113 protein-coding genes and 6 pseudogenes (2 of these 119 running past the window's edge) are annotated in these 108,967 nt (G+C 67.0%); 62 read left to right on the forward strand and 57 right to left on the reverse strand.

Annotated elements, in window-relative coordinates; all coding sequences use genetic code 11:
- Positions 1-756: the start of a CARDB domain-containing protein gene (locus P1K32_RS03500; protein ID WP_276251333.1), read on the reverse strand. 825 nt of this gene lie to the left of the window's left edge; the window shows 756 of its 1,581 coding nt (coding positions 1-756); it begins with the start codon at positions 754-756; its stop codon lies off the left edge, out of view.
- Positions 757-844: 88 nt separating this feature from the next.
- Here P1K32_RS03500 and P1K32_RS03505 point away from each other — a divergent pair.
- A pseudogene (locus P1K32_RS03505) lies at positions 845-1,300 on the forward strand (DUF5797 family protein); the annotation flags it as partial.
- Positions 1,301-1,323: 23 nt separating this feature from the next.
- On the opposite strand, the gene P1K32_RS03510 reads toward P1K32_RS03505, so the two are convergent.
- Positions 1,324-2,352: a DUF5787 family protein gene (locus P1K32_RS03510; protein WP_276251334.1), complete on the reverse strand. Its 1,029-nt coding sequence runs from the start codon at positions 2,350-2,352 to the stop codon at positions 1,324-1,326.
- A 130-nt stretch (positions 2,353-2,482) separates the two neighbouring features.
- Between P1K32_RS03510 and P1K32_RS03515 the strand changes: the two genes are divergently transcribed.
- Positions 2,483-2,920 (forward strand): RDD family protein, encoded by a 438-nt coding sequence (locus P1K32_RS03515; protein WP_276251335.1) that lies wholly within the window; start codon positions 2,483-2,485, stop codon positions 2,918-2,920.
- A gap of 77 nt (positions 2,921-2,997) precedes the next feature.
- Positions 2,998-3,447, forward strand: coding sequence for an RDD family protein (locus P1K32_RS03520; protein WP_276251336.1), 450 nt, complete (start codon positions 2,998-3,000; stop codon positions 3,445-3,447).
- 98 nt (positions 3,448-3,545) lie between these two features.
- On the opposite strand, the gene P1K32_RS03525 is transcribed toward P1K32_RS03520, so the two are convergent.
- Positions 3,546-3,983: a bis(5'-nucleosyl)-tetraphosphatase gene (locus P1K32_RS03525; protein WP_276251337.1), complete on the reverse strand. Its 438-nt coding sequence runs from the start codon at positions 3,981-3,983 to the stop codon at positions 3,546-3,548.
- 262 nt (positions 3,984-4,245) lie between these two features.
- Here P1K32_RS03525 and P1K32_RS03530 point away from each other — a divergent pair, with 262 nt between their 5' ends.
- Positions 4,246-4,575 carry an uS10/mL48 family ribosomal protein gene (locus P1K32_RS03530; protein ID WP_276251338.1) on the forward strand — a complete coding sequence of 110 codons (330 nt, stop codon included), beginning with the start codon at positions 4,246-4,248 and terminating at the stop codon, positions 4,573-4,575.
- Between the two features lie 27 nt (positions 4,576-4,602).
- A pseudogene (locus P1K32_RS03535) lies at positions 4,603-5,870 on the forward strand (amidohydrolase).
- Positions 5,871-5,892: 22 nt separating this feature from the next.
- On the opposite strand, the gene P1K32_RS03540 reads toward P1K32_RS03535, so the two are convergent.
- Both P1K32_RS03540 and P1K32_RS03545 read right to left on the reverse strand, forming a co-directional pair.
- Positions 5,893-7,080, reverse strand: coding sequence for a type IV pilin N-terminal domain-containing protein (locus tag P1K32_RS03540; RefSeq protein ID WP_276251339.1), 1,188 nt, complete (start codon positions 7,078-7,080; stop codon positions 5,893-5,895).
- A gap of 269 nt (positions 7,081-7,349) precedes the next feature.
- A complete protein-coding gene (locus tag P1K32_RS03545) occupies positions 7,350-8,723 on the reverse strand; it encodes a geranylgeranyl reductase family protein (protein ID WP_276251340.1) in 1,374 nt (457 codons plus the stop codon).
- 104 nt (positions 8,724-8,827) lie between these two features.
- On the opposite strand from P1K32_RS03545, the gene P1K32_RS03550 reads away from it, so the two are divergent.
- Positions 8,828-9,148 carry a 2Fe-2S iron-sulfur cluster-binding protein gene (locus tag P1K32_RS03550; RefSeq protein WP_276251341.1) on the forward strand — a complete coding sequence of 107 codons (321 nt, stop codon included), beginning with the start codon at positions 8,828-8,830 and terminating at the stop codon, positions 9,146-9,148.
- Positions 9,149-9,509: 361 nt separating this feature from the next.
- Positions 9,510-10,112 (forward strand): DUF7110 family protein, encoded by a 603-nt coding sequence (locus P1K32_RS03555; protein ID WP_276251342.1) that lies wholly within the window; start codon positions 9,510-9,512, stop codon positions 10,110-10,112.
- Between the two features lie 28 nt (positions 10,113-10,140).
- Here the strand turns inward: P1K32_RS03555 and P1K32_RS03560 are convergent, their stop codons facing one another.
- Positions 10,141-10,743 carry a stage II sporulation protein M gene (locus tag P1K32_RS03560; RefSeq protein ID WP_276251343.1) on the reverse strand — a complete coding sequence of 201 codons (603 nt, stop codon included), beginning with the start codon at positions 10,741-10,743 and terminating at the stop codon, positions 10,141-10,143.
- 112 nt (positions 10,744-10,855) lie between these two features.
- Between P1K32_RS03560 and P1K32_RS03565 the strand changes: the two genes are divergently transcribed.
- A complete protein-coding gene (locus P1K32_RS03565; protein ID WP_276251344.1) occupies positions 10,856-11,833 on the forward strand; it encodes a phosphoadenosine phosphosulfate reductase family protein in 978 nt (325 codons plus the stop codon).
- Between the two features lie 51 nt (positions 11,834-11,884).
- Here the strand turns inward: P1K32_RS03565 and P1K32_RS03570 are convergent, their stop codons facing one another.
- The gene (locus tag P1K32_RS03570) at positions 11,885-12,277 is read right to left on the reverse strand and encodes a pyridoxamine 5'-phosphate oxidase family protein (protein ID WP_276251345.1); all 393 of its coding nucleotides are present in this window, start codon (positions 12,275-12,277) and stop codon (positions 11,885-11,887) included.
- Positions 12,278-12,340: 63 nt separating this feature from the next.
- Positions 12,341-12,541: a hypothetical protein gene (locus P1K32_RS03575; protein WP_276251346.1), complete on the reverse strand. Its 201-nt coding sequence runs from the start codon at positions 12,539-12,541 to the stop codon at positions 12,341-12,343.
- A gap of 74 nt (positions 12,542-12,615) precedes the next feature.
- Between P1K32_RS03575 and P1K32_RS03580 the strand changes: the two genes are divergently transcribed.
- The 3 genes from P1K32_RS03580 (at position 12,616) to P1K32_RS03590 (ending at position 15,087) form a co-directional block, all read left to right on the forward strand.
- On the forward strand, positions 12,616-13,806 hold the full coding sequence (locus P1K32_RS03580; RefSeq protein WP_276251347.1) for an MFS transporter: 1,191 nt from the start codon (positions 12,616-12,618) through the stop codon (positions 13,804-13,806).
- Positions 13,807-13,882: 76 nt separating this feature from the next.
- Positions 13,883-14,494: a PH domain-containing protein gene (locus P1K32_RS03585; protein WP_276251348.1), complete on the forward strand. Its 612-nt coding sequence runs from the start codon at positions 13,883-13,885 to the stop codon at positions 14,492-14,494.
- Positions 14,491-15,087: a PH domain-containing protein gene (locus P1K32_RS03590; protein WP_276251349.1), complete on the forward strand. Its 597-nt coding sequence runs from the start codon at positions 14,491-14,493 to the stop codon at positions 15,085-15,087. The genes P1K32_RS03585 and P1K32_RS03590 overlap by 4 nt, the downstream gene beginning before the upstream one ends.
- A gap of 17 nt (positions 15,088-15,104) precedes the next feature.
- Here the strand turns inward: P1K32_RS03590 and P1K32_RS03595 are convergent, their stop codons facing one another.
- A complete protein-coding gene (locus tag P1K32_RS03595) occupies positions 15,105-17,219 on the reverse strand; it encodes an AMP-binding protein (protein ID WP_276251350.1) in 2,115 nt (704 codons plus the stop codon).
- A gap of 121 nt (positions 17,220-17,340) precedes the next feature.
- Between P1K32_RS03595 and P1K32_RS03600 the strand changes: the two genes are divergently transcribed.
- On the forward strand, positions 17,341-17,925 hold the full coding sequence (locus tag P1K32_RS03600) for a GNAT family N-acetyltransferase (protein ID WP_276251351.1): 585 nt from the start codon (positions 17,341-17,343) through the stop codon (positions 17,923-17,925).
- Positions 17,926-17,943: 18 nt separating this feature from the next.
- On the opposite strand, the gene P1K32_RS03605 is transcribed toward P1K32_RS03600, so the two are convergent.
- A complete protein-coding gene (locus P1K32_RS03605) occupies positions 17,944-18,420 on the reverse strand; it encodes an FKBP-type peptidyl-prolyl cis-trans isomerase (protein WP_276251352.1) in 477 nt (158 codons plus the stop codon).
- 322 nt (positions 18,421-18,742) lie between these two features.
- Between P1K32_RS03605 and P1K32_RS03610 the strand changes: the two genes are divergently transcribed.
- Entirely contained in the window at positions 18,743-19,900 is a 1,158-nt protein-coding gene (locus P1K32_RS03610) for a glutathione-independent formaldehyde dehydrogenase (protein WP_276252159.1), read from the forward strand.
- Between the two features lie 74 nt (positions 19,901-19,974).
- Entirely contained in the window at positions 19,975-20,133 is a 159-nt protein-coding gene (locus tag P1K32_RS03615) for a hypothetical protein (protein ID WP_276251353.1), read from the forward strand.
- Here the strand turns inward: P1K32_RS03615 and P1K32_RS03620 are convergent, their stop codons facing one another.
- Positions 20,134-21,252 carry a CobW family GTP-binding protein gene (locus P1K32_RS03620; RefSeq protein WP_276251354.1) on the reverse strand — a complete coding sequence of 373 codons (1,119 nt, stop codon included), beginning with the start codon at positions 21,250-21,252 and terminating at the stop codon, positions 20,134-20,136. It abuts the gene before it with no gap.
- A 92-nt stretch (positions 21,253-21,344) separates the two neighbouring features.
- Here P1K32_RS03620 and P1K32_RS03625 point away from each other — a divergent pair, with 92 nt between their 5' ends.
- The 5 genes and pseudogenes from P1K32_RS03625 to P1K32_RS03645 form a co-directional block, all read left to right on the forward strand.
- Complete coding sequence (locus tag P1K32_RS03625; protein ID WP_276251355.1) at positions 21,345-23,027, forward strand: acyl-CoA mutase large subunit family protein; 1,683 nt, start codon at positions 21,345-21,347, stop codon at positions 23,025-23,027.
- Between the two features lie 41 nt (positions 23,028-23,068).
- Complete coding sequence (mce, locus tag P1K32_RS03630; protein WP_276251356.1) at positions 23,069-23,458, forward strand: methylmalonyl-CoA epimerase; 390 nt, start codon at positions 23,069-23,071, stop codon at positions 23,456-23,458.
- A gap of 163 nt (positions 23,459-23,621) precedes the next feature.
- Entirely contained in the window at positions 23,622-24,581 is a 960-nt protein-coding gene (locus P1K32_RS03635) for a nucleotidyltransferase family protein (protein ID WP_276251357.1), read from the forward strand.
- A 139-nt stretch (positions 24,582-24,720) separates the two neighbouring features.
- Positions 24,721-24,942 (forward strand): hypothetical protein, encoded by a 222-nt coding sequence (locus tag P1K32_RS03640; protein WP_276251358.1) that lies wholly within the window; start codon positions 24,721-24,723, stop codon positions 24,940-24,942.
- A 27-nt stretch (positions 24,943-24,969) separates the two neighbouring features.
- A pseudogene (locus P1K32_RS03645) lies at positions 24,970-25,080 on the forward strand (winged helix-turn-helix transcriptional regulator); the annotation flags it as partial.
- Positions 25,081-25,101: 21 nt separating this feature from the next.
- Here the strand turns inward: P1K32_RS03645 and P1K32_RS03650 are convergent.
- From P1K32_RS03650 to P1K32_RS03670, 5 genes and pseudogenes are all read right to left on the reverse strand, one after another.
- A pseudogene (locus P1K32_RS03650) lies at positions 25,102-25,227 on the reverse strand (Dph6-related ATP pyrophosphatase); the annotation flags it as partial.
- Positions 25,228-25,349: 122 nt separating this feature from the next.
- Positions 25,350-26,064 (reverse strand): annotated as a pseudogene (locus P1K32_RS03655) (diphthine--ammonia ligase).
- A gap of 146 nt (positions 26,065-26,210) precedes the next feature.
- A complete protein-coding gene (locus P1K32_RS03660; RefSeq protein ID WP_276251360.1) occupies positions 26,211-27,332 on the reverse strand; it encodes a DUF373 family protein in 1,122 nt (373 codons plus the stop codon).
- Positions 27,333-27,407: 75 nt separating this feature from the next.
- Complete coding sequence (sppA, locus tag P1K32_RS03665; protein WP_276251361.1) at positions 27,408-28,406, reverse strand: signal peptide peptidase SppA; 999 nt, start codon at positions 28,404-28,406, stop codon at positions 27,408-27,410.
- On the reverse strand, positions 28,406-29,140 hold the full coding sequence (locus P1K32_RS03670) for a proteasome assembly chaperone family protein (RefSeq protein ID WP_276251362.1): 735 nt from the start codon (positions 29,138-29,140) through the stop codon (positions 28,406-28,408). Before P1K32_RS03670 ends, sppA begins: the two co-directional genes overlap by 1 nt.
- 443 nt (positions 29,141-29,583) lie before the next feature.
- Between P1K32_RS03670 and P1K32_RS03675 the strand changes: the two genes are divergently transcribed.
- Positions 29,584-30,492 carry an RsmB/NOP family class I SAM-dependent RNA methyltransferase gene (locus P1K32_RS03675; protein ID WP_276251363.1) on the forward strand — a complete coding sequence of 303 codons (909 nt, stop codon included), beginning with the start codon at positions 29,584-29,586 and terminating at the stop codon, positions 30,490-30,492.
- Positions 30,489-30,995, forward strand: coding sequence for a DUF7122 family protein (locus P1K32_RS03680; RefSeq protein ID WP_276251364.1), 507 nt, complete (start codon positions 30,489-30,491; stop codon positions 30,993-30,995). Before P1K32_RS03675 ends, P1K32_RS03680 begins: the two co-directional genes overlap by 4 nt.
- A gap of 13 nt (positions 30,996-31,008) precedes the next feature.
- On the opposite strand, the gene P1K32_RS03685 is transcribed toward P1K32_RS03680, so the two are convergent.
- From P1K32_RS03685 to P1K32_RS03695, 3 genes are all read right to left on the reverse strand, one after another.
- The gene (locus P1K32_RS03685) at positions 31,009-31,218 is read right to left on the reverse strand and encodes a dodecin family protein (protein ID WP_276251365.1); all 210 of its coding nucleotides are present in this window, start codon (positions 31,216-31,218) and stop codon (positions 31,009-31,011) included.
- An 85-nt stretch (positions 31,219-31,303) separates the two neighbouring features.
- Complete coding sequence (locus P1K32_RS03690; protein WP_276251366.1) at positions 31,304-32,848, reverse strand: DUF790 family protein; 1,545 nt, start codon at positions 32,846-32,848, stop codon at positions 31,304-31,306.
- 179 nt (positions 32,849-33,027) lie between these two features.
- Positions 33,028-33,465: a hypothetical protein gene (locus P1K32_RS03695; RefSeq protein WP_276251367.1), complete on the reverse strand. Its 438-nt coding sequence runs from the start codon at positions 33,463-33,465 to the stop codon at positions 33,028-33,030.
- Positions 33,466-33,605: 140 nt separating this feature from the next.
- Between P1K32_RS03695 and P1K32_RS03700 the strand changes: the two genes are divergently transcribed.
- Together P1K32_RS03700 and P1K32_RS03705 are read left to right on the forward strand one after the other, a co-directional pair.
- Complete coding sequence (locus tag P1K32_RS03700) at positions 33,606-34,262, forward strand: P-loop NTPase family protein (RefSeq protein ID WP_276251368.1); 657 nt, start codon at positions 33,606-33,608, stop codon at positions 34,260-34,262.
- A gap of 2 nt (positions 34,263-34,264) precedes the next feature.
- Entirely contained in the window at positions 34,265-36,697 is a 2,433-nt protein-coding gene (locus tag P1K32_RS03705; protein ID WP_276251369.1) for a type B DNA-directed DNA polymerase, read from the forward strand.
- A gap of 17 nt (positions 36,698-36,714) precedes the next feature.
- Here the strand turns inward: P1K32_RS03705 and P1K32_RS03710 are convergent, their stop codons facing one another.
- A complete protein-coding gene (locus P1K32_RS03710) occupies positions 36,715-38,049 on the reverse strand; it encodes a DEAD/DEAH box helicase (protein ID WP_276251370.1) in 1,335 nt (444 codons plus the stop codon).
- A gap of 509 nt (positions 38,050-38,558) precedes the next feature.
- Here P1K32_RS03710 and P1K32_RS03715 point away from each other — a divergent pair.
- Both P1K32_RS03715 and dnaK read left to right on the forward strand, forming a co-directional pair.
- The gene (locus tag P1K32_RS03715) at positions 38,559-39,233 is read left to right on the forward strand and encodes a nucleotide exchange factor GrpE (RefSeq protein ID WP_276251371.1); all 675 of its coding nucleotides are present in this window, start codon (positions 38,559-38,561) and stop codon (positions 39,231-39,233) included.
- Between the two features lie 165 nt (positions 39,234-39,398).
- On the forward strand, positions 39,399-41,315 hold the full coding sequence (dnaK, locus tag P1K32_RS03720) for a molecular chaperone DnaK (RefSeq protein WP_276251372.1): 1,917 nt from the start codon (positions 39,399-39,401) through the stop codon (positions 41,313-41,315).
- A 238-nt stretch (positions 41,316-41,553) separates the two neighbouring features.
- Here dnaK and P1K32_RS03725 read toward each other — a convergent pair whose 3' ends face one another.
- The gene (locus tag P1K32_RS03725; protein WP_276251373.1) at positions 41,554-42,057 is read right to left on the reverse strand and encodes a type IV pilin N-terminal domain-containing protein; all 504 of its coding nucleotides are present in this window, start codon (positions 42,055-42,057) and stop codon (positions 41,554-41,556) included.
- Positions 42,058-42,213: 156 nt separating this feature from the next.
- On the opposite strand from P1K32_RS03725, the pseudogene dnaJ reads away from it, so the two are divergent.
- Positions 42,214-43,358, forward strand: a pseudogene (dnaJ, locus tag P1K32_RS03730) (molecular chaperone DnaJ).
- 40 nt (positions 43,359-43,398) lie between these two features.
- Positions 43,399-44,151, forward strand: coding sequence for a hypothetical protein (locus tag P1K32_RS03735; RefSeq protein WP_276251374.1), 753 nt, complete (start codon positions 43,399-43,401; stop codon positions 44,149-44,151).
- A gap of 76 nt (positions 44,152-44,227) precedes the next feature.
- Here P1K32_RS03735 and P1K32_RS03740 read toward each other — a convergent pair whose 3' ends face one another.
- The 3 genes from P1K32_RS03740 to P1K32_RS03750 form a co-directional block, all read right to left on the reverse strand.
- On the reverse strand, positions 44,228-44,413 hold the full coding sequence (locus P1K32_RS03740; protein ID WP_276251375.1) for a DUF7333 family protein: 186 nt from the start codon (positions 44,411-44,413) through the stop codon (positions 44,228-44,230).
- Positions 44,414-44,453: 40 nt separating this feature from the next.
- Positions 44,454-45,194 (reverse strand): hypothetical protein, encoded by a 741-nt coding sequence (locus P1K32_RS03745; protein WP_276251376.1) that lies wholly within the window; start codon positions 45,192-45,194, stop codon positions 44,454-44,456.
- A gap of 90 nt (positions 45,195-45,284) precedes the next feature.
- Positions 45,285-46,076 (reverse strand): aldo/keto reductase, encoded by a 792-nt coding sequence (locus P1K32_RS03750; protein WP_276252160.1) that lies wholly within the window; start codon positions 46,074-46,076, stop codon positions 45,285-45,287.
- 151 nt (positions 46,077-46,227) lie between these two features.
- Here P1K32_RS03750 and P1K32_RS03755 point away from each other — a divergent pair, with 151 nt between their 5' ends.
- Entirely contained in the window at positions 46,228-46,986 is a 759-nt protein-coding gene (locus P1K32_RS03755; protein ID WP_276251377.1) for a halocyanin domain-containing protein, read from the forward strand.
- Here the strand turns inward: P1K32_RS03755 and P1K32_RS03760 are convergent, their stop codons facing one another.
- Complete coding sequence (locus P1K32_RS03760; RefSeq protein WP_276251378.1) at positions 46,987-47,499, reverse strand: type II toxin-antitoxin system RatA family toxin; 513 nt, start codon at positions 47,497-47,499, stop codon at positions 46,987-46,989. It abuts the gene before it with no gap.
- A 129-nt stretch (positions 47,500-47,628) separates the two neighbouring features.
- Between P1K32_RS03760 and P1K32_RS03765 the strand changes: the two genes are divergently transcribed.
- Both P1K32_RS03765 and P1K32_RS03770 read left to right on the forward strand, forming a co-directional pair.
- Positions 47,629-47,898: a MarR family transcriptional regulator gene (locus tag P1K32_RS03765; RefSeq protein ID WP_276251379.1), complete on the forward strand. Its 270-nt coding sequence runs from the start codon at positions 47,629-47,631 to the stop codon at positions 47,896-47,898.
- 104 nt (positions 47,899-48,002) lie between these two features.
- Positions 48,003-49,076, forward strand: coding sequence for a tubulin/FtsZ family protein (locus tag P1K32_RS03770; RefSeq protein WP_276251380.1), 1,074 nt, complete (start codon positions 48,003-48,005; stop codon positions 49,074-49,076).
- A 197-nt stretch (positions 49,077-49,273) separates the two neighbouring features.
- On the opposite strand, the gene P1K32_RS03775 is transcribed toward P1K32_RS03770, so the two are convergent.
- Together P1K32_RS03775 and P1K32_RS03780 are read right to left on the reverse strand one after the other, a co-directional pair.
- The gene (locus P1K32_RS03775) at positions 49,274-50,617 is read right to left on the reverse strand and encodes an alkaline phosphatase family protein (protein ID WP_276251381.1); all 1,344 of its coding nucleotides are present in this window, start codon (positions 50,615-50,617) and stop codon (positions 49,274-49,276) included.
- 370 nt (positions 50,618-50,987) lie between these two features.
- The gene (locus P1K32_RS03780) at positions 50,988-51,521 is read right to left on the reverse strand and encodes an inorganic diphosphatase (protein ID WP_276251382.1); all 534 of its coding nucleotides are present in this window, start codon (positions 51,519-51,521) and stop codon (positions 50,988-50,990) included.
- Between the two features lie 289 nt (positions 51,522-51,810).
- On the opposite strand from P1K32_RS03780, the gene P1K32_RS03785 reads away from it, so the two are divergent.
- Positions 51,811-52,170 (forward strand): PadR family transcriptional regulator, encoded by a 360-nt coding sequence (locus P1K32_RS03785; RefSeq protein WP_276251383.1) that lies wholly within the window; start codon positions 51,811-51,813, stop codon positions 52,168-52,170.
- A gap of 7 nt (positions 52,171-52,177) precedes the next feature.
- Here P1K32_RS03785 and P1K32_RS03790 read toward each other — a convergent pair whose 3' ends face one another.
- The 3 genes from P1K32_RS03790 to P1K32_RS03800 all read right to left on the reverse strand — a co-directional run bounded on the left by P1K32_RS03790 (position 52,178) and on the right by P1K32_RS03800 (position 53,835).
- The gene (locus P1K32_RS03790) at positions 52,178-52,723 is read right to left on the reverse strand and encodes a DUF7108 family protein (RefSeq protein ID WP_276251384.1); all 546 of its coding nucleotides are present in this window, start codon (positions 52,721-52,723) and stop codon (positions 52,178-52,180) included.
- Positions 52,716-53,312, reverse strand: a complete 597-nt coding sequence (gene rnhA / locus P1K32_RS03795) for a ribonuclease HI (protein WP_276251385.1) — start codon at positions 53,310-53,312, stop codon at positions 52,716-52,718. The genes P1K32_RS03790 and rnhA overlap by 8 nt, the downstream gene beginning before the upstream one ends.
- A gap of 136 nt (positions 53,313-53,448) precedes the next feature.
- Entirely contained in the window at positions 53,449-53,835 is a 387-nt protein-coding gene (locus P1K32_RS03800; RefSeq protein WP_276251386.1) for a hypothetical protein, read from the reverse strand.
- A gap of 97 nt (positions 53,836-53,932) precedes the next feature.
- On the opposite strand from P1K32_RS03800, the gene nreA reads away from it, so the two are divergent.
- Positions 53,933-55,228: a DNA repair protein NreA gene (gene nreA / locus P1K32_RS03805; RefSeq protein WP_276251387.1), complete on the forward strand. Its 1,296-nt coding sequence runs from the start codon at positions 53,933-53,935 to the stop codon at positions 55,226-55,228.
- 125 nt (positions 55,229-55,353) lie between these two features.
- Positions 55,354-55,527 (forward strand): hypothetical protein, encoded by a 174-nt coding sequence (locus P1K32_RS03810; protein ID WP_276251388.1) that lies wholly within the window; start codon positions 55,354-55,356, stop codon positions 55,525-55,527.
- On the opposite strand, the gene P1K32_RS03815 is transcribed toward P1K32_RS03810, so the two are convergent.
- The gene (locus P1K32_RS03815) at positions 55,528-55,815 is read right to left on the reverse strand and encodes a DUF5789 family protein (RefSeq protein WP_276251389.1); all 288 of its coding nucleotides are present in this window, start codon (positions 55,813-55,815) and stop codon (positions 55,528-55,530) included.
- A gap of 124 nt (positions 55,816-55,939) precedes the next feature.
- On the opposite strand from P1K32_RS03815, the gene P1K32_RS03820 reads away from it, so the two are divergent.
- From P1K32_RS03820 to P1K32_RS03830, 3 genes are all read left to right on the forward strand, one after another.
- Complete coding sequence (locus P1K32_RS03820; RefSeq protein WP_276251390.1) at positions 55,940-56,956, forward strand: cell division protein CdpA domain-containing protein; 1,017 nt, start codon at positions 55,940-55,942, stop codon at positions 56,954-56,956.
- A 333-nt stretch (positions 56,957-57,289) separates the two neighbouring features.
- Entirely contained in the window at positions 57,290-57,613 is a 324-nt protein-coding gene (locus P1K32_RS03825) for a transcription factor S (RefSeq protein WP_276251391.1), read from the forward strand.
- Between the two features lie 4 nt (positions 57,614-57,617).
- Positions 57,618-58,229, forward strand: a complete 612-nt coding sequence (locus P1K32_RS03830) for a DUF6517 family protein (RefSeq protein WP_276251392.1) — start codon at positions 57,618-57,620, stop codon at positions 58,227-58,229.
- Here P1K32_RS03830 and P1K32_RS03835 read toward each other — a convergent pair.
- From P1K32_RS03835 to P1K32_RS03855, 5 genes are all read right to left on the reverse strand, one after another.
- Positions 58,210-58,614: a hypothetical protein gene (locus P1K32_RS03835; RefSeq protein ID WP_276251393.1), complete on the reverse strand. Its 405-nt coding sequence runs from the start codon at positions 58,612-58,614 to the stop codon at positions 58,210-58,212. The genes P1K32_RS03830 and P1K32_RS03835 overlap by 20 nt on opposite strands.
- Positions 58,611-58,814, reverse strand: a complete 204-nt coding sequence (locus P1K32_RS03840) for a hypothetical protein (protein ID WP_220586734.1) — start codon at positions 58,812-58,814, stop codon at positions 58,611-58,613. Before P1K32_RS03840 ends, P1K32_RS03835 begins: the two co-directional genes overlap by 4 nt.
- 197 nt (positions 58,815-59,011) lie before the next feature.
- Positions 59,012-59,731, reverse strand: a complete 720-nt coding sequence (locus P1K32_RS03845; RefSeq protein WP_276251394.1) for a methyltransferase domain-containing protein — start codon at positions 59,729-59,731, stop codon at positions 59,012-59,014.
- 1 nt (position 59,732) lies between these two features.
- The gene (locus P1K32_RS03850) at positions 59,733-60,119 is read right to left on the reverse strand and encodes a nascent polypeptide-associated complex protein (RefSeq protein WP_276251395.1); all 387 of its coding nucleotides are present in this window, start codon (positions 60,117-60,119) and stop codon (positions 59,733-59,735) included.
- A 43-nt stretch (positions 60,120-60,162) separates the two neighbouring features.
- Entirely contained in the window at positions 60,163-60,756 is a 594-nt protein-coding gene (locus tag P1K32_RS03855; RefSeq protein WP_276251396.1) for a DUF7509 family protein, read from the reverse strand.
- 98 nt (positions 60,757-60,854) lie between these two features.
- Here P1K32_RS03855 and P1K32_RS03860 point away from each other — a divergent pair, with 98 nt between their 5' ends.
- Positions 60,855-61,244, forward strand: a complete 390-nt coding sequence (locus tag P1K32_RS03860; RefSeq protein ID WP_276251397.1) for a helix-turn-helix domain-containing protein — start codon at positions 60,855-60,857, stop codon at positions 61,242-61,244.
- Between the two features lie 35 nt (positions 61,245-61,279).
- Here the strand turns inward: P1K32_RS03860 and P1K32_RS03865 are convergent, their stop codons facing one another.
- Both P1K32_RS03865 and P1K32_RS03870 read right to left on the reverse strand, forming a co-directional pair.
- Complete coding sequence (locus P1K32_RS03865) at positions 61,280-61,672, reverse strand: Ig-like domain-containing protein (protein WP_276251398.1); 393 nt, start codon at positions 61,670-61,672, stop codon at positions 61,280-61,282.
- Positions 61,673-61,680: 8 nt separating this feature from the next.
- Positions 61,681-62,142, reverse strand: a complete 462-nt coding sequence (locus P1K32_RS03870) for a PUA domain-containing protein (RefSeq protein WP_276251399.1) — start codon at positions 62,140-62,142, stop codon at positions 61,681-61,683.
- Positions 62,143-62,284: 142 nt separating this feature from the next.
- On the opposite strand from P1K32_RS03870, the gene P1K32_RS03875 reads away from it, so the two are divergent.
- The gene (locus P1K32_RS03875) at positions 62,285-62,479 is read left to right on the forward strand and encodes a DUF8178 family membrane protein (protein WP_276251400.1); all 195 of its coding nucleotides are present in this window, start codon (positions 62,285-62,287) and stop codon (positions 62,477-62,479) included.
- 42 nt (positions 62,480-62,521) lie between these two features.
- Here the strand turns inward: P1K32_RS03875 and P1K32_RS03880 are convergent, their stop codons facing one another.
- Positions 62,522-63,019 carry a LabA-like NYN domain-containing protein gene (locus P1K32_RS03880; protein WP_276251401.1) on the reverse strand — a complete coding sequence of 166 codons (498 nt, stop codon included), beginning with the start codon at positions 63,017-63,019 and terminating at the stop codon, positions 62,522-62,524.
- 301 nt (positions 63,020-63,320) lie between these two features.
- Between P1K32_RS03880 and dapA the strand changes: the two genes are divergently transcribed.
- The 4 genes from dapA to P1K32_RS03900 all read left to right on the forward strand — a co-directional run bounded on the left by dapA (position 63,321) and on the right by P1K32_RS03900 (position 66,131).
- Entirely contained in the window at positions 63,321-64,247 is a 927-nt protein-coding gene (gene dapA, locus P1K32_RS03885) for a 4-hydroxy-tetrahydrodipicolinate synthase (protein ID WP_276251402.1), read from the forward strand.
- A complete protein-coding gene (dapB, locus tag P1K32_RS03890; RefSeq protein ID WP_276251403.1) occupies positions 64,244-64,999 on the forward strand; it encodes a 4-hydroxy-tetrahydrodipicolinate reductase in 756 nt (251 codons plus the stop codon). The genes dapA and dapB overlap by 4 nt, the downstream gene beginning before the upstream one ends.
- Positions 65,000-65,076: 77 nt before the next feature.
- A complete protein-coding gene (locus P1K32_RS03895; protein WP_276251404.1) occupies positions 65,077-65,199 on the forward strand; it encodes a hypothetical protein in 123 nt (40 codons plus the stop codon).
- 101 nt (positions 65,200-65,300) lie between these two features.
- The gene (locus P1K32_RS03900; RefSeq protein ID WP_276251405.1) at positions 65,301-66,131 is read left to right on the forward strand and encodes a 2,3,4,5-tetrahydropyridine-2,6-dicarboxylate N-succinyltransferase; all 831 of its coding nucleotides are present in this window, start codon (positions 65,301-65,303) and stop codon (positions 66,129-66,131) included.
- Positions 66,132-66,279: 148 nt separating this feature from the next.
- Here P1K32_RS03900 and P1K32_RS03905 read toward each other — a convergent pair whose 3' ends face one another.
- A complete protein-coding gene (locus P1K32_RS03905; protein ID WP_276251406.1) occupies positions 66,280-67,641 on the reverse strand; it encodes a protein kinase family protein in 1,362 nt (453 codons plus the stop codon).
- Between the two features lie 66 nt (positions 67,642-67,707).
- Positions 67,708-68,442: a DUF8173 domain-containing protein gene (locus tag P1K32_RS03910; protein WP_276251407.1), complete on the reverse strand. Its 735-nt coding sequence runs from the start codon at positions 68,440-68,442 to the stop codon at positions 67,708-67,710.
- Here P1K32_RS03910 and P1K32_RS03915 point away from each other — a divergent pair.
- A complete protein-coding gene (locus tag P1K32_RS03915; RefSeq protein WP_276251408.1) occupies positions 68,433-68,834 on the forward strand; it encodes a hypothetical protein in 402 nt (133 codons plus the stop codon). The two genes, P1K32_RS03910 and P1K32_RS03915, sit on opposite strands and share 10 nt — an antisense overlap.
- A 105-nt stretch (positions 68,835-68,939) precedes the next feature.
- Here P1K32_RS03915 and P1K32_RS03920 read toward each other — a convergent pair whose 3' ends face one another.
- On the reverse strand, positions 68,940-70,622 hold the full coding sequence (locus P1K32_RS03920; protein ID WP_276251409.1) for a histidine kinase N-terminal 7TM domain-containing protein: 1,683 nt from the start codon (positions 70,620-70,622) through the stop codon (positions 68,940-68,942).
- Between the two features lie 129 nt (positions 70,623-70,751).
- Between P1K32_RS03920 and lysA the strand changes: the two genes are divergently transcribed.
- Positions 70,752-71,987: a diaminopimelate decarboxylase gene (gene lysA, locus P1K32_RS03925; RefSeq protein ID WP_276251410.1), complete on the forward strand. Its 1,236-nt coding sequence runs from the start codon at positions 70,752-70,754 to the stop codon at positions 71,985-71,987.
- Entirely contained in the window at positions 71,984-73,195 is a 1,212-nt protein-coding gene (locus P1K32_RS03930) for a M20 family metallopeptidase (RefSeq protein ID WP_276251411.1), read from the forward strand. Before lysA ends, P1K32_RS03930 begins: the two co-directional genes overlap by 4 nt.
- Before the next feature lie 20 nt (positions 73,196-73,215).
- Here P1K32_RS03930 and P1K32_RS17760 read toward each other — a convergent pair whose 3' ends face one another.
- On the reverse strand, positions 73,216-74,289 hold the full coding sequence (locus P1K32_RS17760; RefSeq protein WP_419181060.1) for a phosphoribosyltransferase: 1,074 nt from the start codon (positions 74,287-74,289) through the stop codon (positions 73,216-73,218).
- A gap of 90 nt (positions 74,290-74,379) precedes the next feature.
- On the opposite strand from P1K32_RS17760, the gene P1K32_RS03945 reads away from it, so the two are divergent.
- Positions 74,380-74,604: a HalOD1 output domain-containing protein gene (locus tag P1K32_RS03945; RefSeq protein ID WP_276251412.1), complete on the forward strand. Its 225-nt coding sequence runs from the start codon at positions 74,380-74,382 to the stop codon at positions 74,602-74,604.
- 9 nt (positions 74,605-74,613) lie between these two features.
- Here the strand turns inward: P1K32_RS03945 and purB are convergent, their stop codons facing one another.
- From purB to P1K32_RS03960, 3 genes are all read right to left on the reverse strand, one after another.
- Positions 74,614-76,005: an adenylosuccinate lyase gene (gene purB / locus P1K32_RS03950; RefSeq protein ID WP_276251413.1), complete on the reverse strand. Its 1,392-nt coding sequence runs from the start codon at positions 76,003-76,005 to the stop codon at positions 74,614-74,616.
- 42 nt (positions 76,006-76,047) lie between these two features.
- Positions 76,048-76,407, reverse strand: coding sequence for a DsrE family protein (locus tag P1K32_RS03955; protein ID WP_276251414.1), 360 nt, complete (start codon positions 76,405-76,407; stop codon positions 76,048-76,050).
- Between the two features lie 147 nt (positions 76,408-76,554).
- Entirely contained in the window at positions 76,555-77,106 is a 552-nt protein-coding gene (locus P1K32_RS03960) for a hypothetical protein (protein WP_276251415.1), read from the reverse strand.
- A gap of 383 nt (positions 77,107-77,489) precedes the next feature.
- On the opposite strand from P1K32_RS03960, the gene purH reads away from it, so the two are divergent.
- From purH to folP, 6 genes are all read left to right on the forward strand, one after another.
- Positions 77,490-79,070 (forward strand): bifunctional phosphoribosylaminoimidazolecarboxamide formyltransferase/IMP cyclohydrolase, encoded by a 1,581-nt coding sequence (gene purH / locus P1K32_RS03965; protein ID WP_276251416.1) that lies wholly within the window; start codon positions 77,490-77,492, stop codon positions 79,068-79,070.
- 153 nt (positions 79,071-79,223) lie between these two features.
- The gene (locus tag P1K32_RS03970; RefSeq protein ID WP_276251417.1) at positions 79,224-79,799 is read left to right on the forward strand and encodes an HdeD family acid-resistance protein; all 576 of its coding nucleotides are present in this window, start codon (positions 79,224-79,226) and stop codon (positions 79,797-79,799) included.
- A gap of 48 nt (positions 79,800-79,847) precedes the next feature.
- Positions 79,848-80,795, forward strand: a complete 948-nt coding sequence (locus tag P1K32_RS03975; RefSeq protein WP_276251418.1) for a formate/nitrite transporter family protein — start codon at positions 79,848-79,850, stop codon at positions 80,793-80,795.
- A 39-nt stretch (positions 80,796-80,834) separates the two neighbouring features.
- Complete coding sequence (locus tag P1K32_RS03980) at positions 80,835-81,347, forward strand: hypothetical protein (RefSeq protein WP_276251419.1); 513 nt, start codon at positions 80,835-80,837, stop codon at positions 81,345-81,347.
- A gap of 46 nt (positions 81,348-81,393) precedes the next feature.
- Positions 81,394-82,128: a hypothetical protein gene (locus P1K32_RS03985; RefSeq protein ID WP_276251420.1), complete on the forward strand. Its 735-nt coding sequence runs from the start codon at positions 81,394-81,396 to the stop codon at positions 82,126-82,128.
- 94 nt (positions 82,129-82,222) lie between these two features.
- Positions 82,223-84,682 (forward strand): dihydropteroate synthase, encoded by a 2,460-nt coding sequence (gene folP, locus P1K32_RS03990; RefSeq protein WP_276251421.1) that lies wholly within the window; start codon positions 82,223-82,225, stop codon positions 84,680-84,682.
- Between the two features lie 8 nt (positions 84,683-84,690).
- Here folP and P1K32_RS03995 read toward each other — a convergent pair whose 3' ends face one another.
- Together P1K32_RS03995 and P1K32_RS04000 are read right to left on the reverse strand one after the other, a co-directional pair.
- Positions 84,691-85,101 carry a DsrE family protein gene (locus P1K32_RS03995; RefSeq protein ID WP_276251422.1) on the reverse strand — a complete coding sequence of 137 codons (411 nt, stop codon included), beginning with the start codon at positions 85,099-85,101 and terminating at the stop codon, positions 84,691-84,693.
- A gap of 70 nt (positions 85,102-85,171) precedes the next feature.
- Positions 85,172-87,019 carry a DEAD/DEAH box helicase gene (locus P1K32_RS04000; protein ID WP_276251423.1) on the reverse strand — a complete coding sequence of 616 codons (1,848 nt, stop codon included), beginning with the start codon at positions 87,017-87,019 and terminating at the stop codon, positions 85,172-85,174.
- A gap of 101 nt (positions 87,020-87,120) precedes the next feature.
- On the opposite strand from P1K32_RS04000, the gene P1K32_RS04005 reads away from it, so the two are divergent.
- Positions 87,121-87,297: a hypothetical protein gene (locus P1K32_RS04005; protein ID WP_276251424.1), complete on the forward strand. Its 177-nt coding sequence runs from the start codon at positions 87,121-87,123 to the stop codon at positions 87,295-87,297.
- Position 87,298: 1 nt separating this feature from the next.
- Here P1K32_RS04005 and P1K32_RS04010 read toward each other — a convergent pair whose 3' ends face one another.
- Entirely contained in the window at positions 87,299-88,348 is a 1,050-nt protein-coding gene (locus tag P1K32_RS04010) for a glycosyltransferase family 4 protein (RefSeq protein WP_276251425.1), read from the reverse strand.
- A gap of 178 nt (positions 88,349-88,526) precedes the next feature.
- Here P1K32_RS04010 and P1K32_RS04015 point away from each other — a divergent pair, with 178 nt between their 5' ends.
- Together P1K32_RS04015 and P1K32_RS04020 are read left to right on the forward strand one after the other, a co-directional pair.
- Complete coding sequence (locus P1K32_RS04015; RefSeq protein ID WP_276251426.1) at positions 88,527-90,320, forward strand: S9 family peptidase; 1,794 nt, start codon at positions 88,527-88,529, stop codon at positions 90,318-90,320.
- Positions 90,321-90,425: 105 nt separating this feature from the next.
- Positions 90,426-90,911 carry an NUDIX domain-containing protein gene (locus P1K32_RS04020; RefSeq protein WP_276251427.1) on the forward strand — a complete coding sequence of 162 codons (486 nt, stop codon included), beginning with the start codon at positions 90,426-90,428 and terminating at the stop codon, positions 90,909-90,911.
- 21 nt (positions 90,912-90,932) lie between these two features.
- On the opposite strand, the gene P1K32_RS04025 is transcribed toward P1K32_RS04020, so the two are convergent.
- Positions 90,933-91,991: an NAD(P)-dependent glycerol-1-phosphate dehydrogenase gene (locus P1K32_RS04025; protein WP_276251428.1), complete on the reverse strand. Its 1,059-nt coding sequence runs from the start codon at positions 91,989-91,991 to the stop codon at positions 90,933-90,935.
- 485 nt (positions 91,992-92,476) lie between these two features.
- Here P1K32_RS04025 and P1K32_RS04030 point away from each other — a divergent pair, with 485 nt between their 5' ends.
- Together P1K32_RS04030 and P1K32_RS04035 are read left to right on the forward strand one after the other, a co-directional pair.
- A complete protein-coding gene (locus tag P1K32_RS04030; RefSeq protein ID WP_276251429.1) occupies positions 92,477-93,568 on the forward strand; it encodes a DUF7973 family transport facilitator in 1,092 nt (363 codons plus the stop codon).
- A gap of 23 nt (positions 93,569-93,591) precedes the next feature.
- Complete coding sequence (locus P1K32_RS04035) at positions 93,592-94,767, forward strand: Cdc6/Cdc18 family protein (RefSeq protein ID WP_276251430.1); 1,176 nt, start codon at positions 93,592-93,594, stop codon at positions 94,765-94,767.
- A gap of 4 nt (positions 94,768-94,771) precedes the next feature.
- Here P1K32_RS04035 and P1K32_RS04040 read toward each other — a convergent pair whose 3' ends face one another.
- The 5 genes from P1K32_RS04040 to P1K32_RS04060 all read right to left on the reverse strand — a co-directional run bounded on the left by P1K32_RS04040 (position 94,772) and on the right by P1K32_RS04060 (position 103,406).
- Positions 94,772-95,368, reverse strand: a complete 597-nt coding sequence (locus P1K32_RS04040; RefSeq protein ID WP_276251431.1) for a hypothetical protein — start codon at positions 95,366-95,368, stop codon at positions 94,772-94,774.
- Between the two features lie 72 nt (positions 95,369-95,440).
- On the reverse strand, positions 95,441-99,991 hold the full coding sequence (gene gltB, locus P1K32_RS04045) for a glutamate synthase large subunit (RefSeq protein WP_276251432.1): 4,551 nt from the start codon (positions 99,989-99,991) through the stop codon (positions 95,441-95,443).
- A gap of 184 nt (positions 99,992-100,175) precedes the next feature.
- Entirely contained in the window at positions 100,176-100,592 is a 417-nt protein-coding gene (locus P1K32_RS04050; protein ID WP_276251433.1) for a CBS domain-containing protein, read from the reverse strand.
- Between the two features lie 585 nt (positions 100,593-101,177).
- The gene (gene proS, locus P1K32_RS04055; protein WP_276251434.1) at positions 101,178-102,632 is read right to left on the reverse strand and encodes a proline--tRNA ligase; all 1,455 of its coding nucleotides are present in this window, start codon (positions 102,630-102,632) and stop codon (positions 101,178-101,180) included.
- A 48-nt stretch (positions 102,633-102,680) separates the two neighbouring features.
- Complete coding sequence (locus P1K32_RS04060) at positions 102,681-103,406, reverse strand: hypothetical protein (RefSeq protein WP_276251435.1); 726 nt, start codon at positions 103,404-103,406, stop codon at positions 102,681-102,683.
- An 84-nt stretch (positions 103,407-103,490) separates the two neighbouring features.
- On the opposite strand from P1K32_RS04060, the gene P1K32_RS04065 reads away from it, so the two are divergent.
- The 3 genes from P1K32_RS04065 (at position 103,491) to P1K32_RS04075 (ending at position 105,680) form a co-directional block, all read left to right on the forward strand.
- On the forward strand, positions 103,491-103,820 hold the full coding sequence (locus P1K32_RS04065; protein WP_379690811.1) for a DUF7471 family protein: 330 nt from the start codon (positions 103,491-103,493) through the stop codon (positions 103,818-103,820).
- Positions 103,817-104,329: a winged helix-turn-helix transcriptional regulator gene (locus P1K32_RS04070; protein WP_276251437.1), complete on the forward strand. Its 513-nt coding sequence runs from the start codon at positions 103,817-103,819 to the stop codon at positions 104,327-104,329. The genes P1K32_RS04065 and P1K32_RS04070 overlap by 4 nt, the downstream gene beginning before the upstream one ends.
- A gap of 79 nt (positions 104,330-104,408) precedes the next feature.
- Positions 104,409-105,680 (forward strand): DUF7405 family protein, encoded by a 1,272-nt coding sequence (locus P1K32_RS04075; protein ID WP_276251438.1) that lies wholly within the window; start codon positions 104,409-104,411, stop codon positions 105,678-105,680.
- Positions 105,681-105,713: 33 nt separating this feature from the next.
- On the opposite strand, the gene P1K32_RS04080 is transcribed toward P1K32_RS04075, so the two are convergent.
- Positions 105,714-105,986 carry a HalOD1 output domain-containing protein gene (locus tag P1K32_RS04080; RefSeq protein ID WP_276251439.1) on the reverse strand — a complete coding sequence of 91 codons (273 nt, stop codon included), beginning with the start codon at positions 105,984-105,986 and terminating at the stop codon, positions 105,714-105,716.
- Positions 105,987-106,205: 219 nt separating this feature from the next.
- On the opposite strand from P1K32_RS04080, the gene P1K32_RS04085 reads away from it, so the two are divergent.
- Positions 106,206-107,252 carry a DUF7350 domain-containing protein gene (locus P1K32_RS04085; RefSeq protein ID WP_276251440.1) on the forward strand — a complete coding sequence of 349 codons (1,047 nt, stop codon included), beginning with the start codon at positions 106,206-106,208 and terminating at the stop codon, positions 107,250-107,252.
- Here the strand turns inward: P1K32_RS04085 and P1K32_RS04090 are convergent.
- Positions 107,249-107,728, reverse strand: coding sequence for a DUF7984 family protein (locus tag P1K32_RS04090; RefSeq protein WP_276251441.1), 480 nt, complete (start codon positions 107,726-107,728; stop codon positions 107,249-107,251). The two genes, P1K32_RS04085 and P1K32_RS04090, sit on opposite strands and share 4 nt — an antisense overlap.
- Positions 107,729-108,446: 718 nt before the next feature.
- Between P1K32_RS04090 and P1K32_RS04095 the strand changes: the two genes are divergently transcribed.
- Positions 108,447-108,967: the start of a beta-CASP ribonuclease aCPSF1 gene (locus P1K32_RS04095; RefSeq protein WP_276251442.1), read on the forward strand. Its footprint extends 1,384 nt past the window's final position; the window shows 521 of its 1,905 coding nt (coding positions 1-521); the start codon lies at positions 108,447-108,449; its stop codon lies off the right edge, out of view.

Below are 108,967 nucleotides of genomic sequence, written 5' to 3' on the forward strand. Positions count from 1 at the left end.
GGTCTTGAGCGACTCGACGGTTACCGGGGCCGAGGTGACCGACTCGCGTTCGACCCCGTTGGGCGTGGTGTAGGTCGTCCGAACGTCGACCGTCCCGTCACCGGCGTCGGGGACGACGGCAGTGAGATTCACGGTCTCGGACGCCCCGGCAGCGAGCGTCGGTATCGTTCGCCGACTCTCCCCGCCGGCTACGGTCACCTCGACGCTCCGGAGCGGCGCCGTGGTCGGGTTCGAGACGGTCGTCTGCACGGTCGATTCCGCGCCGGCGACGACGCTGTCGGTCTCGACTTCGACCTGTGGGGCCCCGGGCTCGACGCCGACGGTGAGGGGCCGGGTCGCCTCGATTCGGTCCCCGTCGCTGTCGGTTCCGACCGCGACCAGCCTGAGGTCTTGCGAGCCCGACTCGTTGACGGTAAACGTGACCGGGACGTCGAGCGTCTCGCCGGGGGAGAGCCGGCCGAGGTCAGTGGCCGTTCCCAGCACCGCGTCATCCTCGTTCGGGTCGACGACCCGGACTTCCTCGACGGTCATCGACGTGTCGCTCCCGCCCGAGAGCCGGAGCGTCGTCTCGGCGGTGATCGGCGCGCCGACGGTCGGTGTCGCCGGCGTGACTGCGGTGTCGGTCAGCGTGACCCGGGCGTCGGCAGCGGCGGCCGAACCGACCGCCGCCGCCCCGAAGGCGGCGGCAGAGACGACGAGCAACAGCGAGAGAGCGACCGCGCGGAGTACGCGTGGACGAGCGGAGGGTGAGCGCATACCTAGTCGACCGAGGGGCTGAACGCTCAAGTATCTTCGCTGGCCGACTCCAGAACCCTTGTTACAGCGGTGCGACTAGGGGGAAGCGATGACCCTCTCGGAGGAGGCAACGGAGCGGCTCGCCGACATCGTCGCCAATCAGCCGACGAAAAACGGCGAGCTACAGGAACTGTGGGGCATGGACAGCGGGAGCGAGGTCCACCAGTACCTCGAATCGGAGCTCAAGGAGTACTACTACCGCAACGAGAACAGCCTCATCTGCGCCACGCCGGAGGCGACGGCGCTCATCGACGGCGAGGACTCAGAGCGCGTCCAGACGATGACCGTCTCACCGCTGCAGGGGCGTATCATCGAGGTGCTGGCCGGGCCCGACGAGGAGCCCCAGAGCGTCGTCGCGACGCTCCAGGCGGTGCGAGCGGCCGGCGAGGACCCCGAGGTCGACGACGTGCGGTCGGGGCTGCGGAGCCTCGCCGACATGGGCATCGTCGAGACGGTTCAGAAGACGGTGCCGACCTTCCGGCTGGCCGTCGCGCGCGAGGACCTGACGTCGAGGTCCGCGACGAGTAGTTACTCGAGTCCGGGCCGGCGTTCGCGTCGCCGCCGCGCCAGCAGTCGCCTGGTCGCCGCACCGGGTCCGCCCTCGATGGGCCACCCCTTCGACCGCCACGCCGGCGGCTCCGGCTCGAACGAGCCACAGCCGCCCCGACACTCCCACTGGGTCGGCGTCCGTTCTTTGGCCACACAGTACGGCGAGACGCCGGTCTCGTCGGCCCGGAGTTCGAAGTGTCGGCAGTCCGGTCGCATCGTGTCGGCGTAGCTGCGCCACCCCCGTTCGTAGGCGCGCTCGGCGATAGCCCGGCGTTTCTCGGCCTTCCAGTCGGGGTCGACGTACTCGAAACGGGCGGCGCTGTAGTCGTCGCCGGGCCGTTCAGTGATGCGGGTGCCGTACCCATCGGCGTCGAGTGAGCGGGGCTCCCAGACCGTCTCGGCGGTGCCCGTTCCGGTGTCGACAGTCAACACGCCGGCCTCGGACGGGAAGTCCGCGAGCAAGATTGGCTCGACACGCTCGCCCGTGGCCTCGGTCGCGACCCACACCTCGTCGGCCAGTCCCAGGGCCACGTCCCGCTCCAGTTGCCCCGCCAGGTCGCGGGCGGCGCTGGCGGTGAGGTCGGGCTTGTTCTCGATGGCGACAATCCGCCGGAGCCAGTCCGGATACGGCCGCCTGCGGCGAATCTCGATGCGGCGGCCCCGCTTTCGGGTGTCGAGGGCGTCCCGGTCGGCCAGCTCGTGAATCGACTCCCGGACGTAGCGCCACGGGTAGCCGGGGTCGGGGAGGGCGTCGCGATAGAACGTCCACTCGACGGGGGTGTGTTCGAGGACGTGGAGCTGGTCCGAGTCGAAGGCGTCGGGACCGAACGCGCCGCGTGCTTCGAGTCCGTCCGGGTCACACTCTAACACCAGCGTGTCCCAGCGGCGGTACTGCGTGCCCAGCTGGCGGGCGACGACCACCGCCGAGTCGTCACGCGCGGGCGACCACGCGCGCTCGGCCCACTGACAGACGCGCAGTTCGAACGCGAACTCCGAATCGGGCGACACAGGGACGGGTTCGCACCTCGCCGTTGTGAATGTGTCCGTCACCGTCGGCCGACACGACAGGGGTGACTTCCCAATCCGGCCTCGCGGTCCGACACTATCTATTTCACATCACTGACAGCCTGAAATTGGCATGTGTTCGGAGACCGGGGAGGATATCGGACAGCTATCGGGAGCGGGGAAACGGACGGGCGCGTTCATCATCGATTCGGTGGTGAGTTCGGTCGTGCTGGCGGTGCTGCTCGTCATCCCAGTGATACTGCTCGTGACGAACACGGATCCCGCCGTGTGGCTGGCCGGCTACGTGGTTTTCAACGTCGTCGCCCTCGGCTATCGCATCCTCTTCGAGGGGCTGTACGGCTACACCCCGGGAAAGAAACTGGTAGATATCGTCGTGGTGGCCGAGGACGGGAGCGATATCGGGCGGAAGGCGGCCGCCGTACGGAACCCGGTGCTCATCGCCGACAACCTCCAGGTTGCCTCCCTGCTCGGTCTCGGCCTGATACTGTACGACGAGGACGAACAGCGACTCGGTGACATGGCCGCGAACGCGTACGTCGTTCGCACCTGACCGCGCGACCGAGGCCGTAAGACTCGTCTCTCTTGTACGAAATATTTATATTCGGCGACTTAAGTTTCAAATATTGTATGGCCACAACTTCGGGAAGTCCCGGTCAGCTTGCAGGTCTCGGTAGCCGTATCGTGGCGTTCATCATCGACGCGATTCTCACGGGAATCGTCGGCACAGTCCTCATCTTCCCGCTGGTTTTCCTCGTCGGCGTCGGCGGGGACGCGGGCGGGGCAATGGCGGGCGTCGCTTTGCTCGCACAGTTTTTACTCCCGCTGGCCGTCTTTGCCTACTTCATCGTGATGGAGGGGCTGTACGGCTACACCATCGGAAAGAAACTGCTCAGCATTCGCGTCGTCGACGATAGCGGGGGCCAAATTGGGATGGGTGCGGCCGCCATCCGGAACGTCCTCCGCATCGTCGACTCGCTCCCGTTCGCGTACATCATCGGCATCGCGCTCATCGCTATCAATGACGATGAACAGCGGGTCGGGGATATGGCAGGCAGCACCTACGTCGTGAAATCGTAACGCGCTCGGACTAGCGGAATTTCGTATCCGTCCACGACGCTTGTCTCGTGCCACGGCAGCAGCGCTGTTCGCTGTGATTTCCCACACCGGGGCGGCGGTTACTCCTCGCTGTCCTCGTCCTCGCGGTCGTCGAGGAACTCGTGGGCCTGTTCCAGTATCTCGCGGGGGCCGTCCTGCGTGACGGTGTTTATCGCCTGCTCGTAGTCGCGCCACTGCAGGTCGCGGTGCTCGGTCGACAGCTCTGCCGATGCTTCGAAGGACTTCGCGACGAACAGGTGCACCGTCTTGTGGATGGTGTTGCCGTTCGCCTCGAACACGTAGTCGTAGTCCTCGCGGAACCCGTCCAAGAGCCGGAAATCGCCGATTCCGGCCTCCTCTTTCACTTCGCGTATGGCGGTCTGCTGGAGCTCCTCCTCGCCCTCGACGCCGCCCTTGGGAAACTCCCAGTCCCCGGGTCGGCTCTTGAGCAGGAGGTACTCCCGCCGGCCACGCGTATCGCGAAAGAGGATGGCTCCCGCGCTCGTGGCCTCTATCATTATCTGATTTTACATCACGGGTACTTAAGAGAATATCGGAGACGAGCGCGAGGGGAGAACGGCCGCCGAGCGGGGAGAATCGAACGGCTGTCGGTCGAATCGCCGGTCGCGGACCCCACCAGTACTCTCCGATTACGCAGCGGTATCCCGTGCATACGGCGGTGCCTCCGGTGGTTCGCGTCACCGCTAGTCGCGGACGGCGCCGTCAGGTACCGGGCGCGAAAGGCTGGGCTTTTGGTGGTCGCCACTCTCCACACTCCCAATGCCGTACGTCACGACTCTGACCCTCACGAGTGGGGACCGCCACCGTCTCGACGACGTCGTGGCGGATATCAAAGCCCGCGCCGAGCGCAAGGGCGTGGAGCTGAAAGGCCCGCGTCCGAAACAGCCACGGGACCTGCGGGTCCCGCAGTCGAAGACGCTGGGGCCCGACGGCGGCCGCTTCGACCCGTGGAACTACACTGTCTACGAGCGTACCATCGATATCGTCGGCTACGAGACGTTCGCCCGCGAGGTGACCGCCGAGACGTTCCCGCCCGAGGTCCACGTCGAAGTCGACATCGAGCAACAGACCCCGCCCGGCAGCGGGTGATAAGTTCGCCCGCCCCGTCGGCCCGGTATGGACCAGGAGCGACACGAACGGCTGGTAGCCCTGCGACGGGCGCTACACCGCCACCCCGAACCGGCCTGGTGTGAGTACTGGACGACGAGTCGCATCGTCGAAGAAGTAGAGCGTATCGGCGTCGACGAACTGCTGGTCGGCCCCGACTTGCTGGCGGCCGACGCGCGGATGGCGGTCCCGGACGAGGATACCCTCGGCGAGCGGCGCGACCGCGCGCGAGCGGCGGGCGCCCGCGAAGCCGTGCTCGAACAGTGCGCGGGCGGGTCCACGGGCGCGCTCGCGACCGTCGAGGCCGGCGACGGCCCCACGGTCGCGCTGCGGGTGGATATCGACGCCCTGCCGATTACCGAATCGACGGAGGCGGGGCACGCGCCGGCCGAGGCGGGCTTTCGCTCGGGCAACGAGGGGTACATGCATGCCTGCGGCCACGACGCCCACGCGGCCGTCGGCGTCGGCGTCCTCGAGGCCGTCGTAGAGAGCGACTTCTCGGGGACGTTCAGATGTCTCTTCCAGCCAGCCGAGGAGGTCATCGGTGGCGGGAAGGCGGTCGCCGAGGCCGGAGTACTCGACGACGTGGATCACCTGCTCGCGCTCCACGTCGGGCTGGACCACCCGACCGGCGAGGTGGTCGCCGGGGTGAACGGCTTTCTGGCGGTGCGGCAGTTCGCGGCCGAGTTCAGGGGCGAATCGGCCCACGCGGGGGCCACCCAGCGGCCGGTCGGGACGCCGTCCAGGCGCTGGCAACAGCGGTCCAGAACCTCCACGCCATCCGCCGCCACGAGGACGGTGCGACCCGCGTAAACGCCGGGGTCGTCTCGGGCGGGACCGCGAGCAACATCGTCCCCGAATCGGCGACCGTCGAGGGGGAAGTCCGGGGCGAGACGACCCGACTGATGGAGTACATGAGCGAACGAGCCGACGCAGTGGTCGAACACGCCGCCGGGATGCACGACTGCGAGTCGGAGATGGAGACGATTGCGGCGGCCCCAAGCGCCGAGAGCGACGCCGAGCTCGCTGACATCGTCTATGCGGTGGCCGAGGGTGTCGATGGGGTCGAGCGTGTGCTCCACAGCGCGCCGCTTGGCGGCAGCGAGGACGCGACCTACCTGATGGACCGCGTCCAGCGCAACGGCGGCCGGGCGAGCTACGTCGGCGTCGGCACCGACCACCCCGGCGGCCACCACACGCCGACCTTCGACGTGGACGAGCGGTCACTGGCAATCGGCGTGGACGTGCTAGCGGGCGCTATCGGGCGGCTGTGGTGACCGCCCCGCTGGCCACGGGCGGTCAGCAGTACAGGACGCCGGGCTCGGACGTGGCCGCCCCCGGGACAGGTTCAATTTCGATGATGGCGACGGCGTCGTTGTAGTCGGGATTCCCGCCCTCGTTCGGGTCTGGTGCGTTCTCGGGCTGTGCGCCCGGATTAGTCAGTTCGTACAGGACCGCGACGTCGTTGTTGTCGAGGTTCAGTGTTCCGTCGGGGCCGAGCTTGGAGCCCAGTATATCCGGCAGTGACCGCTGGTGACTCGCGGCGAGACCGTACGTCGGCACGGATTCACCGTCCTGTAGCAGTATGAGGTTACCCTCCGATGGATTCGACGAATTAACCCAGAAGCGGTCTTCTGACTGGCCCGCCGACTTCACCGGACTACCGTAGATGTTTCCGGTTCTGGTGTCGTCCGGATCCCCAGAGTAGTCCCACCTATTAGGTTTGCCCGACCGCATCTCGAGGCTGACGGAGCTATTCGGTGGGAGTTCCGACGTGGTGTAGCGAAGCGGCGGGGACCGTATCGGGCGATTAATGTTGTCCTCGAACGGGCCTTCTATGGCGTCCCGCTTGTCGCCGTCCGGCCACGGGGTCAGGTCCTTCGACCCCGATTGCCGGTTGACCACGACTCGAGCGTTGAGCGTGTCCGGTCCAATCTTGGAGGACCCAGTTTTCGCACTGGCAGCCATCCCGACGATGCTGACCGTTGCCCTGTACGGGACATCCGCCGACACCGAGTTATTCGAGACCTCGACGTTTATCTGGTCTCTGATTTTCACCTGCCTTGTCGCGAGTAGCTTCTGTGACGGGTCGTGAACGAGTCTGACGGTAAAGGAGTCTGCGGAGTTTGCGCACATACTGGTGTTCGACAGGTCGTACGTCAGGTTCTCGTTAGCGGTGACTGGACCGGACGATGGCCCCTTCAACGGGAGGTCCTCGTACGTCTGGCCACCGACGGTGAGTCTGGCCCTGACGTTCTCGCGATAGATGGTCTCGCCCCCTTGATGTCGGAAGGAGACGTACGGCGTCGGGTCCCCCGTAGTTGTGTTGAATGTGGAGTAGAAACGTTCCTCGGTAGCCACCTGAGGGGCCCGCTGCTCCGTCTCGAAATTATTTGCCATGAACAGGACCGTCGCGGCCAGCAGCACGACGATGGCAATGAGTATGACGGCGCCGACGACCGGCTGTACCCCCCTCTGTTCTCCCATTATCTGTGTTATTATCCGCCCCTATTATAAATATTTTATAGACATATTTTATAATATTTGCACCGGTACGTCTCGTACGGGGTCAAAGTGATTGCAGGTCGGGATGGGACGCAACAGCAGACCACGCCAGAGGGGACAGAGGCATCGCCGCAGCTCGTCGGTATCGGCACCGACCTTCGACGTGGACGAGCGGTCACTGGCAACCGGCGTGGACGTGCTGGCGGGCGCTATCGGGCGGCTGTGGTGAGCTAAAACGGATGGGGTCTGGCTCAGTACTTCGGCTCGGCGCCGGTAATCTCGTAGATGTCGTCCATAATCGAATCTCGCTCACGCTGCCAGGCCTCGAATCCGTCGCGGTCCTCGGGATAGGACTCGTAGTGCTCAAGGAGGCGGTCGGCGGCCTTCTTGGTCTGGTAGAGGTCCCGAATCGTCCCCCAGTGACCGAAGCTCTTAATGGCCATCTTGAGTTTGAGCCCGAGGCCGACGCTCGTCGACCCGCCGTAGAGTGCCTCGGCGAGTTTCTCGCCCGGAATCGAGGCCAGCAGCGCCATCAGGTCGTCGACGTCGTAGGCCGTGGTGAAGATGTTGTAGACGTCAAGGGCCGCGTAGCGGGCGCCGAAGTCGTTCATCACGCGGACGTTGTACTCCCAGAGGGCCGCCTCATCGTCGGTCCGGTCGTCCTCGATGGCGTCGATAGCCTGTTCGGCGGCGTACTTGCCGGCGTATGCAGCCCCGGCGATGCCGCCACCGGTCGTCGGGTTGACGTGGCCCGCGGCGTCGCCGACGGCCATGTAGCCCGGCGCGACCGCCGAGTCGTAGGGCCGGCGCGTCGGCAGGGCGGCGCCCAGTTTGTCGGTGACCTCGGCGCCCTCGAACTCGGGGCGCTCCCGGAGGTCGGCCTTCAGGTCGTCAACCAGCTCCATGGGCTCTTCGTTCATCTGGAACCCCAGCCCGGCGTTTATCTCCGTGTCCGTACGCGGGAAGTACCAGAGGTAGCCCGCCGACCGCTCGGTGGGCTTGAACACGAGGGCGTCGTCCCACTCGACGGGTTCGTCGACCTCGACGATTTCGCGATAGGCCGAGCAGAACTGCGAGTACCGGACGTTCGTATCGAAGGTCGCGTCCTCGAAGTCGGTCTTGTCCTGCAACAGGGAGAGCGCGCCGGCGGCGTCGATGACGATTTCGGCGTCGTAGGTGACCGGTTCGCCCTTGCGGATAGCTTCGAAGCCGGTGACGGTGCTGTCGTCGGCCTGACGCACGTCCTGGACGACGGTGTCGTAGTGGAACTCCGTACCCGCGTCGCCGGCGCCCTCGATGAGACAGCGACCGTACTCCCAGCGGTCGATGACGGCCAGTTCGCCCGGGACCGGAATCTCGAGCACCGTGTCCTCCTGGGGAATCTCGAAGCGGCCGTGGTCGACGTCGGTGTTGGTAAAGGCCGGGTCGAGCTGGGACTTGGGGATGGCGTCGGGGAAGTCGCTGGCCCCCTTCAGCGCGTCCCCGCAGGCGATGTGGCCCGCCTCCTCGGCGTCCTTGCGCTCGACGACGACGACGTCGTAGCCCGCGTCGGCGAGTGTCGCGGCGGCGTAACAGCCCGACGTCCCCGCCCCGACGACGGCCACGTCGTACTGGTGTGTGGTCATGCAACCTGCTCCTCCCCGGAGCGCAAAAATCGTTCCGACTATGCGTGCGTCACGCCCTGGGAAGGGAATAAAGAGTTTTGACGGGGGGCAGCAAAGCCGGAGGCATGACCGACTACACCGTCTCCTTCGTCGGGACCGGCGAGGAGATAACGGTCTCCGAGAAGGAGACCATCCTCTCGCGGTGCATCGAGGAGGGCATCGCCCAGGAGTACTCCTGTCGCGTGGGGATGTGTCTGGCCTGTTCGGCCGAGATTCTCTCGGGCGAGGTCGTCCAGCCCGCGGCGCGCGGGCTCACCGAGCAGGAGCGGGAGAACTACGCCCTGACCTGCATGGCCCGACCCGCGTCGGACCTCGAACTGGACCGCGGGAAGTACCCGCCGAGCATCGAAGCCGACGCCGAGGCGGCCGTCGCAGACGACGACTAGCGAGGCTGTGAGTGGGACGAACAGCCTCGTTACGAGCGAACGGGGAACGGAGTGACCCGTGAGCAGAGAGACTTCGAGCACCGCGAGAAGTCTCTGCCACTGTCGAGCGGTGGAACCTCGTTATACGCGAACAGCGACCACAGAGAGCCGTGAGAAGGGAAGGCCCGAACGAAGTGAGGAATCTCGCCACACGCGCTCACGCCGTCGGTCGACCCTCAGACGCCCGCACTGTGAGTGAGTGACTCACACATTGTCCAATTGATAGAATAGAAGGGCAGGTCATATAAGCACGTGGGTCGTAGTAATCGGTGACACCAGCGTCAGCGGACGGCCGTCGACGACTTGACACACTCTCCCAACCATGACCAGCCGTGTATACAGACTCCACTCGACGCTCGAACTGCCACTGGAAGACGCGTACGACTTCTTCGAGGACCCGGACCTTCCACCTGAAATCGCTGACGTAGACATCACTCGTCGGAACAACACGCTCATCGTCAGTGCTGTCGCGAAAGACGACAGCATGAGCAAGTACACGCCGACGGCCCAGCTGAAAGCCAGCGTGACCGAGAACCGCGTCTACGAGGAAGACCCCGAGGAGATGGGCCCGCCCGGCGCCGCCTCGACCGGCTCGGCCGGCGGCGGCCCGCAGTGGGGCACGCTCGAAGAGGAAGAGGAGGAAATCGAATCCGAACTCGTCGAGTACGCCTGCTTCAAGGGCGACCGCGAGACCGTGCTCCAGAACACGGCGCTGCAGTACGCCATGTTCGAGGTGCTCTGTGAGGTGGCGAAAGTCGCTGAGAAGGGCACACTGACAGCCATCGCCGCAGTCGACGGCGAGCTGGAAGCCGTCCGCATCGTGGACGGCGAAGAACACCCCGCTTCTATCAACGTCGTCGAAGACCCCGCCGACGAGGACGAGGAAGAAGGCGTCAACTGGCGGGACAACGAGTTCATCAGCTAATCCGCTGCCACACAGTCGGCCGCCTTCCTTACACAGCAACGAGTTCCTCACCAGCGACGCGTTCGGCCAGTTCGAGTGTGAGTTCGGCCTCGATGTAGGCGGCGACGACGATGAGCAGCGCTGAAACGAGAAGGAGCCACCCCGCCTCTCGCAGGTCACGCCGGGTGAGGAGCCGCGCTTCCAGCCCGCGGATGTACCGAACCGTGAGCCAGCCAAAGCGCAAGCCTACGGTCGAGGCGACGAGCAGCGCCGGAATCTCCAGGACGCCGTGGGGGGCGATGAGCATCCCGACCACGAGCGGGTCGACTTGCTGGACGGCGATGCCGACGACGGCGCCGATGAGCAGGCCGTTGAGGACGAGGCCGAGGACAGTGACGAGACCCAGCGAGACGGCCCCAAGCGACAGCGCGACCATCGCGACGAGATTGTTGACGGCGAGGTCGACAGTCGTCAGCGCCGGGAACGGACCGGTCCCCCCGCCCTCGCCCGTCGGGAGCGATTCGACCGGCACCGCGCTCCCGAGGAGGAAGCCGGCGACGGTGCTCATGCCGAGTACCAGCGCGGCCACGGGGACGTAGCGGCGCAGCCACCGGCGGTAGATAGCCCGTGTGGCGGCCAGGCGGGAACCCATAGTCGACCCAGGGGCGTCGGCGGCAAAAACAGTCGGGGCCCGTGCCAGACACCCACACGCCGGCTGCGTATCCAAAAAGTTCTTACAACCAGTAATTATATCTCATTACACGATGTCCGAAACAGCCGAGTTCCCCGACTATCTCGACGTCGACTACACCGACGGCGAGGGCGAGGAACCCGAGGAGTACCCGACCGTCAACCACAAGATAGAGAAGGCTATCGAGGTCACGAAGCAGGGCCTCGAACAGTACGAGAACCCAGTCGTCATGTGGACCGGCGGGAAGGACTCCACGCTGACGCTGTACTTCGTCAAGGAAGTCGCCGACCGCTTCGACCTCGAAGTGCCGCCGGTCGTCTTCATCGACCACTACCAGCACTTCGACGAGCTCATCGACTACGTCGAGCACTGGGCCGACGAGTGGGACCTCGAGGTCATCTGGGCCCGCAACGAGGACGTCGGCGAGTACGTCGAGGAGAACGGGCTCACCCCCGGCGACGACATCCCTATCTCGGAGCTCTCCGAGCACAACCAGCACCACGTTCGGAACATCCTCGAGTACGAGGAAGACACGTTCCCGTTCCTGCTGGACACCTACGTCGGCAACCACCTGCTGAAGACCGTCGCGCTCAACGACGCCATCGAGGAGCACGACGTCGACGGCATCCTCTCGGGTATCCGCTGGGACGAGCAGGAGTCCCGCGCCGACGAGACGTTCTTCTCACCGCGTCACGACCCCGACATCTACCCGCCCCACGACCGCGTCCAGCCGATTCTCCAGTTCGCCGAGCCCGACGTCTGGGAGGCCTTCTGGAACTTCGTCGTGCCGGACACCGTCGAGGGCTACCCCGAAGAGGGCTACGTCCCGCAGGGCCAGGACGACCTCCCCGAGGGTATCGAGAAAGAGGACGTCCCGGTTTCGCCGAAGTACTTCGCCGGCTTCCGCTCGCTGGGCAGCGAAGTCAGCACCGACAAGTCCGCCGACGAGCCCGCCTGGCTCCAGGACATGGCGAACACGACCGAACGCGCCGGCCGCGCCCAGGACAAAGAGGACCTGATGGAGCGCCTGCGCGACCTCGGCTACATGTAAAATCGGCCGGAGAGCCACCCTACCGACGCGGTTTTTCGTTTTTTCGGCCGACTAGTCGTACGTCCAGTGGTTCGCCGACCCAACCTCGATTCGGACTGCGGTGTTCTCGGGCCACTCGTCCTCGTCGGCGCCGTAGCGGTTGTGGATGCGCCGGCGTATCTCGCGGTTCTCGGTGTCGTCCTCGACGACGGACGCCGTGCCCCGGAGGGTCACGCCCCAGTTGGCCTCGCCCTCGTCGGCGTCCTGCACCGAGAGCGCGACCCTGGGATTGTGGCGGATGTTGTCGAGTTTCCTGCCGGTGGTGACGAGTTCGATAGCGCCGTCGTGGTAGTCGTACCAGACGGGCGCGACGTGGGGCCGGTCCTCGTGGCTGGTTGCGAGGTGGGCGACGTGGACGCCGCTGGTGAGCAGTTCCACGGCTTCGTCGGGAATCGCATCGGGCATACGAGACGGTAGGGTCGCACGACCGAAGAAAGTATCACCCGACAGAACGGTGCTGGGCTGGGCTCACTCGACGGCCCGGTACTGGTCGCCGTCCTGTTCCAGTCGCCCGTTGGCCACGGCGATTTGCAGCGCGCGGTCGACCTCGCGCTTGTCGATGGTCGTCGCGCCCATCAGCGAGTCCACCTGGGCGCGCGAACACCAGCCATCCCCGTCGGCCACGTCTCGAACCGTCTCGACGACGCGGTCGGCGATGTCGCTCGGCATACCGGAGCCACGAGCGCCGGCTACTTGGGTGTCGGGGCGACATTTATTTTCTCACGCCGGTCAACACTCGACTCGTGAGTGAGCGCCGAGAGCGGGTCGTCCTCGCGGCCGTCGTCTTCGTGGTCCTGCTGGCCCAGGTGTTGCTGTATCCCGGCGTCGACACGCTGGTCGCGGCGCTGGGCGCCGAGACGACCCTCGATGCGAGCATGTGGTTCCTCGCGGCGGAGTTCGCGGCCTTCGTCGCCTTCGCTGGCGTCTGGGGGGCAATAAGCGACCGGACCGGTCGGCGGGTGCCCTACATCGTCGGCGGCGCCGTGGCCGGCAGCGTACTCTACGCGGCGCTGGCCTGGTTCCCGAGCGTCACGTCCGTCTCCTTCGGCACGGTCCTCTTGCTACGGGCGCTCCAGGGCGCGGCGACCATCGCCGCCTTCTCGCTGTCGATGACGATGCTGATGGACCTTTCCGGTGGTCACGGGAAGAACATGGGCGCGGCGGGCATCGCCATCGGCTCGGGGACCGCGCTGGGGGCGCCGCTGGGCGGCCAGCTCTACGGCGTCTCGCCGACGCTGTCGCTGTACGTCGCGAGCGGGCTCTTCCTGCTGGTCGCGTTGCTGTCGACGCTGGTGACCGACCGCGCCCCGGCGGGCGACAGTGGCCGCCTGCGCCGGGCCGTGCACCGGCTGGGCGAGACACCCGAACTCGCGATTCCCTACGCCTTCGGCTTCATCGACCGGCTGACAGCCGGGTTCTTCGCGCTCGTGGGCACCCTGTACTTCCGGGAGGCATTCGGGCTCTCGCCGGGCGAGACAGGACTCGTCCTCGCGCTGTTTTTCGCGCCCTTCGCCCTGCTGCAGTACCCCTTCGGCGTCCTGTCCGACAGCGTCGGTCGGACGACGCCCATCGTCGCCGGGTCGGCCCTGTACGGCCTGGCAGTCGTCGGCGTGGGGCTGGCACCGACCGTCGAACTGGCCGGCGTCGGCATGGTCGTCGTCGGTGTCATCGGCGCGCTGATGGCCCCGGCGACGATGGCGCTGGTCACCGACCTCGTGGGCGAACGCGGCCGGGCGACGGCGATGGCCGGCTTCAACGCCGCCGGGAGCCTGGGCTTTCTGACCGGCATCCTGGTCGGCGGCTTCGTCGCCGGGCAGTTCGGGTACCTCGCGGCCTTCCTCGTCGCGGGCGGCGGCGAAATCGTGCTGGCCCTGCTCGCGCTGCCGCGACTGCTGGCGCTCGAGCTCCCCGCCGAGGAGCGACCGACCGGATAGCGTTCCGCCCGAACAACCGTGTGAACGGCCCCCATCCCGGGAAAACACTCAAAAGACCACCGGAACAGGAGAGCATATGAGTAGCGACACAGGAAGCTACGACTGGCTGACGCTCGACCCGGACGAGGAGATTCTCTGGTCTGGGAAACCGGCCGCAGAGACGATGTACGGCGCGTATCTGACCGGAGTCCCGCTTGTCCTGCTCTTTGGGCTCGGTCTGCTGATAATCGCCGGTGCGTACCTCAATCGACAGAACACCGACTACGTGATAACCGACAAGAGCGTCTACAAGAAGACGGGCATCCTCAGTCGGTCGGTCTCCGAGGTCGAGTACGAGAAAGTCCAGAACACCTCCTTCTCGGCTGGTGTCATCGGGCGCTCGCTCGGCTTCGGAAACGTCGAAATCAGCACCGCCGGCGGCGCCGGCGTCGAGATGCGGCTCCGCGGTGTCAGCGACCCCCAGGAGGTTCAGAAGCGACTGAGCCGACGGGTCAAGGAAGTCCAGGGCGGCCGTGACCGAGGGGACGGTGAGACGAAGCCGGACGTCCTCGAAGAGATACTGGCCGAGCTCCGCGCGATTCGTATCGCAGCGGAAGGCGGGTCGAGCAGGGAGCGACCCGACAGCGGCGCTGGCGCCCCCGACCGCGGCGACAGCGGAGCAACCGACTGGGACACCGACCGACAATGAGCCTGCCCGACTGGGCGCCGGCCGCGAACGACGAGACCGTCGTCTGGCAGGGCCAGCCGCGGCGGCGCATCGTCCACCTGGGTGTCGCGGCGGGCGTCGTCCTCGCGCTCGTCGTCCTCGGCAGCGTCTCCGTGATTGTCTCGAGCGGTGCGCTCCCGACGACGCTTTCGGCCGCGGTCGGCGTGGTCCTCGCGCTGCTCGCGTTCGCGGTGCCAGCCGGCGGGGCGTGGCTCTGGCGGTGGTCGACCCGTTATGTCCTGACCGACGCCGCGCTCTACCACCGGACGGGCGTGCTCTCGCTGACGGTGACGGAGCTCCGGCTAACCAAGGTACAGAACACGAGCTACTCGCAGGGTATCTTCGGGACCATCTTCGGCCACGGGACCGTCACCGTCGACACTGCCGGAAGCGAGGGCGCGGAGCTGACCCTGCGGCAACTCGACGGGCCGAAAGCGGTCCACCAGCGCATCGCCGAGGCGGCGGGGAAGGCAAACGGCGAACGCAGGGACGGGATTCCGGGGTCGCTCGACACCTGGAAAGCGGTCCGCGCGGAAGTCCGGCGGCTCCGGGCGGCGACCACTGGCGACCGATAGCGGCCCCTTCCGGACCGCTACCGGGCGTCCTCGATTGCCTCCAGCGCCGCCGGGTTCTCGATGCTGGACATATCCCCGAGGTCCTCCCCCCGATACACCGCGCCGATGGCCCGCCGGAGTATCTTCCCGCTCTGGGTCTTCGGGAACGCGTCCACGAACAGGACCTCCCGGGGCCGGAACGGCTTGCCGAGTTCCTCGCCGACGGTCCAGGTAATGCTGTCACGCAGGTCGTCGGTCGGTTCCGTCGCCGGTTCGAGGACGGCGTACAGCACCACGGCGGTCCCAGTGGTGTCGTCGGGGACGCCGACAGCGGCGGCCTGGTTGACCGCAGGGTGGTCCATCGCCGCCCCCTCGACCTCCGCGGGCCCGACCTTCCGTCCGGCGACGTTGAGCGCGTCGTCGGCTCGACCGTGCAGGAACCAGAGCCCGTCCTCCCCTTTCTGGGCCCAGTCGCCGTGGTTCCACAGGTCCGCCCATCGGGACCAGTACTCCTCGACGTAGCGCTCGTCGCCGCGCCACAGCGATTTGCTCATCGACGGACAGGAGTCGCGGGCGACGAGATAGCCGCGTTCACCCGTGTCGGCGATGGAGTCGCCGTCCTCGTCGACGATATCGATATCCATTCCCAGCCCCGGCCCGCCGAGCGTGCAGGGTTTGAGCTCCTGGATGGGCATCGGCATGAGAAAACAGCCCATGATTTCGGTGCCGCCGGAGATGTTGATGATTGGACAGTTCCCGTTGCCCACGTTGTCGTAGAACCACTGCCAGCTCTCGGGGTCCCACGGCTCGCCGGTCGACCCCAGGAGGCGCAGCGAGGACAGATCGTGGCCTTCCAGCCACTCCTCGCCCTGCTTTCGCAGCGCGCGAATCGCCGTCGGCGAGACGCCGAAGACGGTCAGGTCGTGGCGGTCTATCATCGCCCAGAAGCGGTCCGGGTCCGGGTAGTCCGGCGCGCCCTCGTACATGAAGATAGCCCCGCCCAGCGCGTGGTTGCCAAGCAGCGTCCAGGGCCCCATCATCCAGCCGATGTCGCTGACCCAGAAAAAGCGGTCGCCCGGCTTGTGGTCGAAGCCGAAGTAGATCTCCTTGGCCGCCTGCACGAGCGCCCCCGCGTGCGTGTGGACGATGCCCTTCGGTTCGCCGGTGGTCCCCGAGGAGTACAGCAGCATCGATTCCTGGTCGCTCGGGAGGGACTTGGCCTCGTAGCTGTCGGACTGGGAGGCGATGGCCTCGTTCCACCACTCGTCGCGGTCGGTCCAGGCCAGGGACGCCGCCGGGTCGTCCCGCTCACGGCTCGCGTCGCTCTCCGCTCGCGTGTCCGAGGCACACCGTGCCTCGCTAATCCGGTCGTACACGACCGTGTGCTCGACGCCGTCGCCGACCCGCTCGCGGGCCTGCTCAATGGCCTCGTCGGCGACCTCCTTCAGCTCGACTGTCGACCCACGGCGATAGAAGCCGTCGCCGGTGAACAGCACCGAGCAGTCCGCGTCCGCGAGGCGGGTGGCCGTCGCGTCGACGCCAAAGCCCGAGAAGATGGGGACGACGATGGCCCCGGCCTTCAGACAGCCATAGAAGATGCTGGCCACCTCGGGCACCATCGGCATGTAGAGGCCGACGGTGTCGCCCGTCTCGACGCCGACCGATTCCAGGTAGTTGGCGACCCGGTTGCTCTCCTCGTGGAGGTCGTGATAGGTGACCTGGCGGACGTCGCCGGGTTCGCCCTCCCAGATGAGCGCGACCTGATTGCGCACGTCGGTGTCGGGCGCGGCGTGGCGTGAAACGGCGTTGTGGGCCGCGTTCAGCTCCCCGCCGGGATACCAGTTCGTGAACTGCGGGCCGTCGAACGTCTCCCGCTCGCCGCTCGCAGTCTCGACGGACCGCGTCTCGGTCTCCCGGACCGCGTCGTAGTCCTCGAAAAACTCGACGTGGAGGTAGTCGACGAGTTCGTCCCAGAACCAGTCGACGCCGCTCTCGGGGACGCCGTCGATATCGGTCGTCGTCCGGCGTATCAGCTCCTCGTAGTCCTCGATGCCGTACGTTTGCATGAACTGCCAGACGTTGGTCGATTCGACGAACGCCCGTGTGGGCTCGTGGACGACGCGGTCCAGCTCTTCGAGTGACTCCGGGGCCATAGTATGCGAATGCGTGACACACGACTAAGTAATTGCCCGGCTGTGGCGGCCCGAACGCACGCGCAGTCACTGCCTTCGGGCCCCGGAAACCCTTTTGCACGGGGACGGCCAAGGTCCGGTTATGTACGTCCGGGATGCGAAAAACCGAGAGGAGGTCTGGCTACTGGACCACATCGAGGAGATGGGACTGGACGAGACGAACTTCCGTTCCCGCGACTACGTCATCGCCATCGACGAGCACGACGACCGGAAGGCCGGCTTCGGACGCATCCGAATCCACAAACCCGACGATGGCGACCCCATCTGCGAACTCACGAGCATCGGCGTCCTCCCGGAGTGGCGCGACCAGGGCGTCGGTGCCCACGTCATCGAGCGCCTCGTCGAGTACGCCGCCGACGAGGGGTTCGACGTGGTGTACTCGCTGACGAGCGCCGACCGCTATCTCACACAGTTCGGGTTCGAGCCTATCGCCGTCGACGAGCTGCCGCCCCGGCTGCAGGACCGCCTCGAAGAGAAACGCGAGAACATCCAGCCCGACGCCGCCCCGCTCCGGGTGGCCCACGACGACTTTTCGGTCCCGCCCCGGTTCCGCGAGCGGTTCAAGAACGCCTCGGCCCACGAAGCCGAGCCCGAACCCGAAGACACCGCCGAGGACTTCGGTATCGACCCCGATGAGGCGACCTACAAGTACGATACAGGGCGGTGACACCGGGTCGAGCGGCCGCTATTTTCGGACGTCGATGATTTCGATGTCGAAGACGAGGGTGCGCCCGGCGAGTTCGTGGTTGAAATCGACCTCGACGGCGTCCTCACGCACCGCGGTCACGTCGCCGTGGAGTTCGTTTTTCGCCTCGACGTGGAGGCCGACCTCCGGCTCCGAGCCGACCATCTCCTCGAACGCCTCGGGGTCGTACTCGCGGACTTTCTCGTCCTCGAACTCGCCGTAGGCCTTCTCGGGCGGGACCTCGATGGTCTTCTCCTCGCCCACTTCCATCCCGACGAGGACCTCCTCGATGCCCTCGATGATGTCGCCGCGGCCGACGGTAAAGGAAAGCGGCGCGTAATCGGCCGGCTGGACGCCCTGGGCCGTGATGAGGTCCTCGTGTCGAGCAACCTCCTGTCGAGAGGTGTCAAAGAGGCTCCCGTCCTCGAACCGTCCGACGTAATGGATAGTTACCCCGTCCCCGCGTTCGATTGGCATATCAGTTGGTTCGGGCGAGGAGTGATTTAAACCCAACTCTCGGCGGCTGTGGTCATCGCGCGCCGTCGTGTCGGCCATTTAATGTTACGGCCGAGAACCTATGGACCGAACTGACGCCGACGGTCGCTCGTGTCACCCACCACTCAGTTCCGTCTGAGAAGTGTCGAAAGAACCAGTTACGAACGTATTACTGCCCATAGTTGTATCATACCTCGCTATCATCAAAAGAACAGCCATCTTACCGCTCGGCGATTGCCGTATTGTACACTATCTTTTTGTACATTCGCGGAGACTGTCAGGACGGTGTGTCAACAAAATGTCAATGGACGCCGTGGTCTATCAGGGGCCACACGAAGTAGCGGTCGAAGAAGTAGAGGAGCCGGAGATAGAACACCCGAACGACGTACTCATCGACATCACGACGTCCTGTATCTGTGGGTCCGACCTCCACATGTACGAGGGACGGACGGCCGCAGAGCCGGGCATCGTCTTCGGGCACGAGAACATGGGTATCGTCACCGAGGTCGGTGACGCCGTCACCACCCTCGAAGAGGGCGACCGCGTGGTCGCCCCGTTCAACGTCGCCTGCGGCCACTGTGAGAACTGCGAGGACGGCTACACGGGCTTCTGTACCAACGTCAACCCGGGCTTCGCTGGCGGCGCCTACGGCTACGTGGCGATGGGACCGTACAAAGGCGGGCAAGCCGAGAAGCTCCGCATCCCGTACGCGGACTTCAACGCCTTACAGCTGCCCGAGGGCGACCAACACGAGGACGCCTTCTCCCTGCTCGCGGACATCTTCCCGACGGGGTGGCACGGGACGGAACTCGCCAACTTAGAGCCCGGCGACTCCGTCGCCATCTACGGCGCGGGCCCGGTCGGCCTGATGGCCGCCTACAGCGCGAAAATCAAAGGCGCGGCCGAGATCTACACGGTCGACCGCGTTCCGAGCCGCCTCGAACTCGCCGAGGAGCACTGTGACGCGACGGCCATCAACTTCGAGGATGGCGACCCTGTCGAGCAGATTAAAGACGAACACGGCGGCGCGGTTGACAAAGGCGTCGACGCCGTCGGCTATCAGGCCATCGACCCCGAGAAGGAGGGCGACGAGGCCTACGACCCCGCCCGCGAGAATCCAGCGGTCGTCCTCAACGACCTCATCCGGACCGTCCGCCCGACTGGGGAGCTCGGAATCCCCGGCCTGTACGTCCCCGAAGACCCCGGTGCGCCCGACGAGATGGCCGCCCAGGGCCGCCTCGGCATCGACTTCGGCCTCCTGTTCGAGAAGGGCCAGAAGCTCGGCACCGGGCAGTGTAACGTCAAGTCCTACAACCGCGAGCTCCGCGACCTCATCATCGAGGGGCGAGCCGACCCGAGCTGGGTCGTCTCTCACCGCGTGGACCTCGAAGAAGCGCCAGAGATGTACGAGCAGTTCGACGAGCGCGAGGAGGGCGTCACCAAGGTTCTCCTCGAACCCTGAGAGCGCCGCCGACGGCGGGCTCTCGCCGCGGTTTCGGCGCCAGCCCTATAGTTGTCTGGCTGATACGTACGGCTATGTGTCAGTACTGTAGCTATCGGTTCCACGACGAGTGGAGCGCGCTGCTGGCCTACGACGACGTCTACCAGCAGGCGATGGGAGCCACCTCGGAGTCGACCTACGGCTTCCACGGGGAGTGGGACGAACTCCGCGAGGAAGTCGGCTACGGCGCGTGATTACCTGTCTCTCGGGAAGGGGTCCGCGTCGACCGCCGGAATTTCCTCGCCCTCGTCCACGAGACAGGCGTCTAGCTCGCCGGTGAGCGCCGGACCGTCGAGCTCGTGACCGATAACGACGAACCGCGTTTCGGGCTCGTCCGCGCCCCACTCGCCGATGGGCCCGGCCTGTACTGCCGGACCGGCCTGACTCACGCCCAGCACGGTGTCGGGGCGACTCGCGACCCAGACGAACCCCTTCGCCCGGACGACGTCGCCGTCCCAGTCGTCGAGCCACGCGTCGAAGCGGTCGGGGTGGAACGGCGCCTCGCTTCGGTAGACGACGGACTCGACGCCGTGGGCGTCGGCCGCGGACAGGTCGCGATGGTCGTGGCCATCTGCGTCATGAGCGGCCGAACCACTTTTCGCTCCCGCGAGGGTCTCTTTCCACCCCTGCCGCCGCCGGGCCGTCTCGAAGTCGAACCGCCCGGTGGCAAGCACCGTGTCGGGGTCGACCTCGCTGTAGGTCGTCCGGTGTATCCTCGCGCGCGGCTGGAGTTCGCGGATGGCCGCCTCGACGCCGTCGAGCGCCTCCTCGGGGACCATATCGCACTTGTTCAGCACCAGCACGTCACAGAACTCTATCTGGTCGACCAGCACCGCCGTCAGCGGTCGCTGTGGGTCGGGCGCGCCGTCGGGGAGCGACTCGTCTGGGTCGAACGCCTTCCAGAAGCCGTAGGCGTCCACGACGGAGACGGTCGTATCAAGCGTGAACCGCTCGGGGAGACGGGTCTCGTCGGTCCCGACGGTCAGCGTGCGGGCGATGGGTATCGGTTCGCTGATGCCCGAGGCCTCGACCACGAGATAGTCGAACGCGCGCTCCTCGGCCAGCCGGGTGATTTCGGTCACGAGGTCGTCCTGCAGTCGACAGCAGATACACCCGTTCGAGAGGTCGACGATACCGTCCTCGCTCTGGTCGGCGAGCAGCTCCGCGTCGACGTTTATCTCTCCCATATCGTTGACGACGACGGCGATGCGACGGTCCCCGGGGTCCGCCAGCAGTCGGTTGACGAGCGTCGTCTTGCCCGCGCCGAGGGGCCCGCTGACAACCGTAATCGGAACTACTTGTTCTATTGACATTTCATGACGATAGGGCGTCACGCCGTAATGAATCCTCGGAGAAAACCGGGACGGCGCGAACGCTTAAGCCCGGGCCGGCCGACACGTTTCCCATGTTCGACCCCGAGGAGCTGGACGAGATCCGCGAGGCGAAAGCCGAGTGGGAGAAAGAGGATGTCCAGCCGACCGTCGACCGGTTCGGCGAACGGGAGGAACGGTTCACGACGGACACGGAGGGGCAGGAGGTAGACCGCCTCTACACGCCCGCGGACGTGGCCGACCTGGACTACGGCGAGGACCTGGGCTTCCCCGGTCGGGAGCCCTACACTCGCGGCGTCTACTCGACCGGGTATCGCGGCCGGCTCTGGACGATGCGCCAGTACGCCGGGATGGGGACCGCGACCGAGACCAACGAGCGGTTCAACTATCTATTAGACGAGGGCCAGACCGGCCTCTCGATGGCCTTTGACCTGCCGACACAGATGGGCTATGACTCCGACGACGCGATGGCCGCGGGCGAGGTGGGCAAGACCGGCGTGGCCATCGACTCGCTCGCGGACATGGAGACCGTCTTCGAGGGCATCCCGCTTTCGGAGGTCTCGACGTCGATGACCATCAACGCGCCCGCGGCCGTCCTGCTGGCGATGTACATCGCCGTCGGCGACATCCAGGGGGTCGCCCGAGAGGAGTTGCGGGGCACTATCCAGAACGACGTGCTCAAGGAGTACATCGCCCGCAACACGTTCATATACCCGCCGGAACCGTCGATGCGTCTCATCACCGATATCTTCGAGTTCTGCGCCGCAGAGACGCCGAACTTCAACACAATCTCAATCTCGGGGTACCACATCCGCGAGGCCGGCTCGACGGCCGCCCAGGAGATCGCCTTTACCCTCGGGAACGGTATCGAGTACGTCGAGGCCGCCATCGAGGCCGGGCTGGACGTCGACGACTTCGCCCCACAGCTATCCTTTTTCTTCACCTCGTACAACAACATCTTAGAGGAGGTCGCGAAGTTCCGGGCCGCTCGTCGACTGTGGGCGAAGCTGATGGACGAGCGCTTCGACGCCGAGAATCCCAAGTCCAAACAGCTCAAGTTCCACACCCAGACAGCCGGCTCGACGCTGACCGCCCAGCAGATAGAGAACAACGTCGTCCGGGTTGCCTACCAGGCGCTCGCGGCAGTCCTCGGTGGGACCCAGAGCCTGCACACCAACGGCAAGGACGAGGCCATCGGCCTGCCGACCGAGGAGTCCGTCCGGACCGCCCTGCGGACCCAGCAGATTCTGGCCCACGAATCGGGCGCTGCCGACACCATCGACCCGCTCGCGGGCAGCTACTACGTCGAGTCCCTGACCGACGAACTGGAGGCGGAGGCCCGCGAGATAATCGAGGACGTGGACGAACGCGGCGGCATGCGCCGGGCCATCGAGAACCAGTGGGTCCAGCGCCAGATTCAGGACGTCGCCTTCGAGCGCCAGCGCGAACAAGAGGCCGGCGAGCGCATCATCGTCGGCGTCAACGAGTTCGAGGTCGAGGAGGAGGGCGAGCAGGACATCGAGGAAGTCGACGAGGCCGTCGAGGCCGCCCAGCAGGAGAGCGTCGCCGAGGTTCGCGAAGAGCGCGACGACGCGACCGTCGAGGCGGCCCTCGACGCGCTGCGGGAGGCCGCCGAGGGCGAGGAAAACCTCATGCCATACATCGTCGACGCGGTGAAGACGTACGCGACGACCGGCGAGGTGTGTGACGTGCTCCGGGACGTCTTCGGGGAGTACCAGCCCGGCTCGTCGATGTGAACGGGGGCGGGAACTAAACCCGCGCCGGGCGAACCCCCGCTATGCAGTTCGACCACGCAGGCGTCGCCACCGACGACGCCGACGGACTCGCGGCCCTGTACGAGACCGCCTTCGACGCACCGGTCGCCCACGAGGAGACGTTCGACGGTCTGCGCGTCGTCTTTCTGGACCTGGGCAACGGCTACTTCGAACTCCTCGAGCCGCTGCCCGACATCGAGGGGGCCATCCCGAGCTATCTCGACCGGCACGGACCGGGGCTGCACCACGTCGCGCTGGCGACCGACGACATCGATGGGGCACTGGCGAATGCGCGTGCGGCCGGCGTCGACCTCATCGACGAGTCGCCCCGTGCCGGCGCGTGGGGCCACGAGGTGGCGTTCTGTCACCCGAGGTCGACCGGTGGCGTCCTCGTGGAGTTCGTCGAGCACTGAGTGTCCGACGACAGCGCGTGTCATATGCCAACATACATCGTTACGCGAGTTGAACTATCCGGCCGTCGGGCCAGACCCGGCCGGAGCCATGCGAACCGGTCGAACGGGGCAACCCACCAGCCGGAGGGAAAAGAACTTGTCAGTTGCAAGTGTGGGTCGAATTATGAAGGCAATTGTCCTTGCCGGGGGATACGCAACCCGAATGTGGCCGATCACTCGACACCGACCCAAGATGTTGCTGCCGGTCGGCGAGTCGACCGTGATCGACGGCATCGTCGACGATCTGGAAGGCGACGAGCGCATCAGCGAGATATTCATCTCCACGAACGAGGCCTTCGCAGACGAGTTCGAGACACACTTCGAGGAGCGTGGCACCGACAAGATAAGCATGTCCGTCGAGGACACCAGCGACGAGGACGAGAAGTTCGGCGTCGTCGGGGCCCTGGCACAGCTCGTAGAGCGCGAAGGGCTCGGCGACGAGGACCTGCTGGTCATCGCCGGTGACAACCTCTTTGGCTTCGACATCAGCGAGTTCATCGACCACTTCAAGAGCTACGACGACCCGACGCTTGCCGCCTACGACGTCGGCGATCTGGAGAAGGCAAAGTCCTACGGTCTCATCCAGGTCGAAGACGACGAAATCGTCGACTTCCAGGAGAAGCCCGACAATCCCAAAAGTACGCTCGTCTCCATCGCCTGCTATGCTTTCCCCGCCGACGCTATCCGCTTCGACGAGTACCTCGCCGGCGACAACAACCCCGACGAGCCTGGCTGGTTCATCCAGTGGCTCGTCGACCAGGGCTCCGTGCGACCGTTCAGCTTCGAGGACGTCTGGTACGACATCGGGACGGCCGACAGTTATCTCGAAGCCGTCGAGTTTGCCCTCGAAGGCAGCCAGATAGTCGCCGACGACGCCACCGTCGAGAACTCCAAGCTCGGCGACAACGTCCACGTGCTCTCGGGCGCGACCATCAAGAACTCCACCGTCGAGAACACAGTGGTGTTCAAGGACGCGTCGATCGTCGACGCCGACGTCACCAACTCCGTCATCGACGAGGAGGCGAGCGTCCACGACAAGGACCTCGACGGCTCGCTGCTTGGCCAGAACACCCGCGTGCAGTAGTAGTACCTTTTTACTGCGGGGGGTTTCCTCGCGCGGCCCTCGGCCGCGCTGTGGGAACCCCCCTTGCAAAAATCTACGCTAAAAAGGCAGAACTCGCGCCGAGGGCGCGAGTTCTGTGAACCGGCGGCGTAGCCGCCGGATGCTCACTGCGACAGCCCTGCCCTTCCCCGTCAGCGCGGCCCGGAGGCCGCGCTCGGCCACTTCAGCTGTCCGGGCCGAACAGATGCTCGGCGAACGCACCGGCGAGTGCGACGCCGGTCTCGACGGGGAGTGGGCCGTCGCCGCGTCGGTCGTCTCGGTCCACGAGTCGTATTCGGCCTCATCCTCGAAGACGTGGATGTACGGACAGGTGCGTTCGTAGGTCTCCTCGATGGACGTACACGACGCGCAGTCGAACGAGATTCCGCCCCGCGTCGAGTATGAACTGACCGACGACGGCGCGGAGCTGTCCGAGCGGCTAAAGCCGGTTCTGGAGTGGGAGCAGGAACGACACAGCTAACGACGAAGAACCGGATTCGAGTTACTCCAGCCACGCGTCCTCGACCACGATGGTCCCCCGCGTCCCGTTCCACTCCGTCGAGTACTCCAGTTCGATGCGCTGGTTCATGTGTGGCCCGTCGACCACGAGCGTCTCGAACTCGCCACCGTACCTTTTTCCCCGCTCGGGTTCGCGCTCCGCGCGAACCTCTCGCGGCAAAAATCTACGCTAAAAAGGCCGGTCGCGCGGAGCGCGACCGGTGAACCGGCGACTCCGTCGCCGGATAGCACTCACTCCAGCCACGCGTCCTCGACCACCAGTGTCCCCCGCGTCCCGTCCCACTCCGTCGAGTACTCCAGCTCGATGCGCCGGTCCATGTGTGGCCCATCAGTGACCAGCGTCTCGAACTCGCCGCCCTCGCCGAGGAGGTGGACGCCGTACTCCTCGTTGAGCTCCTCGAGTTCGTCCAGGGCGTCGGCGTCGAGGGTGCGCCCGAGCCAGGACTCGTCGAGGCCGTAGGCCGCGACGCGGATGATGCGAATCTCGAAGCCGGCATCGAGCATCGCGTCGGCGAGGTCGCGGGGGGTCTTCCTGCCACAGCGGGGCAAAGAGATTGGCCTCCAGGCGCTCGGCCATCGCCTCGATACGGCTGGTCTGGTACTCGCTCTCGACGGCGCCGGCGGTGACGCCGGCGACGCCGACCTCGCCGTCGAGCTCGCGCAGGGCTGCCTCCAGCGGTTCGAGTTCCGCGTCGCCCTGCTCGCCCGAGTCGGGCACGTCGTCGGCGCCGAAGTCCTCGGGCTCGACCTCGACGAGGTCGATACCGATGCTCTCGGCGGCCAGCGAGGCCAGGCGCGTCGCCGGGACGTGGTACATGTAGGAGTCGCCTTCGGGGTGGACCGTCACCAGTCGCTCGACGGGGTAGTCGTTCTCGAGCGCGCGATACAGCGCCCACGATGAGTCTTTCCCGCCCGAGAACAGCGACACCCACACGCCGTCAGTCATGGGAGCGCGTAGCCGGGCCGCGTGTAAATCGCTGTCTGTTCACGGGTCACTCCGTTCCCCGTCGTCGGGCGGCACAGCCACCCGACTGCCTGCGGGACCGAAGGTCTCGCTCCATCTGGAGATTCCTCGCGTCGCTCGGACTCTCCCTATTCAACTAATTCTGCCTCGATGTCGTTCTCACTGACGTAGGCCGCGACGCGCACGCCGACGACGGCGACGAGGATGCCTGCGAGGATGAACGTCGCGAGCCGGGTCCCCAGGTCCATGGTGAAGCCGTTGACCTCGACGACGCCGAAGTCCATCGCCGGGACGCGGAAGGGACCGAACACGCCCGCCCGTTCGAGGAAATACGCCGAAAAGCCCCGCACCACCAGCCCGACCGCGACCGCGCCGAAGGGGAGGTTCACGTAGGCGCTGCGGAGGCCCTCCCGCTGGAGGAGCTCGTCGAGCAGCCGCCCCAGCGAGGCCGCAAGCGCCGCCGCGGTCAGCCAGGGGACACTCTCGAAGAGGAACTGGTTCGCGAGGATGAAGAGGCCGGTCGACCCGGGCGGCGATATCTCCAGCGCCCCGGCGAAGATACCGACGATAGAGAGCCCGCCGGCGACGACGTAGGTGACTAGGGACACCTGGCCGGAGTACAGCGCCTCGCGTATCTGGCCCGGCAGCCGGGCGAGGTAGTCGTCGATTCCCAGCCCCTTGTAGATGAGGAACACGCCCAGGGCGGCGGCGATAGCGCCCAGCGCGGTCGTCGGCGCGACGAACTGGAGGAGCAGGGGCAGAGCCAGTAGCGCGATACCGACCGGGACGAGGACGGTCCGTCGGAGCTCCTCGTCGGCGAGGAACTGCTTGAGCAAGTAGTAGGTAGACTCGATGTCGCGGGCCTGCCGGACGACGACGCGGTCGACGGCGTCGACGCGGACGCGGCTCTCGATGATGGGGACCAGCCGTTCGTCGTCGGCGCTGTCGACCACGACCACCGCCGAGTCCGGGTCGAACTGGGTGACCAGCGACTCCGTCTGGCGGGCGATTTCGCGGTCGCTCCCGACGGCGTCACCGCCGCCGCCGACGACCGCGACGACGGTGTCGTCGCCCTCCGCTTCGAGGTCGTCGGCCACCCGCAACCCCTCCAGCAGGCAGTTGATGCGGCTGTCCTCGGGGTCGACGACACCGGTCTCCGTTATCGTCGACTCGACGTCAGCCCGCCCCACGACCGGACACCTGTCTGCCACAGGACTGTCCCGGTCGATACACACCACCAGCGTTGTCACAGTGGCCCAGAGTGGCCCGGCGGATAAAAAACCCTCGCGGTCCGTGCGGGAGTTTCACGCACACGTAAGCTGCACCTACCGCCGAAAGGAGAGCCCGTCGACGTCGCCTTCGAAGGCACTCGTGAGGCCGGCCCCGAGCGCGAACGCGACGGCCTGGGCACCGGCGCGAATCTTCGACCGGAGGCCGCGCTGGGGCTCGAACTCCGTGACGGTGACTGGTTCGCCCAGCTGGGATTCGAGTCGGTCCTCGACGTCCTCGCGGGTGCCGATATCGTCGACGAGCCCCATCTCGTGGGCCTCCGAGCCGAGGAACACGCGGGCTTCGGTGTCCCGAATCGTCGCCTCGTCCAGGTCCCGTCCTTCGGCGACGGTCTCGACGAACTGGTCGTAGTAGTCGTCGATGAGCCCCTGGAGGTACTTGCGGTCGTCCTCGTCGAACTCCTTCAGCGGCGTCCCGGCGTCCTTGTACTCGCCGGCCGTCAGCTGCTCGTAGGAGACGCCCATCCGGTCGGCCAGGTCGCTGGCGTTGACCCGCGAGCCGATGACGCCGATGGAGCCGACGATGGAGCCCTCGCGGGCCCACAGCTCCTCACAGCCCGCGGCGATGTCGTAGCCGCCGCTGGCACAGACGTCCGTGGCGTAGGCGACGGTCGGCCCGTCGAACGCCTCGGCGGCCAGCCGGATGTCCTCGCTGGGGACGATCTGTCCGCCCGGCGTGTTGAGCTTCAGCAAGAGCGCGTCGGCGCCGCGGTCGTCGTCGGCCCGCTCTATCTGCTCGACGATGTCGTCCGCACCGGGGCTCGTCGGCGCGCTGGCGATACCGCCGCTACCGCCGTCTCGCGTTATCGGCCCCTCGACAGCGACCTCGGCGACGTTGTGACTCGGCGCGAGCGACCCCGCGAGGCTGGTCGCGATGCGCGCGCCGACGAGTCCCGTCACCAGCACGAGCAGAACCCCGAGCAGGTCGGTGAGGCTGGTGGGGAAGACGACGAAGACCAGCGCGCCGGCGACGACGGCAGCGGCCGTTCCCAGGAGGACGATGCCCAGCCGGACGACAGAATCGGCGTCGGCCATCACTGGAACCCCAGGGGACGCGCGCTGGTGGACTCCTCGCCGCCCTGTTGCATCTGCTGGGCCAGCTGGGCCTTCGCCTGGCGTATCTCCTCGGCCTGCTCGCCCAGCGTCTCGGTGTCGACCTCGACCCCCGCGAGCGGCTCGATTCCCGCCTCCAGCAGCGCGCCCGCTGCCTCCGGGTCCGGGAACTGCGGGTCGGCCTCGACCACGAGCCCGACGCCGGTGAGCCCGACCCGCTGGGCCTCGTGGACGAGCGCGCCGGTCGGGCCCGTTATCGCGCCGGACTCGGTGGGGGTCGGGACGTCGCCCTCGGAGAGCAGCGCCGCCCCCTCCCCCGTCGCGATGCCGTACAGCGACGGTGGGTCGTTGCGCTCGGCCGGCATCCCGCTGAGGAACACCGGCGTCACGTCGGTGGCGTCGAACCACTCGACGAGGCAACTCGAGAAGGCCTCGGCGGCCTCGGGCGACACCGGCGCGTCGCTCTGTAACACCAGCAGGTCCCGCTCCGCGTCTGCGTAGATTCGCACCGGGCTCCGGACGTCGGGGTCGTCCTCGCTATAGACGGCGATCTCCGGCAGCCCCTCACATCGGGCCGTCCCGTAGTGGACCATGTCGAAGGCGTCGACAAGATGGTCGGCCGCCAGCTTGCCGACCAGCCCGACCCCCGGCAGCCCCTCGACGAGTGTCGGCGCGTCGAGTTCGATATCGTCGCGATGTACCTCTACGTGTGCCATACGCTGATTTTGGTTGGCTGGCCGCTTCAAAGGCATGGCTGCTAGCAAATGCTGTTGTGATTGGATTCGGGAACGCGGTCGTGATTGTCTACCGCCGGAAAGCCCCGCCGGGCTGAACTCGGGGGGATCGCTGTGCGCCTCGCTCGTTCCACTCGCTCGGTGCTTGTGTCGCCCGCCTTCGTTCAGCCCGCCGCCACTTTCAGTCCCGCCCATGCCGGCTGGGCAACCAGCTACGGGCGGGACTGAAAGGGGCGACTGTCTCCGGGAAGACGGCCGACGCAAGGACCACAGGGAGCGTAGCGACCGAGGACCGCAGCGAGGCCCTCGACCGGAGACAGTCGGGGCTTTCTGGCGGTTCAGAGTGCGCGAGCACGTATCAGTAGCACTCACATCCGTTCCTAGCTTCGAAACGCACAAACACCGTCCTCGCAAACCCCAGTTCAATGCAACCACCGGAGCGGTACCGAGCCATCGTCGACGACTTCGAGGCGTTCCGGGCCGCCTGCGAGCGGCCGCTGCCGTCGGCGATTCGGGTCAACACCATCAAGGCCACGGTCGCGGACGTGCGGGCGGCCCTGGACGAGGCCGGCGTCGCGTACGAGCCGGTCGACTGGCACGATGCGCTGTTCGTGCTCCCCGAGACCTCGCCGGGGGCGAACTGGCCGTACTTCCACGGCTGGATTCACGGCCAGGAGGAGGTGTCGGCGGTGCCGGCCACCGTGCTCGCCCCAGAGCCCGGCGAGCGGGTGTGGGACGCCTGTGCCGCGCCGGGGAGCAAGGCGACCCAGCTGGCGGCGCTCATAGAGGACCGCGGCGAGGTCGTCGCGACCGACAACAACCTCGGGCGCATCTCGGCGCTGCGGACCAACACCGAACGGCTGGGCGCGACATCGATCGCAGTCACCCACGAGGACGCCAGAAACCACTCGCTGAAGCCCTTCGGCGGGGCCGAGTACGACCGGGCGCTGGTCGACGTGCCCTGCTCCTGTGAGGGGACCATCCGCAAGAACCCCGACGCCTTCGAGGAGTGGTCGATGTCCCACGTTCGGGGCATTTCGGGCGTGCAGAGGGACATCCTCGAGCGGGCCGTCCAGGCCACGAAAGCGGGCGGGACCGTCGTCTACTCCACCTGTACGTTCGCCCCGGAGGAGAACGAGGCCGTGCTGGACTACGTCCTCGAACGTGAGGACTGCGCGCTCGTGGATTTCGACCTCGCACTCGACCACCGCGAGGGCGTCACCGAGTGGCAGGACGACGAGTACGACCCGAGCGTCAGGTTGGCCAAACGCATCTACCCGCACTTCAACGACACGGGTGGCTTCTTCTGTGCGAAACTGGAGGTCGCACAATGAGCAACGACAGCACGAAATTCACCAGATTGCCGGAAAGCGACGCCGACCGCGAGGCCCCCGAGCGGGCGACCCGCGAGGAAGTGCTCGAGTTCTGGGACGACCGCTTTGGCGTCCCGCCGGAGACCTTCGCGGACTACACGTTCTGGGAGCGCGGGAAGGGGAAACTCTGGCTCTACCGGGGCGAGCCGCCGTCGCCGGTCGACGTCGAGGCCCTGGGCATGACGTTTCTCAGGACGCGCCAGGAACACTGGAAGCCGACGCTTGAGGCCGTCCAGCGCTTCGGCGAGCACGCGACCGAGTGTGTCATCCACCTCTCCGAGGGCGAGGCCGAGGCGTTCGTGGCGGGGTACGACCAGGAGCTCGACTGGGACGGCGACTGGGGGTATCTCGTCGTCACCCACGAACTGGCCGGCCGCCGGGAACCGGTCGGCGTCGGGCTGTACGTCTACGGCGAACTCCGCTCGCAGGTACCCAAGGGCCGCCGGCGGGAACTGGACAACTGAGGTCTGACCGGTCTCACCGCCCCCGGTGGATGAGGAAGGCGACCTCGACGGTAGCCTTGTACTGTGTTATCTCGCCGTCCTCGATATCGGCCGTCCAGCTCTCTACTTCGACGCCGTGGATGTCCTCGATGGTCTCGGTGGCCTCGCGAACGGCCTCCTGGGCCGCGTCTTCCCACGATTCCGTCGACGTCCCGAGAATCTTGACGATTTTGACTGCAGTCATAGCGGTTGGTCAGGGGGCCAATAGCGCCCTAACTATGCCCCGGCTATCGCGGTAGGACCTGGATATCGCGCGCGGTTGTGTCGGGTTACTCGGCCCGCTCGCGCACCGTGCCGCCGCTCAGCCCGTCCCACTCGATGCGGTAGCCCAGCCGCGAGAGGACGGCGCCGTCCTCGTCGATGCCGTACTCCTCTACGATGTCCTCGACGGCCGAAAGGGACTGACCGGCCTCGATGCGGTCGGCCAGGTCCGAGAGCACTGCGGGCCGAACCAGCGTGCGCCCGACCCGGTCGTGGTCAGGGAAGGACTTGTTCTCGATGGCGTCCTCGCTGACGCCGTAGTCGCTGGCGAGGGCAGACAGCGCCACCACGTCGGCGTCGGGCCGGAGTTCCGCGGGAAGGTCAGCGGCGCTTTCCGCGACGAGTTCGTCCTCGTACGGTCGTAACGCGTCTCGGATGTCCTTGACGCGAATCGTCCCCGAGTAGGGAATCGCGCGGTGGTCCCGGGCCTCGATCTGCTCGCCGACGCCCAGTGACTCGTCGACGGCGACGAGCATCGTCACGTCGTCGACGTCGGCCAGCCGGTCGAGCTTCTTCTGGACGTACTCGGGCGTCCAGAAGCCCATCACCTCGAAGAAGACCCGCAGTTCCGTGTCGCCGCTAGCGGTGTCGCGAACCGCGCCGTCGCCGCCCGGTCGCCAGTCGAAGGCGAAGTCGGGGATGACGACGTGTGCGCCCGCCTCGAGGGGCTCGGGCTCGCGAATCAGCGCCCAGTCCAGACCCAGCGACGCGAAGCGGGCGGCGAAGTCGGCCTCGACGCCGCTGTCGTAGGTCACGTCGGTGACGGGCTCGACACCCGGCACGGCGACGTCCGCCTCGGTGAGACGCAGTTCCCGCTCGGTCCCGCGGTCGTCGATGGTCGCCGACAGCGTCCACTCGCTCGTCCCGGCGACGGTGCGCAACAGCCGGGCAAAGCGGGTCCCGTATCGGCGCGTGTTCGAGAAGATGGCGTCGGGGCCGGTGACGACGACCTCGCGGCCCTCTGGGGTCGTCCGTATCTCGTACATCAGGCGGAGCCGCTTGACCGCCGACACGACGGCTTTGGGGTCCGACGAGCGCACACGGACCTCGGTGGCGTCGAACAGCGCCGTCTGAGCGAGCGAGAGGTTGTACTGCGCGACCAGCTCGCTCGGCGTCCAGCGAGCGTCTACCGCAATGAGAATCTGTCGGTCCTCGAGGTCGGCGTACAGCGACGATTCGAGGGCCTCGGCGTCGATACCGAGCCCGTCGGCCGCCCGGGCCAGCGCCTCGCTCCGTTCGGCCTCGGTGACCACGCCCACGGCTTCGGCGGCCTCGAACACCCGCTTGCGCGCTCGCTCGGGTGGCATCGGGGCGTGCGTCTCGACGGTCGCCTCCCGCTCGACGAGCTTCGCGAACCCCCGGACGAGCTTGAAGTCGTCGGCCTCCCGTTCGAGTTCGGTCAGCGCCCGCTGGAGTGTCGCCCGGGACTCCCCGACGTGGCCCTGGTAGACGCCAAGCACCCGGGCCGCGAGCCGCTCGTGGCCCTCGTCGGCGAACTGCGGGTGGTAGCCGCCGCCGGCCCGTGAGACCCGCAAGAGCTCTTTCGTCAACACGGGCGACAGTGGGCGACGGCGGCACAAAAAACGACCGTCAATCTTCGCTCGCCCTACGGCTCCCTGCGTCGTCGGGCGGCGCTGCCGCCCGACTGCCTGCGGGACCGACGGTCCCGCATCGGTCGCCGTTCCGCTTCGAGGGACCTCACTTCCTTCGGTCCCTCGCTACTACTCGCGGGTCACTCCGTTCCTCGCTCGTTTTTCGAGGCCTCCCGCCGGTCGGCCTCGCTAGCTCGCCGCTTCCACTCCTGTTCCTGGCGCCGTTCGGTGATGTGTCGTTCGCCGTCGGCCAGTTCCTCGCGGACCTGTCGCTCGTACCCGGTCACGTCTTCGAGGATACCGGACTCGAACGTCTCCAGGAGGTCGTAGGTCCAGCGGTCCTCGATGGCGCCGACGGGAAGCAGTTCCTCGCGTAACTGGTCGGCCAGGTCGGTGTGGCCGGCCTCGCGCAGCATCGTCTCGGCGTCGTGGAGGTGGTCCATCGCGTGTCCGGTGGCGTGGTGGACCTCGACGAGGCTGCCGTGGGCCCGCCGGAGCCACTCGACACCGAGTTCGGCCTCGTGTAGCGCCGACAGCTCCGTCTCGCCGAGCGCCGGTGTGTCGTCAGAATCTGTCATGAATCCAACTATCGGGCCACGCTGTATAGCTGTGGTGCCGGCGACAGCTGTGAGTCGGCCGTCACTGGGACACTTCACTTTCACTTCCACTCCGCGGACACGGCTGGCCTATACATATCAAGCACAGCTATCCGGCGAGTATGACACAATCGACGACACCGCCCCTCGACGCTGGGCTCGTCTTCGTCGAGCAGCCCGACCGGGCCGCGATGCAGCGGCTCGTCCGCGGCGCCGAACGCGAGGGCGAGACCCTCTGGGTCGACGCCGGCGGCGTGGCGGAGACGTACGGACTGCTGGACGAGGCGGCAAGCCGCCGGGACCTGCGCGGGATACGCGTCGCGCGGGCGTTCCAGGCCCACCAGCACCACCAGCTCGTCCGGGACCTCGTGAGCGAGGCGAGCGCGCGGACGGCGCTCGTGGTCGCGCCGAACCTCGCCGCGCTCTACGAGACAGCCGACGGCCCGGCGGCGGCGACCGAGCGGCTGTTCGACGGGTCGCTGACGCTGCTTGCCGACCTCGCCGACGCCCTCGAGGTCCCTGTGCTCGTGAGTGCGCCACACGGGACCGACGCCCACCGCGCGGCGATTCGCGAGCGCGCCGCCGACGTTATCGAGTGTCGCCGGACGAGCCAGGGCTACGCCTTCGAGACCGACGAGTTCGACACGACGGCGTACTGGCACCGGGGCTGGTGGCAGACGACTATCCCCTACTGGGTCGGCCTGTACGGCGCCGTCGACGGCGAACCGGCCGCCGCCGAGACGGTGCCGGCCACGCTCGGGGAGGTGGCCGTCGAGTAAGCATGGGCCGGACGAACCCGACCTACCGTGGCTTCCTCGACGGCTACGAGCGGGAATTCGACGACTACCGGCGCGCGCTCCGGCGGCGCCACCAGGCGGACTTCGACCGCCTGTTCGACGGCGCGCGGGCCTTCGCCGACGCCGCGGGCTACGCCAACCACCTCGACCGCGACACCCTGGTCCTGCTCTCGATGCTGCTGGCCCACGAGGAGCGGCTCCGGGAGCAGGCCAAAGAGCTGGAGCGACTCCGCGCGGCCGTCGAGGCGGGGGACGGTGCCGACGCGGCGACGGGCGCCGGCGAGGGCCGGGTGGACAGCGAGGGGAGTAGCGTGGTCTTCGCCGTCGACGTAACGGACGACGCCGTGTACGTCTGGTCCCGTGACGGGCCCGACGCCGTCGTCGCTCGCGACGAGAACTACACCCCGTCGCTGTTCGTCGCCGCCGACCGACGGCCCCGGGAGTGGCTCCGGGACCGGCTCGACAGCGACCCGAAGGTGGTCCGGACCGCGACCGTCGAACGCCGCCGGTCGCTCCGGGCCGACGGGCCAGAGCCGGTGCTCCGGGTCGACGTGGACCGCCCGTCGGAGGTGTCGACGCTGGCCCGCGAGATTCGGACGGTCCACGAGCCCGACGCGTGGGCGCCCGGCCGGCTCCGGCTGTTCAACGTCGACCTCACCCCGAAGTTCCGCTACTGCCTGGAGACGGACACGCGGCCGGTCCCGACCGAGCCGCTCCGGACGCTCGCGCTGTCCCTGTCCGAGCGGGCCGTGGCCGACGACGACCTGACCGAACTCAGGTGTGGTGGCGACCCTCTCGCCGACGACGAGACGGCCGTCCTCGAAGCGGTCGCCGCCCGGCTTCGGGAGCGCGACCCCGACGTGCTCGTGCTCTCGAGCGCCGCGCTGGTCCCCTTGCTGGCCGAGCGGGCGGCCGACCGCGGGGTCGCCCTCCAGCTTGGTCGCCGACCCGGCTACCGGCGACTGGCCGGCGACAGTACGTACGAGAGCTACGGCCGCGTTGGCCACTCGCCGGCGCGCTACGACGTGCCCGGCCGGGCCGTCGTCGACCGCTCGAACAGCTTCCTGTGGGACGAAGGTGGGCTCGCCGGCCTGCTGGACCTCGTGGACCGCTCCTGGAAACCGCTGCAGGAGACGGCGTGGGCTTCTATCGGGAGCGTCTTCACCGCGATACAGATACGCGAAGCGTTCGACCGGGGCGTGCTCGTCCCGTGGCGGGCGTGGGAGGGAGAGGCGTTCAAGCCGGCGCGGACGCTCCACGACGCCGACCGGGGCGGGTTCACCTTCGAACCCCGTGTCGGCCTCCACGAGGACGTCGTCGAGATAGACTTCGCGTCGCTGTACCCCGCCATCATGTGTGTCCACAATCTCAGTCCCGAGACCGTCCGCTGTGACTGTCACGACACTGACGACGTGCCGACGCTGGGCTACAGCGTCTGTGACGAGCCCGGCTTCGTCCCGTCGGTGCTCCAGCCTATCATCGACGACCGGGCCGACCTCAAGGCACGGATGCGCGCGACTGACGACCCCGACGAACGGGCGCGGCTGGAATCGCGAGCATCGGCGCTGAAGTGGATTCTCGTCACCTGCTTTGGCTACCAGGGCTTCTCCAACGCGAAGTTCGGCCGCATCGAGGTCCACGAGGCCATCAACGCCGTCGCCCGCGAGCTGCTGCTCGACGCCAAGGCCACGCTGGAGACCGGCGGCTGGCGGGTGCTCCACGGCATCGTCGACAGCCTGTGGGTGACGCCCGCCCGCGACGACCGCGAGCCGCTGTCGGCGCTGACAAATGCGATTTCCAGGGACCAGGGAATCCCGCTCGAACACGAGGACGACTTCGCGTGGGTCGCGTTCGTCCCGACGGCCGACGGGCGCCGGGGCGCGCTGACGAAGTACTTCGGGAAGGTCGCCGGCCGGGACGAGTACAAATTCCGGGGTATCGAGTGTCGCCAGCGCTCGACACCCGAATTCGTCGCCGACGCCCAGCGCGACCTGGTCGAGGCCCTCGACGACCATCGCGAGCCCGAACCCGTCGCCGACCGGCTCTCGGTGCAGCTCTCGACGCTCCGCCGCGGTGCGGTCGACCCCGACGCGCTGGTGGTTCGCAAGCGGGTGTCGAAGCCGCTGGCCGACTATCAGGGCCGGACGCGGACGGTCGCAGCGCTGGAGCGCTACGCCGACCACGGAATCGACCGGGCGCCGGGCCAGTCGATACGGTACGTCGTCGTCGACAACGACAAACGGAGCCGGGCGCGGGTCCGGCTCCCGTTCGAAGCCGACGGGTACGACGAGTCCTTCTACGCCGACCTGCTGTGCCGGGCGGCCGAGAGCGTCCTCTCGCCGCTGGGCTGGGACCGGGGTCGTATCGAGCGGCACCTTCGGGACACCCGCGACGCGCGGCTGTCGTCGTTCGAGTAGGGCGAGCGTGCGGCGCCTTACCGCCGCCGCCGTGCGACCCGCTCCTCTGCCGTCTCCTCGGTGACGAGCTCGTACAGCAGCGCCCGCGACCCGTCGGCTTTCGGCCGGAGAATCCGGCCCAGCCGCTGGGTGAACTCCCGCTCGGAGCCGCTGCCCGAGAGCACGACGGCGACGTTGGCGTCGGGGACGTCGACGCCCTCGTCGAGCACGTTGGCGGTGACGACCCGCGAATAGGTGCCGTCCCGGAACCGTTCCAGAATCTCGCGGCGCTCGCTGGCCCCCGTCTCGTGGGTGATAGCGGGGAGCAGGAACCGCTCGGAGAGCCGATAGACGAGGTCGGTGTAGGCGGTGAAGACGATGACGCGGTCCTCGCGGTGGGTATCGAGGATATCGGCAAGCCGCTCGACCTTCCGCTGGGCGTTCATCATCACCTCGCGGGCGCGCTGCTTGGCGAGCAGCGCCTCCCGGGCCTTCGGGTCGGTCCCCGACCGCTTGACCAGTTCCTGGTAGTCGCTGCCCGAGCGGAGCTGAATGTTCGACTGTTTGAGGTAGTCCGTGAAGGTGCCCTGGTGCGCTTCGTAGCGTTCTCGCTCGTCGTCGGTCAGGGCGACCGCGATGCGCTTGATGTCGTAGTCGGCCAGATGCTCGCCCGCCAGCTCGTCGACCGCGACGCGCTGGACCAGCGGCCCGACGAGGTCCTCGATGACCTCGTGGGCGCCGTCGGGCCGTTCGAACGTCGCGGTGAGTCCCAGCCGAGCGGGCGCCGCGAGCAGCCGGGCGATGTCGCGGTACCCCTCGCCACCGAGGTGGTGGACCTCGTCGAAGACCACGAGGCCGAAGCGGTCGCCCAGTTCGTCGGCCCGCAGATACGCCGAGTCGTAGGTCGCGACGGTGACGGCCTCGACGCGCTGTTCGCCCCCACCCAGCCGGCCGATGGGACGGGCGAACTCCGTTTCGAGCTCGCGTTGCCACTGCTCCAGCAGGTCGATGGTCGGGACCACGACGAGCGTCGGCGTCCCGAGTGCGACCATCGCCGCGATACCGATGACCGTCTTGCCGCTCCCGGTCGGCAGCTCCAGACAGCCCCGGTCGTCAGCGTCGCGCCAGCTATCGAGGGCGGCCTGCTGGTACTCCCGGAGTTCGTAGGTGGTCGAGAGGTCGACCGGCGCGGTGTCGAGGACGCGGTCGTCGTAGTCGAGCCCGCGCTGGTCGAGTGTGTCGAGCAGCTCGGCGTGCCGGTACGCCGGCGCGCGCGCCGATTTCGAGCGGGCGTCGCGCTCAACGCCGGGCAGGTCCGCGGGGACGTCTCCAGCGAGACGAACCGTCCCCTCCTCGAAGGTCAACTCCAGCACACTCGTAGTTGTCGGGGACCCTCGTTAACGGTTTCGCGGCTAGGAACGGTATGCGTGTGATGAACGGAGACTGCTAACGGCCGGAAAGTCTCGGCGGCAGTCTGTGCGAACCGCGCTACAAACAGCCAGAAAGCCCCGGCAGGCTGGACTCGGGGGCTCGCTGCGCGCTTCCCTCGCTCACTGCGTTCGCTCAGTCCAGTGCTTGCGTCGCCCGCCTTCGTCCAGCCTGCCGCCCCTTTCATTCCACCCAACGCTGTTTGTCCAACCGGCCACGGGTGGGACTGAAAGGGGCCGCGCTATCGACGAAGCACGACGACGTAAGCACCGGAGCCGACCAACGGGAGGCGAGGAGCGCAACGAGGCGCGCGAGTCGATAGCGCGGGGGCTTTCTGGCCGTTCGCGGTGCAGTCAGTTGTCTCAGCACGGTCGTCCACGGTGCAGGTAATGACAAGTACATCTCCTAGCCCGTTTTCTGAATCCTTTTATTCGTGTGACGACTCCCTCCGGGTATGAGTGAGCAGGACGCAGCCGAAGAGGCGACGACATCCGACGACGGGGATGCCGACGTCGACGGCGAGGTCGACATCGAGGGTGCGCCCGACGACGTCGACACCGACGACATCGACCTCGGGGACGTCACTGGCGAAGCCGACGAGGACCTCGTCGAGCGGGTAGCCGAATCCGACCCCGAGGAGATAGCCCGCGAGCTCGCGGGGCTGCGGAGCCAGACCGAGACGCTGGCGTCCGAGGTCGACGAGCTCGAAACCGAGGCCGAAGAGCTGGAGGACAAGCTAAAGCGCAAGCAGGCCGAGTTCCAGAACTACAAGAAGCGGATGAAAAAGCGCCGCGAGGAGGAAAAACAGCGGGCCACGGAGGACCTCGTGAGCCGGATTCTGGACGTGCGGGACAACCTCGAACGGGCGCTGGAGCAGGACGAGGACACCGATATCCGCGGGGGCGTCGAGTCGACGCTGCGCCAGCTCGACGACGTGCTCGAGGCCGAGAACGTCGACGTCATCGACCCCGACCCCGGTGAGGACGTCGACCCGTCGGTCCACCAGGTGCTGGCGAACGTCGAGAGCGAGGAGGAACCGGGCGCCATCGCGGACGTCCACCGGCCGGGCTACGAGATGGCCGAGAAGGTGCTGCGCGAGGCACAGGTCACGGTCTCGAAAGAAGAATAGCGGGCGGAAAGCGCCACTGAACCGGTCGGATTGCGGTGCATAATAACGCCACCGGTTAGCGAACCGTAGAAAGGGGAAAACCGACAGCAGGCGGCCACTGCTCGCTGTTGGGCACTATCGCATCTAGCAACTTTTAACCGGCCGAGTCCGGTACGACATGGTAAGATGGCGAGCAACAAAATTCTGGGTATCGACCTCGGGACCACGAACAGCGCGTTCGCGGTCATGGAAGGTGGCGACCCCGAAATCATCGTCAACGCGGAAGGCGAGCGGACGACACCCTCCGTCGTCGCGTTCGACGACGGGGAGCGTCTCGTCGGCAAACCGGCGAAGAATCAGGCGGTAAAGAACCCCGAGCAGACGATTCAGTCCATCAAGCGTCACATGGGCGAGGACGACTACTCGGTGACGCTCGACGGCGAGGAGTACACGCCCGAGCAGGTCTCGGCGATGATACTCCAGAAGATCAAACACGACGCAGAGGAGTATCTCGGCGACGATATCGAGAAGGCCGTCATCACCGTCCCGGCCTATTTCAACGACCGACAGCGCCAGGCGACCAAGGACGCCGGCGAGATCGCCGGCTTCGAGGTCGAGCGCATCGTCAACGAGCCGACCGCGGCCGCGATGGCCTACGGGCTCGACGACGAGTCCGACCAGACAGTCCTCGTCTACGACCTGGGCGGGGGGACCTTCGACGTCTCCATCCTCGACCTGGGCGGCGGTGTCTACGAGGTCGTCGCGACCAACGGGGACAACGACCTCGGTGGCGACGACTGGGACCACGCTATCATCGACTACCTGGCCGACGAGTTCGAGGACGAGCACGGCGTCGACCTGCGCGATGACCGCCAGGCCCTCCAGCGGCTGACCGAGGCCGCCGAGGAAGCCAAGGTCGAACTCTCCTCGCGCAAGGAGACCCGCATCAACCTCCCCTTCATCGCGACCACTGACGACGGGCCGCTGGACCTCGAACAGAAAATCACGCGCGCGAAGTTCGAGAGCCTGACCGAGGACCTCATCGAGCGCACCGTCGGTCCGACGGAGCAGGCACTTTCCGACGCCGGCTACGACAAGGGCGACATCGACGAGGTCATCCTCGTCGGCGGGTCGACGCGGATGCCCCAGGTCCAGGACAAGGTCGAGGAGATGACCGGCCAGGCGCCCAAGAAGAACGTCAACCCCGACGAGGCCGTCGCGCTGGGTGCGGCTATCCAGGGCGGCGTCCTCTCGGGCGACGTCGACGACATCGTCCTGCTCGACGTGACGCCGCTGTCGCTCGGTGTCGAGGTCAAGGGCGGCCTCTTCGAGCGGCTCATCGAGAAGAACACCACGATTCCCACGGAGGAATCGAAGATCTTCACGACCGCCCAGGCCAACCAGACGCAGGTCCAGATTCGCGTCTTCCAGGGCGAGCGTGAAATCGCCGAGGAGAACGAGCTCCTGGGCGCCTTCGCGCTGCAGGGCATCCCGCCGGCGCCCGCGGGCACGCCCCAGATCGAAGTCTCGTTCAACATCGACGAGAACGGCATCGTCAACGTCGAGGCCGAAGACAAGGGCTCGGGCAACAAGGAAGACATCACCATCGAGGGCGGCGCCGGCCTCTCCGACGAGCAGATAGAGGAGATGCAGGAGGAGGCCGAGGAACACGCCGAAGAGGACGAGGAACGGCGCAAGGAGATTGAGGCCCGCAACGAGGCCGAGGCCGCCGTGCGCCGCGCCGAGACCCTCATCGAGGAGAACGAGGAGGACCTCGACGCGGACATCATCGACGATATCGAGGCCAAAATCGAAGACGTCGAGGAGACCCTCGAGGACGAGGACGCCGGCCGCGAGGACTACGAGTCGGTGACCGAGGAACTCAGCGAGGCGCTGCAGGAGATCGGCAAGCAGATGTACGAAGGCCAGGCCCAGCAGGCCGCCGGCGGCGCAGCGGGCGCCGGCGCGGCTGGCGGGGCTGCCGGACCCGGCGGTGCCGGTCCCGGTGGCGCAGCCGGTGCTGGCGGCGCGGCCGGTCAGGGCGAGGAGTACGTGGATGCGGACTTCGAAGACGTCGACGAGAGCGACGAAGACGACGAGTAACGCGAGGAGTCGAGTCGCTCTCGTCGGCTCGTCGGGCCGCGTAGCGGTCCGACGGCGTCTCAGAAAGCGACCGGAGGGAGCTTTCTGAAGTGGGCGAGAAAGACGACGACGAGATAGACGACTCTTTCTTGTCGGACCGGTTGACGAGCGGAGTGAAACGTCCCGGCAGAGCGCCGGACCGGCGCGGGGATTTGCCGACCGCGACACGGACGACGGCGGGTTACGTTTTATCGAGCGCTCAGCCAGTCTCGTCCCCGATAGTAATCGTCTCCAGCGTCTCGGTCCGCGTCTCCGGCGCGCCGGTCAGCCGCCCGGTCCAGACGACGTCGACGGTGTCGCCCGGTTCAAGATAGAAACCGACCGAGCGGTCGGCGTCGAGGTAGTTTCCGTCGCCGTTGGAGTCGACGCGTGGGTCGTCGACGGTGACGCTGTCGCCCTCGGTGACCGGGAGGGTCGATTCGTTGGCCCACAGCAGCCGCGTCGTGGTGTCGTTGTCGGCGTCGGTGACGACTAGGGCGACGGACTCGCCGGTCAGGTCGTCGCCGCCGGCGTGGGTCACCGTGACCGCCCCAGTGGCGTTGTCGTAGCTCCCCTCGAAGTCGGCCGACGGGGCCGCGGTCCGGAGGTCGGCGCCCGGCCCGACGACCAGTCCTGCCAGTGCGGCGACGGCCAGCACCGCGACTCCCCAGACGGCGATGCGCTCGACGGTTGCGGCGGCGCGGGCGTCCGACCTCACACTCATTGGGCGGACTGTCTCCCGGGGGAAAAATAAGCGCCCCGGTCGCGGGCCGTGGAGCGGGCGCAGGCGGGCGACAGCGGCGGCAGGGGTGGACGTGTCGCGGCCCGTAGGAGACCCGTTCTTTTCAAGTATCTCAATCCAGTACCACTCACACAACGAATGAGCCAGGATTTCTACGAGATACTGGGGGTCTCCCGGGACGCCTCCGAAGATGAGATACAGGAGGCCTACCGGCAGAAAGCACGGGAGTACCACCCCGACGTCAGCGACGACCCGAACGCCGAGGAGAAGTTCAAGAAGGCCAAGAAAGCAAAGGAGGTCCTCACCGACGAGGAGAAACGGCAGATGTACGACCAGATGGGTCACGACCGCTTCGAGCAGGCCGAGAAGCGCGGCGGCGCCGGCGGCGGTGGCGGCATGGGCGCGCCGGTGGCGTCGGTGGCGCCGGCGGCTTCGACATGCAGGATATCTTCGACCAGTTCTTCGGCGGCGGCGGTCGCGGCGGCCGCGGTGGCTCCCGGCGCCGGCAGGGCCAGGACCTCCAGACCCGCCTCACCATCGACCTGGAAGAGGCCTACACAGGTGCTCAAAAGCAGATAACGGTCACTCGACCGGAGACCTGCGAGGACTGCGACGGGAAGGGCCACCCGCCCGACGCCGACAGCGAGACCTGTCCGGAGTGTAACGGCCAGGGTCAGACCACGCGGGTCCAGCAGACGCCGATGGGCCGGGTCCAGCAGACCGCGACCTGCCGGCGCTGTGAGGGCGAGGGGACCCTCTACGACGAGACCTGTTCCACCTGTCGCGGCGAGGGGACCGTCCGCAACGAGGCCACGCTGGAAGTGGAGATTCCCGCCGGTATCGAGGACGGCCAGAGCCTCCGGATGGAACGGGAGGGCGCTCCCGGCGAGAACGGCGGCCCCAACGGCGACCTCCTCATCCAGGTGTCCGTGCGGGACCACCCCGACTTCGAGCGCGACGGCGACGACCTCTCGTATAACCACGCCATCTCGTTCCCGCAGGCGGTCTTCGGCGACAGTATCACTGTCCCGACGCTGGACGGCGACGTCGAGGTGGACGTGCCAAGCGGCACCCAGAGCGGCGAAGTGTTCAGGCTGGAGGGCAAGGGGATGCCCCGACTGCGCCGGCGCGGCAGCGGCGACCTCTACGTCCAGGTCCAGGTCGTCACGCCCGAGAGCCTGAACAGCGAGCAGAAGGAGGCCCTGGAAGCCTTCGCCGAGGCCGGCGGCGAGGAGGTCGACGTCGAGGAAGGGTTCTTCGAGAAGCTCAAAAACTCCCTCTAGTTTCGGCTCTCTTTTGTCCGGGCACTGCGAACGGATTGCTATGCAAACGCTGAGTGACCTGGTCGCGGCCGGTCGCGAGCGCGACGATGTGCTGTTTACGACGCCGGAGCGGTCGGCGCCGTACAGCTACCGGGACTTCTGTACGAACGTCTGGAAGGGCGGGAACCTCATGCGCCACTACGGGGTCCGGGAAGGAATGCAGGTCGCCGTCGTCGTCGGGCCGAAGAACCCGACAGAGGGCGACGAGCCGGGGTATCTCCGGGACTGTCCCGACGGCCTGCTCGCGATACTTTCCGCGACGCTCGACGGCGCAGTGGCGGACATCGCGCCCGGGCCGGAAATCGACGCGACGGCACTCGTCGCACCGGCGGCGTGGCTCGACCGCTACGAGCTGGCACCGGGGACGAAAGCGCTGGCCTACGGCGGCCCGAGCGAGGACCCGACCGTCGCGGGGTTCGAGCGAGAGCTGTGGAGCGAGAACCCCTTGCAGCCGCCGGGCGAGCGCGCCCCCGACGACGCGGCGCTGCGAGATGCCGAGGGGACCTACAGCCACGGCGACCTCCTGGCGGCGAGCGAGCACGTCGTCTCCGAGTACGATATCGACGCGGCGACGACCGTGGCGTTCCGGGCGCCGGTCACCGCCGCTGGCGCCGTCGTCGCGGGGCTGCTCGCGCCGCTGCGGGCAGGCGCGACGGTCCGCTTCGGGGACGACGATGCGAGTGACCTGGCGGTGGCTGGTGAGGACGTGGACGTTCCGGAAAAAACGGTTGTGCGACCGGGCGATGCCATATAGGGAACATCGTAGCGCGTGGCCGGGTAGCGCCGACCAGCGGTCGTCGTACACCGGCCCGTCACTACGATAACCCCTATCAGTGTGAGGCGCGGTACTCGCCGTGTTTGACGCCCAGCAGCAGCGTCACGACGCCGAACACGAGCAGTCCACCGAGGACCATCATCACGGTGCTCATCTGCATCGGGCTCATCAGCGTCCCGACAGCGAGGACACCGAACAGGACGAGGAAGGCGACAGCCGTCTTCAGCGCGTCTAGTTCCATAGCAGCCGCGAGTTAGGAGCGTAGACCCAAAGCCGTTACTTTACTCGGTGGGCCTGACGAGGTCGGCGAGCGTCACCAGCGTCCCCAGCACCCAACCGACAGGGAAGGAGAGCGCGAGCCACATGATGACGTAGCCCACGCCTTCCAGTTCGAACGTCCGGGAGAACGTCTCGGCGAGGCCGATTGGCGCGAGGGCGTTGGCCAGTAACCACCGGGCCAGCGCGGTGCTGTTGGGGAGGACGACGGCGGCGAGCGTCTTCGAGAACAGCGCCGCCACGACCGGCGGGAGGAAGATGGCGGTCATGGCGAACGGATAGGCGAGCAGGACCGTCGTTGCCCGGCCGCCGGCCGACTTCGTCCCGACGGCCAGCGCGGCCGAGACGGTCGCCACCCCGCCGGCGAGCGCGATAGCCAGGAAGCCACCGGCGATGAGGTCGAGCTGGAACCGGGCCAGCGCAGCGAGCGCGCCCCAGACGACAAGCGAGAGCACGACGACGCCGAGCAGGCCCAGACTGGCCGCGGTGCGCCCGATGCGGCGGGTCTGGAACCGGACGAACGCGCCCAGCAGGACCAGCGGGTAGACGAAGGCGATGACCGGGACCCCAAGCGCCGACCAGGCCCGGTACAGTATCATGCCGAGCTGGGTGTCCGGCTGCCACGTCCCCAACACTGTGTCGCCCGCGCCCCGCTGGCGAGGGTAGACCAGCTCCATCCAGGTCTCGTGTAACCGCCGGAGGTCGATTCGGAGGCCGGCGATCACCCCGTCGTTCCCGACTGACATACATCCCAGTTTACCCCTCCCCGTGGTAAAGCTTTCAGGCCGCGGCGGAGAATACTATGGCACCGATAGCGGTGGGGTGAGGTGACCGTCTCAGTCCCAGGCGTCGGGACCGAAGTCCGGGTCGACCTTGCGGTCCTCGCGGTCGATGCCGTCGATACGCTCGATATCATCGTCAGTCAGTTCGAGGTCCAGACTCCGCCAGTTGTCCGCGATGTGGTCGCGCCCGGTCGCTTTCGGGATGGCGGTGACGCCCTTCTCCTTGAGCCACGCGAGGCTGACCTGGGCGGCGCTTGCGTCGTGGCTGTCTGCGATGTCGGTCAGCACGTCGCTATCGAAGACGTCGCCGCGGGCCAGCGGCGAGTAGGCGACGAGTTCGTAGTCGTGTTCGGCGGCGTGGTCCCGGAGTTCTTCCTGCTGGAGGAACGGATGTATCTCGACCTGGTTGGCAAAGAGCGGGGCGTCCAGAATCTCCATGGCCTCCTCGACGTGGTGTGGCTCGAAGTTCGAGACGCCGACGTTGTGTATCTTCCCCTGGTCGTAGAGTTCGTCGAAGGCGCCAAGCGTCGCCTCGGCGTCGTAGGCGCCGGCCGGCCAGTGGACGTACAGCAGGTCGACGGCGTCGACCCCGAGGTCGTCGAGGCTCGCTTCGGTCGTCGCGTGGACGTCCTCGGCCGCGAGGTTCGCGTTCCAGACCTTCGTCGCGAGGAAGATATCCTCGCGGGACACGTCGGCGGCGGCCAGCCCGTCGCCCACGGCGTCCTCGTTCCCGTAGGCCTGTGCGGTGTCGACGTGGCGATAGCCCATCTCCAGAGCGGTTTCGACGCTGTCGGTACACTCCTGGGGGTCGTCGTTCTGCCAGGTGCCGAGCCCGAGCATCGGCATACCGTTGGCGCGCGGGACACTATCGGCTGTCGGTGTCTGTTGTGACATCACTGGAACAGTCGTGTTCGCGGCTGAAAAGGGGCCGGGAACCGGTCGGTAGGACCGACTGGAAACCGACATATTCAGGACAGGCGGGTCCTAACGACGAGCCATGACAGACGGTAGTACGGACGTGTCTCGTCGGGCCTTTATGCGGACCGCAACGGGGGCGACAGCCGCCGCGGCCGCCACCGGCACCGCCGCCGCCCAGGAGAACGCGACTGAAAACGGGACAGCGACCGGCACGCCGGCCGGGACCGCGACCGCCAACGGCACCGAAGCCGGTACCGAAGCAGGCACCGAAAGCGGCGACGGCGGCGGAGGCGGTGAAGCCGGCCCGCCGGACTTCGGCGGCTTCCTCGACGAGGTCGAGAACTTCGACGGCAGCGTCGTCGACGAACGAGGGAACGACACGGTGACAGTCGAAGTCGGCGTGGACGCAAACGGCGGGGCTTACGGGTTCGGCCCGGCGGCGGTCCACGTGGACAACGGCGCGACGGTCGAGTGGGAGTGGACCGGCGAGGGCGGCGGCCACAACGTCGTCCAGGACGGCGGGGACACCCTGGACTCGGGAGAGGCCACAAGCAGCTCTGGCGTGAACTACGAACACACCTTCGAGGAAGACGGTATCTACAACTACGTCTGTTCCCCCCACGAGAGTCTCGGCATGAAGGGGTCGGTCGTCGTCGGGAGCGACTACCCGACCAAGGACAGCGGCGGCGGCGGGGACGGCAGCGAGAGCGGCCCGCTGGGCGTGCCCGGCAGCGCGAAGATGCTCGGCGTCGCCACCTCCGTCGTGATGGTCGCGACGCTGGGGATGGCCTACGTCTTCATGCGCTACGGCGGCGACTACGAGATGCCCGAGGAGTAATCAACCGGTTCGAATCTCGACCTCGGCCTCTCGGGGCTCGCCCTCGATATCGTCGACGACTCGTCTGACGATTCTGGTCGCTTCCTTTCGGACGAGCGGTTTGACTTTCTCGATGACCCACCCCATAGAGACGAGTTTCGGCAGGTCCACGGCACTCGCAGAGGCCGAACTGGCGTCGTACTCGATGTGGAGGACGACCTCCGTGGCGACGTCAACGCCGTCGGGTGGCTCGGTCGGTGCTATCTCCCAGTAGCCCTCGGCGTCGATGTCCTTGACGATGCGCCAGTCGATACGCTCGGGCGGGTCCACACCGGTCACCTCCGAGCGAGCCGTGTAGGAGAGCTTCCACCACGAGAATCTGAGTGCGTATCTCGTGCCGACCGTGCCGTCGCCCTCCTGTCGCACCCGGTCGAGATACTCCGAGTAGCGCGCGTAGCCCGGGAAATCGACGAGAAAGTCGTACAGCTCCTCGGGCGACGCGTAGACGACCGTACGGGCCTCGATTTCGTCCACACGAATCAAGGGGTTGGTTCCCACTGTAAGCTTTCGGCCCCCGGCTGCCGAGATATTGCCGGAAGATTCCCACAGTGCATGAGATAGAACAAGAAATATTATTACCCTGTATGCGATACGGTGTTGTATATGAGTACATCCGACGTCAGGCAGACGGAGACTGAAGAGGAACAGGTGGGGTGGGAGGCCGTCGCGGACCTGCCCCCCAGCGCGAAGCTGGTCGCGAAAGTACTGGAGTACAACGACAGCCTGACCCAGAGTCAGCTCGCCGAGGAGACGCTGCTGCCGCCCCGAACCGTCCGGTACGCCCTGACACGGCTAGAGGACGTCGACGTCGTCGGCTCCCGCTTTTCCTTCTCGGACGCCCGCAAGCGCATCTACACGCTCACCATCGAGTGAGCCCACCGCGTCTCGGGCGCGAAACGGCACACGGCGTCGCCGACAGCGCCACGGTGTCGGGGGCGGGGACAACGTTGATTAGTTCCCCGACATAGAGGGTCCGTATGAAAGTCGTCCTGATAGGTGTCGGCCAAGCCGGGGGGAAGGTCACACAGGCCCTCGCGGAGTTCGACTACAACATGGGCTTCAACGCCGTCCGTGGCGCCCTCGCGGTCAACTCCGCCAGAGCCGACCTCCAGAACCTCGAACTCGATACCACCCTCATCGGCCAGGACCGCGTCAAAGGCCACGGCGTCGGCGGCGACAACGAACTCGGCGCCCAGATAATGCAGGAGAACGCGACGGAGGTGCTGGACAACATGGACGGGCGCATCACCACCGAGGCCGAGGCCGTGGTGGTGGTCGCCGGGCTGGGCGGTGGCACCGGCTCGGGCGGCGCGCCGATGCTCGTCCGCGAACTCAAACGCATCTACGAGATGCCCGTCTACACCCTCGGCATCCTCCCCGGGGACGACGAAGGCGGGCTCTACCAGGCCAACGCCGGCCGCTCGCTGAAGACCGCCATCCGGGAGTCCGACTCCGTCATCCTCGTCGACAACGACGCCTGGCGCGGCGCCGGCGACAGCGTCGCCCAGGGGTACGAACGTATCAACGACGCCATCGCCCAGCGCATCGGTTTGTTGCTCGCCGCCGGCGAGGCCGTCGAAGGCGTCGGCGAGAGCGTCGTCGACTCCTCCGAGATAATCAACACCCTCCGTAGCGGCGGCATCTCCGCCGTCGGCTACGCCGCCGCCGACGCCAGTGAGAACGCCGAGGAGAACGTCAACACCATCACCAGCGTCACCCGCAACGCCATGCTTACCAGTATGAGCCTCCCCAACGCCACCGACGCCGAATCCGCGCTGCTTGTCATCGCGGGCGACCCCGAACGCCTCTCCCGGAAGGGCGTCGAGCGCGCCCGCCGCTGGGTCGAAGACGAGACCGGCAGCATGGAAGTCCGGGGCGGGGACTTCCCGCTCGGCTCGGACAAAATCGCGGCGCTAGTCGTCCTCTCGGGCGTCGAGCGCTCCGACCGCGTCGACAAGTTCATCGAGAAAGCGAAACTCGCTGCCAAGTCCCAGGGCAACGACACCGACCCCGACGAGTACTCCAGCGACGACCTCGACTCACTGATGTGAGGGCCGGGAGCCGCCTCCGTTCGGCGACCCGGGGAAGGGCAGGCAGTCCCGCGGAGCATACCGCTCGCCCGCGGCGAGCGGTTTCACCGAACTCGCGCCGACTGCGCGAGTTCGGCCTTTTTAGCGTAGATTTTTGCGAACCGGGTACCCGCAGCGGCACGCAGCGCCGCGAGGATACCCGGTGACGTAAAAAGGTACTATACCAGACTCGAGCCGTCGAACTCGGTCCGGTCGTAGTCGTGGTCCATCAGGTCCAGGATAGTGGGGGCGATGTCGTAGAGGTCGGCGTCCTGGATGCGGGCGTCGTCGTCGTCGACGAACAGCGTGGCGTTGTCGAAAGAGTGCATCCCGTTGCGCGGGCCGACGCCGAAAACGTCGTCGCTACCCTTGAAGCCGGCCTTGAGGTCGAAGCCGTGGTTCGGGACGACGACGAGGTCGGGGGCGATATCGGAGTGGTCGCCTCGGAAGGCGTCCTCTCGTGTGACGACGCGGTCGGCGACTGCGTTGCCGTTGGGGCCTTCGAGGGCCTCGAGTTTCTCCTTGAGGTCCGCGCGGACGTCCTCGTAGTCGTCCTCGCTGACGCCGCCGTTTGGCTCGCGGCCCTCGAGGTTGATGTAGAACCGGCCGGGGATGAGCGAGTACGCCTTCGTGTCCTCGCTGATATCGCCGAGTTCGGAGTGGTCGTCGTCGGCAAAGTCGAGCCACCCTTCCTCGGCGAGCCACTCGTTGAAGTGGACCTCGTACTCGAGGGTGGTAAAGCCGTGGTCGGAGGCGACGACCATCGTCACGTCGTCGTCGAGCTGGTCGCGCAGCTTGCCCAGGTACTCGTCGACCTTGCGATAGAAGTCGAAGAACTCCTGCTGGTACTCGCCGTCCTGTTCGTAGTCCTTGAACAGGAAGTGGTTGACCCGGTCGGTGGTCATGAAGACGCCGAAAAAGAGGTCCCAGTCGTCCTGCTCGACGTAGTGAGAGAAGGCCTCGTAGCGCTTCTCCAGGGTCTTGTGGGCGTCCTCGACGAACTCCGTCTTGTCGTCGTCGTGGCCCAGTTTCGCGTTGACGTCGATGCGGTAGTTGCTGTCCTGGAGGTGGTCACGCAGGTCGTCGGGGTAGGCGGCCTTGTCGACGCCGGGCGAGAGGAAACCCGAGACCATCCGCTGGACGTTGCGCTGTGGCGGGAAGGTGACGGGGACGTTCAGCACGGTGGCATCGCGACCTTCGTCGGTGATGCGGTCCCACAGGCGGGTGGCCTGGACGTCCCGACCCATGGGGACGTACGTGTCGTACGACCCGACCTCGCGGTCCTGGAAGCCGTAGACACCGGTCTCGCCGGGGTTGACGCCTGTCGTCAGCGCCGGCCAACAGGCGCTCGACTCGGGGGGAACGATGCTGTCGATGGGGCCGGCAGCGCCCGACTCCTTGAGCTCGGTGAGGTTCGGAAACACGTCCGGATGCTCGTCGATGAGGCTGTACGGCACCCCGTCGATGCCGAAGAAGGCGACTCGCGGCGCGTCGTCACCTTTCAGACGGTCGAATAGTCCCATGAGAGCCGTTAGACAGGTCGGGGACAAGAAGCTTCTTTTCGTCGTCGCGTCACGGAAAGCGGCAAAACTGTCGAGTCCGGGCGGCAGACCCTAGCGGTCAGCGTTCTCCGGGACGACTGTGAGGTGTGCGATACCCGGCGGCTGTGGCTGTTCTCTGTCGGGTCCGACGTCGAAGTCGTCCGTCGAGGGCGCTGATTGGTCGGTCGCCATGCGTACGTATACCATGGGCCCGGTCGCTGAAAAGATTACCCATGCTCATACATAATCGGCAACGCGTTCCTGTATTACCGGTGGAAATAGCAGTGCGGCGCGGGAACTGTCGGCCGTGACAGTTGACTCCGGGTGAGAGCCCGGTATCGAGACAGCGGGTTCAGTTGAAGTGTTCGTCGTAGAGGTCCTGTGCGTGCTCGATGGCGTCCATCGCGGCCTGCTTGTCCTCCCAGCCCAGCGTCTCGACTTCCTTGCCCTCCTCTAAGTTCTTGTAGGTCGAGAAGAACTCGTCAATTTCGTCCCGGGTCTGCTGGGGGATGTCCTCGAGGTCCTCGATGTGGTCGTAGCGAGGGTCCTCGGTGGGGACGGCGATGACCTTGTCGTCCTGCTCGCCGTCGTCGTCCATCTTCATCAGGGCGACCGGGCGGGCCTCGACGACACAGCCGGGGAACGTCTGGTCCTCCACGAGGACGAGCACGTCGAAGGGGTCCCCGTCGTCGTAGTACGACTGCGGGATGAAGCCGTAGTCGGAGGGGTAGTGAACGTTCGAGTGCAGCACCCGGTCCAGCACGACGCCGGGGATGTCCTTGTCGTACTCGTACTTGTTTCGCTCACCTTTGAGACACTCCACGACGGCGTAGATCTCTTCCGGCGGGTTCGGTCCGGTTTCGAGGTCTTCCCAGAGATTCGTCATCGTCCGCGTGTGCGTCGGGGTATTAAAAAGGATTTTCGTAATGGAACCGTCACCCGGTGGGCATAAACTACTTGTCGGCTGGTCACGGACACGACGATAGACAGTCACGTTGCATTAGGTGTCTCCTACTACCGACCGGGAGTCTCCTGCTGGAGGGCGGCCGAGGAGCCGATTGACCGTGTTCGTGACAATTATTAAGTTCCTATATATCGGCCACCATCGGCTGATACTACCGGAACATACGCAGTAGTTAACAAGTGTTAAATAGCTTGATGACATTTGGCTTACCATGTCAGAGGCACAATCCGTAGCGAGCAGTCCTGGTGTCGCAAAAGACCTGACCGCGTTCCAGCAGAACATCCTCGTCATCCTCGCGGAAGAGCCCCGGTATGGGCTTGCTATCAAGCGAGAACTCGAGTCCTACTACAACGACGAGGTAAACCACGGCCGGCTCTACCCCAACCTCGACGACCTCGTCGAGATGGGGCTGGTCGAGAAGAGCGAACTCGACAAGCGAACGAACCAGTACTCCCTGACGGAGGACGGAAAAGAAGCGGTGCTGGACCAGCTCGGCTGGGAGTTCTCGAAGTTCGTCACCGGCGGCGACCGCGCCGACGAGCTCCACGACCTCGTCGACGGACAGGCGTAAGCAGTCCCTACGAAGACGAATCGGCTTTTTTGACCGCCAGCTCGATAGAGTCATCCAGCAGCTCGCGCTGCCGGTCGGTCGGCCAGGCGTTGCGCGGGAAGTACTCCTCGCGGAACTCGGCCAGCTCCGCGGGCGTGGCCTCGGCGATGGGCTTTGCGTAGTGGTTCCCCATGAAATCCGCGAGCGCCCGCGCCGTCGCACCGTGGACCTCGCCGTGGTCGTCCCGGACCGCCTCGACGACCGCGCGGTTCCGCTCCTCGACCTCGTCCCACTCGTCCGGGTCGCCCGGTCCCGAGAGGCGAATCTCGACGCCGCGGTCCGTGTCCTCGACCATATCCGGCTGGATGACGCCGTCGGCCACCCATTCGGACGGGTAACAGACCAGCACCTCGCCGGTGTCCTCCTCGCGGATGCGTGCCTCGTACTCGTGTTCGGCGAGCAGAGCCGCGCGCTGGTCGCGGTAGGCGGCTGCCGCGCCCTCGTCGACGGCCTGGCGGGCCAGTCGCGTGAGTCGTTCCACCTCGTCCTGGATGTCGGCTGGGAGGTCAGGCATCGTCTAATGCGTCGTTTGCCAGTTGGTCCGCGCGGTCGTTTATCTCTCGCGGAACGTGTTCGAGCTGCCAGTCGTCGAACTGCATGAGCAGTTCCCGGACCCGGACGCGCTGCTCGCGGAGCTCGGGGTCGTTGGTGTCCCACTCGCCGCGGACCTGCTTGACGATGAGTTCGGAGTCGCCACGGATATGGACCTCGTCGAAGCCGTAGTCGTGGGCCACTTCGAGCGCTTTCACGAGGGCGGCGTACTCGGCCTGATTGTTCGTCGCCCGCCCGATGGTCTCGCCGCCCTCGGTGACGATACCGCCGTCGTCGACCAGCACGAACCCGACCGACGAGGGGCCGGGATTGCCGCGGCAGGCCCCGTCGAAGTAGACGTGGACGCGGCCGCCGTCGTCGTCTCGCAAGAGCGCTTCCAGACGTGCGGTGTCGCCCCCCTGGACCACCACCTTGTCGTCGTAGGCGACCGCGGTGGCGCCGCCGTACTCGGCGCGCCAGCGCTCGTGGTCGGTGTTGCCGTCCGCGACGGTGACGCCGGCCGCGGCGAGTCGCTCGCGGGCCGCGTCGGGGTCCGACTGGATAACGGGCATTACCGGGAGAGACCGGGGAGTGCCAATAGGGGTTGTGGTCCCGCCGTCTCGTCAGGAACCGCTCATACGGATTATTGTAGTGATTTACCGGTATGCACCGTCGGTGCAATCCGGAAATAATCTACAACAAACCGTATCAGTTCCCGGCGAGGCGCTCGGCACCGGTCTGTCGGCCCGCCGCGCCGCCGCGGATGCGGTCAATGCCGGCCAGCACGCCGCCGACCACCACGAGCAGACTCGTGCCGAGCATTATCGTCAGGAACGGGTCAAAGGGCGAGAGCACCAGCGGCGACACCAGCAGTATCAGCCCGGACACGACGGCTGCGACAATCGATAGCGGCGCCGCCTGCTTCCCCGAGGAGGCCCGGTAGGCCGAGTGGGCGAGCGCGATGGCGGCGACCTCACCCGCCAGCAGGCTCGTCAGCGCCTGTGAGTGGGTCACTCGGAAGAACGCGGGCAGGACGATGACGACGAGGCTCGCGATGGTCGCGACGAGCCCCGACCACTTCGTGAGGTTCACCATGATTAATATCACCTGTTGTTACTCAGTGGAAGTACCTAATAGTTACCCACGGTCGGCAGGGACACCTTCTTGTCGGACAGGGGCCAACGCGGGATAGATGCGACTCGACGAGTACATCGAGGGGTTCGAGCGCGACGAGGCCGCCGAGAAGCGCCGCCTCGCCGAGGCAAAATCCTACGCCATCACGGACCACCTCGAGGACGTCGAGCGACAGTTCGACGAGGCCCTACAAGGCGACGCCCTCTTTGGCTCGACGGCACCCGAGATCTTCGTCGGTCGGTCGGGGTACCCGAACGTCTCGACGGGGCTGCTCTCGCCAGTCGACCGCGACGCCGCCGCCGAGGGGTACGCCACGAGCAGCGACTGGTACAGCGAGGGACTCGGTATCGAGGACGTGCTCCAGCGCCGAACGGGGATGCTCAACTCGACGCGCCAGACCGCCGTCGATTCGGTCCAGACAGGTGGCCGTCGCAGCCGTCAGACTGGCAACGCCTACGACGTCTGGGAGGGATTCGTCGGCGTCCAGCGCGAGGTCGCCATCGCCGACCACCCGGTCGAGGTGGAGGTCGGGCTGGACGGCAAACCGGACCTCGACCTCTCCTTCGACGATGTCGGGACGCCGACCGGCCCCCGCGCGACGGCGACGGGCGCCGACCTCACGGAGAACCCCCACGTCCCGAAAGCTGTCGAGAAGACCCTCTCCGACGACGACTGGCAGGCCCAGGGCGCGATGACCTATCTCTATCGCCGGGGCTTTGACGTCTACGACATCAACACCATCCTCTCGGCGGGGGCGCTGGGCCAGGCCAGCGAGCGGTCGCTCGTGCCGACGCGGTGGTCGATTACGGCGGTCGACGACACCGTCGGCCAGTACCTCCGTGGCACGCTCAGGAACAGCGATACCATCGACAAGCCCGAACTCTGGTACAACGAGTACATGGGCAACCGCTACTGGGTGCTCCTGTCACCGGGCCGCTGGGAGTTCGAACTCGTCGAGATGAAATCGCCGGGGAGTGTCTGGAACCCCCGGCCGGAGACGGGCTACTACATGTCAAGCGCCCACGAGGGATACGAGGGCCGGACCAGCTACGTCGAAGAGACCGCCGGGGCGTACTACGCCGCCCGCCTGGGTGCGCTGGAACATCTCCAGGAACGGGGTCGGCAGGCGAAGTGTCTCGTCCTCCGTGAGATAACCGACGACTACTGGGCGCCCGTGGGCGTCTGGCAGGTACGGGAAGGCGTGCGCAACGCCTTCGACGGTGAGCCCGGAGTCGGGCAGACGTTCGGCGAGACGCTGAACGCCGTGGCGGACCAGTTACCGGTGCCGATGGGTGCGCTTCGGCGCAAGTCCGAGCTCGTGGCGGGCCTGCAGTCACAGCTCTCGGACTTCTGACCGGGTTTGAGTCGTCGGGTCTGAACCCCGCCGCCCTCGCGGAAATTTCGCCTTTAATTCAACGTTTCAGGCCTGCTATCTACCGAATCGACTGGTTTAACCGTCCGAGCCTGTTGGCACAGAACGTGCCCTCACAGCCCCAAGATACACCCCCCACAGCCGAGCTACGGAGCGAGGCCTACCACATCACCGTCGACGACGGGGCGGACTCGTTCTGTGCGCTCAGCATCGAATCGCCGGAGAACGACCAGGCGTGGCTCATCTCCGATACGGTCGTCGCCTTAGAGTCGATGCGGTAGTTACTCGGTCGGGACCGGGCCGGTGCCGACGACCTCGCGCACCGCGGCCTCGAACTCGTGTCGGTCCGCGAAGTACGTCTCGTCGACCTCGTCCAGCACCGCGGCCAGTTCCTGTGGCCCGTCCGGCGTCCGGATGGTGGTGTCGCCCTCCCGGTCGACGACGGTGCTGTGCTCGATGCCCCACGTGAGCCGCGCGGTCACCCGCGAGAGCGGGGCGCCCTCGACGTCCGGTCCCTCGCCGAGTTCGACGGCGGGTTCCTGTTCTTCCTCGGTGTCGTCGTCGCTCATACCCGAACTCTGGCTGCCTGCCCGATTAGTGCTTTCGGAACGGCCGAACCGCACTCGCTCGCGCGCACGCCTGTCTTGCGAGTGTCTGACGGGGAGTTTTGAGGAACGCCGCTCTAGTACCGCTATGACCAGTTTGAGCGATGTGTACGAGGGGGAGGTCGGCCGCGTGGCGACGCGGCGCCAGCAACTCGTTGGGACCGGGTTGTTCCTGGCCGGTGCGGCGGGGCTCGTGGCCGCCATCGCGCTGGCGACCACCAGTCTCGGGACGACCCTGGGACTGGGCGACTACGCCGCCCGGGAGATCGCCGGCATCGTCGCCGGTGTCGGGCTGCCGGCGGTCGTGCTCGGCATCTTCGCCGTGCTCCCCGCAGGGCCCCGGACCCGGCTGGCCGCAGTCGGCGGCGCCGGCGTCGCACTGGTCGGTGTCGTCGCGTTCCAGCGGCTCTACCCCTACAGCTGGATGGCCGACGCCCCGCTGCTCGCGCTGGGTGCCAGCACCGTCTACTTCACCGGCGTGCTGACGACGTTCTGGTGTCTGTTCGCCGCGCTGGCGACGTTCAAGACCCGCAATGACCCGGGCGGAACCGCCCGGATGAAGGTCACCGAGGAGGGGACAATCGAGCTTGTCGAGGAGTCCCGCTCGCTTCCCGGCCTCGGTGGTATCGGCTTCTTCGGTCGAGACCCCGACGGCGACGTCGCAACCCAGACCAACCGCCGCGGGACGACCACCAGCGACGGCGGGGCGACCCAGCACACCGACGGCAGCGAGGTCATGGGCCAGGCCCGCTCCGGGCCTGACCCCACCACCCAGCAGTCACATACCACTACCCAGTCCAAGTCCACCCCACAACGACCCGAAAAAAGCGCACCGCGTGGCCCGACCGAACACGAGCTCGACCCCAAACTGGCCAACGCCGGTCCGGAGGCCTCCCCCTCCACCGACGGCGGCACCACGACCGCGACCGGCCAGGACCCCATCACCGAGACGGCGGTCCACCGCGGGGAACCCGACAGCTACTGTGGCAACTGCCGGCACTTCCAGTACGTGATGGACGGCGACGACGTCGCCCCCTACTGCTCGTTCCACGAGGAGACGCTGGACGATATGGACGCCTGCTCCGCCTGGGTCGACAACGGCTAGGAGTGGGTCGAGGGTTTCTAAGTAACTGCGTACAGCCGGAACGTACCGCCAGCAGCATCGAACGAGTGCGTGTACTACAGCCAGAAAGCCCCGGCCAGCCGACCGGGCGGGACTGAAAGGGGCCGGACGCTCGGCGTACGAGACGAAGTAAGCACTGAACTGAGCGAACGAAGTGAGCGAAGGAAGCGCGAAGCGAGTCGCAGTAGCCGAGCGTCCGGGGGCTTTCTGACTGTTCACGGCGCTTTTGGTCTGGTTTCCCACTCCGCTGACAGCTCCGTCTACGACGAGGAACCCGGGCGTTTAACACAGACCCGTGGTATACTGCGTACAACAATGGAATTCTGCGACGACTGCGGCTCGATGATGAAGACAGAAGACGATATGTGGGTCTGTGGTACCTGTGGCTACGAGAAAGCACGTGACGCCGAGACAGAGAAGAAAGCGGTCACGACCCAGGGCCAGGAGTCCTCGGAGGTCGTCGACACCTCCGAGGTCGACCCACAGGATATGGGGCCGACCACGGGCGCGCGCTGTCCGGAGTGCGGCAACGACCGGGCGTTCTACGAGATGAAACAGATTCGGGCCGCAGACGAGTCCGAGACGCGCTTTTTCACCTGCACCGAGTGCGAGCACAAGTGGCGGGAGGACGACCACTAGGGTCGTGGCTCCCGACGCCGCCGAACCGGACGTCCCCGAGACGCAGTTGGCACGCGGTGGCTGGGAACTGACCGACGAGCGCGTCGAGACCGTCTTCCGACTCAGCACTGCGACGGTCGTTGGCGCGACCAGTCTCTACGACGACGTGCGAACGCGCGAGGTCGCCGAGTCGGCCGCGGGGCTCGACCACCAGTGGCGGTTCTTCTTCGCGACGGCGCTAACCTTTCGGCCGGCGCTGGCGCCCGGCATCGGTCCGATGCTGGTACTGCCGACGGTCCGCTCGGAAGCCCAATCGGCCTTCGCGGAGGAACTACGCGAGCGTGGCTTCGAGGACGTCTCCCGGGGGCGAAAGGAGCGGATTCGGGCCGACAGCGGCGACAAACTGCACCTGCGAAGCTACACGGCTGACCTTCCGCTGCCGTCGCTCGGGACCACGCTGTCGGTCACCGGCTGGGTCGGCGTCTGGCACGCCGACGGGTTCCGCATCGCCGCGGGTGCCTATCCGGACCGGCCGGTCGGGGAGATTCTCGACCTCGACGACCCCGACGAGTCGCTGACCCGGTCGCCGGCTGCCTACCGCGACGAACTGCTCGAGCTCATCCGCGCCGTCGAGTGAGCGCCAGCAGCGTCCCCTCGGGGACCAGTTCGACCGGCCCCAGCCCGAGCCGACGGGCGAGGCCGCTGGGGACGGCGTCGTCGCCGAGACGAGCGACCGGGACCCCACGGACCCGGAGTTCGGCAGTCAGGCCCACAGACGAGAGCAGCGCTGCCGCGTCCATCACGTCGATCGGGCGGTTGCGCCACAGCGAGACAGCAGCGGGGACAGAGGGCAGGTCCAGCGCCACGAGGTCGTCGTACCCCACGACACTCGCCGGGTGGCCGTCTAGCTCGACGTCCAGATCGGCCTCGACCGACAGGGCGGGCCGGCCTTCGAGGTCGTCCAACAGCTCCGCGAGGGTCGCTGGCGGGTCGCCGTGCTGTCCGGTCGATGTCGTCGTCACTCCTTCTCGCGGGCCTTGACGGTGAGCGTGCCGTCGATACGCCAGTAGGCGTACTCGGGGTCCTCGCCCGTGGTGCTCGGGACGTCGACCTCCATGTCCTCGAACTCGTACGTTATCTCGGCGTTGCGGCCGGTCAGTCGGTCGTACAACCCGATGGCGAGTTCGGGCCACGTCGTCGTCTCGTCTGGGGCGTCGCTCATGCAGACGCCTCTTGGGAGCACTGGGGCTTGAAACCACGGCTCGCGGAAACCGATGTGTCGCCGCGCGCCCGAACGGTTCGCTACCGACCTCGTCGAGGAATTTCCTGCGGTCGAGGACCACAACCGCTGCTCCGCGGTTCCCTGCGGTCACCGCGTCGCGTTCGAGGCTTTCGGTCGCTGCGATCCCGAAAGCCTCGCTATGGCCTTCTCGCGAACGTCAGATACCCGGTGTGGCCGACGCCGCCGGTCGAGGGCCGGGAGCCACGGTCGTCGAAGTCCATCTCCCGCTGGATGGTGTCGAGCGTCTCGATCCCGTCCAGGCCGACCTCGCGGGCCGCAGCGACGACCTCGCGAGTGTTCTCGACGAACGGGGAGTAGACGGCCAGCGAGCCGCCACGGGAGAGCAGTGTCGGGGTGCGCTCGACGACGGTCGGGGCGTCTTCGGTGTCCAGTGTCACTACGTCGAAGCCCGACAACTCGTCGAGGTCGTCGGTCACGTCGCCGGTCCTGACCTCCACGCTGTCGGTGACGCCCGCTATCTCCATGTTGGTACGCGCGACATCGGCGAAGTCGGGGTCGATCTCGTAGGTCGTCACGTCGGCTCCCATCCGGCCCATGTAGGCGCTGAGGATGCCGGTTCCGGTCCCCGCATCGAGCACGCGGTCGCCCGCGGCGACGCCGGTCTTGCCCACGACCAGCCCCACGTCGCGGGGCATCATCGGCGCGCCGGTGCGCTCCAGATGGGCAAAGAGGTCCGGGCCGCGGAGCCGCCGGACGGTGAAGCCATTGCCCAGATGCGTCTCGACGACGTCGCCGGGCGTCACGTCCTCGGGCACTTCGAGGATACCGAGGTCGGACTCGAAGCGCTCGCCAGGCGAGAGGAGGTATTCGCGGTCCTCGTGGACGAACAGATACACGCTACTCCAGCTCGTCGACCGCGTCCGCCAGGTCGCCGTCGTTGGCTTCCAGGGCCTCGCGGGCGGTGTCCTCGTCGACACCGGTCCGCATCGCGACGATTTCGACGTCGTCCTCGTCGACACCGCTGTCGTCGCTGGCGTCGTCTTCGACCGCGCCGCCAGCGCTCGCGCCCTCGCCGCGCTCGCGGGTCTCGGGGTCACCGACGACCTGGTAGGTCTTCTGCCCCTGGGCCTCCATCAGCTGGACCTCCGCGTCCGTGAAGACGAGCTCCTCCTCTGGGGTCCGGATAATCACTTCCTCGGCATCGATATCCGCCATATCGATACCCATCTGTTCCATCATCTGCTTCATCTTGCGCGGGTTCATCCCGCCGCCGCCTCCGAACATACCCGAGGCTGCGCGTTCTGGATAAAAAAGCCCACCGGGTCGCCTATTCGCCCGTCTTTCGCGGCAGATCCCCGTACAGCTCGCGGTTCATCAGGTCGGCGACGAACTGCCTGATTTCGTCCAGCAGTTCGGACTGGTCTTCGTAGCTGACGACGCGGGCGTCCCAGCGCTGGCTGATTGACCGTATCATCGCACTGGAGACGGCGTCTTCGTGGGCGAACATCACCCGCTCGCGGCCATCCTCGTCCAGGTCTTCTAGCACCGACCCCACTTCCATCCCGACCCCCAGCTTGTCGCCCATCGCGGGGACTACGAACAGGGTCGCGTTGCTCGCGCGGGCGAAAGCGATGCTCTGGCTCGCGGCGTCCATCTCATCCAGCGGAATCTCCGGCTCAACCGCGAGGAACGCGTTGACGCCGGGGTCGGCCCGCAATGAGCCCTGTATCGAACGGAGTGTCCCCATCATCGCGTCGAGATCATCGTCTGACGCGGACACCGCGGGCAGGGAGACGGAGTCCGGATCGACGTCGTCGGGTACGAGGTCGGCCACGTCGAATGTGGTGTACGGCCCCATCAGGTAGACGAGGAAATCACTGTACGGAACGGACCCGAGCGAGGACTTGATTCGGGCGCGCATACCGGGGCCACACAGGGACTGTATATAAATATAGGCTATACTCAGTGTTAACTGACTCAGCAACTATTAAGCCGGGTGGCGTACTAGAATAAACCGAGATGGGCACCACCACGAGAGAGGAGACCGGGCCGGCGGAACCGGCGGACCTCCTCCCCGAGCGGAGCATCCTCACGTTCGAGGAGTACATGGCGATGCAGCGGGCTGTCGGCAACGAGACCCGATTCCGGGTCCTCTACCGGCTCAAGCGCGACGGCGCGATGAGCGCCAAGGAGTTGCGGGAGGCCCTGGACGTGCGTGGGAACACGCTGCATCACCACCTCGATACGCTGGTCGACGTGGGCCTCGTCGAGAACCGCAAGCGCAACGAGCGAGACAGCGAGGGGCTGTACTCGTACTACCGGGCGACGGCGCTGGGGGAGGCGTTGCTGGACCACGGCGTCGAAGAGCTACTGCGCCGCGAACAGGAGTTCACGGACGCATACGCGTAGTTACACCGCTGGGTCACTGCACTCCCCACCAGCTTTCACGCCCACGTCACCTGGACGCTGTTGTCCCGGAGGATGACCTCGTAGTTCGACCCGTCGCGGATGTCGCCCGCCTCGACGTTGAGCGTAATGGTTCTGCGGAGTCCGTCCTCGATAGCCGCCGTGAGTTCGTACTGGCCCGGCCGGTCGATACCGGGGTCGAACTCTCGGGTGGCGCCGGCGTCGAGGGTCACGGATTCGTCGAGGACTGTCGAGCCGTCGTCGCGGGCGACGGTCAGTTGTACCGTCGCCCTGGCGGCCTGCTCGTTGGTGACGACGAGAAGCACCGGGTCGTCGGGGTCGGGCGTGACCGTGTTCGAGGACTCACCGCCACAGCCGGCGAGCCCGGCAGTCGAGACCGCGAGCCCGGCCAGAAGGGACCGACGGCGCATAGCGACGGTCAGCTATCGGTCCCCTGGCGCACTTTCACAGCCATCCCGGTCTCGAAGTCGGCCATCCCCCTCCCGGGGAGTTCCGCGCGGCCGACCGCGAGCAGGTCGCCGTTCTCGTGGACGACCAGCGTCTCGTCGCCGGGCCGAATCGACGGGTCGGCCTGCTTTACGAACTTCGCGAAGGTGTTGCGGCCCTCGCGGACGAACGGCTCGCTCTCGTCGCCCACGACGACCCGGTGAGCGGGGGCGTCGAAGGCCTCAAGCAGGCGTCGGCCACCGGCCAGTCCGAGGACGAAGCGGCCGTCGGTGGCGTAGGTGGCGATGCGGCCGTCGTCAGCGTGGACCTGTCGGGGCCGTCCCGAACTGGTGTGTGTGACCTCGACGGCGTCTTCCAGCAGGGCCGCGCCGGCACCCCGACCGAACTGGTAGTCGGCCCCGCGACGGAGGCCACGGAGCTCGCTGTCGCTCATTGCCTGTGGTGGCGCCCGTGTGGGTAACCCGTTTTCGGTCCGCGGCCAGCCGGCCACAGTGATCAGTGCGTGTGACTCCCTCGCATAATTTCCGCCGCGTTTGGGGAAATTTATACCGGATGGCACGCTAGACACCCCTACAATGGCTACAGACAAGCGGAAAGTGTATGCGGGCGCCGCGTTGCTGGTCGTCAGCTCGGTGCTGATTCTCGTATCGGGCCCGTTCGATATCGGTATCTCGACCACCGTGGCCGGCGTCATAGCCGGCGTCGCGTCGCTGGGCCTGGCCGCCGGCGCCTTGCTGGTCGGCACGTCTGAAGACGGCCGCGCGGTCTGAAAACTGAGTTTCTATTCGCTGGCTTACCTCCGTGAGCGACCGCTACAGAAGGAATTTGTCGGGTTCCTCGCTCAGGTCGACGAACCCGTCGACGGCGGATTTGAGGTCTTCAGAGGAGGACTCCTCGAACCCCATCGCTTCGATGCGACACCCCTCGTGTCGGACGTACCGACAGACGCGGGCGAAGTCACCGTCGCCGGTACACAGCACGATAGCGTCGTTGTGTTTCGCCAGTGTGACCGCATCGAGGCTCATCCCCACGTCCCAGTCGGCCTTCTGGGAGCCGTCCTGGAACGTTTTGATGTCCTTGATACGGGTCTCGAATCCGATGTCAGTGAGCGCGTCGAAGAAGCTCTCCTCTTCCGGGGAGTCGGCGCGGATGACGTAGGCGATAGCGCGGGTGAGTTCGCGGCCGTCGACGGCCGCCTCGAGCAGTTCGGAGTAGTCGATATTACGCGTGTAGAGACTCCGGGCTGTGTGATAGAGGTTCTGCGCGTCGGCCAGGACGGCCACGCGTTGTCCCGAGTGAGAGACAGTCATACGGTGATTTCCCACCCGAACCCGGATAGGTTTTCGGGGTTCGCGGAGAGCAAAAAGGATAAGTCGCTCACGGACGGCCACACGAATATGCGACGACGCCAGGAAACGGCACGCCCGGTATCCAGCGGCGACGGCGTCGTCCCGAAACGCAAACGCAAGCGGTAGTTTCTGACTCGCGGCGGGCGTGGCAAACCCGTCGAGGGTCGCTGACTCTCGGCGGGCGTGGCAAACCCGTCGAGGGTCGCTCTTCTGGCAGACAGACCGGACGACTAATCCCACAGCGACACCACACCACTCAGCAATGACAGCACCCGACTTCCACGGCGTCTACCCCGCGATGTGTACGCCGTTCCACGACGACGACGAGCGCAGTATCGACTTCGAGACACTCAGGCGTGACGCCCAGCGGCTGGAGGCCGCCGGCGTCGACGGGCTGGTCCCGGCCGGCTCGACCGGCGAATCGGCGACGATGACCCACGACGAACACATCGAGGTCGTCGAGGCCGTCATCGACGCCGTCGACGACGTCCCCGTCATCGCCGGCACGGGCTCGAACAATACCCGCGAGGCGCTCTCGCTCTCCCGGCGGGCCGCCGACGCCGGCGCCGACGCGCTACTCCTGATTTCGCCGTACTACAACAAGCCCGAACAGCGCGGGCTGGTCGACCACTACGAGACCATCGCCGACGCGGTTGACTGCCCCCAAATCGTCTACAACGTCCCCTCCCGTACCGGGCAGAACATCGAGCCCGACACCGCAGTCGAACTGGCGAGCCACGAGAACATCCAGGCGTACAAGGCCGCAAGCGGCGACATGAATCAGATATCCGAAATCATCGAGCGCACGCGAGAAGAGGACTTTGCGGTGCTTTCGGGCGACGACGGCATGACCCTCTCGATGCTGTCGGTCGGGGCCGCGGGCTGTATCTCCGTGGCTGCCAACGTCGAGCCCGAGCGCACCTGCGCGATGGTCGGTGCGGGGCTGGCCGGCGACTTCGAGCGGGCGCGGGCCATCCACCACGAACTCGGGCCGCTCTTCCGTGAGCTGTTCGTCGAGACCAACCCCATCCCGGTCAAGGAGGCGATGCGGATTCGGGGCTACGGCCCGGCCCACCTTCGCCAGCCCCTGTCCAGGCTCGGTGAGGAATATCTCGAGGACCTGCGTGACGTGCTCGACGACCTCGAAACGGAGGACTTAGAGGACGCCTACGCGGAGGTAGAGCGATGACACGGATTGCCGTAAACGGTGCGGCGGGTCGCATGGGACAGACGGTTATCGAGACCGCGGCCGACCGCGACGACCTCGAGGTCGTCGTCGGCTTCGACGTCGAGGCGGGCGAGGTCGACGGTGTCCCGGTCGTCGCCGAGGACGTGGCCGGCGCCCTCACCGAGCACGACGTGGACGTGGTCGTCGACTTCTCTATCCCCGAGTCGACGCTGCCCCTGGCCGAGGCCTGTGTCGAGGCCGGCGTCGGCCTCGTCGTCGGGACCACGGGCTTTTCCGACGCCGGGCTGGCCGACCTCGAGGCGGCCAGCGAGTCGGTCCCGCTGCTGAAGGCGACGAACTTCTCGCGTGGTATCCAGGTGCTCCAGCGCACGGTCCGGGAGGCGGTGCGAGCGCTCGACGACTACGACCTCGAACTGATGGAGAGCCACCACAACGGCAAGGTCGACGCCCCCTCCGGCACCGCCAAGACCCTGCTCGAAGTCGTCCAGGAAGAGCGCGACGTGGAACCGGTGTACGGCCGCGAAGGTCACGCCCCTCGCGACGACGACGAAATCGGCGTCTTCGCCCGCCGCGCCGGCGACATCCGCGGCGAACACGAGCTCATCCTCGCGGGCAACGACGAGGTGCTGTCGCTCTCGCACCACGCTGAGGACCGCGCCGTCTTCGCCGCCGGGGCGCTCGACGCCGCTGCGTGGCTCTCCGGTCGCGAGGCCGGCCAGTACGAGTTCGGCGCGGTCGTCGATTCCACCTAGAACAACCCACATCGTCCTAATATACTCTTCTCAATATAACGCACAGCCTTATACTCGCTGACTGCCCAGCGACAGGTATGGTAACCACGCACCGACGACCCGCATCGAGATGTCCGCACTGCGCCGGCGAGTTCACACCGGCACGCACAGTCACACACTGCACCGACTGCGGCTACATCCCCGGCCAGGGCGCCGACTGAACAGCCGTCGCCCCCGGAACTCCGGAACGAGTGAAGGGGGCCGCCGGACCGCCGGCGCAAAACCCCGATAGGTAAGCCCCCTGAGTCGCAACCGACTGCGTATGAGCCTCGAAGCAGACATCGGCGACCTCTGGGCACGCAAACAGGACGGACTGACGGCGACCGACGCCACAGACGAGCATCTCGCGGTACTGGAGGAGTTTCTGACGGCACTGGAAGCCGGAGAGGTCCGGGCCGCCGAGAAGGTCGGCGACGAGTGGGAAGCAAACGCCTGGGTCAAGCAGGGTATCCTGCTGAACTTCGGCCTCCGAGAGACCGTCGCTCGCGGGTACGGCGGCGTCCAGTACCACGACGTACTGCCGCTCCGGGAGACTGACGACCTCGCCGACCGTGGCACCCGTAACACCCCCGACGGAACGACCATCCGCCGCGGGGCCTACCTGGGCGAGGACTGCATCATGATGTCGCCCTCCTTCGTCAACATCGGGGCCCACGTCGGCGACGGCACGCTCATCGACTCCTGTGACACCGTCGGCTCCTGTGCGCAGATCGGCGAGAACGTCAAGCTCGGCGCGAACACGCTCATCGGCGGCGTCCTCGAGCCGGTCGAGAACGCCCCCGTCATCGTCGAAGACGACGTCTCGCTTGGCGCGGGCTGTCGCGTCACCAGCGGCTTCGTCGTCGGCGAGGGCTCTGTCGTCGGCGAGAACACGCTCCTGACGCCGCGCATCCCGGTCTACGACCTCGTCGAGGAGGAGGTCATATACGGCGAACTGCCGCCGGAGCGCCGGGCGTTCCAGCGCTTTGTCGACTCCTCTGTCGGCGACCACGACCTCATCCCCGGCGGCGCCTACAAGCCCGCTGTCGTGGCGAGCGACGTCGAGGAGGAGACGCTGGAAGCCACGGAGCGAGAAGACGCGCTTCGGGACTAGCGAGACGACGAGCACCGCGAGTCGTCTCGAAAGCGACGCGGTGACCGAAGGGAACCGCAGAGCACTGCGAGTCGTCTCGCTTTCCCCGGCTCGCGGGTCGTTCCTCCCCGCTCGCCATCCGAGACATCTCACGGTGTTCGATGTCTCGCTATGCAGCGTCTACCAGCGCTCGATAGAACGCCTCGACGGAGCTGAACCGCTCGTCGGGGTCGGCCGCGAGCGCCTGCGCGAGGTGTGGTTTGACCCGCGAAGAGACGCTCTGTATCGGCCGTGGTATCTCGCTGGGCTGGGGCGTCGGGGTCTCTGGTGGCCGCTGCTCACAGCAGAGCCAATAGGAAAGCGCACCGAGCTGGTAGACGTCGGTGGTCACGGACAGGCGGCCCTCGCGCTGTTCGGGCGCGAGGAAGGGGCCGTCGTGGGAGAGCCCGACCGCGTCTCGGACGGCCCACTCGATACCCCAGTTGGCGACCGTCGCCCGTCGGTCGCCCTCGGCCTCCATGAGGTGGACGTTCTCCGGCGAGAGGCCACAGAGCGGTGTCGACGGCCCGCCCACGGCGGCGGCCGCGTCCGCGATATCGCCCAGCACTTCGAGCCGGGAGCGGGCCGGCAGCTCCGTGCCGATGTCGGCGAGCGAGTGGTCGCCGACACGGTAGGCGACCCAGGAAGTCGGGTCGGTGCCGGACTCGTGTACCGTGGCGACGTGGGGACCGTCATCGTTGGCTCGCCAGCGTTCGAACGCCTCGGCGAAGGCTGCAGGAACGCCCTCGTCGGTCGCGTACTTGCGTGAGACGGTGATTATCTGGGCCTCGGTGCCACCGTGCCACGGCGTCGAGTAGCGGTGGACGGCGCCGTCGGTGTCGGTGAACTCCACCTGGGTCACGTCGGGGACGGAGGCCCCGAGCTGACCCGGGCTTGCCGGGCCGACCATGCCCACGTCGGAGGGACCTGCGGGCTCGTCGGCCGATTTCGAAGCCGTCGTCCCGGCGTCCGGTTCGTCCGGCTGCTCGGGTTCGGGGACTTCGGCGACGGCGTCGGGGTCGAACCGCACGCCGGAGCGGGTGATGTCGTGGCGCAGAAAGCGGTGGTCCCGCTCCTCGTACTCCTCGCCGCGGCCGTCGTAGACGCGGAGGTGTTTGAAATCATAGAGCCGCTGGAGCTTCTTGGCGCGATCGGCTGCGTCCTCGCGGGAGGGTGCGACCGTCATCGCACAGGTCCCGCCCGCTGGGACGACGGTCCACCCGCCGACGAGTTCGTCACGACGGACCTCGAGCGTCTCGAACAGCGGGTTCCAGTAGAGTGCGCCGACGCTGCGCGGGGAGTCCCAGCGGACGATACACGGGTGGCGGTCGGCCTCCATCTTCGATTTCGCGTAGCGCATGGCCGAAAGCTGGGAGTCGTGGGTGGCGTAGGTCTCCCCCGTCCGTGACCCCTTCCGGTAGTCCTCGACGACCCAGAGGCTCCCCTGCTTGACGAGCTCCAGCGGCGGGCGTCGTGGGACCTCCGATTGCATGACAGTTCTGGGTCGCCCTCTTCGTGGGAAGAGTCGATTGTTGGAGCAAAAATAGGTTTGGGTGGGTCAGGCAGCACTGGTGTCGCCGGTCACCTCGTCGAGGGTGGTCTGGCGGCCGCCGGCGGGCTCCTCGCCGCGCCGCTCGTACGCGCCCCGGAGGGCGAGCACGAGCGCGCCCAGCCCCAGCAGAAACACCGCGAGGTCCAGCAGGGCCCCCAGCACCGGCACCGCACCGAGGACCGTGACGCCGACGAGCCCGACGACCAGCGCGAGCCAGCGGCTGTCGCGGTCGGTGAACGACAGCACCCACACGCCGAGCGCGTACTGGCCGTAGACGATGGCGGCCCACACCAGGGCGGCGAAGCCGACGGCACCGACCAGCGAGAGCGGGATACCGACGATAGTGAGTGCAACCAGGACCAGGAGCAGCGGCACCACGAACACTGTCAACAGTCCGACCCCGGCCGAGCGGGCCGGGCGGTCCGCGACGCCGTCGGCGACGCGGGTGGAGAACGCCGGGAAGACGGCGAGCAGGATGACCCCCAGCAGGAAGTTCGCGAGCAGGCCGTACAGCGCCCCGAGCCAGCCTGGGACGGCCAGGTCGGGCCCGACGGTCTCGCCGAGGCGTTCGTCCTGGACGACGCTCCCCTCGACAGTAGCGCCCGGTGCCCTGACGAACGACTCGGCGTCGTACCGGACGGAGCCACCGACCGTCGCACTGGATCCCAGGACGACGGACTCGGCCCCCGCTCGGACGTTCCCGTCGACGGTGCCGTTGAGCTCGAAGTACGATGCGCCCACGTCGAGGTCCCCCCGACGCTCCCCGTCGGGCCGACGATGACGGACCCCCCGGCGGCGTCGACGTCGACGGGCCCGTCGATGCGGACGGTGCCCGCGGCGGCCGCGACATCGCCCCCGACGGTCCCGCTCTCGGTGACGTGTACCGACCCGGCTGCCGCCGAGACGTCGTTTCGTACGGTCCCACGGACGATGACCGTCCCGGCGACGCCCTCGACACTGTCGTATGTCTCGTCGGGTCCGACGACCACGGTTTCGCCGGCCCCCTGGAACGACTGGGCGCTGGCGACGCCAGCGACGCCAGCCAGAACCACCACGGCGGCGAGCGTGACCCCGAGGCGGCGCAAGGAAACGGTGAACATGACCGACAGTTGCTGTGGCCACCTGTTAGTTAGTCACAAGCAGGTTCCACGTCTCCTGGTATACTAGTAGCTTACCCGTGCGCCCAGCGACGAGCCCGCGGGTGGTCGCTACCGCCAGTCACCAGGGCCACCGGGGCCCTACCCGTCACCGGGTTCGACGCCCGTCACCTCGAACCGTGCGCCGCCGTCGCTCCCCTCGGTCACACGGACGTCCCAGTCGTGGGCGTCGAGGATGTCTTTGACGATGAAGAGACCGAGCCCCGTCCCGGGCTCCCCGGTCGTGTACCCGTGGTCGAACACACGGTCGCGCTCGTCGGCTGGAATCCCCTCGCCGTCGTCCTCGACGAAGAAGCCGAGCAGGCCGTCGCCGGTCTCTCCGAGCACCCCGACGCCGACGGTCACCGACGCGTCGTTGTGGTCGGCGGCGTTGCGAAAACAGTTCTCGAAGACGTGCAGCAGTCGGTCGGAGTCAGCCGCGATGGTCGCGTCGTCCGAGACGGCGACGTCGAGCTCACAGCCCTCGACCTCGGCGTGGGTCCAGGCCTCCGCGGCGAGCGCCGCCAGCTCGACCGGCTCCGTCTCCTCGACGCGCTGACCGGACCGGGCCAGCGTCAGCAGGTCCTCGACCATCGCGTCCATCCGCTCGTGTGACCGGCCGACCGCCTCGATGTGCTCGCGGACCGCGTCGGACTCGCATTTCCCCTCGGCGAGTGCGAGCTGGCCGGCGGCGACGGTCAGCGGGTTCCGCAGGTCGTGGCCGACCATGCTGGCAAAGCGGTCCAGCCGCTCGTTCTGCCGTTCGAGCTCCTGCTCGCGGCGCTTCCGGTCGGTGATGTCACGCAGGACGACGACGCGGCCGCGCTGCCCGCGCCGGGTCACCGGCGAGACGGAGAGGCTGAAGTGTCGCTCGCGGTCGTCCGGACGTATCCTTATCTCCGTCTCCGTGTCGACGAGGTCGTCGAACGCGTCGATTTCGCCCACGACCGAGGGGAAAAAGTCGGCGGCCGATTTGCCGGTGTAGTCGTCGGCGGCGTCGAACAGCTCGCGGGCGCGGCGGTTGCAGTCGACGACGCGGTTCCCGTCGTCGAGTGTCACCACGGCGTCGGACATCTCGCCCAGCGCGGTGCGGCGCGCGACCGGCGTGAGGTCGAGAAACCGGCCGCTGAACAGCGCCCACGCGAACATCGTCGCGGTCAGCGCGTACCCAAGCGGCGTGTAGTCGTAGACGGTCACACCCGAGACGGTCGCGAGACTCCCCAGCAGCGTCGGGACGATAGCCAGCGAGAGGACGAATCGCTGTCGGCGTCGGATTCCGGTCGACCGGAGGGCGTCCGTCGCGAGGAGACCGGTCCCCACGAACGTCCAGAGATAGCCGACGCCCAGAATCGCCCACAGTCCGACGCCGATAGTCGGGTCGAAGTTGGCGCCGTCCATCGTCGAGCCGGGGGCGACGACGAGGTGGTGGAGCGGGTCCGTCCAGAAGAAAAGCTGTGTCGCGACGACGTAGCCGGCGAACGTCGCCCCGAGCCGCCGCGTGACCGGGACCCGGTCTGTCACCGAAAGCGCGAGCAACAGCCACGCCGTCGTGATGAGAACGCCGCCCAGCGACCGGAAGCTGAAGACGAAATGCGAGCCGGCGTAGCCGGAGACGAACCAGTCGAGGCCGGCACTGAGGCCGTAGACCCCGATACCGACACAGAGGACGGCGAAGCTCCAGCTCCCGGCCCTGTCGCGGTTGTCGTAGGCCGGCTTCAGGAAGAACAGCGACACCACTCCCAGCAGTATCTGCAACAGCCCGACGAACTGTGGGTCGACCGGCATTCAGGCGTATCGAATAAAGCGTTCGTCTATCCTGCAATAAAGAATACGGCAGAAAGGGCAACGGCTGGTGCTCCCGCAGTGACCGCCAGAACACAACGCTTGTTAGCCGCCGTCGCCGTTGTTCGGGCAATGAGTCAGGACTCGCCGCCGGTCCGTCGCCTCGCGGACTGGGACCACGACCGCCTCGGTCGGCTGGCGGCCGACCACGGGACGCCGCTGTATGTCGTCGACCTGGACCGGGTCGCACAGAACTACGACCGGTTCGCGTCGGTCTTCCCCGACGCGCACGTGATGTACGCCGCGAAGGCCCACACCGGCCGCGCCGTGCTCTCGAAACTGCTGGAGACTGGTGCCGACATCGAGTGTGCCGCCGCGGGCGAACTACAGCGGGCCGTCCAGGCGGGCGCAGACCCGAACACGCTCCAGTACACCGCCGTGAACCCGCCCGACGCCGACCTCGACTACGCGGTCGAACTGGCCGAAGAAAACCCCGGCCTCACAATCACCGGCGGCGCCCGCGACACCTTCGACCGCCTCGAGGAGCGGGACTACGACGGCCGGGTCGCCATCCGCATCAACCCCGGCATCGGGACTGGCCACCACGAGAAAGTCGCGACGGGGAAGGACGCCAAGTTCGGCATCCCCTACGAGCAGGTCCTCGAGGTCGCCACAGACGTGGCCGACCGGTTCGACCTCGTCGGTATCCACGCCCACGCCGGCAGCGGCGTGTTGCACGACGACCTGGACGACCACTGCCGCGCCATCGGGAAAGTCGCGGATATGGGCCGGCGCGTCGAGCGCGAAGTGACGCCACTGGACTTCGTGGACTTCGGGGGCGGCTTCGGCGTTCCCTACCGCGAGGACGAGGAGCCACTCGACATGCAAATCGTCGGTGAGAAAGTTCGCGAGGCCGTCGGCGAGCTGGACGCACAAATCAAGCTCGAACCGGGCCGCTACGTCGTCGCGGACGCCGAACTGATTCTGACCGAAGTCAACACTATCAAGGAGGCTCCGGCGGCGACCGTCGTCGGTGTCGACGCCTCGCTGGCGACGCTCATCCGCCCCGCGATGTTCGGCTCGTACCACCCCATCAGGAACGTCTCAGCGCCCGACCGCGAGACCGAGCCGGTCTCCGTCGGCGGACCGTGCTGTACCAGCGCCGACGTGTTCTGTACCGACCGGCCCATTGCCAGGCCAGAGCGCGAGGACCTGCTGGCCATCGGCAACGCCGGCGCCTACGGCTACGAGCTCGCAAACCAGTTCCACTCCCAGCCCCGGCCCGCGGAGGTCGCTATCGAGGGCGGCGAGACCCGTGTCGTCCGTGACCGCGAGACGCTGGCCGACGTGACCCGCATGGAGCGATGAACGTCGGTTTCGACCCGGTCGACTTTCACCGCGAGGCCGTCGAGACCGACTCGACGGCCGACGTGGGCCCGATGCGGGACCTGCTCGTGGCGACGCTGGACCGAGCGGGTGCCGACCCGACCGTCGACGAACTGGGCAACGTCGTCGCCACGACGGGCGCGGCCGACCCAGACGACGCGGCGGCCATAGAGGGCACTCACCTCGTCCTGAACACCCACATCGACACCGTGCCGCCGCATCTGCCGTACGAACGGCGGGAGGACCCCCCCGGTGACGAGGAAATAACCGGCACCGGTGGCGGCCTCACCGGCGACGTCGTCTGTGGCCGCGGCGCGTGTGACGCGAAGGGCCCACTCGCCAGCCTAGTCGACGCCTTCCTCACCGTCGAACCGGCCGAGGGAGCGGTGACGCTGGCCGTCTCTATCGACGAGGAGACCGCCCAGACCGGGGGCGCCCACCTCGCCGAGCGTCTCGACGCCGAGGGCTACATCGTCGGCGAGCCCACGGGACTGGACGTCTGTACCGCCGCCAAGGGCCAGTTCGAGGGGACAGTGACGATTCGCGGCGAGAGCGGGCACGCCGCGGACCCCGGGAGCGGCGCTAACGCCATCAGAGCCGCGGCGCCCATCCTGCAGGCCATGGAAAGCTATGACGAGCGCGAGGCGCGAAGCGCCTCGGAACGGTCTCGCGGTGACGGTGAGGAACCGCGCGACACGGCGGGCCCGGAGAATCACGAGACGCTGGGTCGCCCCATCCTGACCCCGTCGATGGTCGAGGGCGGCGAGGCGACCAACCAGATACCGGCCGAATGCGTCATTACCTTTGACCGCCGCTCGGTGCCGCCCGAGACCAGCGACGAGTTCCCCGAGGCACTGGAAGGACATCTCGCGGAGTGGCTCCCTGAATCCATGTCGGTCGAGGTGGCGCTCATCCGGCCCGACACGCCGTTTCCGGACGCCTTCGCGACTGACCGCGACGCCGAGCTGGTTCGGACGCTCCGTGAGGCAAGCGGCGGTGCCGTTCGTCCCTTCGAGGCCGCGACGGAGGCCTCCTACTTCGCCGACCACGGGCCGACGGTGGTCTTCGGTCCGGGGGTGCTCTCGGACGACGTCGGGGCAGTTGCCCACTCGAAACGCGAGTACGTCCGGCTCTCCGAGGTCCGCGCCGCCGCCCGCGCCGTGCGGGAGACCGTCGAGCGCCTCGTCTAGAAGGGGCGTGGCACTGCGGCTCAGTCAAGCAGCGCCATCGCTTCCTCGTCGGAGACCTGCGAGAAGTCCCGGAAGAACTGTCCGACGGCCCTGAAGCTCCGGGGCCGCTCCAGTATCTCGAGGTGGTCGACCGTGCGCTCCAGCTGGTCGGCTGTCCGGGGCGACCCGACGGGGACCGCGGCGGCGACGCTCGCGGCGCCGGCCTCCCGGACACGCTCGACGCAGGCGAACATGGTCGCGCCCGTGGCGAGTCCGTCGTCGACGACGAGGACGTGCTTGCCAGTCAGGGAAAGCGGCGGGCGGCCCTCGCGGTAGCGCTCGCGCTTCTGCCGGGCGGCCCGCTGTTCGTGTTCGATTTCGTCTTCCAGATACCCGGTCGTCAGGTCGAGTTTCCCGATGAGCGAGTCGTTGCGCCAGGTCGTCCCGTCGTCGGCGACGGCCGCGACCGCCAGCTCGGGGTTGCCCGGCGCGCCCACTTTGCTCGCGACGACGACGTCGAGGGGAACGTCGAGCGCGTCGGCGACGGGGCGGGCGACCGGGAGCCCGCCGCGGGGAATCCCCAGGACGATGTCGACCTCGATGTCCGACCGACGGACCGCTGCAGCTAGCTGTTCACCGGCGTCCGTTCGGTCTGTGAACATATCAGATAGTAGGATAGTCCCGAACTTAACCCCTCGGTACAGGGGCGTACGGTTCCCGGAGACATCCGGCGAGCGCCCGTGACGAGCCCGTGTGTCAGTCCTGCGTCGTGGCCGTCGCCGACTCCGCGTGACCGAGAGGGTCTCTTCGACCTCCCAGTAGGTCAGTCCGAGCGCGGCGAGTGCCAGCACCGCGCCGACGGTGAAAGGCATCGAGAAGCCCCCGAGGTTGTAGAGGACGCCGGAGGCCAGCGGCCCAGCGGCGACGCCGAGACCGAAAGCCATCGTGAGAACTGACAGCGTCGTGCCCGAGCCCCGTTCGCCGGCCAGGTCACCGGCCAGCGCGAGCGACGGGGCAAAGACGAGCGCGACGGCGATACCCTGGACGAATCGGGCGCCGAGCATGAGCCAGGGGTCCAGCACGATACCCTGGGCGTACACCGACGGGACGAGCACGGCGAAGCCGGTTGTGTTCCTGGCACGGTCTTGCGAACCCCCAAACAGATGGGGAGTACACACTAACCCGAAACTAACCGAGGGTATGTCATGAATGATAAGGCCACAGTGAGTACCGAGGTCGTCAGGGCAGTCGCCCGTGTTGAAGGCGTCGACCCTGCCGCGGTCGAACCGGCACTGTTCGAAGCGGTCGACGGTGCCGCACTGGACCGGCTGTTCCGGGAGACGACGGGTCACGTCACGTTCGAGTACGACGGCTACGAGGTGACAGTCACCAGCGAAGGCGAGGTCTCGCTCGCTCCGCTATGCGAGTGATTCGCGGTTTCAGGCCTCGTCGATGCCGTCGGCCAGCTCGGCCGCGAGCCCGGTGTAGCCCGCGGGCGTCAGCGCCTCCAGTTCGGAACGCACGTCCTCGCTGACGTCCAGTTCCGCGATCATCTCCCGGAAGTCCTCGATGGTCACGTCCTTCCCTCGCGTCGCCTTCTTGACTTGCTCGTAGGCGTCGTCGTGGCCCTCCCGCCGGAGAATGGTCTGGACCGCCTCGCCGATTATCTCCGGGGTATCGTCCAGCTCCTCGCGCATGACCTGCTCGTTGGGAACGACCTTCGCCAGGCCGTTCTGGCACTTGCTGTAGGCGATAAGAGAGTAGGCGAAGGCCGAACCGATGTTGCGCTTGACCGTCGAGTCCGAGAGGTCACGCTGGAGCCGGGAGTTGGTGACGTAGTCGCCAAGGAAGACCAGGTCCGAGTTGGCCTTCGAAAGGTTCCCCTCGCTGTTCTCGAAGTCGATGGGATTGACCTTGTGGGGCATCGTCGAGGAGCCGGTCTCGCCCTCGACGGTCCGCTGGCCCAGATAGCGGTCCGAGACGTAGAGCCACATGTCACGGTCCATATCGAGCAGGACGTTGTTCGCGCCCCGCACCGCGTCGAAGAGAACTTCGAGGTCGTCACAGGGGTTGACCTGCGTCGTCAGCGGCTCGTGGTCCAGCCCCAGCGAGTCGACGAACGAGTCGGCAAAGGCGGGCCAGTCCACGTCGGGGTAGGCGGCGTGGTGGGCCGCGTAGGTGCCCGACGCACCGGCGAGTTTCCCCGAGAGGGCCTCGGCCGCGCGCTCGATGCGGGCGATGGCCTGCCCGAGCCGGGAGGCGTAGACCGCCGTCTCCTTGCCGAAGGTCGTCGGCGTTGCGGGCTGGCCGTGGGTCCGGGCCAGCATCGCCACGTCGCCGTACTCGTGGGCCATCTCGACGAGCGTGTCCCGTATCTCGCGGAGTTCGGGGACCAGCACGTCCTCGGCGGCGGGCTTGACCAGCAGCCGGTGGGCGAGGTTGTTCACGTCCTCGCTGGTCAGCCCGAAGTGAATCCAGTGGTCGGCGTCGAGCCCGTCGGGCATCCCGAGCCGGATGAAGTACTCGATGGCTTTGACGTCGTGGTTCGTGGCCGCGTAGTCGCCGTAGCCCTCGGTCTCTAGCTGCTTGACGACGGTCGCGTCCTCGTCGTCGAACGCATCGTAGAGCGCGCGAAGGTCGGCTCGCTGGTCCGCGTCGATAGTCAACGGCGTAGCCTCGAGGTCGGCCAGCGCGAGGAGATACTCCACCTCGACTTCGACGCGGGCGCGCATGAGCGCCCGCTCGCTGGCGTACGGGACGAGCGGCTCCGTATAGCGGGCGTAGCGGCCGTCCAGCGGCGAGACAGCGGCGAGTGGCCCTCTGTCGGTCATACCCGACTCTCCGCCGGAGGCCCGAAAAAGCGTGTCGACTCGCTACGGGAGTTTCAGGTAGGTGTCGCCCCGCTGCTGGACCCGCACCACCTCGGCGACGCCGGAGCGGACCGTCCCGACGCCCGCTGCGAGGTCGTGGGCGGCGTGGTCGAAGCGGTCCAGCGAGTTCGCGCAGGCGGCAATCTCGACGCCGGCTTCCGCCATCCGCGTCACTTTGTCGGCCTCGGGGCTGCTCTCCAGCAGAAATCGGACGCCGGGGCCGTTGACGACGACCTCCATCAGCTCCGGCGGCGTCTCGACGGAGTCGTCGTTGACGAGGTTCGCAAGGTTCCGCAGCGCCATCTGCCACTCGCCGATGTCGTCGGTGGAGACGTGGACCAGAATCGAGCGTTGATTGCTCATGGGACTTCTTCTCGACTGAGTGACCAAATATCTCCGGTCGGTGTGTCCCGGCGACGACAATCCGTCTCATACTGCCGGCTGTAAGTTCGTACAGATATTCGCCACCCAAGGGTGGCGAATTCCTTCAGTTTGTTACAGCCGGCAGTATCAGGACAGCCAGCCGTAGTCGCCCCTGGCCTCCCCGAACCGGCCGTCCGGCGGGTCGTACCGGTAGAGGTCCTGTCCCAGCGCGACCCAGGCCAGGCCGTACACGGCGGCGGTCCAGGGCGATATCTCGTTGAACCCGAGGAAGGCGAGCGTCCCGACGAACAGCAGGACCCCCAGCCACGGCGGCTGGATGCGGGTCCGGACCAGTCCGACGCTGACCAGCAGGGAGCCACTCACCAGGGCGAGCACGCCGAGACCGATAATGACGTCGCCGCCACCGGTCGCCGCCCGGACGAGCTGTCCGACGGCGAAGACCACGCCGCCGAGTGCCCCGACCCAGGCGCCCGCAGTGCCCGGGCGCTTCATGCGCGCCCCGTAGAAGCTCTCGATGGCGTAGTGACCGACGACGATGCCCAGCGTCGAAATTGCGACCCCGAGCAGGACGGGTGTGCGCTGGCGGCCGAGCAGCCCGGCCCCGACGACCCACGCGAGCCACACGAGCCCACCGACGGCGGCGACCAACCCGGCGCGCTGACAGCGAAGCTTCGACATACCGGCGAGTGGTCGCCGGACTACAAAGGACCACCGCACGAGGAACAACGGGTGTGGTTCTGGTCGGGAGTGATAGCCAGAAACCGCTCGTAGCTGATTGACCAACCGCATGGGTGGGACTGAAAGGGGCGGACCGTTGCACGAACCCCGGTGACGCAAGGGCCGCAACGAAGTGAGGAGCGTCGTTCGAGAGAGCTTCGCTCTCTCGTGATCACGAAAGGCGCGCAGCGCCTTTCGGACGACAGCGAACCGCGGGAGTCCAACGGTCCGGGGCTTTCTGGCTGTCTCAATCGCCGCTGTCGTCGTTTCCACGATAAACTGTCGCGGCCGTTCCTAGCGCGAGTTTCGCAACTACTTTGCGCGCCGACCGCCCGGATGGAGGTATGAAACTCGCCGGTATGGCCAGCAACCGTGGCCGGAACCTTCTGAACATCGCCGACCGCGCGCCGGGCGGCGCGGAGTTCGCCGTCGTCCTGACGAACGACGCCGACGCGCCCGTCCTTGAGGCGGCCGCAGAGCGTGGCATCCCGACCGAGGTCGTAGAGCGCGCCGACGACGAGTCCCGCGAGGCCCACGAGGAGCGAGTCCTCGACGCGCTCTCCGACTACGACTTCGAGTTGGTGACGCTGGACGGGTACATGCGCATCCTGAGCGAGACGTTCATCGAGGGCACGCCCACCACCCTGAACGTCCACCCCTCCTTGCTCCCGAACTTCCCGGGGATGGACACCCACGAGCAGGTCCTGGAGGCGGGCGTCAAGGTCACCGGCTGCACCGTCCACGTCGTCGACGAGACGGTCGACGGCGGCCCCATCGTCACGCAAGAGCCCATCCCGGTCTTCGAGGGCGACGACACGGACGACCTCAAAGAGCGCGTCCTCTACGAGGGCGAGTTCACGGCCTACCCCAGAGTGGTCAAGTGGTTCGCACAGGACCGCATCAGTATCGACTGGGAGTCGGGCACCGTCGACGTCGAGGGCGACGCGGGCGGCTCGTTCCCGGCTCGCCGACTGGTCTCGGACGACCGCGCCGCGGACCTCCGCTACGGGGAGAACCCCCACCAGGACGCCGCGCTGTACGCTGACACGACAGTCTCCGAAGCGAGCGTCGTCCACGCCGACCAGCTCAACGAGGGCGCGAAGGCCCTGAGCTACAACAACTACAACGACGCCGACGGCGCGCTGAACCTCATCAAGGAGTTCGACGAGCCCGCCGCTGCCGTCATCAAACACACCAACCCGGCCGGCTGTGCGACCGCCGACTCCGTCGCGGAGGCCTACGGCAAGGCGCTCTCGACGGACCCGATGAGCGCCTTTGGCGGTATCGTCGCCCTGAACCGCGAGTGTGACACCGCCACCGCCGAGCAGATAATCGACTCGTTCAAGGAGGTCGTCGTCGCACCCGGCTACACCGACGCCGCGCTCGACGTGCTCTTCGAGAAGGAGAACCTCCGTGTTCTGGAGGTCAACGACAACTTCGAGGTGACGGACACGCTCACCGAGAAGCCCCTCGTCGGGGGCTGCCTGGTCCAGGAACGGGATACCCAGCATCTCACCCCCGAGGACCTGGAGGTCGTCACCGAGCGCCAGCCCACCGACGAGCAAATCGACTCGATGCTGTTCGCGTGGCACACCCTCAAACACGTCAAGTCGAACGGCATCCTCTTCGCGAAGGAGACCGAGACGGTCGGCATCGGCATGGGCCAGGTCTCCCGCGTCGACGCCGTCCGACTCGCGGCGATGAAAGCCGACGAACACGCCGAGGGCAAAGACGCCGAGGGCGCTGTGATGGCCTCCGACGCGTTCTTCCCGTTCCCGGACGGCATCGAGGAGGCCGCGAAGGCGGGCATCGAGGCCGTCATCCAGCCCGGCGGCTCCAAGAACGACGAGAGCGTCATCGAGGCCGCCGACGAACACGATATCACGATGGTCATGACCGGTCAGCGGTCTTTCAGACACGACTGAGCGGCCGAACCTCCACGCCGGCCCACCAGCCCTCAGACGGCTCGAAATGGGCAGTGACGGCCCGTACTTTGACTGTGGAACGGTAGCACCCAGCGCGCAAGCCGAGACTACGCTTTTCTGGTCAGACACCCATCAGTTCATCTAGTGTTCCCAATGGCAACAGAATCATCAGCCACCGATTCGATGCAGGCACAGTTACAGCAGGGTGGTATCCTGGGCGGTCTCCTCCTGGCGATACTCGGACTCCTCGCGCTGGTTACCCCGTTTGTCACGGGACTTGCTCTCTCGATTCTGCTCGGGGCAGCGCTGGTCGTCGGCGCGCTGGTCCACGTGGCCGCCGCGTTCTCGGCGAGCGGCGCGCGCAGCGTTGTCTGGCAGGTCCTGCTGGGCGTCGTCTACGGCCTCGTCGGTATCTCGATACTCGCGAACCCGCTGCTCGGGCTGACGACGCTGACCGTTCTGGTCATCGCCTTCTTCGCGGTCGAAGGCGTCGTCCAGCTCGGCTGGGCGGTCACCGGCGCGGGAAGCCGGCTCTGGCTCGGCCTCAGCGGCGCTATCTCCTTGCTGCTCGCGGGGATGCTGCTGGTCGGGTTCCCGGCCACCGCGCTGTGGGCCGTCGGCGTCCTCTTCGGCGTGGACCTGCTGGTCACCGGCGTCTCGATGGCCATGCTCGGCCGCACGGAGGGGGACGTGACCGCCGCGGAAGTGCCCACCGAGACGATGGGCTAGGTCCTCGCGGTCGAAAGAGCCATCCTGTCAGCCTATGAATACGTCTTTATGTCAGACTCCGGCCGCCAGGAGCGCCGACGGCAGCCCGGCGACCGCTCCGAGAGCGGCGCTCCGACCGGTGGACACACGATTCGGGACCGCTTCTCCTCGAACGAGATATTCCAGCGCATCGTCGTGGCGGCCGACGACGAGATCACGGCCCGCCCCCGGAAACTGGTCGCCGGCGGCCTCGCCGCGGGCTTTGCTATCACGGTCACGTTCCTCCTCTATGCGTCGTTGACGGCGAAAACGGACGGAGCCCCGGTCGCGAGCGCGCTGCTGTACCCGCTGGGGTTTGTTTTCATCATTCTGGGCGACTACGAGCTGTACACCGAGAACACGCTCCCGCCGGTGACGCTCGTCCTCGAACGCATCGCCAGCCTGCCAACGCTGGGGCGCATCTGGCTGCTGGTGTTGCTGGGCAACTTCGGCGGCGGCGCGCTGGGTGCGCTGGCCCTCTCCGCGACGGGCGTGCTCTCCTCTGCGTCGGCGACCGCCGCGTCGGGCTTTGCCGAGGAGGCCATCGAGACGGCGTGGTGGACGCTGTTCATGAAAGCGGTGGTCGCCGGGCTCATCGTCGCCGGCGTCGTCTGGGTGGACTACTCGCTCCGGGACGGTATCGGCCGCATCGCCATGGTCTACGTCGCATTCCTCGCGATACCCATCGGGGACCTCTATCACGTCGTGGTCTCCTGGACGGAGATGCTGTATCTCGTCTTCGAGGGCGACCTCGCGCTCGCGGTCGGGGTCTGGGAGTTCGTCGTCCCGGTCCTGCTGGGCAACTCTATCGGCGGGGTCCTGCTGGTGACCGTCGTCAACTACTTCCAGACGACCGAGCGCCGCGTCGCGACCGCCCGGGTCAGCGAGGTGAAACAGCTCTCGGCCCGGGAGTGGCTGCTGGGTGGCGTCGCCGGGGACGAACGGTCCTACGTTCCCAAGCGGGAGGACCGCGAATGAAGTCCAAACTCATTTGCGGTGACATCTGCTAGGTCGACTGTGAGCCTCCTCGCCGATAACCGCCACTGGCTCCTGTTTACCGCCACCGTGCTTTCGGGACTCTCGACTGTCGGCGTCGCCCTCGTCGGCGTCCTCGCCACCGTCTCCGTACTGGTGACCGGCGGGTCGCTGGTGCTGACCGTCGGCGCCTTCCTGCTCGGGACCCTGCTGCTCGGTGGGCTGACACTGGTGTTTGGGGCCGCCCTCCTCTCGACGCTCGCCAGCCGCGCCGCGCCCCCGTCCCTGCCGCGGAACCGACACGTGGCGAACGTCCTCCACGGCCTGGAAGCCGCTGTCCCACCGCTCAGACGGCTCGGGCTGGCCGACCGGTTCGAGCCGACACTCGAGGACCGACGCGCCAGGCTCACACAGCGGTACGTCGACGGTGAGCTCTCGGAACACCAGTTCGAGACGGCACTTTCCGAGCTGCTCGACGAGGAAGAACGCCGTGTGCCGACGGTCGAAGTCGAGCGGGACCGCGAACCCGAGCGCGAGAAAGAGCGGGAGACCTGAACGGCTAGCCTGCGGGTTTTTATCTCGCCCGCACCTCAGCGTAGATATGAGCAAGTTCACGCTGTACCGGGCCGACGTCGACTCGCCACGGCTCGCGCGCGTGCTCGGCAAGGTTCCGGGCATCGCGGTGGGAGGCGAGCGCGAGGCCGACGAGGTGCCGGCCGACGAGGAGACGGAACCGACAGCCACGGACGAGGGCGACGACGACGGCGGGCTCCGCGAGAAGGTACCAATACCGGACACCGATATCGGCGACGGAGAGAAGAGATCAGTCGTGAAGCGCTACGGACTGTTGGGGCTGGGCGTCTCGATGGTCATGCTCGGCGTCGCGACCGTCGGTATCTGGGTGTATCGACGGCGCAACAGCGACGGCGAGTCCGAGACGCCGCCGCCGGCGACGGGCCTCGACAGCGGCGGGCCGACGCCGTCGACGGACGAAACCGAGCTCTCGACGTCCGGGACCGAGTCGACGCCCTCGACGGGCGAAACGGAGCCCTCGCCGTCGATAGTGCGGCCGGACGAACGGGACGAGCCAGCACAGGAGCCAAAGGGCCGAACCGAAGGCGACCGTTCGGACGTGGAGTGGGAGCCAAGAGACACGGCGCCGGCCGGCGAGGCGGAGACCACCGATGAATCCGCGGTGGACGATTCCACGGGGCCGGAGACCGACGACGAACCGCGCCCGACCGAATCGGTCGACGCCGCGCCGCTGCTGGGGGCCGCCTTCCTCGCGGTCAGCGGCGCGGTGGTGAAGTGGCTGCAGTCCGGCGACGAGAGATAATACGGACTGGTATCGTCCCGTTTTGCCAGGTCATCGGGAAACAGCGAACAGGTAGGTCCGACAGCCTAAAGCGGACGGCTACGGAACTGCGGGCATGGAGTTCCACGAGGCCGCGAACTTCCTCTTCGAGTTGCGCCGGTTCGACTCCCGGGCCGGCACCGACGCCACGCGGGCGCTGCTGTCGTCGCTGGGCGACCCACAGACGGGACCCAGCTGCGTGCAGATAGCCGGCTCCAACGGCAAGGGGTCGACGGCCCGGATGGTCGAGCGGGCGCTCCGGGAGGCCGGCCTCGACGTCGGCCTCTACACCTCGCCGCATCTGGACGACGTCCGCGAGCGAATCAGGGTCAACGGCCGCAAGGTCCCTGAGGCCGCCGTCGTCGAGTTCGTCGAGACCGCTCGCGAGTACATCACCGGCGAGAGTGCGGCCGGCGAGTCGCCCACCTTCTTCGAGACGCTAACTGCCTTCGCCTTCTGGGAGTTCGACCGCCAGGACGTCGACGTCGCCGTCCTGGAGGTCGGCATCGGCGGGAAGTACGACGCCACCAGCGTCGTTTCCCCGGTCGCCAGCGCGGTGACGAGCGTCACGCTCGAACACACGCACATCCTCGGCGACACCGTCGAGGAGATAGCGACGGACAAGGCCCACGTCGCGCCCGTCGACCGGCCGCTGGTGACCGGCGCGACGGGCGGCGCACTCGCCGCGGTGCGCGAGCAGGCCGGCGACGTCGTCACCGTCGGCGACGGGAGCGACGGCGACCCCGACGTGCGGGTACGCTACGGCGGGCGCGAGGGGCTGGAGGCCGCCGTCGACATCGAGGGCCCCGACTGGGCCGTCGACACCCACCTGCCCCTGCTGGGCGAGCACCAGGCCCACAACGCGGGTATCGCCGCGACGCTGGTCCGACAGGTCGCCGATGTCGCGGGGACCGATATCTCACAGGCAGATATCGAGCGCGGCCTGCGAAACGCCCACTGGCCGGGCCGGTTCGAGGTGATGGGCGATTCGCCGCTCGTCGTCCTCGACGGCGCCCACAACCCGGGCGGGCTCAAACGGACGATGGAGACCCTTTCCGACTTCGAGTACGACGACCTCCACGTCGTCCTCGGCGCGATGGTCGACAAGGACCACGCGGCCATCGCGGCCGAACTCACAGCGGCCGACCACGCCGTCGCCTGTCGACCCAACGTGGGCCGCGCGGAGTCGCCCGACGTACTGGCCGAGGCGCTCCGCGGGGCGACCGACACCGAGGTCGAGACCCGATCGGACGTGGCCGGCGCGCTGGGAATCGCCCTCGACGCTGCCGGGCCGGGCGACGCCGTCCTCGTGACGGGGTCGCTCTACGCGGTCCGCGAGGCCCGCACCCGGTGGGCCCGCGCGATGGTGCCCAAAGACGTCGATTCGATTCCCGAGGCGAAAGCCACCATCGAGGCCGCCCACGTCACGAAAGCCGGCGCGTGGCGGATGCGCGGAAAGGCCGTCCATCGGGTCCTCCGGACACGCGTCCAGCCCCGCCAGGCGCAGTATCTCAAGGAAGAACTGCTGTCACTGGGCGGGGAGTGTGCCGTCTCCGGGCTGAACGACCAGGACGAGGAACGGGTCGACTGCGTGCTGATGGGGACGATGGCCCAGTTCAAACGACTCGCGGACAAGCTCGACGGCCAGCCCTACGGCCTCTCGACCTTTTCGGATGAACTCCGCGAGGCACTCGACATCCAGCAGCCCGCTGTCACGAGTGACTACCCCTGGAGTGACGGCCCCGCGGTGATGGGCATCCTGAACGTCACACCGGATTCGTTCCACGACGGCGGGGAGTACAACGCAATCGAGGACGCCGTGGCACGCGCCGAACAGATGGTCGCCGACGGCGCCGACATCCTCGACATCGGCGGCGAGTCGACCAGACCGGGGGCAGACCCGGTGCCGGTCACGGCGGAGATCGACCGCGTCGTCCCGGTCGTCGAGGCGCTGTCTGACGTCGACGTGGCCATCTCCGTCGACACCCGGAAAGCCGAGGTTGCCCGCGCGGCCCTCGACGCCGGAGCGGACATCCTCAACGACGTGTCGGGACTCGAGGACCCCGAGATGCGGCTGGTCGCCGCCGAGTACGACGTGCCCGTCGTCGTGATGCACTCAATCAACACGCCCGTCGACCCCGACAGCGACATCCACTACGACGACGTGGTCGGCGACGTCATCGACGAGCTGACCGAGCGCGTCCTGCTGGCCGAGAAGGCGGGGCTGGACCGCGAGCAGATTCTCGTCGACCCCGGCATCGGCTTCGGGAAATCGCCCGCCGAGAGCTTCGAACTGCTCGACCGCATCGGCGAGTTCCGGGCCCTTGGCTGTCCGATACTGGTCGGTCACTCCCACAAGTCGCTGTTCGGGTTCGTCGGTGAGCAGCCCGGCGACTGCCTGGAGGCGACAATCGCGGGGACGACCATCGCCACCGAGCGGGGCGCCGACGTGATACGGGTCCACGACGTGGCCGAGAACGTGGCCGCGGTCAACGTCGCGCAGGCGGCCCGCGACCCCGACGAGTTCGACGGGTAACGGGGGCGTTACCCGATAGTGAGCAGTTCGTACCCATCGTCGGCCAGCCGTGCCACCGCCGGGGCGTGTGTCATCTCGTCGCTGAGGAGGTCGATGCCCGAGTTCTCGCAGGCCTCCGTGGCGTCGAAGGCGTTGGCACAGTAACCACAGGCCCCGGCAAGCAGGCCGAGGTCGCGAATCCGCTCCCAGTCGTGGGCGAAGGGCAGGTCGGGGTTCTCGGCGAAGGCCCCCGGCCACTTCGTGGCTTGCCCGTCGAGGAACATCTTGACCTCGTAGCCGGCGTCGGCGAACTCCAGCGCGTAGGTGAACGCGTTGTTGGCGACGGGCGCGTCGTCCGGCCCGGCGGCAAGCAGTATCGCGTACTTCTGTTCCGTGTCCGACTCCTCGCCGGTCCCAAGTACCGTATTCAGCACACCCATTGTGTATGGTAACCTGATATCGAAAGTACATCAACCACCCTCGGTCGTGCGCGACTTGCCCACGACCGCGCTACTCCGTCTTCGGTTCCACGGCGTGGGCCTCCTGTTCGGTGACCTGGATGCCCTTCGAGGCGAGGTGGCGCATCTGCCGGCGGACGAAGTCCTCCTCTGTGGTCCCGCGGGTCGCCAGCACGACCATCCGGGCGTCCCCGGCGGGCCGCATCGTCCGGCCGGCCCGCTGGGCGCCCTGGCGTCGAGACCCGCCGAGTCCCGACGCGACGACGGCGAGTTCGGCGTCTGGCAGGTCGATACCTTCGTCGCCGACCCGTGAGACGACCAGCGTGTCCTGCTCGCCCCGGCGGAACGCGTCGAACAGTCGTTCGCGTTCGGCGTGGCGCGTCTCGCCGCTGACGAAGGGCGCGTCGATGGCCTCGCTGATGGCTTTCCCGTCGTCCAGATACTCGACGAAGACCAGCGCCTTCGCCGCCGGATGTTCGGCGAGCGTGTAGCGTATCTCGTCTATCTTCCCGGTATTCCCGGCCGCAGCCTGCCGGCGGTCGTGGCCCGACGTGGCGGCGTACTCCGTGCGTTCGTCGTCGCTCCCCCACGGGACCAGCCGAATTTCGACCTCCGGCTCGGCGACATACCCCTCGTCGAAGAGCTTCCCCCAGTCGGTGCCGATAGGCGGGCCGACGAGCGTGAAAATCTCCTCCTCGTCGTCGGACTCGCGGGTCGGCGTAGCCGTGAGTCCGAGCCGGTGTTTGGTCTGCAAATCGGCGCTCCGGCGGTAGATGGGCGCCGGCACGTGGTGGACCTCGTCGAAGACGACGAGCCCCCACTTGCGCTGGTCGAACAGCTTCCGGTGACGGTCCATGCCGGCGGTCCGATACGTTGCAATCGTCACCGGCCGAATAGATTTCTCGCCGCCGTGGTACTCGCCGATGTCGTCGTCTGTCAGCGTGGTGTGGCGCACCAGTTCGTCGCGCCACTGGGTGGCTAATTCTCTCGACGGCACCAGAATCAGCGTCTCCCCGCCGACGGCGGCCATCGCACCCATCGCCGCCACGGTCTTGCCCGATCCCGGCGGGCCGACGAAGACGCCCGAGCCCTGCTCGGTGAAGCGCTCGACCCAGTCGGCCTGGTAGTCCCGAAGGCGCAGGCGCAGTTCCATCTCCAGGGGTTCGCCGCTGGCCAGCTCGCGGTCGTCACGCACCGGGTAGCCGGCCTCGTACAGCGTGCGCTTGACCTGGGCCGTGGCGTCGGCGTCGACCCAGGACTCCGAGTCGGAGATGGGCGCCCGCAACAGGTCGTCGTCGAGTTTCGGCCGAGCGACGTTGCCCATCAGCTCGTCGCTCTCGGCCTCGAGGACGACGTAGCCGTCCTCGTGGGTGTAGAGCCGGAACTTCCGGGCCCGCTCCCACTGGCTCGTCACCCACTCCTCCAGATGTGCGGAGCGCTCGCCCAGCACGTCCCGCATGGTGGCGAGCAGGTCCTCGAGGGTCTCGTGTGGCGCGGCCCAGATGTCGGCCTCGCGAAGCTCGTAGACGTAGCCGCCCGAGCGGTTGCTGTCCCCCAGACGGGCGAACTGCGAGAGCTGTGCGCGGGTGAACTGGTCGGGGTGTTCGACGACGACTTCGCGACGGTCCGGGAAGAGGATGACACGCTCGCGGTCGGTCACCTCGGCCACGTCGGTCGGATACCACACCGACTCGACGCCCGAGACGTCCTGGCGCTGTATCTCGCCGTCCTCGGCGAGCGTTTCGAGCGACGTTCTGGCCTCGTCGGGCGTCAGGTCGGCCTTCCGGGAGAGCTCAGTCGCCGTCAGATGCGGGCGGCCCACGGCGTCGATAGCGTCGTACACCGCGTCGAGTTCGACCAGGGGCTCGTCGTCGGTGTCTGCAGACTCCTCAGTGGTCACTACGACTGTCTGGGTGCCAGAGCGGCAAACGGGTTTCGTCTGGTCTCGTCGCCGGGCGGCCGACCCAGAGAGATTTCACCGTCGCTCGACAACGGTCTGGTGTGCCCGACCTGACACTGCGAAATCCCTGGGTTTTCACGACCGTGAACACCCTCGCCTGGGTCATCGTCTGGGGCGCAATCCAGCTGGTACTCCTCGATGGCGGGCTGTTCGAAGCGGTACTGCAGGCCGGGCTGGCCGGCATTGCGTTCTCTGTCCTCTATCTGTATCTTCGGTAGGTTAGAACAGCCCGTGCTCGTCGACCAGCCGCTCGTACAGGTCCGCGTACTGCCCGACGACCGCGCCGTGGTCGTACTCGGCCAGGGACTCGTCGAGGGTGCGGTGGTCCATCCCCGCGGACTCGACGATTGCGTCGGCTATCTCCTGGGGCGTCGTCACGCGGAAGTCCCGGTCGCGGTGTTCGACAAGTTCGTGGGCGCTCGATTCGGTCTGATACTCGACGACGGCGATACAGCCACAGGAAAGCGCCCACAGCAGTTCCGTCGCGAAGTGCTCGCGCCAGGCCGTCTGGACGAACACGTGGGCGCCCTTGTAGATGGCCAGCCGCTGCTCGCGGTCACACGCCCCGGCGAAGGTCACCCGGTCGTCGATGCGGAGGTCGGCGGCCTCCTGCTCGTAGGTCTCGCGTTTGGGCCCGTCACCGATTATCGTCGCCGACCACCCCTGCTGTCGGAGTTCGGCCAGCCCTAAAAATAGCGACTCGACGTTGGCGCTGTCGTCCAGCGGGTGGGCGTACACCACGTCGACCTCCTCGGCCGGGTCGACCTCGCGTACGAGCTCCATGTCGATGCTCTGGGGGATGACCGTCGTCAGGTCGCTGTCGGCGCCGGCCTCCCACAGCCGCGTCTGGACGAGCTCCGAGGGGGTAACAAACTGGTCGGCACCGCCAATCGCCCGGTCCGACACCGGCGCCTCGTGGTCGCCGTACCACTCGACGACCAGCGGCGCCCGGGCGAGTTTGGCGCCCGCGTTGGCCGCCCGCAACACCGACGACGGCGTCGGGAAGGCGTGGACCACGTCGGGGCGGTACTTCGCCAGCAGCGCCGGCAACCGCGTGCAGAAAGAGGGTTCCGCGGGCTCGACAGTGACCCCGCGATAGCTCACCTCGTCGGGCTCGAACTGCGTGGCGTTGCCGCCCCACCACTGAGCACAGAAGACAGACACCTCGTGGCCGGCCGCGGACAGCGTCTCCGCGAGCCGCTCGAGGTGACGCCGCCCCTCCGTGTCCCGGTGGTGGCTCGTCTCCATGACGACGACCGCGACGCGCATATCCGACCCGATGACGGCGGCGCTGAAAAACCCACCCCATCGCAGTAACCGGTGGCGTAGTAGCTGCCAGCAGCTGTTCAACCGAGCCCGCCGCCCTCTTTCTGGTTGTACTCGTTCCCGGGCCCACCCGTTCGATTCCCCGGAAAACGTTTTGCACCCCCCAGTACTGCTAGGGAGCGTGTACGACCTCGAACGGTATCTCAACGTCCGGAGCGCCTACGGCGCGTCGATTGGGCCCGACGGCCGGCTGGCGTTCCTGTTGAACACGACCGGGGTAGGGCAGATATGGACGCTCGACGAACCCGGCGGGTGGCCCGAACAGCGAACGTTCTACGACGAGCCCGTCGGCTTCGTTTCCTACTCGCCGACGCGGCCTGAACTCGTCTTCGGCATGGACGAGGGCGGCAACGAACGCACGCAGCTGTACCGACTCGACGACGACGGCACCGTCACCGAACTGACGGGGATGCCCGACGCGAAACACCGCTGGGGCGGCTGGGGGCCCGACGGTGACCGCTTTGCCTTCGCCTCGAACCGCCGGGACGAAGCGGTGTTCGACGTGTACGTCCAGGCCCGCGACGCGACCGGCGACGAGGCCGAGCTGGTGTACGAGGGCGACGGCTGGTTCACCGTCAGCGGCGTCTCGCCGGCGGGCGACAAACTGGCCATCAGCGAGGCCCACTCGAGCTTCGACCAGGACGTCTACGTCCTCGATATCGAGTCCGGCGAACGCACGCACCTGACACCACACGAAGGCGACGTGCGGTATTCCAGCGTCTCCTGGGGTCCGGAGGGGGACGCGCTGTATCTCGTGACCGACGCCGAGAGCGACACCCTCGAACTCGCGCGGCTCTCGCTGTCGGGCGAGCTCGAGGTCGTCCGCGAGGGCGGCGGGTGGAACATCGACGGCGTCGCTATCGACCAGGACAGCGGCCGGCTCGCCTACTCGCAGAACATCGAAGGGTACAACCAGCTCAACGTCGGCGAGCTCGTCGGGCCAACGAGTATCAGTGAGTTCCCCGTCCCCGACCTCCCCGGCGGGCTGGCCGGCGGCGTTGCCTGGGGCCCCGACGCTGACCGCTTCGCCGTCAGCGTCACCGGGCGCACCGTCAACACGAACGTCTTCGTCGTCGACACCGCCACGGGCGACGCCGAGCAGTGGACCCACGCCGCGACTGCGGGCATCCCGCGGGAGACCTTCGTCGAACCCGAGGTCGTCCGGTTCGAGAGCTTCGACGGGCGGTCGATTCCGGCCCTCTTCTCGCTGCCGCCCGGGGCCGGCGAGGACGGCGACACACCAGTCATCGTCGACATCCACGGCGGGCCCGAGAGCCAGCGGCGACCCTCCTTCGCCGGCCTCACACAGTATTTCCTCTCGCGGGGGTACGCCGTCCTGGAGCCGAACGTGCGAGGCTCGACGGGCTACGGGAAGGCCTACACGCATCTCGACGACGTGGAGAAGCGGATGGACTCGGTGAAAGACCTGCGGGCAGGCGTCGAGTGGCTCCACGACCACCCCGCAGCCGACCCCGAGCGCATCGTCGCGATGGGCGGCTCCTACGGCGGGTTCATGGTGCTCGCGGCGCTGACCGAGTACCCCGACCTCTGGGCGGCCGGGGTCGACGTGGTCGGTATCGCGAACTTCGTCACGTTCCTCGAGAACACGGGCGAGTGGCGCCGCGAACTGCGCGAAGCCGAGTACGGCTCGCTCGCCGAGGACCGCGACTTTCTCGAATCAATCTCGCCCATCAGCCGGGCCGACCGTATCACGGCGCCGCTTTTCGTCCTCCACGGCGCGAACGACCCGCGGGTCCCGGTCGGCGAGGCCGAGCAAATCGCAGCGGAGGTCGAGTCCCACGGGGTCCCCGTCGAGCTGAAAATCTTCGACGACGAGGGCCACGGCATCAGCAAACGGGAGAACCGAATCGAGGCCTACACCCGCGTCGTCGACTTCCTCGACGAACACGTCTAGACAAGGACCGTATCTCCGAATCAGCGCCGCTACCGCCCCACAGGGCGTTTTCTGAGGGAGAAAACGAGTGGCTGGGTTTATACGCATGCGTGGTAACCAACTGGCATGGACGTAGCCAGCCGTTCTCGGTCACGAGTCGAGGAGCGCTTGACTCGACTCGAGGAGGAGTTCGGCACGCCGGAGGTCACGCAGACGACCTTCGAGGTGGGGGCACAACGGTACCAGCGGTCGCTCGAACGGTCACGCGACGGGCAGCTCGACGTTCGGGCGGTGGTCAGAGACGACGACGGCGCCGTGCTGTTACGGGAGGGCGACGGGGAGTGGGTGGTCCCGCGCGGCCAGACCCGACCCGACGAACGTCTCGGGGAAGCGGTCAGGCGCATCGTCAGAGAGGCCGCCGACGTGGACTGTCGGGTGACCGACGCCGTCTGTGCAAATATCCACGGCATCCGCAACGAGGACGACGAGTCCGCGTCGACGGTGTACCGGCTGAGCGTCGTGTTCACGGCCGACGTCGTCGACTCCTCGGAGCCCAGCGGGGAGTCGGTGCGCTGGGACGCCGAGGTCGACGCGGTCGGCGAACTCGTGTAGCTGCGGTCTCCGACGACCGCGCTAGACGACCCCTGTGACAGTCGCCGCCTCGATGGCCGCTTCTTCGCTCATCCCGTCGCCCAGTATCGTGTAGCGGTCCCGAATCTCGTGGGCCGTCGTCAGCGCCTCGATGACAGTGTCGCGGTCGATGTCCAGGTCCGCCGCCGTAGTTGGTGCGCCGATGGCCGCGAGCGCGTCGCGCACGTCGCGCCAGCGACCCTGCGGGCCGGTGTGGAGGTACTCAGTCATGACGGCGCCGACGCCGACCTGGTGGCCGTGCAGCGCCGCGCCCGGTGCGATACGGTCAAGCTGGTGGGAAAAGAGGTGTTCCGCACCGCTGGCGGGCCGGGAGGAGCCGGCGATAGACATCGCGACGCCCGAGGAGACGAGCGCTTTCACCACAATCCACGACGACTCCTCTAAGTTACGCTTGATGGAGTCGGCGTTCTCGACGAGCATCTCGGCGGTCATCTGGGAGAGCGCGCCGGCGTACTCGGAGTAGGGGACGTTCTTGAGCCGGTGGGCCAGCTCCCAGTCACGAACGGCGGTGTAGTTCGAGATGATATCGGCACAGCCCGCCGTCGTCAGCCGCCAGGGGGCCTCCGAGAGGACTTCCGTGTCCGCGACGACCGCAAGCGGCGGCTCGGCGGCGACGCTGTGGCGGGTGTCTTTCTCGGGGACTGACCCGCGGCCCGAGACGATTCCGTCGTGGCTTGCCGCCGTGGGAACGGAGACAAAGCCCTTGCCGATGTGGTCGGCGGCCATCTTCGTGATGTCGATGGCCTTCCCGCCGCCGACGCCCAGCAGGAAGCCGGCGTCGACGTCCTCGGCGTGAGCGATGACCTTCTGGACGGCGTCGAAGCTGGCCTCCTCGACGATGATGTGATCCGGGTCGTACCCCGCGTCGGCGAACTGGTCGATGACACGCTGGCCGGCGACCTCGTGGGGTGTCGGGCTGGAGACCACCAGCGGCCGCCCGGTGAGGTGGAGCTCCTCGACGGCGTCCAGTGTCTCCGAGAGGACGCCGTGGCCCACCACGACGTTTCGCGGCAGACGTATCCACGTCGATTTGTCGAACATACTCTCACTCCTCGCCGTGGTGGGAAAACGGTTTGTCCTCATACTGCCGGCTGTACGTTCGTGAAAATATTCGCCATCCCCGGGTGGCGAATTATTTGAGTGTGTGACAGCCGGCAGTATCAGCCGATGGGGACAGACATATTGGTAAACATGAAATTCACTAATGCTGATAAGTTTTATGTGATTTTATCGTGCTAGTTACTGACGCAACGGCAGCGTCGATAAACGACCGCTCGTACGGTCGGTCGTCACGATTTGTCGCGCCGACCGCGCGATTGCGTGCGGTCGTGGCAGACGACGTGGGACCGACCGTCTCATCCGACCGAAACCATGGCTGGCAAACACACGCGACTGACTGCTGGTGAACCGGCGTTCGACCACCACGACCCCGGCGACCGAGACGGAGCGCGCCACCGAGCGCTGCCGACCCGGTCGGCACGACCCCGTGCGGGAGCGGGCCCGACCGTGCCTGGAGGTGACCGTCGATGGTAGGGAGCGTGCTCCAGGTTCCGATTCTCGGCATCAGTGTCGTGGAGTTTCTCGTCCTCCTCATCGCCTCCTTCGCCGGCGGCGCGTTCGGTGCGGCCCTCGGGGCGCTTCCGGCCTTCATCTTCACCGGGTTCATGGTCATCGCCGGGGAGGCCATCAACATCCTGACGGCACAGCTCGGCACCGTCGCGGGGATTCCCACCGGCGACGTCGCCCCGAACGTCACCGGACTGGTCGCCTTCGGCCCCGTCTTCGGCCCGCACATCGCCTTCGCCGGCGGAGCCGCGGCGACCGCCTACGCCGCGAGCAAGGGCAAGATGGACACCGGCTTCGACTACCACGAGGGGAAGAATATCCTCTATGCGTTCGGAACGGAGCCGGACATCCTCCTCGTCGGCGGTATCTTCGGCATCCTCGGGATGTTCATCCGTCAGATTTCTGGCGGGCTGGCCCTGCCCTGGGACCCGATTGCGATGGGCGTCACGCTCTCGGCTGTCGCCCACCGACTCGCCTTCGGCTTCCCCCTTGTGGGCGAGGCCCGCGGCGACGGCCTCTTCGACATGAGCCCGTTCGCCCGCGGTGATATGCGGACCTCGGCAGCGGGCGGCGACGTCGCGGCCGACGGCGGCGTCGAGGAGAGTCGACTCGCCGTCGAGCCGTGGCTCCCCCACCAGTACAAGTGGTCCGGCGTCGCCCTGCTCGGACTCACCGTCGGTATCCTCGGTGCGTACATCGCCCTGGTGACCGAGAGCTTCTTCCTCGGCTTTGGCATCAGCGCGGCCTCGCTACTGTTCCTGAACCTGGGCGTCGAGAAGATACCGGTGACACACCACATCACCCTCCCGGCGAGCACGGCGGCATTGATACTGGGGACGGGGCCCGACGCCTTGCTGGCGCTTGTCGTCGGGGCCATCTTCGGCGTCTACGGTGCGCTGGCCGGCGAGGTGCACCAGCGCATCTTCTACGCCCACAGCGACACCCACTGGGACCCGCCGGCGGCCTCTATCGTCGTGACAACCTTTACAATCGCTGTCCTGGCGCTTCTCGGTATCTTCCCGGACAGCGGCTGGGTGCCCCTGCCGGTCTAACCTCTCCCGCCGCGGTCGCTCTCATGGACATCGAAGCGATGATACGGCGGCGAAAGCGACAGGACGACGAGTCCCGACTGGTCGGGGCCTACGAGCCGCTCTCGCCGGCGACACACGTCGAGGAGCCGACCGACAGGGGCCGGCTGCTCGAAGCGATGCTCGACCACGTCGACCCGGTGTTCGACGGACACCTGCCGCCACACGGCTACCTCTATGGGCCGAAAGGGGCCGGCAAGTCAGCTGTGGTAACGGCGCTGTTCAGCCAGCTCGAACGCCAGACTGTCAACCCGGACACCGACATCTACACCACGACACGGGTCAGGCCCGCGCGGCTGCTTCGTTTCGTCTACGTGGACACGCGACGACACACCAGCGAGTTCGCCTTCTTCCACGCGCTGCTCGATGCCATCACCGACGAGGCCGTCCCCCGCCACGGCATCAGCACCGAGACTCTCCGGTCGCGCCTCCACCGACAGCTGGACGCGACCGGCGCCGGCATCTTGCTGGCCGTCGACCACGTCGGCGAGCCGGTGAGCGCGCCCGCCGACGCGCTCGTCGACCGCTTTTCGGCCCTGCCAAGCAGCGTCAGCTGGCTCGCCGTCGGCCGGACCGACCCCGCGGAGACAGTGCTCACCGACTACACGGCGGCGGCGATACGCGTCGACCCGTACCGGCACCACGTCCTGGTCGACCTCCTCCTGCGCCGAGCCGCCAGTGCGCTCGACAGCGGCGCACTGGACGAGGACGCGGCCGTCACCATCGCCGACTGGGCCGGCGGCGACGCCCACGACGCGCTCGCGGCGCTGTTCGTCGCGACCGACCGGGCCGCCCGGGCGGACCGACAGACTATCACCGACCGTGACATCGCGGCCGCCTTCCAGGCGGTCCCCCCGGACTGTGTCGCGCTCGGCCGGGTCTTTGCGCTCCCGGAGAACAAACAGACCGTCCTGCGTGCACTGGTCGACCTCGACCCGGCCGAACGCGAGAGCGTCACCGTCGCGACGGCCGCCGTCGCCGACCTGACCGACCTGGCAGAAGGCACCATCAAGCGGTACCTATACGAACTGGCCGACGTCGGCATCGTCGACCGGGTACAGGCCCCCGAGGACGGCGAGAGCGGACGCCCGCCGAGTCGACTGGAGCCGAAGTTCCCGCCGACCGTGTTCCGGCGGCTGTACGATATCGAACGGGAGAGCTGACCGGTCACCCCGACTCGGGGTCCAAGAGCTCACCGATGAACGTCCCGACGAAGGAGCCGACGTACGACGGAATCCAGAGATAGACACCGAAAAACACCATGGCAGCTATCAGCCCGATCGACGAGACGAGCAGGATTCCCACGATGATGAGCTCGACGACCAGAAACCCCATTGCGTCAACGACGTTGCCGAGGAGAATCTTGTTCGCCACCGGTTCCAGCAAGATGACCGCAAAGCCGAGGAGGATGACGACGGCCGGCGGGATGATCGTGCCAGTGGCGATCTCCGACTGGTAGTCCTCATACCGTTCGCGACCGGTCCCCGCATAGAACAGTCCCGTCGCGAACGCGACGGTGAGCGCCACGACTGCGATTCCGGCAAACGGCGTCCACCCGGACTCGTTGATGATAAGCAGATCACCGGCGCCCGGAGCGAGATCGAACATTCGAACCGGACTCAGAAACAGGAGATAGACTGCCACGAGCGCCGTCGGGATTCCGGCTTTCATCGCGAAGTCCTCGGCTGGTCCCGGTTCGTCTTCCTCTTCGTCACCCTCCAGAGGCTCGTCCAGCAGATCGGCCACTGACGTCTCTTCAGCCATTGATGTCCGTGTATACGGAGATGATTAAAATAACTTCGTTTTGCGTGAATTTTTCGGCGTCGGACCGCCGTGTCAGTCGTCCGAGGAGGCCGCAAAGTCCGCCTCGGTCGTGTCGGCCGTCGGGGTGGCCGCCGCGGGCGGTTCGTTGCGCACGTCGTCACGTTCCCGGTCGCTGATGACCTCGGCGTAGGCGTCGGGCATCACCATCGTGAAGTTCGACAGCTCCTCGTCCCAGTCTTCGAGCAGTTCCTTCGCGCGCTCGGAGTCGGTGTAGGCCGCGTGGTTCTCGACCAGACGGGTTATCATCCCGCGGTCTTTGGCCTCTAAGCTGTCGCGGATGGAGACCATCCCGGTGTTTGCCTGCTCTGCGAGCGTGCCTTCTGGGTCGTAGACGTAGGCGACGCCGCCAGACATACCGGCCGCGAAGTTCTTGCCCGTCTCGCCCAGCACGACGATGGCGCCGCCGGTCATGTACTCACAGCCGTGGTCGCCGACGCCCTCGACGACGCCCTTGACACCGGAGTTGCGCACCGCGAAGCGTTCGCCGGCCTGGCCGTTGACGTAGGCCTCGCCCTGGGTCGCGCCGTACAGCGCGACGTTGCCGATGACGATGTTGTCGGCGGCGTCGTAGGGCGCCTCGGTGGGCGTGTTGATTATCAGTTTGCCACCGGAGAGCCCCTTGCCGACGTAGTCGTTGCCGGTGCCGGTCAGCTCCATGGTGACCCCCTGTGCGAGGAAGGCACCGAAGGACTGGCCGGCGGTGCCGTCGAAGTCCACTCGGATGGTGTCGTCGGGCAGCCCGTCGCCGCCGTGTTCGCGACAGATACGGTTCGACAGCGTCGCGCCGACTGCGCGGTGGACGTTGTTGATTTCCGTGTCGATGGCGACCGGCTCGCCGCTCTCGATGGCGTCCTCTGCCGCGTCGATGAGCTCCCAGTCGAGTTGCTCGTCGACGTCGTGGTCCTGCTCCTGTTGCTTGTACCGGCCGTCGTCGCCGGCGGGTTCGGCGATGACGGAGGACAGGTCGAGCTTCTTGGCTTTCTCCTGGGTCACGTCGTCGCGCTGTTCGAGGACGCTCGCCTTGCCAATCATCTCGTCGACCGTCTCGAAGCCCAGGTCGGCCATAATCTCGCGCAGCTCCTGGGCGACGAAGGTCATGTAGTTGATGACGTGTTCGGGTTCGCCCGGGAACCGGCTGCGGAGGTTCTCGTTCTGGGTGGCGACGCCGACGGGACAGGTGTTCTCGTGGCACTGGCGGGCCATCACACAACCCGAGGTGACCATCGAGGCGGTCCCGAAGGCGTACCCCTCGGAGCCCAGCAAGGCAGCGACGGCCACGTCGCGACCGGTCTTCATCCCGCCGTCCGAGTGTATCTCGATGCGCGAGCGCAGGCCGGTCGCGCGCAGCATCTGGTTTGCCTCAGCGACGCCGAGCTCCCAGGGGAGCCCGGCGTTCTTGATAGAGGTCTTCGGCGAGGCGCCGGTCCCGCCGTCGTGGCCCGAGATGTGGACCACGTCGGCGTTGGCCTTGGCGACCCCGGCCGCGACGGTGCCGATACCGTCCTCGGCGACCAGCTTGACGTTGATGTCGGCCTCCGGGTTCGCGGCCTTGAGGTCGTGGATGAGCTGTTTCAGGTCCTCGATGGAGTAGATGTCGTGCAGCGGCGGCGGCGAGATGAGGCCGACGCCGGGGGTCGCATAGCGGACGTGGGCAATCATCTCGTTGACCTTCTTGCCGGGCAGGTGGCCACCTTCACCGGGCTTTGAGCCCTGGGCCATCTTGATCTGTATCTCCTCGGCCTCAGAGAGGTAATCACTCGTGACGCCGAAGCGACCGGAGGCGACCTGCTTGGTCTTGCACTCCTTTTCGGTGCCGAAGCGCTCGGGCGGTTCGCCGCCCTCGCCGGTGTTGGCGTTGGCGCCCAGCCGGTTCATCGCGATGGCGTTGTTCTCGTGCATCTCCGGCGAGAGCGAGCCAAGCGACATCGCGGCGGTCTCGAAGCGCTCGACGATATCCTCGATGGGTTCGACGTCCTCGATGTCGATAGAGTCGCGCTCGGAGTCCATCTCCAGCAGGCCACGCAGGGTCTGGAGCTGCTCGTTCTGGTCGTTGATGAGCTCGGCGAACTCCTTGTAGATGGAGTAGTCGCCCATGCGGACGGCCTGTTGAATCTTGCCGACCGTGTTCGGGTTCCACTGGTGGTGGATGCCGTTCGAGCGGAACTCGTACTCGCCCTGGCGGGGGATTTCGGGCTCTTCCTCGCTCCAGGCCACGTCGTGGCGCTGCAGGAGGTCTTCCTCGATTTCCGCCAGGCCGATACCCTCAGTCCGGCAGGTGGTCCCCTCGAAGTACTCCGCGATGAAGTCCGAGGAGAGCCCCACGGCCTCGAAGATCTGGGCGCCCTGGTAGGACTCGACCGTGGAGATACCCATCTTAGCCATCGTCTTCAGGAGGCCGTCCTCGACGGCCGTGATGTAGGCGTCGATGGCCTTGTCCAGGTCCGCGCCGTCGGGGCCGGCGACGAGGTCTTCGATAGTCTGATAGGAGAGGTAGGGGTTGACCGCGCCCGCGCCGTAGCCGATGAGCGTCGCGAAGTGGTGTACTGCACGCGGGTCGCCGGACTCCAGGACGAGCCCGACGTGGTTTCGCAGGCCGTTGCGAACGAGGTGGTGGTGGATGCCACCGACCGCGAGCAAGGAGGGGATGGGGACGCGGTCCTCGCCGGCCGCGCGGTCCGAGAGGACGATGATGTCGTCCTCCTGGGCGGCGGCGGAGGCCTCGGCCCGGACGTCCTCGACGGCCTCGCGGAGGTCGGTGCCGCGCTCGTAAGTGATGTCGACGACGGTCGTCGACATACCGTTCTCGTCTAAGTTCTTGATGGACTCCGTCTCCTCGTCGGTGAGGATGGGGGAGTCGAGCACCAGCTGACGGGCGTGTGCCTGACTCTCGTCGAGCAGGTTGCGCTGGTGGCCCAGCCGCGATTCGAGCGAGGTGACCAGTTCCTCACGGATGTAGTCGAGCGGCGGGTTCGTCACCTGTGCGAACAGCTGCTTGAAGTAGGTAAAGAGGGGCCGGTTGAACTGCGAGAGCACCGACAGCGGGGTGTCGTCGCCCATGGAGCCGACAGGGTCTTTCCCCTTCTCGGCCATCGGCTCGATGAGGTGGTCGACCTCGTCGTAGGTGTAGCCGTACATCGCCTGCTGGCTGCGCAGGCCGCCGACGCTGTCCTGTGGCGTGTTGTCCTCACGCGGGGCCACGTCGTCGAGGTGGAGCTGTTCGGCCTCGACCCACTCGCCGTACTTGTCGTCGGCGATGGACTCGAACACTTCGGCGTCAGGGATGACCCGGCCCTCCTCGGGGTCGGCCAGGAAACACTGGCCCGGCTGGAGGCGGCCGCGCTCGGCGATGTCGCTTGGGTCGTTCTCCAGTGCGCCGGCCTCGGAGGACATGACGAGCGTGTTGTCCTCAAGGATGTCGTACCGGCACGGGCGCAGACCGTTGCGGTCCAGCACCGCGCCGATGCGCTCGCCGTCGGTGGCGGCCACGAGGGCGGGGCCGTCCCACGGCTCGACCAGCGAGGCGTGGTAGTCATAGAAGTCCCGGCGGTCGCCGGAGACGTTGTTCATCTCGCCGCGCCACGCCTCGGGGATGAGCATCCGGAGCGCGTGGGGGAGGTCCCGACCGCCCTGGAGCAGCAGTTCGAGGGCGTTGTCGACGCTTGCGGTGTCGGACTGGGAAGGGTCGTCGATGATGGGTTTGACCCGCTCGATGTCCGCACCGAAGCGCTCGCTCGCGATGTCGGTCTCGCGTGCGCGCATCCAGTTGATGTTCCCCTGGATGGTGTTGAACTCGCCGTTGTGGATGATACGGCGGTAGGGGTGTGCGAGGTGCCACGCGCCCAGCGTGTTCGTCGAGAAGCGGGCGTGGACCATCGCGAAGGTGGACTCGAAGCGCTCATCTGAGAGGTCCGGGTAGTAGTCCGGCAGTTGCTCGGCCTTGAGCAGGCCCTTGTAGACGACGACGTCGGAGGCAAGCGAGACAACGTAGAAACGGTCGTGGCCCGGCGGCTGCTCTTCCTCGACCGTGTTTTCGAGGACGCGCCGGCCGACGTAGAGCTGGTTGTCCAGGTCCTCGCCGGTCGCGCCGTCCTCGGCGGTGACGACGAACTGGACGATCTCCGGCTCGGATTCCAGCGCCGTGGCGCCGAGGTCGCTGTTGTCTGTCGGGACGGTACGCCAGCCGAGCACGTCGAGTCCCTCGCCGGCCAGTTCCGTCTCGACGAGCGCTGTCAGGTCCTCGCGTGCCTCGTCGTCGTCCGGCAGAAAGAGGGTGCCGACCGCGTACGCGCCCGGTTCTGGGAGGTCCGCGTCGATTTCCTCGGCGAAGAACTCGTGGGGTATCTGGAGCATGATACCCGCGCCGTCGCCGGTCCCTTTCTCGGCACCGGTGGTCCCGCGGTGCTCGAGATTCTCCAGCAGTTCGAGCCCGTCGGAGACGGTGCCGTGGTCGCTCTCACCGTCGAGGTCCATGACGACCCCGACGCCGCAGTTCGACCGTTCGTCACTCGGGTCTGCGAGCCCGGCCTCGCCCACAGACTGGTCACTGATGTGTCGCTCAACCATGTGTGCGCGTGTCTAGAGGCGACTCCCATAAGAGGATGTTCATCAAGGGACTAGTGTTCCTAATCCCCCCATTAGGGGATATATATTATCCATAATCAAGCGCCCTGTAAGGCGATTGACCGGAGCTGTGACTAGCCGTTTGCGGTGTCGGTTGTCGTCAAATTTGCCGCGCCGGACCGCCGATTCAGGTCCACGCGCGGGGGGACTCTGAGTCTACGGCCCCCGCGAGATACGCCGTCAGGTCCGTCGTCGTCACCATCCCCACGACGCCCGCCGCGTCGTCGACGACGGGGACGTGGTGGATACCGTGTTCGATGAGCAGGTCGGCGACATCCTCGATGGTGGCCTGAACCGTGGTCGTCACGACGTCGGTCGTCATGTGGTCGGCAACGGAGAAGGCCGCCGCAGACTCGTCGTCGGCCGCGATGGCGACGAAGTCGGTGGAAGTGAGGATGCCAGCGAGCTGGTTGTCCTCGTCGACGACGACGGCAGAGCTGATTCCCTCCTCGAGCATCAGTGCGGCTGCGTCCTTCGCCGGCGTGTCCGCCGAGACGGTGGTCACGGGCGAAGTCATCAGGCTTCCAACAAATATATCATCCATGGTCTTTACTCACATACACGTCTCAATAAACTTGTTGTTAGCAGTGCCCACGCGACCGCTGGAGACGGCCGATACGCACCGGCGTGGGGGTGGTCGCAGAGATGTGTCACTCGTGGGAACAAAAGCGCCGCTGTCTGCCGGTTGTCAGCCTCGAGTCTGACGCCGATTTATATATGGTGACGAGAGACTCATCCATGGGGGCATGGAGAAAGTCACACGCTCCCTAAGCCCCATCCTATCCTTCGGCGGGCGTTTTCACAGTCTGAGAGTGCTAGCACGGTTACAGGTGTGGTGAAGTAGTACTACCGCGTATCTACAGGAGTTCAAATGTCAGGGGACGAAACTCACACCAGTCAGGACGCGGACGCCAGCGACGCAGCCGACCCGTTTACCGACGGGGACGTCACCGGGATACTCGACGCTGCGTGGAACGATATTCAGTCTTAAACACCTTTTAATCCTCCATGACACAGGCCGAATTCGCAGCTCTGCGGCGAGTTTGAATTTTGCCGGAGGAAGGCGACGGCAGGCTCGGCAGAGCGTTGCGCTGACGGTGACACGGCGGCTTCGCCGCCGTGTGCTCGCTCAGTAGCTCTTCGCGAAGTAGGCGGTCTTTTCTGCGTCCTCACCGCAGATAGCACACTCGTCGTGGACCGGCTCCTCGTCGCGGGAAAGGGGAACCATCACGATTTCGGCGGCGATGGCCTCCTTGATGGGGTCTTCACAGTCCTCGTCGCCACACCAGCCACACTTGACGTAGCCGCCGTGCTGGCCGATGGTACCCAGAATCTCCTCGCGGGAGTCGGCCTCGCGGATTTCGCCTTCCAGCGTCTCCTCGGCGCTGGCGTACAGTTTGGCGTGGACGGTGTCGAGGTGCTCTGAAACGGTGTCGCCGATATCCTCGCGGTCGACGGTCTCGCTCTCGCCGTCGGGGCGGTGGACCAGCGTCGCCTCGTCGTCTTCGACCTCGTGGGGCCCGACCTCGATGCGCAGGGGAACGCCGTTGAGCTCGTGTTCGTTGTACTTGAAGCCGGGGTTGTAGTGGTCGCGGTCGTCGAGTTCGACGCGGACACCCGCGTCCTCGAGGGAAACGGCGAGGTCGGCGGCGTATTCCTGGACCTCCGCTTTGGTGTCTTCCTGCCAAATGGGGACGATGACCACCTGTGTCGGCGCGACGGCAGGCGGCAGGACGAGCCCCTGGTCGTCGGAGTGGGTCATGATGAGCGCGCCCATCGCGCGCCAGGACAGGCCCCAGGAGGTCGTGTGGGCGACGTTGTCCTCCTCGTTCTCGTCGGCGTAGGTGATGTCGAACGCCTCGGCGAAGGAGGTGCCCAGATAGTGGGAGGTCCCGCCCTGGACGGACTTGCCGTCGGGCATCAGCGCCTCGACAGTCGTCGTCGTGTGGGCGCCGGGGAACTTGTCGTGCTCGGGCTTGCGCCCCTCCATCACGGGCATCGCCATGACCTCCTCGTAGAGGCGCTTGTACTGTTCGAGACGGGTCATCGTCTCGTCCCACGCGCCGTCCTCGTCTTCGTGGGCGGTGTGTCCCTCTTGCCAGAGGAACTCCTTGGTACGGAAGAACGGCTTCGTCTCGGTGGCCTCCCACCGGACGACCGAACACCACTGGTTCAGCCGCAGCGGGAGGTCACGGTGCGAGCGGGTCCAGTCGGCCATGAACGGCGCGATGATGGACTCGCTGGTCGGGCGTACTGCGAGCCGTTCCTCCAGTTCGTCGTGGCCGCCGTGAGTGACCCACGCGACCTCCGGGTCGAACCCTTCGACGATGTCTTTCTCCCGTTCGAGGAAGCTCTCGGGGATGAACATCGGGAAGTAGCTGTTCTGGACGCCGGTCTCTTTGAACCAGCCGTCCAGATGGTTCTGGATGCGCTCCCAGACCGCGTAGCCGCGCGGTTTCGTGACGATAAAGCCGCCCATGGGGGCGTAGTCCGCGAGGCCGGCCTTCTGGACGACCTCGGCGTACCACTCGCCGGGTGAATGCTCCTTGCTCTCCGTGATACCGAGTTCCTGCTCGCCACTCATTATCGGAGGGTGGCCCACACAGCACATAAACTCCCCGAAGGGGTCGCGTCAGGCCCCGATAGTGGTCAGGGACGCGATGGAGTCGGCGACCCGACGGTCCATCCCGGTGCCGGTGAACGTCGGCGTCGGCGTCGCCCGTATCGCGTAGAACGCACCGTCTTCGCCCCGGGTGAAGTCGACGGCGACGGCGCGGGCGTCGAACCGGTCGAGCAGTTCCCGAACGGACGCCGCAAGCGACACGTCGACGTCCGTCCGCTGGAGCACGGCGTCGTCGTCTGCCAGCTCGGTCCGTACCTCGACGGCGCGCATATGCGTCTCTCGACCGTCGTCGACCGCGTAGTAGCGGTGGTCGACCGGTTCGGTACCCACCTGCCTGACGTAGAACGGGGCCCGCGCGTCGAGGGTGACCGGCCCCTCCCAGGCGTACCGCCGGCCGGGCGCGTAGCCGTCCGCGGGGCCGTCGAACCTGACCTCGGGGACCCGACTGCCGACCGCGTCGAGCGCCTGAAGCGTGACCAGCCGGGCCGACAGCGCCACCGTCGCACCGAAGCCGTTCCACGTCTGGACGCCGTTCGCGTCGGCATACTGCAGCGCGGCGAGTGCAGTCGGGTGCCGCTCGCCGGCCACGAGCGCCGACAACTCGTCGACCGCCGACGGGGTAACCGGGTCAGTCGGGCGGTGGAGCGTCACCTCGAACCCACGCGCGGCAAGCCGCTCGGCGACCGGGCCTAACAGCGGGTGGTCCGGGTCGCAGACGAACCCGATGCTGTCCATACCCATCGCTCGAAGGGCGGCCGTAAAAAACTCCCCACGAACCGAACGACTCAGGTGGGTTCGACCCCTAATCCGACCATGAATGTGCCGGGTCACGTCGGCGGCCACTGGGGCGCGTTTCACGTCGACTTCACGATCGTGCTCGGGGCCTCGGCGCTGGCCACGGCGGCACTCTGTCTGGCGGGCCTGACGGCCTACCGACGCCGGGGGTCGCGCGCCTACCTGCTGGTCGCGCTGGCGCTCGTCGGACTGGTCGCACAGCCGGTGCTTGGCGGACTGGCGATGGTCGGTGCCGTCAGCCCCGCGACCCACCACACGCTGGAACACGGCGCCGACGCCGTCGTCGTCCTGCTGGTGCTGGGCGCGGTCTACGACGCCCGCGCGACCGACGGGCGCCGGGAGGTGCGGCGATGAGCGAGACACGGGCGCGCATCCGCCGAGAGATCGAGCGCGAACCCGGCATCCACTTCCGGGCGCTGACGCGCGGGCTGGAACTGGCGACGGGGCAGGTCCAGTACCATCTGGGCCGCCTGGAGGACGTGCGCGTCGAGCGGGTCAAGGGCCGGACCCACTACTACCCGCCGGGGTACGACGCATGGGAGCGGACCGCGCTGGCGTTGCTCCGCCGGGAGACGGCCCGGGACATCGTTGCGACGCTGTACGACGCCGGCGAGGCCCGACCAGACGCCGTCGCCGACCGGGTCGGTATCGCCCGGAGCACGCTGGAACACCACCTCGACGGGCTGGTCGCGGGCGATGTCGTCCGGAAGCAACGCGACGGGAACCGGGTGACCCTCTCGCTGTCGCGGCCCGAGGAGACGGTGGCGCTGCTCGGGACAGTCGAGCCGAGCCTCGCCGGGCGGCTGACCGACCGTTTCGAGCGGCTGGTCGACGGGCTGCTGGAGTCGTCGGAGCGGGACTAGCGAGCGGGCGGGGGTAGCGACGCTGCGTTCGCCCGGCGTACCAGAAACGAATAGTGCAGTGAGTCCCTAGCCGGGGCCGATGAGTGACCGTGGCATCTCCAGACGCGATTTCGCCAAGAGCGCCGTCGCCATCGGCGGCGCGTCCGCACTCGCGGCCTGTCTCGACCGGTTCGGGTCGCCCGACGTCCCCTCGGGGACCGACCCGGCGACCCTGCCGGCCCGACAGCACGCCTGGGACGGGGGGTTACCCACGGACGACGCCGGGAATCACCGACTGGGGCGCCACCACGTCTTACTCTTGCTCGACTACGAGCGCGACGGGACACCCACCAGCGGGGACCGACAGCAGGTCACCGACGCCCTGCAGTCCCTGGAGCGTGCTTACGCCTGGGGGGCCGACGGGCTCCAGTTCACGCTGGGCTACAGCCCGGCGTATTTCGACCGCTTCGAGGCCGAACCGGTCGGGGTCGACCTCCCCGAACCGTCGGCGCTTGCCCCCTTCGAGGACCCCGAGTTCGACACGCCCGACGCCATCCTCCATCTCGCGAGCGACCACGAGCAGGTCGTGCTGGCCGCCGAGGAGGCGCTGAAGGGCAAGCAGGAGTCAGTCAACGACCGGGAGATGGCGGCCTCGTTTTCCGGCGTCTTCAGCGAACGGGACCGCCGCACCGGCTTCGTCGGCGCCGGCCTCCCCGCCGAGAATCAGGACGTCGACGGGGTTCCGGACTCCGAGCCGGTCCCCGAGGACGCCCCCCTGTTCATGGGCTTCAAGTCCGGCTTCAAGGAGAACCAGGCCAGCGAGGACCGTGTCACCGTCGAGTCGGGGCCCTTCGCCGGCGGGACGACCCAGCACCTCTCGCAAATCCGGCTGCAGCTCCAGCAGTGGTACGAGCAAGACTCCCGGGACCAACGCGTCTCGAAGATGTTCTGCCCGGCCCACGCCGACGAGGAGAATGTCGAGGGCGTCGGCGAAAACCTCGGTACCGACAGCGGCGTCGGGTCGTGTGCCGACGACGTCGTCGAGAACAGCCGGACCGAAGGCGTCGCCGGTCACGCGGAGAAGGCCGCCCGCGCCCGCGACGACAGCGACACCCCAATTATCCTCCGGCGGGACTTCGACTCGACCGACGGCGGCGAGGCGCGGGTCCACTTTCTCTCCCTGCAACGGGCCATCGCCGATTTCGTCGCCACGAAGTCGATGACGAACGGCACCGACGTGGCAGACGAGTCCGCGGTCGGCCAGCGCGTCAACAACGGCATCCTCCAGTACATGCGCGTCGAGCGTCGCGGGAATTACCTCCTGCCGCCCCGTGACCTGCGGGCGCTGCCGCCGGCAGACCCCGCCCAGTAGGTACTGGTGTCGTACTGTGTCGTCCCGGACCGCTCAGTTCGATGCGACAGCCGTTTCCGTCGCCGACTCGACGACGATTCGCTCGCCGTTCTCGATGGTCACGTGTGAGTCACTGAACGCGAACGAGACGGCACAGCCGCGGTCGCCGCCCGCGCCGGGTCCGGTCGCGAAGAGCGCGTCCAGCGCGTCAGTGTCAACGACGCGATAGAGTGGTGGCAGGGCAGTGGGCTCGCAGTTCTCGACGGAACTCACCGCCTCGACTACCGCGACAGTCATCGACGTGTCTGGATTCCTCGTGTGTTCCATTATTACTCTCACCCCCCTCAGTACCGATAAACAATCCGGTTGCGGTCGATGTATTCTATTTCTGACTGGTTTTTCACGATGTCGGGCGGGTAAATCGTCAGGCGGCTGTTGTTACTAACGGACTGGTGGCCAGCCCTGCCGACGGACCGACCGGACAGCCGACAGCGCGTTCGCCAGCCGTACCAGAACCGTCTTTGAGCGAGACCCGTTAGCGGCGGTATGGACCGCCGTCGTTTCCTCGCGAGCGCTGGCCTGGCAGGGGCATCGATACTCGCTGGCTGTGGCGCCATCGAGAACCAGTCGACCCGGTCGCCGCCGCTTGTCGAGGACCGTCCCGACGCGACCTACTACCCGACCCACTCCGAGGGGATGGAGATGATAGGGCACAAAGAGGCCGGCGACTATATGGTCGGGCTGACCTACTCCTACCCCCACCGCTTCTGGACGGTGACCGGCACGAACGCCGAGCAGGTCACCATCCAGGACGCCGACAGCGTCCACCTGATGGCGTCGGTGTGGGACCCCGAGACGGAGATGGTGCTCCCCATCGAATCCGGCGTCTCCATCACCATCGACGCCGACGGCGAGACGGTCGCGGACAAACAGCCCTGGCCGATGGTCTCACAGAACATGGGATTTCATTACGGCGACAACTACCAGCTAGACGGCGAGGGCGTCTACGAGATAACCGTCCGGGTCGACGGGATGACCGAGCGCCGCCTGGACGGGCTCGCCGACAGGTTCGGCGACGCCGGCGAGATGACCACCAACTTCGAGTTCTCACGAGACGCGCGCGACGATATCTCCTACGACGAGTACGCCGACCAGCAGGGTAGCCGGGCCGCTCTGGACCTGATGAACATGGAGATGATACCCACCTCGCAGGTCCCCGCGACCGAGGACCTCCCCGGTAAACTGCTTGGCACGGCGAAAGGCAGCGACGAGGTGTACGCGGCGACATGGCTCACCGAGGCCGACTTCCTCGAGCCGGGCCAGTCCTATCTGGCCGTCTCGGTCCGGACGCCGTACAACCGGGTGCCGCTGCCGATGATGAGCCTCGACGGCACCGTCGAAATCGACGGCGAGACCGCCTTCGACGACACCCTCTCGCCGGCCGTCCATCCCGACATCGGCTACCACTACGGCGCCGTGGTCGAGACGACCGGCGACCCGTCGGTCTCCGTCGAGACCGTCAGCCCTCCACAGGTCTCCCGTCACGAGGGGTACGAGACGGCGTTCATCGGGACGCCGACCCTGGAGTTCTAGACCGAAAAAGGGCTCTCGCCCTCCGTCCAGGGCCACCCGGGCAGCCGGGTCTGGATACCCGCCGCCAGCGCCGCGTCGAGGTCGTCCGCACCGGCGGCCTCGTCGGCGTCGCCGTGTGTGCGCACGTCCGCGACGTGGAAGGTCGCCTCCGCGAGCAGCCGCAAGGGCTGGTCCCCGGCGAGCATGGCAGCCAGTTCACGACCCAGCAGTTCGTCGACGACGAAGCCCGGATAGTCGTCCTCGACGTCGAGGTCCCGGAGCAGGCCGACCAGTGCCGCGACGTTCACCGCACGGTCGCCGTCCGCGAAGACCGCATCGACCGCACCGTGATAGGCTGCCACGTCGATACTGGCCACGTCGACGCCGAACTGCTCGCCCAGATGTGCTCGGGTCTCGTTGACCAGCGGGACGACCACGTCGGCCCGCCCGCAGACCCACTCGTACTCCTCGGCCACCACGGCTGGTGTCACGCGCATGGGTCGTCGTCGTGGGCCGCGACCTTTGGTGTGCCGACCGCACGCGTCGGGGTGTTGCCCTAGGAGAGGTGGTGTTTACTGAGGAGAGTTGGACTGAAACAGCCAGAAAGCCCCGGCCAGCTAAACTCGGGGGTGGTTCGAGAGAGCGAAGCTCTCTCGTCATCACGGAAGACCGAAGGTCTTCCAAACGACCTCGCTGTCGTCCGAAAGGCGCGCAGCGCCTTTCGTGATCACGAAAATCTTCGATTTTCGAACGACGGTCCTCACTCCGTTGCGGTCCTTGTGATCTGAAAATCGCTTCGCGATTTTCATCATCCCGCGAGAGCGAAGCTCTCGCGAGGACAGCGGCCGCCTTCGTTTAGCTGGCCGCCCCTTTCAGCCCCACCCGTAGCCGGTTGGCCAGCCGGCATGGGTGGGACTGAAAGGGGCCGCGTTCTCGGCGAACCCCGACGACGCAAGCACCTACCGGAGCGCAGCGAGTCGCGGGAGCCGAGAACGCGGGGGCTTTCTGGCTCTCAAAACCGTTCTCGGCTAAAGTAACCCCCGCCCCGCGAGAAGTGCGAAGTCTTTAATAATTCGAGTGTGGAAACTACTGTCACGTTCGGTTTTCCGGGCAGTACCGTCGGTGAAACGCCCGACGGACACCTCTGGCGGTAGCTTCGGTCCGGGCCGACCCGCGACGGCGGCGGCCGAAACAGGCCCCCGTCGATTCTACACTATGAGCACGGTAGACAAGCAACTCGAAAACGTCCGCGAAACGATAGACGAAGAGGTTCCCAGACAAATTACGGTCACCGACGTGACCTACGAGGGGCCGGAACTGGTTATCTACACCCGCGACCCCAGGGAGTTCGCCACCGACGGCGACCTGGTCCGCCGGCTGGCCTCCAAACTGCGAAAGCGCATCACCGTCCGACCGGACCCGGACGTCCTCACGCACCCGGACGACGCCGAAACCGAGATTCGCGAGCTCGTTCCCGACGACGCCGAGGTCAGCGCCATCCAGTTTCTCGCCGACACGGGCGAGGTCGTCATCCGCGCGAAGAACCCGGGGCAGGTCATCGGCCGGCGCGGCGAGACGCTGCGGGAGATAACCAAAACGACGGGCTGGACGCCCGAAGTCGAGCGGACGCCGGCCATCGACTCGCCGACCGTGAAAAACGTCCGGTCGTTCCTGACACAGGAGCGGGACGACCGCCGCGACATCTTAGAACGCGTCGGCCGCCAGATCCACCGCGA

Origin of the sequence: Haloarcula rara (assembly GCF_029338235.1) — an archaeon.
In the GTDB taxonomy this organism is placed as follows: domain Archaea; phylum Halobacteriota; class Halobacteria; order Halobacteriales; family Haloarculaceae; genus Haloarcula; species Haloarcula rara.

Coding starts and splice junctions, on each gene's coding strand:
- P1K32_RS03920 (WP_276251409.1), bottom strand. CDS start 70,622: ATGCCGGTCGACCCACAGTTCGTCGGGCTGTTGCAGATACTGCTGGGA.
- P1K32_RS03575 (WP_276251346.1), bottom strand. CDS start 12,541: ATGCCGAGCGACATCGCCGACCGCGTCGTCGAGACGGTTCGAGACGTG.
- P1K32_RS03605 (WP_276251352.1), bottom strand. CDS start 18,420: ATGCCAATCGAACGCGGGGACGGGGTAACTATCCATTACGTCGGACGG.
- P1K32_RS03905 (WP_276251406.1), bottom strand. CDS start 67,641: ATGCAATCGGAGGTCCCACGACGCCCGCCGCTGGAGCTCGTCAAGCAG.
- P1K32_RS03520 (WP_276251336.1), top strand. CDS start 2,998: ATGGCCACAACTTCGGGAAGTCCCGGTCAGCTTGCAGGTCTCGGTAGC.
- P1K32_RS03765 (WP_276251379.1), top strand. CDS start 47,629: ATGAGTACATCCGACGTCAGGCAGACGGAGACTGAAGAGGAACAGGTG.
- proS (WP_276251434.1), bottom strand. CDS start 102,632: ATGAGTGGCGAGCAGGAACTCGGTATCACGGAGAGCAAGGAGCATTCA.
- P1K32_RS03585 (WP_276251348.1), top strand. CDS start 13,883: ATGAGTAGCGACACAGGAAGCTACGACTGGCTGACGCTCGACCCGGAC.
- P1K32_RS03900 (WP_276251405.1), top strand. CDS start 65,301: ATGAGCCTCGAAGCAGACATCGGCGACCTCTGGGCACGCAAACAGGAC.
- P1K32_RS03615 (WP_276251353.1), top strand. CDS start 19,975: ATGTGTCAGTACTGTAGCTATCGGTTCCACGACGAGTGGAGCGCGCTG.
- P1K32_RS03865 (WP_276251398.1), bottom strand. CDS start 61,672: ATGCGCCGTCGGTCCCTTCTGGCCGGGCTCGCGGTCTCGACTGCCGGG.
- P1K32_RS04070 (WP_276251437.1), top strand. CDS start 103,817: ATGAGCGAGACACGGGCGCGCATCCGCCGAGAGATCGAGCGCGAACCC.
- P1K32_RS03975 (WP_276251418.1), top strand. CDS start 79,848: ATGTCAGACTCCGGCCGCCAGGAGCGCCGACGGCAGCCCGGCGACCGC.
- mce (WP_276251356.1), top strand. CDS start 23,069: ATGCAGTTCGACCACGCAGGCGTCGCCACCGACGACGCCGACGGACTC.
- lysA (WP_276251410.1), top strand. CDS start 70,752: ATGAGTCAGGACTCGCCGCCGGTCCGTCGCCTCGCGGACTGGGACCAC.
- P1K32_RS03840 (WP_220586734.1), bottom strand. CDS start 58,814: ATGAGCGACGCCCCAGACGAGACGACGACGTGGCCCGAACTCGCCATC.
- P1K32_RS03635 (WP_276251357.1), top strand. CDS start 23,622: ATGAAGGCAATTGTCCTTGCCGGGGGATACGCAACCCGAATGTGGCCG.
- P1K32_RS03670 (WP_276251362.1), bottom strand. CDS start 29,140: ATGGCACACGTAGAGGTACATCGCGACGATATCGAACTCGACGCGCCG.
- P1K32_RS03855 (WP_276251396.1), bottom strand. CDS start 60,756: ATGCGCGCCCGAATCAAGTCCTCGCTCGGGTCCGTTCCGTACAGTGAT.
- P1K32_RS03780 (WP_276251382.1), bottom strand. CDS start 51,521: ATGACGAATCTCTGGGAAGACCTCGAAACCGGACCGAACCCGCCGGAA.
- gltB (WP_276251432.1), bottom strand. CDS start 99,991: ATGGTTGAGCGACACATCAGTGACCAGTCTGTGGGCGAGGCCGGGCTC.
- P1K32_RS03700 (WP_276251368.1), top strand. CDS start 33,606: ATGACACAATCGACGACACCGCCCCTCGACGCTGGGCTCGTCTTCGTC.
- P1K32_RS03745 (WP_276251376.1), bottom strand. CDS start 45,194: ATGTCAGTCGGGAACGACGGGGTGATCGCCGGCCTCCGAATCGACCTC.
- P1K32_RS03620 (WP_276251354.1), bottom strand. CDS start 21,252: ATGTCAATAGAACAAGTAGTTCCGATTACGGTTGTCAGCGGGCCCCTC.
- dnaK (WP_276251372.1), top strand. CDS start 39,399: ATGGCGAGCAACAAAATTCTGGGTATCGACCTCGGGACCACGAACAGC.
- sppA (WP_276251361.1), bottom strand. CDS start 28,406: ATGGCCGACGCCGATTCTGTCGTCCGGCTGGGCATCGTCCTCCTGGGA.
- P1K32_RS03640 (WP_276251358.1), top strand. CDS start 24,721: ATGCTCACTGCGACAGCCCTGCCCTTCCCCGTCAGCGCGGCCCGGAGG.
- P1K32_RS03565 (WP_276251344.1), top strand. CDS start 10,856: ATGTCCGAAACAGCCGAGTTCCCCGACTATCTCGACGTCGACTACACC.
- P1K32_RS03995 (WP_276251422.1), bottom strand. CDS start 85,101: ATGGGTGTGCTGAATACGGTACTTGGGACCGGCGAGGAGTCGGACACG.
- P1K32_RS04080 (WP_276251439.1), bottom strand. CDS start 105,986: ATGGAACACACGAGGAATCCAGACACGTCGATGACTGTCGCGGTAGTC.
- P1K32_RS04025 (WP_276251428.1), bottom strand. CDS start 91,991: ATGTTCGACAAATCGACGTGGATACGTCTGCCGCGAAACGTCGTGGTG.
- P1K32_RS03960 (WP_276251415.1), bottom strand. CDS start 77,106: ATGTCGAAGCTTCGCTGTCAGCGCGCCGGGTTGGTCGCCGCCGTCGGT.
- P1K32_RS03595 (WP_276251350.1), bottom strand. CDS start 17,219: ATGGCCCCGGAGTCACTCGAAGAGCTGGACCGCGTCGTCCACGAGCCC.
- P1K32_RS03715 (WP_276251371.1), top strand. CDS start 38,559: ATGAGTGAGCAGGACGCAGCCGAAGAGGCGACGACATCCGACGACGGG.
- P1K32_RS03515 (WP_276251335.1), top strand. CDS start 2,483: ATGTGTTCGGAGACCGGGGAGGATATCGGACAGCTATCGGGAGCGGGG.
- dapB (WP_276251403.1), top strand. CDS start 64,244: ATGACACGGATTGCCGTAAACGGTGCGGCGGGTCGCATGGGACAGACG.
- nreA (WP_276251387.1), top strand. CDS start 53,933: ATGCGACTCGACGAGTACATCGAGGGGTTCGAGCGCGACGAGGCCGCC.
- P1K32_RS03610 (WP_276252159.1), top strand. CDS start 18,743: ATGGACGCCGTGGTCTATCAGGGGCCACACGAAGTAGCGGTCGAAGAA.
- P1K32_RS03930 (WP_276251411.1), top strand. CDS start 71,984: ATGAACGTCGGTTTCGACCCGGTCGACTTTCACCGCGAGGCCGTCGAG.
- P1K32_RS03825 (WP_276251391.1), top strand. CDS start 57,290: ATGGAATTCTGCGACGACTGCGGCTCGATGATGAAGACAGAAGACGAT.
- P1K32_RS03540 (WP_276251339.1), bottom strand. CDS start 7,080: ATGGGAGAACAGAGGGGGGTACAGCCGGTCGTCGGCGCCGTCATACTC.
- P1K32_RS03755 (WP_276251377.1), top strand. CDS start 46,228: ATGACAGACGGTAGTACGGACGTGTCTCGTCGGGCCTTTATGCGGACC.
- P1K32_RS03895 (WP_276251404.1), top strand. CDS start 65,077: ATGGTAACCACGCACCGACGACCCGCATCGAGATGTCCGCACTGCGCC.
- P1K32_RS03555 (WP_276251342.1), top strand. CDS start 9,510: ATGACCAGCCGTGTATACAGACTCCACTCGACGCTCGAACTGCCACTG.
- P1K32_RS03850 (WP_276251395.1), bottom strand. CDS start 60,119: ATGTTCGGAGGCGGCGGCGGGATGAACCCGCGCAAGATGAAGCAGATG.
- P1K32_RS03560 (WP_276251343.1), bottom strand. CDS start 10,743: ATGGGTTCCCGCCTGGCCGCCACACGGGCTATCTACCGCCGGTGGCTG.
- P1K32_RS03530 (WP_276251338.1), top strand. CDS start 4,246: ATGCCGTACGTCACGACTCTGACCCTCACGAGTGGGGACCGCCACCGT.
- P1K32_RS04010 (WP_276251425.1), bottom strand. CDS start 88,348: ATGCGCGTCGCGGTCGTCGTCATGGAGACGAGCCACCACCGGGACACG.
- P1K32_RS03800 (WP_276251386.1), bottom strand. CDS start 53,835: ATGGTGAACCTCACGAAGTGGTCGGGGCTCGTCGCGACCATCGCGAGC.
- P1K32_RS03875 (WP_276251400.1), top strand. CDS start 62,285: ATGGCTACAGACAAGCGGAAAGTGTATGCGGGCGCCGCGTTGCTGGTC.
- P1K32_RS03870 (WP_276251399.1), bottom strand. CDS start 62,142: ATGAGCGACAGCGAGCTCCGTGGCCTCCGTCGCGGGGCCGACTACCAG.
- P1K32_RS03775 (WP_276251381.1), bottom strand. CDS start 50,617: ATGGGACTATTCGACCGTCTGAAAGGTGACGACGCGCCGCGAGTCGCC.
- P1K32_RS03550 (WP_276251341.1), top strand. CDS start 8,828: ATGACCGACTACACCGTCTCCTTCGTCGGGACCGGCGAGGAGATAACG.
- P1K32_RS03590 (WP_276251349.1), top strand. CDS start 14,491: ATGAGCCTGCCCGACTGGGCGCCGGCCGCGAACGACGAGACCGTCGTC.
- P1K32_RS03685 (WP_276251365.1), bottom strand. CDS start 31,218: ATGACTGCAGTCAAAATCGTCAAGATTCTCGGGACGTCGACGGAATCG.
- folP (WP_276251421.1), top strand. CDS start 82,223: ATGGAGTTCCACGAGGCCGCGAACTTCCTCTTCGAGTTGCGCCGGTTC.
- purB (WP_276251413.1), bottom strand. CDS start 76,005: ATGACCGACAGAGGGCCACTCGCCGCTGTCTCGCCGCTGGACGGCCGC.
- purH (WP_276251416.1), top strand. CDS start 77,490: ATGAAACTCGCCGGTATGGCCAGCAACCGTGGCCGGAACCTTCTGAAC.
- P1K32_RS03970 (WP_276251417.1), top strand. CDS start 79,224: ATGGCAACAGAATCATCAGCCACCGATTCGATGCAGGCACAGTTACAG.
- P1K32_RS04090 (WP_276251441.1), bottom strand. CDS start 107,728: ATGCGCGTGACACCAGCCGTGGTGGCCGAGGAGTACGAGTGGGTCTGC.
- P1K32_RS03820 (WP_276251390.1), top strand. CDS start 55,940: ATGACCAGTTTGAGCGATGTGTACGAGGGGGAGGTCGGCCGCGTGGCG.
- P1K32_RS03680 (WP_276251364.1), top strand. CDS start 30,489: ATGAGCAACGACAGCACGAAATTCACCAGATTGCCGGAAAGCGACGCC.
- P1K32_RS03860 (WP_276251397.1), top strand. CDS start 60,855: ATGGGCACCACCACGAGAGAGGAGACCGGGCCGGCGGAACCGGCGGAC.
- P1K32_RS03785 (WP_276251383.1), top strand. CDS start 51,811: ATGTCAGAGGCACAATCCGTAGCGAGCAGTCCTGGTGTCGCAAAAGAC.
- rnhA (WP_276251385.1), bottom strand. CDS start 53,312: ATGCCCGTTATCCAGTCGGACCCCGACGCGGCCCGCGAGCGACTCGCC.
- P1K32_RS03695 (WP_276251367.1), bottom strand. CDS start 33,465: ATGACAGATTCTGACGACACACCGGCGCTCGGCGAGACGGAGCTGTCG.
- P1K32_RS03740 (WP_276251375.1), bottom strand. CDS start 44,413: ATGGAACTAGACGCGCTGAAGACGGCTGTCGCCTTCCTCGTCCTGTTC.
- P1K32_RS03770 (WP_276251380.1), top strand. CDS start 48,003: ATGAAAGTCGTCCTGATAGGTGTCGGCCAAGCCGGGGGGAAGGTCACA.
- P1K32_RS03915 (WP_276251408.1), top strand. CDS start 68,433: ATGCGCCCACGTCGAGGTCCCCCCGACGCTCCCCGTCGGGCCGACGAT.
- P1K32_RS04085 (WP_276251440.1), top strand. CDS start 106,206: ATGGACCGCCGTCGTTTCCTCGCGAGCGCTGGCCTGGCAGGGGCATCG.
- P1K32_RS03790 (WP_276251384.1), bottom strand. CDS start 52,723: ATGCCTGACCTCCCAGCCGACATCCAGGACGAGGTGGAACGACTCACG.
- P1K32_RS04035 (WP_276251430.1), top strand. CDS start 93,592: ATGGACATCGAAGCGATGATACGGCGGCGAAAGCGACAGGACGACGAG.
- P1K32_RS03945 (WP_276251412.1), top strand. CDS start 74,380: ATGAATGATAAGGCCACAGTGAGTACCGAGGTCGTCAGGGCAGTCGCC.
- P1K32_RS04020 (WP_276251427.1), top strand. CDS start 90,426: ATGGACGTAGCCAGCCGTTCTCGGTCACGAGTCGAGGAGCGCTTGACT.
- P1K32_RS03815 (WP_276251389.1), bottom strand. CDS start 55,815: ATGAGCGACGACGACACCGAGGAAGAACAGGAACCCGCCGTCGAACTC.
- P1K32_RS03625 (WP_276251355.1), top strand. CDS start 21,345: ATGTTCGACCCCGAGGAGCTGGACGAGATCCGCGAGGCGAAAGCCGAG.
- P1K32_RS03880 (WP_276251401.1), bottom strand. CDS start 63,019: ATGACTGTCTCTCACTCGGGACAACGCGTGGCCGTCCTGGCCGACGCG.
- P1K32_RS03675 (WP_276251363.1), top strand. CDS start 29,584: ATGCAACCACCGGAGCGGTACCGAGCCATCGTCGACGACTTCGAGGCG.
- P1K32_RS03705 (WP_276251369.1), top strand. CDS start 34,265: ATGGGCCGGACGAACCCGACCTACCGTGGCTTCCTCGACGGCTACGAG.
- P1K32_RS04030 (WP_276251429.1), top strand. CDS start 92,477: ATGGTAGGGAGCGTGCTCCAGGTTCCGATTCTCGGCATCAGTGTCGTG.
- P1K32_RS03985 (WP_276251420.1), top strand. CDS start 81,394: ATGAGCAAGTTCACGCTGTACCGGGCCGACGTCGACTCGCCACGGCTC.
- P1K32_RS03600 (WP_276251351.1), top strand. CDS start 17,341: ATGTACGTCCGGGATGCGAAAAACCGAGAGGAGGTCTGGCTACTGGAC.
- P1K32_RS03525 (WP_276251337.1), bottom strand. CDS start 3,983: ATGATAGAGGCCACGAGCGCGGGAGCCATCCTCTTTCGCGATACGCGT.
- P1K32_RS03735 (WP_276251374.1), top strand. CDS start 43,399: ATGCAAACGCTGAGTGACCTGGTCGCGGCCGGTCGCGAGCGCGACGAT.
- P1K32_RS03725 (WP_276251373.1), bottom strand. CDS start 42,057: ATGAGTGTGAGGTCGGACGCCCGCGCCGCCGCAACCGTCGAGCGCATC.
- dapA (WP_276251402.1), top strand. CDS start 63,321: ATGACAGCACCCGACTTCCACGGCGTCTACCCCGCGATGTGTACGCCG.
- P1K32_RS04075 (WP_276251438.1), top strand. CDS start 104,409: ATGAGTGACCGTGGCATCTCCAGACGCGATTTCGCCAAGAGCGCCGTC.
- P1K32_RS03955 (WP_276251414.1), bottom strand. CDS start 76,407: ATGAGCAATCAACGCTCGATTCTGGTCCACGTCTCCACCGACGACATC.
- P1K32_RS03750 (WP_276252160.1), bottom strand. CDS start 46,076: ATGCCGATGCTCGGGCTCGGCACCTGGCAGAACGACGACCCCCAGGAG.
- P1K32_RS03570 (WP_276251345.1), bottom strand. CDS start 12,277: ATGCCCGATGCGATTCCCGACGAAGCCGTGGAACTGCTCACCAGCGGC.
- P1K32_RS04040 (WP_276251431.1), bottom strand. CDS start 95,368: ATGGCTGAAGAGACGTCAGTGGCCGATCTGCTGGACGAGCCTCTGGAG.
- P1K32_RS03545 (WP_276251340.1), bottom strand. CDS start 8,723: ATGACCACACACCAGTACGACGTGGCCGTCGTCGGGGCGGGGACGTCG.
- P1K32_RS04050 (WP_276251433.1), bottom strand. CDS start 100,592: ATGGATGATATATTTGTTGGAAGCCTGATGACTTCGCCCGTGACCACC.
- P1K32_RS04060 (WP_276251435.1), bottom strand. CDS start 103,406: ATGGACAGCATCGGGTTCGTCTGCGACCCGGACCACCCGCTGTTAGGC.